A 113,123-nucleotide genomic window follows, 5' to 3' on the forward strand; every position below is an offset into this window, starting at 1 on the left:
CCCCTTGGGGGGGGGGCGGCGGGTTGCGGGGCCCTAAACCCCCCGGCGGGCCGCCCCCCCCCGGGGGGTCCCCCCCCCCCGACGTGACGGTGTCACGGAGGGTCAGCGGTCGACGATGCGGTCGAACTGCGTCGTCGTGTGGCGCAGATGGGCCACCAGCTCCTCGCCGACCTTCGGCTCCTGCGCGTCCGAGGGGACGAACAGGATCGAGACCTGCATGTGCGGCGGCTCGGCGAACCAGCGCTGCTTGCCGGCCCACACGAACGGCGCGAGGTTGCGGTTCACCGTGGCCAGGCCGGCCCGCGCCACGCCCTTGGCGCGCGGCATCACACCGTGCAGGGCCTTGGGCGCCTCCAGGCCGACACCGTGCGACGTACCGCCCGCCACGACCACGAGCCAGCCGTCCGAGGCCGCCTTCTGCTGGCGGTAGCCGAACCGGTCGCCCTTGGACACCGGGGTCACGTCCAGGACCGAGCCGCGGTACTCCGTCGCCTCGTGGTCGCCCAGCCACAGCCGGGTGCCGATCCGCGCGCGGAACCGCGTCTGCGGGAACTGCTGCTGCAACCGGGCCAGTTCGTCGGCCTTCAGGTGGCTGACGAACATCGTGTGCAGCGGAAGACGGGCGGCGCGCAGCCGGTCCATCCACCCGATGACCTCCTCGACCGCGTCCGAGCCGTCGGTGCGGTCCAGCGGCAGGTGCAGGGCGAAGCCCTCCAGGCGCACGTCCTCGATCGCCGCGTGCAGCAGTCCGAGTTCCTCCTCCTTCACGCCGTGCCGCTTCATCGAGCTCATGCACTCGATGACGACGCGGGCGCCGACCAGCGCGTGCACACCGTCGACGGACGACACCGAACGCACCACCCGGTCCGGCAGCGGCACCGGCTCCTCACCGCGCCGGAACGGCGTCAGGACGAGCAGGTCACCACCGAACCAGTCCTTGATGCGGGCGGCTTCGTAGGTGGTGCCGACGGCGAGGATGTCCGAGCCGAAGCGGGTCGCCTCGTCGGCGAGCCGCTCGTGACCGAAGCCGTAGCCGTTGCCCTTGCAGACCGGCACGATTCCGGGGAACTGGTCGAGCACGGACTTCTGGTGCGCCCGCCAGCGCGCGGTGTCGACGTAGAGGGTGAGCGCCATGGCCGGTCCGGAACCTTTCTGGTGGCAGCGGTGTGTCAGAGGTGTTGAGGGGCGAACGGTGCTGGTGCGGGGACCAGCGAGTATCAGCGGCGCGACATGTACATGTCGAGAGCCTTGTGGAGCATCTTGTTCAGCGGGAAGTCCCACTCGCCGACGTACTCCACGGCCTCCCCGCCCGTGCCCACCTTGAACTGGATCAGGCCGAACAGGTGGTCCGTCTCGTCCAGGGAGTCCGAGATGCCCCGGAGGTCGTACACGGTCGCGCCCATCGCGTACGCGTCGCGCAGCATCCGCCACTGCATCGCGTTCGACGGCCGGACCTCACGGCCGATGTTGTCCGAGGCGCCGTACGAGTACCAGACGTGTCCACCCACGACCAGCATCGTCGCCGCGGACAGGTTCACCCCGTTGTGACGGGCGAAGTACAGCCGCATGCGGTTCGGGTCCTCGGCGTTCAGGACCGACCACATACGCTGGAAGTACGAGAGCGGCCGCGGACGGAACCGGTCACGCACAGCGGTGATCTCGTACAGCCGCTGCCACTCGGCAAGATCCTCGTAACCGCCCTGCACGACCTCGACACCGGCCTTCTCGGCCTTCTTGATGTTCCGCCGCCACAACTGGTTGAAGCCCTTGAGGACATCGTCGAGCGAACGGTTCGCCAGCGGCACCTGGTACACGTAACGCGGCTGCACGTCGCCGAAGCCGGCCCCGCCGTCCTCGCCCTGCTGCCAGCCCATCTTCCGCAGACGGTCCGCCACTTCGAAGGCGCGCGGCTCGATGTGCGTCGCCTCGATGTCCCGCAGGCGCTTCACGTCCGGGTCCTGAATGCCGGCCTTGATGGCGGGCGCGTCCCAGCGGCGGATGACCACCGGCGGGCCCATCTTCACGGAGAAGGCGCCCTGCTGCTTGAGGTGCGCCAGCATCGGCTGCAGCCAGTCGTCCAGATTCGGCGCGTACCAGTTGATCACCGGACCCTCGGGCAGGTACGCGAGATAGCGCTTGATCTTCGGCAGCTGCCGGTAGAGCACCAGGCCGGCGCCGACCAGCTGACCGCCCTGGTCGAACCAGCCAAGGCTCTCCGACCGCCACTCCGTCTTCACATCGGCCCATGCCGGGACCTGGCAGTGGCTCGCCGCGGGCAGGCTCTGGATGTACGCCAGATGCTGCTCTCGGCTGATGGTCCTCAGGGTCAGGCTCATGACGGGGCGCTCCTCGGCAGGTCTGTCCCCATGGGATCAGGGGCTCCGGCTCTCGCGCCGAAGCCTACTGCGCCCAAGGAGCGCCCCGACTGGCCGCTGACCCAGCCGGACCTATCCGAGGACCCCGCCGAACAGACCGCCGTGCGCCATGCCGAGGAAGAAGCCCACCGCGGACGCCCCCAGGCCGACGATCATCGGGAACCGCTCACGCGTCGTGGCCGAGATGAACTGGCCGTACGCACCCGTGAGGATGCCGACCAGCCCTGTCCACGAGCTGAGCAGGTGCAGGTTGTGGAACATCGCCGAGACGAAGGCGATCGCGCCCAGCACGAGCGTCACCGCGAGCAGCGTGTCCTGGAGCGGATGTGGCTTGCCGTCGGTCTCGAAGAGGGAGCTCGTGGAGTGTCGTCGCATTGCCTGCGCCATGGGGCACCTCCTGCTGGAAGGCGGCGAACGTGATGCCGCACACACCCGATGTGTACAGATTGTGGCCCCTCACAGCCGGATTTCAACCGGAAGGCGTTGAGCAGGTAGTCTGTACGGTCTGCACCGGTGTCTGCCCTGCCAGAAAACGAGCCCCCTCCCTCACGGAAGGCGGCGTGTCAGTGGCGGCCGATACCGTTGCGTACGCATCACGACCCTCCTGCCACGGAACGACCGTGGCCGCTGAGTCCAAAGGAGGTGGGTTCCACATGCGTCACTACGAAGTGATGGTCATCCTCGACCCCGATCTCGAGGAGCGCGCTGTCTCCCCGTTGATCGAGAACTTCCTCTCCGTCGTCCGCGAGGGCAACGGAAAGGTCGAGAAGGTCGACACCTGGGGCCGTCGTCGTCTGTCCTACGAGATCAAGAAGAAGCCCGAGGGCATCTACTCGGTCATCGACCTCCAGGCCGAGCCTGCGGTCGTCAAGGAGCTCGACCGACAGATGAACCTGAACGAGTCGGTCCTCCGGACCAAGGTCCTCCGCCCCGAAACCCACTGAGCTCAGTAGCTCAGCGGTAATCGGGTCCGAGTAGCAACAAGCAGCCAGCAGCAATCCCCGCCGAGAGGTTCACCCATGGCAGGCGAGACCGTCATCACGGTCGTCGGCAATCTCGTCGACGACCCCGAGCTGCGCTTCACCCCGTCCGGTGCGGCGGTCGCGAAGTTCCGTGTCGCGTCCACTCCCCGCATCTTCGACAAGCAGACCAATGAGTGGAAGGACGGCGAAGGCCTGTTCCTCACCTGCTCGGTCTGGCGTCAGGCGGCGGAGAACGTCGCAGAGTCGCTTACGCGAGGCATGCGCGTCGTCGTTCAGGGCCGGCTCAAGCAGCGGTCCTACGAAGACCGCGAGGGCGTCAAGCGCACGGTCTACGAGCTGGACGTCGAAGAAGTCGGCCCCAGCCTCAAGACGGCCACGGCCAAGGTCACCAAGACCACCGGCCGAGGCGGTCAGGGCGGGTACGGCGGCGGCCAGCAGGGCGGTCAGGGCGGCGGCAACTGGGGCGGAGCCCCCGGCGGCGGCGGCCAGCAGGGTGGCGGCGCTCCCGCCGACGACCCCTGGGCCAGCAGTGCACCGGCCGGCGGCGGACAGCAGCAGGGCGGCGGCGGCTGGGGCGGAAGCTCCGGCGGCGCCGGCGGCGGCTACTCGGACGAGCCCCCCTTCTAGGGCGGGCCCGTACACCACTTCTTGATCACACAGGAGAAACACCATGGCGAAGCCGCCTGTGCGCAAGCCTAAGAAGAAGGTCTGCGCATTCTGCAAGGACAAGGTCACGTACGTGGACTACAAGGACACGAACATGCTGCGGAAGTTCATTTCCGACCGCGGCAAGATTCGTGCCCGCCGCGTGACCGGCAACTGCACGCAGCACCAGCGTGACGTCGCCACGGCAGTCAAGAACAGCCGTGAGATGGCGCTGCTGCCCTACACGTCCACCGCGCGATAAGGGAAGGGTGACCGAAAAATGAAGATCATCCTCACCCACGAGGTCTCTGGCCTCGGCACTGCCGGCGACGTCGTTGACGTCAAGGACGGCTACGCCCGCAACTACCTGGTCCCGCGCGGTTTCGCGATCCGCTGGACCAAGGGCGGCGAGAAGGACGTGGCGCAGATCCGCCGCGCCCGCAAGATCCACGAGATCGCGACCATCGAGCAGGCCAACGAGATCAAGGCCAAGCTCGAAGGCGTGAACGTGCGTCTGGCCGTTCGCTCCGGCGACGCCGGCCGTCTCTTCGGCTCCGTCACCCCGGCCGACGTCGCTTCGGCGATCAAGGCCGCCGGTGGCCCCGAGGTCGACAAGCGCCGCGTTGAGCTGGGCGCCCCGATCAAGACCCTCGGCTCGCACCAGGTCTCCGTGCGTCTGCACGCCGAGGTCGCCGCGAACCTGGGCGTCGAGGTCGTCGCCGCCTAAGCACTGCGCATCGCAGAGCAGTCAGAAGGGCCGCACCCCACGGGGTGCGGCCCTTCGTCGTTTCACGTGAAACACGGTTCCACGTGAAACACGCAGACTCTCCGCGCGCCCCACGCCTCACGCCTTGTTCAGCGCGTGGCGCCCGTGACGATCCAACGCCCCGAACGCGCGCGCAGCCACAGCGTCAGCATCCGTACCACCATCATGAGCGTCATCGCCCACCACAGGGCGGTCAGACCCCCGCCGAGCACCGGCACCAGCAACGCCACCGGGGTGAAGACAGCGAGCGTCGCCAGCATGGCCCACGCCAGATATGGACCGTCCCCGGCTCCCATCAGCACACCGTCCAGCACGAAGACGATGCCCGCGATCGGCTGCGACAGCGCCACCACCAGCAAGGCCGGCAACAACGCGTCCCGGACGACCTCGTCACTCGTGAACAACGGAATGAACAACGGCCGTGACACCGCCACCAGGACCCCTAGCACCACCCCGGAGACGATGCCCCACTGCACCATCCGCCGGCACGCCTCCCGAGCCCCCTTGGGGTCGTCGGCTCCCAGGTACCGGCCGATGATCGCCTGTCCCGCGATCGCGATCGCGTCGAGGGCGAACGCCAGCAGACTCCACAGCGCCAGCAGGATCTGATGCGCCGCGACATCCGCGTCCCCGAGGCGCGCGGCCACCGCGGTGGCGATCATCAGCACAGCACGCAGCGACAGCGTGCGGACCAGCAGCGGTGCGCCGGCTTGGGCGCAGGCCCGGATGCCGGCGGCGTCGGGCCGCAGGGACGCTCCGTGCTTCCTTGCACCGCGGACCACCACCACGAGGTACACGGCGGCCATCCCGCACTGGGCGATCACCGTGCCCCACGCGGAACCGGCGATCCCCAGCCCGGCCCCATACACGAGGCCCACGTTGAGGACCGCGTTCGCGGTGAAGCCGCCGACGGCGACGTACAGCGGTGTCCTCGTGTCCTGGAGCCCGCGCAGAACGCCGGTGGCCGCGAGGACCACGAGCATCGCGGGAATGCCGAGACTGGAGATCCGCAGATACGTGACGGCGTACGGAGCCGCGGTACCGGAGGCGCCGAAGAGGTCGATCAGCCAGGGCGCGGCGGGCAGAACCACCGCGATCACCGCGACGCCGAGGAGGAGCGCCAGCCAGATCCCGTCCATGCCCTGCCGGATGGCGGCCTGGAGGTCGCCCGCGCCGACGCGGCGGGCGACCGCGGCGGTGGTGGCGTACGCGAGGAAGACGAACACGCTCACGGCGGTCATGAGAAGCGCGGCGGCGATGCCGAGACCGGCGAGCTGGGGGGTGCCGAGGTGACCGATGACGGCACTGTCGACCATCACGAAGAGGGGCTCGGCGACCAGGGCGCCGAAGGCCGGAAGAGCCAGCGAGATGATCTCGCGGTCGTGCCGGCGTCGGCGGGCCTTCGCTGCCGTGGGGGCCTGAGTCATGAGGTCAATCTAATCTTCCACAGGTAATGGACGCAATGGCCCTGAGGCCCTTACGGATGGGTGCTTTCCGGGTTCGGTCGTGCGCAGTTTTTTCTGATCTTGCACCAGGGGCCGAAGTTTTTCTTCCCCACAGCCGGTGGATGGAGAAACGCCAGGTCAGGGGGGTTCGGGCGGAGGCGGTATGAGTTTGTCCACAGTGCTGTCCCCCGGTCCGTGCACAGGTTCTGGGGACTTCTCCACAGCAACTGGGTTCTCGTCCACATGGCCTGTGGATAACCAGATTGGCTGACGGTGCCGACGGGCCTACCGTTGTGCGGCGCCCGCCTTCCGTTCCGGCCCCGGAAGCTCGTCGAACTTGATGCGCCGGAACCGGAGTCGGGCGTCTTATTTGTCAGAGCCGTGCCGTAAGAAAGAGTGGCACAGCGAGGTCCGCGCTGCGGACGGGAGGAGGTGGCCCGGTGAGCATTTCCGAGCCATTGGACGACCCCTGGGCCGACAGCGGTCCCGGTGACCGTCTGCCCTCCCGTCGTCGTCGCGGCGAAGGCAGGGGCCGCGACGAACAGCACGACCGCGGTGGTGAGGGCGGTGGCTGGGAAGGCGGCTCCCCCGCGTTCGAGCGGGTGCCCCCGCAGGACCTGGACGCGGAGCAGTCCGTTCTCGGCGGCATGCTGCTCTCCAAGGACGCCATTGCGGACGTGGTGGAGATCCTCAAGGGCCACGACTTCTACCGCCCGGCGCACGAGACGGTCTATACGGCGATCCTCGACCTGTACGCCAAGGGGGAGCCGGCCGACCCCATCACGGTGGGCGCCGAGCTGACCAAGCGCGGCGAGATCACGAAGGTGGGCGGCGCCTCGTACCTGCACACCTTGGTGCAGACGGTGCCGACCGCGGCCAACGCGGAGTACTACGCGGAGATCGTCCACGAGCGGGCCGTGCTGCGCCGGCTGGTCGAGGCGGGTACGAAGATCACGCAGATGGGATACGCGGCCGACGGCGACGTCGACGACATCGTGAACGCCGCCCAGGCGGAGATCTACGCCGTCACCGAGCAGCGCACCAGCGAGGACTACCTTCCGCTCGGCGACATCATGGAGGGGGCGCTCGACGAGATCGAGGCGATCGGTTCGCGTACGGGCGAGATGACCGGTGTGCCGACAGGTTTCACCGACTTCGACTCGCTCACCAACGGTCTGCATCCCGGCCAGATGATCGTCATCGCGGCCCGTCCCGCCATGGGCAAGTCGACGCTCGCGCTGGACTTCGCGCGGGCCTGCTCGATCAAGAACAATCTGCCGAGCGTGATCTTCTCGCTCGAAATGGGGCGCAACGAGATCGCGATGCGTCTGTTGTCGGCGGAGGCCCGGGTGGCGCTGCACCACATGCGGTCGGGCACGCTGACGGACGAGGACTGGACGAGGCTGGCGCGCCGGATGCCGGACGTCTCGCAGGCGCCGCTGTACATCGACGATTCTCCGAACCTGTCGATGATGGAGATCCGGGCGAAGTGCCGCCGGTTGAAGCAGCGCAACGACCTGAAGCTGGTCATCATCGACTACTTGCAGCTGATGCAGTCCGGTGGTTCGAAGCGGGCGGAGAGCCGCCAGCAGGAGGTTTCGGACATGTCGCGAAACCTCAAGCTGCTGGCGAAGGAGCTGGAGCTCCCGGTGATCGCGCTCTCGCAGCTGAACCGTGGTCCGGAGCAGCGTACGGACAAGAAGCCGATGGTGTCCGACCTGCGTGAGTCGGGCTCGATCGAGCAGGACGCCGACATGGTGATCCTGCTGCACCGTGAGGACGCGTACGAGAAGGAGTCGCCGCGTGCGGGCGAGGCGGACCTGATGGTGGCCAAGCACCGTAATGGTCCGACGGCGACGATCACGGTGGCGTTCCAGGGCCACTATTCGCGGTTCGTGGACATGGCGCAGATCTGATCCGTACCTCGCCGGCGCGCGGTCGGGCGGTCGGTTCTTGACCGGCCACTCGGTCGGTGTCCGCCGTAGATCTTGCCCGAGCGGGGTGGTCCGTCTCGGGCGGGCCGGGTGCGGGGCGGCGGTCTAGCGCTCGCCGGTCTCTGTTTCGTAGGGGAGGCGGGCGAGTGGGGCGTTCTGCTGGAAGAAGGTCTTGGCGCGGATCATCGCGCGTTCGTCGTCGCGGACTTGGCCGGGGCGGGAGCCGTTGCCGAGCAGCAGGCCGCCGAAGCGCATCCGCATGTAGGCCGCCGTGTTGGTGAGGGTGGTCGCCAGGCCTTCGGCGACGCTTTCGTGCCGGTCGGCCATGACCGTCACTCCCCACAGGGTGCGTCCGGCCATCCGATGCTGGAAGTCGAGGCCGGGCACTGCCAGCCAGCCCGACCAGTAGTCGAGGTAGCGCTTGGTCTGGGCGGAGAGGGTGTACCAGTAGAGCGGGGAGGCGATGACGATGTCGGTGGCCGCCAGAGTGGCTTCGCGCAGGGTCTCTTCGGTCTCCCCGACGGTCCAGGAGTCGCTCTCGTGGCGTCCGTCCTGGAAGTCGGGCAGTGGGAGGCGGGTCAGGTCCACCCAGTGTTGCGGAGTGCCGGCGGGCAGTTGGTCGGCGGCGGCCCGGGCGAGTATCTCGGTGTTGCCGTCGGGGCGGGCGCTGCCGAGGACGAAGAGGAACGAGCGGTCGGGGCCGCTGGTCGTGTCGGTGGTCATGTCTGCTCCAGGGCGAGGGGGCGGTCCTTCGCTACCAACTGGCTTGCGTCCCGGGCCTATTCCGTAATGGGCTCGACTGGGCGGGATGGTGCCGGTAGGTGTTGACCATGAACTCACCGCTCGAAGAGCTCCTTCCCGGCACTCGCCGTGCCCTTCTGCACCGCATCGCCACCGCGCAGACGGAGGGCAGGGCGCCCTCCTTCGTCGCCGCAGTGCAGCGTGATGGGCGGGTGGTGTGGACGGGTGCCCGTACGTGTGTCGAGGGACACGGTCCGGACGCGCACACGCAGTACCGGATCGGTTCGATCACCAAGACGTTCACCGCGGTGCTGGTGCTGCGGCTGCGTGACGAGGGGTTGCTCGACCTGGGTGATTCGCTGGAGAAGCACCTGCCGGGTACGGGGGTGGGCGAGGTGACGGTGGCGCAACTGCTGTGCCACACCGCTGGTTTGGCGGCGGAGACGCCCGCGCCTTGGTGGGAGCGGACGCCGGGGTCCCTGCGTCCTGGGCTCGCCGATGTGCTGGGTGAGCAGGGGCGACTGCATCCGGTCGGGCGTACTCACCATTACTCCAACCCGGGCTACACCCTGCTGGGCCGGCTCGTCGAAGCGGTACGGGGGCGGCCGTGGGCGGAGGTGTTGCGGCGGGAGATTCTTGAGCCGCTGGGCATGCGGCGTACGAGTGCGGACCCCGAAGGGCCGCACGCGGGCGGCTGGGCGGTGCATCCGTGGGCCGATGTGATCTTGCCGGAGCCGGCCGTGGATCTCGGGGTGATGGCTGCCGCCGGTCAGCTCTGGTCGACGACGGCCGATCTGTGCCGGTTCGCCGGCTTCCTTGCCGTCGGTGACGAGAGGGTGCTGAGCGCCGCGTCCGTGCGGGAGATGCGTACGCCCGCCGCGCCTCCGGCGCCTGGGGAGACCGGGGGGTACGGGCTCGGGTTGCAGATCGTGCAGAGTGGTGGGCGGACGCTGGTGGGCCACTCGGGTTCGCTGCCGGGCTTCGTCGCCGGTCTGTGGATCAGTGTGGAGGACGGGCTGGCCGCGGTGGCGTTGACCAATGCGACGTCGGGGTTGTCGGCTCCGGCGGTGGCTGCGGATCTGATCCGTATCGTTGCCGAGGCGGAGCCGCGCATCCCTGAGCCCTGGCGTCCGTTGCCCGAGGTGGACCACGAGTTGCTGGCGCTGACGGGCCCGTGGTTCTGGGGTACGGCGCCGTACGTGCTGACGCTCGTCGCCGACCGGGGCCTGGAGCTTCAGCCGCTGCGGGGCAACGGCCGGGGCTCGTGCTTCGAGGCCCGGCCGGACGGCACCTGGGTCGGCCTCGACGGCTATCACTTGGGGGAGACGCTGCGGGTGGTGCGGCGGGAGGACGGCTCGGTGAGCCATCTGGACCTGGGGTCGTTCGTCTTCACCCGTGAGCCGTACGAGCCCGGGGACGCGGTCCCCGGAGGCGTGGATGAAGGCGGGTGGCGCGGGCTGTGATGTTTCACGTGGAACCAGGTGCTGGGGCGGGTTGCCGGTAGAGAGCGGGCGGGCCCGAAGCTGCATGCCGTGGCTGCGACTTCGGGCCCACTGCGGGACACTGCTCCGGGCGGAAGCCGTTACGGAACGCTGTTGAGGACCTGGAGGCCGGCTCCGTTGTTCCATGCCTCCAGCAGGCCGCGGTGGACAGCCGTCACTTCGTGCCGCGCGGCGAGCAGCAGCGCGTCGCGCGTGAAGGGGCAGGTGGCGACGAGGAGCGCGATGTCCGCGTTGTACTCGAGTCTGGCCATGCCGATGAACTGCTGGACGTCGCCGCTGGTGATGGTGGATCCGGGGTTGCGGGACTTGCACTGGACGACTATGCGCCGGCCGTCGGGGGTGTAGGCGACGATGTCCGCGCCCGTGTCGCCGTGGCCACCGGTGACCGTGACGCGGTCGCAGCCGTCGCGTCGGCAGAGCCAGGCGATGTGCTGTTCGAACTGACGGGGGTTCATGGCGTCGAGTGCGCCCATGGATCCGGCTGCCTCGCGCTCGCGCAGGACGCGCCGGAGGTGGGTGACTTCGTCTTCCAGGGCCCGGATGCGGCTGTGGTGTTCGCCGTCGTTGTGTACGGCGGCGTTGAGCAGCGGGACGACTGCGCGGCCGATGGTGGTGCGGCAGACGTCCTCCGCGATCTCGGTGACGCGACCGTCGGGGTGTGCGGCCATGCGCTGGTCGACGACCTCGGTGATGTGTTCGCCGAGCAGTGACGAGAGCCTGTGGACAAAGTTGTCCACAGGTGCCGGGGGCTGGTTTTCCGCGACGTCGAGCAGGTGGGTACGTACCTGACGTGCGACGATGCTGTCGCGCAGCAGCATGGCGACGTTGAGTACGGTCCTTCTCGTGAAGAGCCCGACCTGGCTCGTGTACCGGTCCACGGAGGCTCGTGCCTTGAAGGCACTGACCTCCTCACGGGTGGCGAGGCGGTAGCCGTTCGCTTCCAGTTCCTCGCGATGGTCCTGCACCAAGCTGCGGACAGCGGTTTCGAGCACCTCGAAGTAGGTGGCGACCATGTGGGTCGTCACGTGGGTGCCGTCCGGGAGCAGGGTGAGCGCTTTGACCTTGTCGAGTGCTTCCGTGCGTTGCGCGACGCTGTCGCGCAGGGTCCTGGATTCCAGCAGGGCCACTTCGTCGACCATCCCGCTCGTCTCCTCCTGGGCTCGTGAGGCCCGTCCGAGTGGGGGGCGGCATTCGGACATACGGCGGCCCCCTCTTGCGGGAGGCAACGAGCCAAACCGGATAAAGAAACGGTTTTCAGATACTCAGCTTGAATCCGACATGGGAGGCTTCGAAGCCGAGTCGCGCGTAGAAGCGGTGGGCTTCGGTGCGGGTGGCGTCGGTGGTGAGCTGGACCAGTCGGCAGTTCTGGCGTCGGGATGCGTCGATCGCCCACTCGATCAGTCGAGTGCCGAGGCCGCTGCCGCGTTCGTCGGCGTGGACGCGTACGCCTTCGATGATCGAGCGGGTGGAGCCGCGGCGGGACAGGCCGGGGACGACGGTGAGCTGGAGGGTGCCGACGACTCGGTTCTCGCGTACGGCGACGACGACATGCTGGTTGGGGTCGTCTTGGAGCCGGGCGAGGGCGGCTGTGTACGGGGTGAGGTCGTCCGGGGATTCGCGCTGTGCGCCCAAGGGGTCGTCGGCGAGCATGGCGACGATCGCCGGGAGGTCGTCGGCGGTGGCGGGGCGTATCTCAAGATCGTTCATGGGCGCAGGGTACGCAGGCCGTGGGTGCGCGTGGTTACGCGGGGACGCGCAGTTCCTCGACCGCTCTGACCAGTGGGGCGAGTTCGGCGTTCTTCGCGGCCTCGTCCAGTGCTTCGCGCAGTGCCGCGTCGTTGGTGGGGCGGGCCTCTGCCAGCAGGGCCTGGCCGGCTTCGGTGACGTCGGTGTAGATGCCGCGGCGGTCGGTTTCGCAGAGGTAGCGGGTCAGCAGTCCGCGGTCTTCGAGGCGGGTGACCAGCCGGGTGGTGGCGCTCTGGCTGAGTACGACGGCGTCGGCGACCTGCTGCATGCGGAGGTGCCCGCCGGGGCCGCTGTGCTGGCGGCTCAGGACGTCGAGGAGTGAGTACTCGCGCACGCTCAGGCCGTGCCGGCTCTGGAGGGCCTTCTCGATGTGGGAGTCGATCCTGCTGTGGAGCAGCGAGAGGGCGCACCAGCTCTGGGAGAGCGCGGTCAGGGCCGGGTCTGTCGCTGTCATGGAGCTCTCCTTGTCCGGGGCGGCGGTGAGCCCGGGATCCCAGGATAGAGGACCACCGCAATAGCCCGCGTTTGCAAATAACCCGCGTATGCAATTAATGTCGACGCTTGTTAGGCGCATGCGCACGCTATTGGGAAGGTACGGCCATGCCACTCGCACTCCTCGCCCTCGCCATCGGGGCGTTCGGGATCGGCACCACAGAGTTCGTGATCATGGGCTTGCTGCCCGAGGTCGCCGCCGACTTCGGTGTATCGATCCCCACCGCCGGCTACCTGGTCAGCGGCTACGCCCTCGGTGTCGTCTTGGGCGCTCCGCTCATGTCGGTCCTCGGCACCCGGATCTCCCGCAAGCGCATGCTCATGCTGCTGATGGGGCTGTTCATCGCCGGCAATCTGCTCTCCGCGCTCGCTCCGTCGTTCGGCGTGATGCTCGGCGGCCGCGTGGTCGCGTCGCTCGCGCACGGTGCGTTCTTCGGCATCGGCTCGATCGTCGCCGCCGACCTGGTCGCCCCCGACAAGCGCGCCGGGGCCATCGCGATGATGTTCACCGGCCTCACGGTCGCCAATGTCGTCGGTGTCCCGCTCGGCACGTTCGTCGGCCAGAGCCACGGCTGGCGGATCACGTTCGCCGCGGTGGCGGCGCTCGGTGTACTCGGTCTGGTGGGCGTGGCCCGGCTCGTGCCCGAGACGCCCAAGCCCGAGGGGGTACGGCTGCGCCACGAGCTGGCCGCCTTCCGCAATGCGCAGGTGTTGCTCGCCATGGCGATGACCGTCCTCGGCTTCGGCGGTGTCTTCGCCGCCATCACCTACCTCGCGCCGATGATGACCGGCGTGGCCGGCTACTCCGCCGGGTCCGTCACCTGGCTGCTGGTCCTCTTCGGCATCGGCATGGTCGGCGGCAACCTCGTCGGCGGCCGGTTCGCGGACCGTGCGCTGATGCCGCTGCTGTACGTGTCCCTGGGCGCCCTCGCCGTCGTGCTGGCGCTGTTCACCGTCACCGCGCACCACCGGATCGCCGCCGCTGTCACGATCGTGCTGATCGGCGGGCTGGGTTTCGCGACCGTGCCGCCGCTTCAGAAGCGCGTCCTGGACCAGGCCGCGGGTGCCCCCACGCTCGCCTCCGCCGTCAACATCGGCGCGTTCAACCTCGGCAACGCGCTCGCCGCCTGGCTCGGCGGCCTGGTCATCGCGGCCGGCCTCGGCTACACCGCTCCCAACTGGGTCGGCGCCGCGCTCGCCGCCTCCGCCCTCGGCCTGGCATTTCTGTCCAGCGCCCTGGAGCGCCGTACGGACGCCCGCAGCCGGATCGTCGCCGGGTCGGTTCCCGAACCGGTCTCCGTCACGGCTGACGCCGTACGTCGCTGAATCATCCCTCCCCCTCCGAAGATCAAGGAGTCACCCGCATGCACACGACCGCGACCGCCGTAGCACCGCTGACCATCCAGGACGCCGAAGCCCTCGTGGACGCCGCGCGCCGCGCGGCCGAGGAGGCCGGGGTCGCCGCCGCCGTCACCGTTCTCGACGCGGGTGGGCACCTGCTCGCCTTCCGGCGCGACGACCGGGCGGTGCTGATCGCAGGGGAGACCAGCACCCGCAAGGCGTACACCGCGCTGCAGTTGGACGCCGCCACGGCCGACCTGGTCGACGCGGTACAGCCCGGCGGGCTCTTCCACACGTTGCCCACCGCGCTCGACCGCCCGCTGCTGTTCGTCGCGGGCGGCGTACCGGTCCACCGTGACGGCCGTCCGATCGGAGCGATCGGTGTCGGCGGCGGAGCGCCCGACCAGGACCACGGATTCGCGACAGCGGCGATTGAGTCCCTCGGCCGGTGAGCGGCACCGGGTCAGGCCCCCGACCATCGAGCGGCACCTGGGCGAGGCCCTCGGTCGGCGGGACGGCCGGGCTCGCGGCGTCGCTTTCGGGGGGCGGCCGGCCGGATCCCCTTCGTCAACCGGCTGCGACCGTCAGCGGTGCGAAGCGGCGGGTCCAGTCCCCCGGGAGGCCGGGGATGCCGTACGTCATCACGGTGTTGAAGGCCACCGGCTCCAGCCCGCGCGCCTTCACCCACTCCAGCAGTTCCTCGTGGCGTACGTCGATGTCGGTGCGCAGCGGCCGGTCCGTGCCGGCGGCCAGGGAGGCGATCAGCGCCTTCGCGGTCGCGGTGTCCCTGGCGATCAGGGGGCCCACGACATGGGTCTGCATGTTGGGCCAGGCGGCGGCGTAACCGGTGATGCCGCCGCGGTCCTCGGCCACCCGGATCTGGTCGGCGAAGGCGGGCAGCCGGGTGAGGACGTGGGTGCGGTCCTGGCCGAAGACCTCGGCGTCCAGCCGCAGGATCGCAGGCAGGTCTTCGGCGGTGGCGGGGCGCGTCGGGACCTCGGTGGGGGAGCCGGACGACCGGAAGTGGCCGCGGACCATTTCGGCGCTGCCGGTCACGGTGAAGCCGAGTTCCTCGTAGAGCGGCCGGCCGTTGGGTGTGGCGTGCAGGGTGAGCGGGGTGTCCCCGGCCCGGGTGATGAGGTGGCGCATCAGGCGGCGGCCGATGCCCTGCCGTGCGTGGCGTTCGGCGACGAGGACCATGCCGATCGCGGCGAGTGCGGGGCCGCCCGCGTTCCCGGAGCCGTACGCGTTCTCGGGTCCGTACGAGGTGACGACGCTCGCGGCGGCGAGTCCCTTTCCGTCCGGCGCGTCGATCCCGTAGCCGGTGCCGGCCGTGAGGAGCAGGCCCCATTTGTGCTCTTCCCGTGGCCAGCCCCGGTCTTCCGAGAGGTCGGCGCAGGCGGTGAGGTCGGCCGGTGTGAGGCGGCGGACGGGCAGATCGGCGTACGGAATCGGCATTGGATCAGGCTGGCTGACGTACTGATCGCCCGTCCACCGGTTTAGGTGAAGAGGAGGCGACAGCTCGCATACGCCTGCCACGACGAGTGAGTCCCCAGGGCTTGAGGACCGAGATCGCCGGCATGGAGGTGTACGCCGCCCGGGTCATGGCGGGGGGAGTCGGTGGTGTAGGCGGGGTGACACCCAGGGCGAGCAGGCCGCCGACCGGACCCAGCCGGCTCACGGACGCGGCGACGTGGGAGACGCGGAAGTGCCCGGCGTGCGGATCGGCGCAGTGGTTTCACGTGAAACACGCTGCCCGGGCCCCAGGCAGTTCGGCATCCGGCAGGGGGAGTAACCGCGCGTACTAGCCTCGGCGTACATGACGCGACTGCATCTCTTCGATCTCGACGGAACGCTGATGCGCGGCTCGGCGGCGGCGGTGGAGATTTCCCGGCAGCTGGGCGTGAGCGCGGAGATCGACGAGTTGGAGCGGGAGTTCCTGCTGCGCGGCATGGCGCCCGACGAGTTCGCCGTACGGGCGCGGGAGCTGTGGGCGGACCTTACCGAGGACCAGGTGGCGGCTGCTTTCGCGGGGGCTCCGTGGTTGTCGGGGATCGAGGAGGTGTGGGCCGACATCCGGGCGCGTGGTGAGTACTGCGCGGTCATCTCCCTGTCTCCGGACTTCTTCGTGAACCGACTGCTGGCGTGGGGCGCGCATGCCGCGCACGGTTCGCGCTGGCCCGCCGTGCCCTTTCTGGAGCCGGTCGAGCGGGCCGGAATTCTGAACGCGCGCGCGAAAGTGAAGATCGCGGACCGGCTCTGTGAAGAATTCGGGCTGGTCAGGAGTGACTGCGTGGCTTACGGGGATTCGATGTCGGACGCGGAGATCTTCGCGGCGGTGCCGCTTTCCGTGGCGGTCAACGCAGATCACCACGTGTCGGACCTTGCCGTGCTTGCTTATAGGGGTGGTGATCTGCGCGAGCCGTACGAACTGGTGCAGTCCCGCCGCTGATGCGTATTCGGTCGCGAAGCGGGCGATTCGCCGAGTGGGGGAGATCACAAGAGGGGGGTTGTGTGCCGCGCTACCGCCGGTAGGGTCGACTCCGGTTTGATGCCGCCGCCTTTGGCGCGTAAGGCACGGAGCGCAACAACCTAACCAGAAAGCGGGTACGGATGCCCTGACTTCCAGGTCTTTGTCCGATGCGGAGGCGGTGCCTGGCATGCTGCGACGACGGCAGTTGCGGGCAATGTCACACTTCTGTCCGGCTCACCCCGATTGGGGGTAGTGGCGTGCTTAACGTGGGCTGCCGACGGACCTGCACGACACAGGGCACAGACAGCACAGACCCAAGCAGAGCGGGGAAAACGCGAGCACGTTCCGGTCCCGGAAGTGCAGAGACCGACCGAAAGCTGTTCGAGGCGAGGCACATCAATGGACGCTCCGACCACCACGTCGGCCGACAACGGCACTTCCGAAGACAGCGGCGGCGGCTGGTTCAAGCCGCGCAGAATGCCGGCTGCGGGAACGCAGCAGCCGCCGGGCCAGGGCGCGGACCCCGGCCGGGAGCGGATACCGGGGCCGGGCGCGGACCGTCCCAGCCGTCAGGTATCCGCGATACGCCCGGTGGGCACCGGCGCCTCGCGCCCCCAGCCCGCCGAGCCCCAGCCCGCCCGGCCCGAGTCGGCCGAGCCACACCCCGAGCGCACCCGGGCGGAAGCGGCCCCGCAGCCCCGGCAGCAGCCGGCCGCCGAGCCCCTGCACCACCAGCAGCCGGCCGCCGAGCCGTGGCAGCCTCCGCACCTCCGGGAGCCGGCCGCCGAGCCCCCGCAGCCTCCCGCCGCGACCGCCGCGACCGCCGCCCCCGAGTCGCCCGACGCGGTACTCGTCCGCCGCACGCTCGCCGACATCGGTGACGACGCCGGCAAGGTCACGTCGTACTTCTACGCGCTGTTGTTCACCCGCCACCCCGAGCTGCGCGCGCTTTTCCCCGCGGCCATGGACACCCAGCGCGACCGCCTCCTCAAGGCGCTGCTGACCGCCGCCGAGCACATCGACAACAAGCCGGTGCTCACCGAGTACCTCCGCAATCTGGGCCGCGGCCACCGCAAGTACGGCACCCAGGCGTCCCACTACCCGGCGGTCGGCGAGGCGCTCCTCGGGGCGCTGGCCCGGTACGCCACGTCCACCTGGGACGACGAGGCCGAGGCCGCGTGGATCCGGACGTACACCGCGATCTCGCAGATCATGATCGACGCGGCGGCGGAGAACGAGTTGCGGGCGCCCGCATGGTGGCAGGCCGAGGTGGTCTCGCACGACCTGCGGACCCCCGACATAGCGGTCATCACAGTGCGCCCCGACCAGCCGTACCCGTTCCTGGCGGGCCAGTACACGAGTCTGGAAACGCCCTGGTGGCCGCGGGTCTGGCGGCACTACTCCTTCGCCGGGGCCCCCCGCCCCGACGGCCTGCTGTCGTTCCACGTCAAGGCGGTGCCCGCCGGCTGGGTCTCCAACGCCCTGGTGCACCGCGCCCGCCCCGGCGACACCGTGCGCCTGGGCCCGCCGGCCGGCTCGATGACCGTCGACCACACCACCGACAGCGGCCTGCTCTGCCTCGGCGGCGGCACCGGCATCGCGCCGATCAAGGCACTGGTCGAGGACGTGGCCGAGCACGGCGAGCGGCGCCCCGTCGACGTCTTCTACGGCGCGCGCACCGACTACGACCTGTACGACATCGACACCATGCTGCGTCTCCAGCAGTCCCACTCGTGGCTCTCGGTGCATCCGATGGTCGACGGCAGGACGCAGTTCCCCGACGCCGTGCTGGAGCACGGCCCGTGGAACTACCACGACGCCTATCTCTCCGGCCCGCCCGGCATGATCCGCAGCGGTGTCGACGCGCTCAGGAGCCTGGGCATCCCCGGTGAGCGCATCCGTCACGACTCCCTCGACGAGCTGGTGGCCGCCGGCGACTGACCGCCGGCGTCGTCAGCCCAGGTCGTGGGCGTGCATCGCCCTCACGCCCTCGATGTTGCCGTCCAGGTAGTGGCGCAGGGACAGCGGTACGAGGTGGACGGCCGCGATGCCGACCCGGCTGAAGGGCACCCGTACGATCTCGTACTCCCCGCAGGGTTCCTCGATCTCCGGGCCGTGCCGCAGGGAGGGGTCCATGGACTCCAGCCGGCAGACGAAGAAGTGCTGCACCTTGACGCCCGTCACCCCGCCGCCCGCGATGTGCTCGACGGTGTCGACGAAGCAGGGCACGACGTCGGTGATCTTCGCGCCGAGTTCTTCGTCGACCTCGCGGTGCAGGGCGTCGACGACGGTGGCGTCCGTCGGTTCGACGCCGCCGCCCGGGGTGAGCCAGTACGGATCGACGCCCGGCTTGGTGCGCTTGATGAGGATGAGGTCGTCGCCGTCGAGCAGGATGGCGCGTGCGGTGCGCTTGACCACGGGCCTCGGAGGTGCGGGGGTCGTCCCCTCGGGGAAAGACGTGCCGGTCATGGCAATACAGTGGCCCAGCCCACCGCATCTGAAACTCCCCGCGGCCGCGTTGTGCGCCGCTCAGGACCAGTCGGTCGCGGCCCGCAGCAGCCACTCGTGCGCCCGCGCGATGTGCGGAAGGGTGAGCGTTCCGGTCCGCACCGCCAGGAAGTAGGTGCGCAGCGGCGGGACCGGCGGGTCGAGGAGCGCCACGACCTCGCCCCGCTCCAGGGCCTCCTCGCACAGGTACCGGGGCAGTACGGCGATGCCCGCGCCCGCGGCGGTGGCGTGCAGGACGGCCCGCAGGTCCGGTGCGACGACGGTGCCCGCGGCGGCCGGGCGGGTGTCGAAGACGGCCGTCCAGTACCGGCTGACCAGCGGCAGCGACTCGTGGACCTCCACCACCGGCAGGTGTTCCAGCACCCGTGGCCCCTCGCGGCGCAGCAGCCCGGGTCCGATCCGGCCGGCCCAGCGCGGCGCCGCGACCAGCACGTGCTCCTCGTCGCAGAGGGCGGTCCCGGTGAGCACGGCCCCGCGCGGGCGGTCCGTGGAGATCGCCAGGTCGTGGTGTCCGGCGGCGAGGCCGTCCAGGGTCTCCTGGGCGTTGCCGAAGGAGGTGCGCAGCGCCAGGCCCTGGGCGATGAGCGGCGAGAGGGCGGGCAGGACGCGTACGGAGGTGAACTCCGGGGGCCCCGCGAGGTGCAGGGTCCGTACGCCGGAGTCCTCGTCGAGTCCTGTTCCGGTGATCTCGACGAGCGCGTCGAGGTGCGGGGCGGCCCGGTGCGCCAGCTCGTCGCCGACGGTCGTGGGGGTCACGCCGCGTGCCTGGCGCAGGAAGAGCGGGCGGCCGAGCTGGCGCTCCAGGGTGCGGATCTGGCTGGTCACGGCGGGCTGGGACAGGCCCAGGAGGGCGGCGGCGCGGGTGAAGGAACCGGCCCGGTGCACCGTGACGAACGTGCGGAGCAGAGCCAGGTCCATGGCGCGGTCTCCCGTCCCGGCGCGGTCGCCGACGGTGACAACTATAAATATGTCGATAGGTCTCTGTCGCTACCGTGATTGGACACTGACGCAGAGTCAACTAGCCTTGACTGCGCGGTTCTTCGCGCGTGGAACCGGGACGGTCCGAGCCATGAGGGGGGAGGCTCGGACCGTCCGTCGCGCGGAGCCGGACCGGCGCCGCTACGCCGCGGGCGCCGCCTCGTCGAGTGCGCGCAGCACGTCGGCCACCAGATCCTCCGGGTCCTCGGCTCCGACCGAGAAGCGGACGAAGCCCTCCGGTACGGCGTCGCCGCCCCAGCGTCCCCGCCGTTCGGCGGTGGACCGCACACCGCCGAAGCTGGTCGCGTCGTCGGCCAGCCGCAGTCCCTCCAGGAACCGCTCGGCGTAGGCGCGGTCGGGCAGCGTGAAGGAGACGACGCAGCCGAAGCGGCGCATCTGGCGCGACGCGACGGCGTGCGAGGGGTCGCCGGGCAGCCCGGGGTGGCGCAGGCCGCTCACGGCGGGATGCGCGCGCAGCGCCTCGGCGAGGATCAGCGCGTTCGCGCCCTGCTTGTCGGCCCGGAGCTGGAGCGTGGCCAGCGAGCGGTGCGCGAGCCATGCCTCCATCGGGCCGGGGATGGCGCCGACGACCTTGCGCCAGCGCCGGATTCGCGCGGCCAGCCGGGCGTCGCGGCAGGTCACGTAGCCGAGCAGGACGTCGCCGTGACCGGTGAGGCCCTTGGTGCCGCTGGCGACGGAGAAGTCCGCGCCCAGTTCGAGCGGGCGCTGCCCGAGCGGGGTGGCGAGGGTGTTGTCGACCGCGACCAGCGCTCCGGCGGCGTGCGCGGCGCTCGCGAGGCGGCGGACGTCGCACACGTCGAGCCCCGGGTTGGACGGCGTCTCGATCCACAGCAGCCGCGCGCCGTCGAGTTGCCCGAGCTGGGCGTCGCCGCCGGTCGGCGCGGTGCGCACCTTCACGTCGTACGCGGCGAGCTGCTCGCGTACGAGTGCGAGGGCCTGGTAGCCGTCGTCGGGCAGGACGACGGTGTCGCCGGCCTGCGTCTGCGACAGGAGGACGGCGGACACGGCGGCCATGCCGGAGGCGAAGACGACCGTCTCGACGCCTTCCTCCCCCGGCGCCTCCAGCTCGCCGATGGCCCGCTCCAGGTGGGTCCAGGTGGGGTTCTCGTCGCGCCCGTAGGTGTACGGTCCGGTCGGTTCGCCGGGCAGGTGGTAGTGCGCGGCGAAGACGGGCCCCGGGAGGGTGGGTTCGTACGCGACGGGTTCGGGAAGTCCCGCCCGTACTGCCCGGGTGCCGTCTCCCACCGCCTGGTTGCCGGATCCCATGGTCAGTCCTTTTCCGGCAGGACGACGTTGAGGGCCCACGAGACGACGCTGATGATCAGGCCGCCGAGCACGGCCGTCCAGAAGCCCTCGACGTGGAAGTTCTGGTTGAACTGCTCGGCCAGCCAGGAGGTCAGCAGCAGCATCAGCGCGTTGATCACCAGGGTGATCAGGCCGAGCGTGAGGATGAACAGCGGCAGTGCCAGCAGCTTCACGACGGGCTTGACGAAGAAGTTCACGAGCCCGAAGAGCAGCGCGACGATGATCAGCGTCAGCGCCTTCTTGCCGGTGCTGTCGCCGGTGAGCGTGATGTCGTGGAGGAGCCAGATGGCTACCGCCAGGGCCCCCGCGTTGGCGATCGTCTTGACTAGGAAATTCATCATGTGTCTGATCGTGGCAGACATGATCCGCGTCGAACACCGGCGCGCGACTGGCCGAGGGGCGGACGGACGATGAAGGCATTCCGACTGGACGAGCTGGAGGCGGAGCGTGCCGCCGCCGACGGCGCCTATCTGCAGTTCCTGCGGGAGAGGAACATGTCGGTCGGCCTGTACGCGCTGGACGCGGGCGAGACCGACCCGCAGCAGCCGCACCGCGAGGACGAGGTGTACTTCGTCGTCAGCGGGCGCGCGTCGATCACGGTCGGCATGGAGACCACGCAGGTCGGCCGGGGCAGCGTGGTGTACGTACCGGCCGGGGTGCCGCACAAGTTCCACCACATCAGCGAGGACCTGCGCGTGATGGTGGTCTTCTCGCCGCCCGAGAGCTGACGGCCCCGGGCTCCGGGTTCCCTAAGGGTCCGATCAGGGGTCTTCAAGGGCTCCGGGCCCCCGCCGGCGCGCCTGTGGCCCCTAGCATCGAGGGCAGGAACAAGCGCTACGACGAGAAGAGGCAAGCGATGGCCGTGCGGGAGATATTCGCCGGGATGCCGTGGTGGGTGAAGTGGGTCGCGGTGCCCGTCATCGCGCTGGTCGTGTTCGGCGGCGCGATCCTGAGCGCCGTCGGCGTGCTGATCGGCCTCCTTTTCAAGCTGCTGGTCTTCGTGGCCCTGGTCGGCGGACTGATCTACGTCGTACGGAAGTTCATGGCGTCGTCCTCGTCGTCGCGCGGCGACTGGTAGTCCGTACGGCCGTTAGCCCACCCGGGGGACGGGCACGGGAAGCACCCAGCGCGACCGTACTGGGCGGTTAGAGTGACGATTCTCTGATGCCTCGGGCGGGCGGCCAACGCGGCCCGCCGCAACGCCTGGGGGGTGCATCCCGTGGCCACGGCACACACGACGGCCGACGCTCCGAGTCCGGCGACGCCGACCCTGATCGGGTCGGTGCAGCGCGCCCTGCGCCTCCTGGAGGCGGTCGGCGCGCACGCCGACGGGGCCCCGGCCAAGCAGCTCGCACGGGAGGCCGGCCTCCCTCTCCCCACCGCGTACCACCTGCTGCGCACGCTGGCGCACGAGGGCTATCTGCGGCGCGAGCACGGCGTGTTCGTACTCGGCGAGGCGGCCGGGCGGCTCGCCGGCACGGGCGCCCGCCAGAACCGCAGGAGCCTGATCACCGACGCCCTGGAGTGCTGGCGGGACGCGATCGGCGTCCCCGTGTACTTCGCCGTCTACCGCGAGGGCGAGATCGAACTCGTCGCGGTCGCCGAGCGGCCCTCCGCCCCCGCCGTCACGGAGTGGGCCGACTTCCGCGAGACCGGCCACGCGCACGCCCTGGGCCAGTGCCTGTTGAGCCAGCTCGACGACAAGTCCCGCCGTGACCACCTGAGCCGGCACCCCGTCGAGCCGCTCACGCCGTACTCGGTACGCGACCAGGGGGCGCTGCTGGACCGCCTGGCGGCGACGGAGCGGATGCGTCCGGTCGTGGAGCGCCAGGAGTACGCGGTCGGCTCCGTCTGCGCGGCCATCCCCATCACCGTCGGATCGACCGCCGCGACGATGGCCATCTCGCTTCCCGTCGAACAGGAGCACCGGCTGCTTCCGGCGGTCGAACAGCTGCGGCGGGCGGTGGGCGGCCTGGTCAGCTCGTTCGCGTTCTCTATCAGTATCTGAAAAATCACTCCTTGTGATCCTGGAGTGCGTGGAGCACGATGGCGCAAGAGGCCAGGAGCGACCATTCCTGGCCATTTCGGCATTTCACTGTTACGGCCAGTCACGGGGCCGGTCACTAGGTGCGGGGTTCAAAGCGATGCGCGAGTCGGTGCAGGCAGAGGTCATGATGAGCTTCCTTGTCTCGGAGGAGCTCTCGTTCCGGATCCCGGTGGAACTCCGGTACGCGACCGGTGATCCGTACGCCGTCCGGATGACGTTCCACCTGCCCGGAGACACCCCGGTCACCTGGGCGTTCGGGCGCGAACTGCTGCTCGACGGACTCGTCGAGCCGTGCGGCGACGGCGACGTCCGCATCGAGCCGATGACCGGCCCCGACGACCACCTGGACGTACGCATCCGGCTCCAGGTCGCCGGGGACCGCGCCCTGTTCCGGGCGAGCGCCGCCCCGCTGGTGGCGTTCCTCGACCGTACGGACCGGCTCGTTCCGCTGGGGCGCGAGTGCGACCTCGGGGACTTCGAGGAGAACCTCGACGAAGCCCTCGGCCGGATCCTCGCCGAGGAACAGAACGCCGGCTGACCCCCGGCCCCGGGTCAGCGCTTGCGGCGCCGGCCCCCGCCGCCGCCCCCGAAGGCCCCGCGCGCCGGGGCGGCGGTGGCGGGCCCCTCGGCCGCCGGCCGGTCGGCCGAGACGACCAGCGCCGCGAGCGCGGTCGTCATCGGCACCGAGGCGACCAGACCGATCGAGCCGATCAGGGTCCGCACGATCTCCTCCGCGACCAGCTCGCTGTTGGCGACCGTGCCGACGCTGCTCTGCGCGATCGAGAAGAGCAGCAGCAGGGGCAGCGCTGCGCCCGCGTACGCCAGCACGAGCGTGTTCACGACGGACGCGATGTGGTCGCGGCCGATGCGGATACCCGCCCGGTACAGGTCGCGCGGGCCCATCGACGGGTCCGCCTGGTGGAGTTCCCAGACCGCCGACGTCTGGGTGACCGTCACGTCGTCGAGCACGCCGAGCGAGCCGATGATCACGCCGGCGAGCAGCAGGCCGCTCATGTCGATGTCCGGATACAGACCGTGGATGAGCCCGGTGTTGTCGTCCGTGTTGCCGCTCAGGTACGCCCAGCCGATGAAGAGCGAGCCCAGAAGCCCGATCAGCAGCAGCGAGATGAGCGTGCCGATGACCGCGACCGACGTCCGGGCGGTCAGACCGTGGCAGGCGTAGAGCGCGATGAGCATGATGGCGCTCGCCCCGACGATCGCGACGATCAGCGGATTCGATCCCTGGAGGATCGCGGGGAGGATGAACAGCGTCAGGATCGCGAACGACACGGCGAGCGCGATCAGCGCCATCAGGCCCTTCATCCGCCCGACGGCGATCACCGCGAGCGCGAAGATCCCGGCGAGCAGCGCCATGGGGAAGCCCCGGTCCACGTCCGTCACCGAGTACTGGAGATCGCGGGGCGCGTCGGGCGCGTACGCCACCACCACGCCCTGGTCCTTCTTCAGCTGCCTCGGGGCGTCGGGCTGGACGATCTCGGTGAAGGTGCGGCCCTTGTCCTTGCCGGACGTGACCTCGACCGTCGCCTTCGCGCAGGTGCCCTGCTGGGCGCGCTGCGCCTCGCGGCCGGACGGCGTGGTCGTGTCGCCGGTCGGCGGCACCTGGGCGGCGTTCACGTCCTTGCAGTCGACCTGCTGGACCTCCGTCACCTTCCCCGACACGGTCTGCCGGTCGAAGCCGACGCCCGTCCGCTCGTGCTCGGGCGCGCCGCCCGGCCAGAGCACGACGAGGCCGACGAAAACGGCTGTGGCGAAGGGGATCAGCACCGCAGCGATGACCTTGCGCAGGTGCTTGGAGACGGGCGCGGCGGGCCCGTGACTGTGGGTGTGGCCGTGGATTTCGGGCGTTGGCTGTGGGGACGTCACCGACCGATCATCGCAAGAACGGCGGGGGCCCTCTGTTCAGCGCGCCAGGGAGGACGCTAGCGTGGGGGCACCTTTGCACACGCGGGAGCTCGGAGCACCGGGCTGAGAGGGCGCTGACCTCCGTACGAGAAACCGTACGGAAGCCGCTGCGTCGACCGCCGAACCTGTTACCGGGTAATGCCGGCGTAGGGAGTAGGTCTCATGACCACAGCGGATGCACACACGCCTGCCACCAGCCAGGACGGCCGCAAGCCGGGCTGGCACAAGGGATACGTCACGGGCCCCGAGGGCTCGCGCACGGATCTCCGCGTGCCGGTCCGTCAGGTGCACCTCACCAACGGGAAGGACGTGACGCTGTACGACACGTCCGGCCCGTACACCGACCCGTCCGTCGAGACGGACGTACGCCGCGGACTCGCCCCGCTGCGCGAGAACTGGATCATCGGCCGCGGCGACACCGAGGAGTACGCGGGCCGCCCGGTCCGCCCCGAGGACGACGGGATCAAGCACACCTCGCCGCGCGGGGGCCTGCGCAACCTCGACGCGGTCTTCCCGGGCCGCCCGCGCCAGCCCCGCCGGGGCCGCGACGGCCAGGCGGTCACGCAGCTCGCGTACGCCCGCCGCGGCGACATCACGCCGGAGATGGAGTTCGTGGCGATCCGGGAGAACGTCGCCCCCGAGGTCGTACGGGAGGAGATCGCCGCGGGCCGCGCGGTCCTGCCCGCCAACGTCAACCACCCGGAGATCGAGCCGATGATCATCGGCAAGCGGTTCCTGGTGAAGGTCAACGCCAACATCGGCAACTCGGCGGTCACTTCCTCCATCGAGGAGGAGGTGGACAAGATGACCTGGGCGACCAAGTGGGGCGCCGACACGGTCATGGACCTGTCGACCGGCCGCAACATCCACACCACCCGCGAGTGGGTGCTGCGCAACTCCCCCGTCCCGATCGGCACCGTCCCGCTCTACCAGGCCCTCGAAAAGGTCGACGGCCGGGCGGAGGAGCTGACCTGGGAGATCTACAAGGACACGGTCATCGAGCAGGCCGAGCAGGGCGTCGACTACATGACGGTCCACGCCGGCGTGCGCCTGCCGTACGTCCCGCTGACCGCCCGCCGCAAGACCGGCATCGTCTCGCGCGGCGGCTCGATCATGGCGGCGTGGTGCCTGGCGCACCACAAGGAGAGCTTCCTGTACGAGAACTTCGAGGAGCTCTGCGAGATCCTGGCCGCGTACGACGTGACGTACTCGCTCGGCGACGGCCTGCGGCCCGGTTCGATCGCGGACGCCAACGACGAGGCGCAGTTCGCCGAGTTGAAGACCCTCGGGGAACTGAACACGATCGCCAAGCGGTACAACGTGCAGACCATGATCGAGGGCCCGGGGCACGTCCCGATGCACAAGATCAAGGAGAACATCGACCTCCAGCAGGAGATCTGCGAGGAGGCGCCGTTCTACACGCTCGGCCCGCTGACCACCGACGTGGCGCCGGCGTACGACCACATCACGTCCGGCATCGGGGCGGCGATGATCGCCTGGTGGGGCACGGCGATGCTCTGCTACGTCACGCCCAAGGAGCACCTGGGCCTGCCCAACCGCGACGACGTGAAGACCGGCGTCATCACGTACAAGATCGCGGCTCACGCGGCCGACCTGGCGAAGGGGCACCCGGGGGCGCAGGAGTGGGACGACGCGCTGTCGGACGCCCGCTTCGAGTTCCGCTGGGAGGACCAGTTCAACCTGGCCCTCGACCCGGACACGGCGCGCTCGTTCCACGACGAGACGCTGCCCGCCGAGCCGGCGAAGACGGCGCACTTCTGCTCGATGTGCGGCCCGAAGTTCTGCTCGATGAAGATCAGCCAGGACATCCGGCGCGAGCACGGCGGTACGCAGGACGAGATTGAGGCGGGCATGGCGGAGAAGTCCAAGGAGTTCGCCGCCGCCGGGAACCGGGTGTACCTGCCTATCGCCGACTGATCCGGGGCCGCCGGCCGTTCGGGCCGCCGCGCTGCCCGTCCCGTCCCGTTAATCCCGTCCCGCCGGTCCCGTGAGTCCCGCTGGTCCGGCGGGTGTCGCCGGTCCCACGGGTCCCGCCGGTCCCACGCGTCCCGCTGGTCCCGTCCGTCCCTCGCCCCGGCCGCTGTCAGTGGGGGCCGCTACGTTGGCGGCAGACCTGATGACAGGAGGCCCGGGGTGAGCGGGGCGGGGACGGTTGTGGAGATCGCGTACGGCGAGGGGTGGGACCTGGCGGCGCGTGCGCTGCTGGGGCCGCTGACCGTGGCGGCGGCGAGGGAGCGGGACTCGGCCGGACTGCCGTACGCCGCCGTCTGCCGGCCGGCGGACGGGACAGGTCCGGCGGAGGTCCGCCTGGTCGCCTGGCGGGAGCACTACGCGGGCGTGTGGGTGTACGACGAACAGGGCCGGCGCACGGACCGCGTCGACCTGCGGCTCCTCGACGGGGACCGGCTGTTCCTCCGGGGAACGGACAGCTGGCTCTACCCGGGCCCGGACGTGCCGGAGTTCGACCGGGCGTGCCCGCGCAGGACGGTGCGGTTGCTGCCCGACGGGCGGGGCAGCAGCGACTGGCAGCCCAACGGGGAGGGGGGCTCCCTGCGCACCACCACGGCCGACGTCCCGGAGGAACAGCGCTGGCTGGACCGGCCGGCGTTCGGTGACTGGCCCCTGTTCTCCGCGCGGCTGCGGGAGCCGAACGGCCCGGTGGTGTTCCGGGACGCGGCCGTGCCCGAGGGGGGTGCGAGCGGCCGGCCCGAGGACGTGTGGCGTCCTCCCCGGCCCGCCGGACCCGGCCACCTGGAGGCGCTGTTCCGGCCCGGCACGCGGCTGAGCACGCGTCACTTCTCCGACATGACCGTCCTGGAGCCGCACCGCGCCGGAACACTGCGCGTCCCCAGCGGGGTCCTGGCCCTCGACTGCCCGCACAACGACGAGGGACCGGGCATCACGGTGGCCGTCCCGCCGGGCACGTACGTCCTCGAAGAAGCGCGGGTCAGTGTCGGGTACGACTGCGAGTGGAGGGGTGGCTGGGTGACGCGTACGGACGCGACGGCGGTGCGGCTGCGGCTGAGCGAGACCCCCGCGGTGTCCTGGGAGATGGCTCTGGGCGCGGACCACGACATTCGGTTGCTCGGCGACGGCGAGGCGTACGGCTTCGGGACGGACTCGGCGACCGGCTGCTTCGCCGACGCGGCCGCCTGGAAGACCCTGCGGGATCTCTTCGAGCGTGCCCTGATCCACGAGGACCCGGACGCCGGCGAGCACCTCTCGGACTCCATGTACATCCTGCGGACCGCCGACCGGGCCACGTCGGCCGATCTCGTCGCCTTCGCGACGTGCGGGGACGGGACGTATCCCGTCTGGGTCGGCCGGTCCGAAGCCGGGTACGTCGTCTGTGTGGACGTGGTGCTCGACTACCTGCCCGACCTGGAGGTGCACCCTCCGCAGGACGCCCCACCGCCCCCGCCACCGGCCCGCGCCCGATGACGCGGCGGGACCGCTACTCGGGCTTGTGGTCAGGGCCGCCGAAGTCCGGGCTGGAGAAGTCGGGGCTGGAGTAGCTGGGGCGCGGACCCGGTGTGGTCCCGCCGTCCGGGCCCGGGCTGCTGAAATCCGGGCGCGAGTACCCCAGGTCGGGGATGCGGCCGGCGGGACGGCGGGGCGCCGGGGCGGCCGGGGCCGTGCCCGGTTCGGCCAGCGCGTCCCGCAGGAACGGGACGATGCCCCGCTCCAGCAGGGCGTGCCGCCACGCCGCCCGGGCTCGCTCGACCTCTTCGCTCAGTTCGCCGCCCCGTCCGTCGGTCGCCGTCGACCCGTTGCGCAGCGCCGTCAGCAGCAGGCCGACGGCGGCCACCAGGATGCCCGCCGCCGTGAGCGCGGCGAAGACCCAGCCCGCCGTCAGCAGCGTCCGGGCGAACTCGGGCTCCGGAGTGAGCATGGTGAGGAGGTAACCCACGATCAGGAAAATCGCCGCGGCGGTGCCGGCCAGTACGGGCGTCAGCACGGCGACGACGGCGGCGACGCCCGCGCCCGCCGTCTCGGCGGCGTCGCCCATCGCGAGGACCGAACCGGTGCGGGCGGCCGCCGTGGGCGGCGTGCGCGCGTCCTCCCGGACTTTCACGTACGCGTCGTACTCGGCGGCGGCGGCCGCCGCGATGAGCGCGGTGGCGTTCATCGCCATGGTGCGCAACTGCGTGGTGTTGAGCCGTTGTCCGACGGCGTTCAGTTCCGGGCGGTCATGAGCGGTGCGCAATGCCTCGTCGAGGACCCGTTCGAATTCCGGTCGGTCCTCGGCCAGCAGTTGCGGAGCGCTGCTGTTCATGTGCATCCCCCGATGCTCCGTAGGGCCGGAATACCCGCTGGAGGCGGGTGATTGGGCGGAAACGGAGGAGAGCCTGCTACGGATAAGCCGATGGTAGAGCGCCTACGGCAGGGGGTGACAGGGGGTTTCCGGAAATAGGCCCAGTGGTAAGTGCGGCGTGTATATGGCCGCGCCTTCCCGCGCCGCGTTCAGCCATGCAGGGGGAGGCGGACCACCAGCAGCTTTCCGGCCATGGTCACGCCGCCGTCCATGGCGATGGCGAGCCCGTCGGCGTACACGTGCGGGCCCTCCACGACCGGTCCGGCGTTCTCGTCGTCACCGTCCGCGCTCTCGTTGCCCACTTCGCCCAGCAGATACGGGATCGGGCTGTGACCGTGGACGATGCGTTCGCCGCCGTACGCGTCGAGGAGTTCGCGCGCCGCCCGCGCGCCGCCCTCGTCGCGGAAGGCGAAGCGCTTGGTGAGCTTGCGGAAGACGTCCCAGCACTCGTCGGCGTCGTTGCGCGTGAGAATGGCGTGGACTGTGTCGTTGACGTCCTCGATGGTGCTGCCGTAGTCGAGGTAGGCCGTGGTGTCGGAGTGCGTCAGCAGGTGCGCGTCCTCGAGCGCGACCGCGTCGAGGCGGGACATCCACTGCAGGTGCACGTCCTGGAGCCGGTCCATGTCGGCCTTCTGGCCGCCGTTGAGCAGCCACGCGGCCTGGAAAGTGGCCGTGCCCGCACCGGAGTTGACCGGGGTGTCGCCGAACCGCTTCGCGCCGATGAGCAGCAGCTCGTGGTTGCCCATGAGCGCCTTGCAGTAGCCGCCGGCCGCCGCGGCCTCGGCGGACAGCCGCATCACGAGGTCGATGACGCCGATCCCGTCGGGCCCCCGGTCGGTGAAGTCGCCGAGGAACCAGAGCCGGGCGTTGCCCGCGGCCCAGTGGCCCTCGGCGTCGATGAGCCCCTGCTCGGCGAGCGCGGCGTACAGCTCGTCGAGGTAGCCGTGCACGTCGCCGACGACGAACAGCGGGCCGAGGCCCTCGCCGGCGGCGGGGCGCGGCTCGGGCCCCGGCTGCGCCGTGACCTGGAGCGTGTCGCCGGGACCGCCGCGGCTGATCACCGGCAGGTCGCGCTGGGTGGGGGTGTACCCCTCCGGCTCCTCGTCGGCGGCGTAGGCGCTCGGGTACGTGCTTCCGTACGCGGGGCCGAACGCGCCGCCGTACGCGTGCCCGGCGGCATTCGTGTGCTCGGGATCAGGGGTCTGGGCGTACGGGGGTACGCGGAAGTCCCGCAATGTCGCCGTTCGCACTGCGGGTCCCTGACCGGCCCCCTGAGTCATCGACCCCTCCACCACCGTCGCGCGCCGCCGTACACCTTTGGGTCCCACCTGGTCGTGGTTGGCCCGCGGTGTCGTGCGCCCATCATAGGAATGAGGCTCGTGCTCTGTGACGCACCAGGGGTGGTGAATCCTGACGCGTACCTGGTTCGTCGGTTGTTTCGTCCCAATTGGGGAGGTCAGTCCCCGGAAGGCGAGCGCGGTGGGCTCACCGTGGTGCGCGGCGGCCGGCGCTGCGACGACGTCCGGACGATGAGTTCGGTAGGTATCACCTGTTCGACGGGACTGTCGGTATTGATGCCCTCGATGGCGTCGATGAGGAGTTGGACCACGGCCGTGCCGATGCGGCGCGGTTTCAGGGAGAGCGTCGTGATGGGCGGTTCGGTCGCGGCGTAGACGGTCGACTCGCTGCAGCAGACGAGCAGCAGGTCCTCGGGTACGCGCAACCCGTAGCGGCGGGCGGCGGCGAGCAGGTCGGTGCCGTTGGGGTCGAAGAGCCCGTACACGGCGTCGGGGCGGTCCGGGCGGGCGAGCAGCCGGTCGGCCGCGACGGCGCCCGCGCAGGGGTCGTGCGCCGGGTAGGACTCGTACACCGGGTCCTGGCCCACGCGCTCGCACCAGCGCAGGTACGCGTCGGTGGACAGCCGGGTGTACGTGTCGGTGGTGTTGCCGGTGAGCAGCCCGATGCGGCGTGCCCCGGCGTCGGCGAGGTGGTCGAGGAGGCCGAGGACCGCCGCCTCGTGGTCGTTGTCGACCCAGGCGGTGACGGGCAGGGTGCCCGCGGGCCGGCCGTCGGAGACGACGGGAAGGCCCTGGCGTACGAGCTCGGTGACGACCGCGTCCTGGTCGGACGGGTCGATGACGACGGTGCCGTCGAGGGCGACGTTCGACCAGACGTCGTGGCGTGAGGTGGCGGGCAGGATGACCAGCGCGTACCCGCGGGCGAGCGCCGCGGAGGTCGCGGCCCTCGCCATTTCGGCGAAGTACGCGAATTCCGTGAAGGTGAAAGGTTCATCCCCGTACGTGGTCACGGTCAGGCCGATGAGGCCCGACTTGCCGGTACGGAGGGTTCTGGCCGCCGCGGAGGGGCGGTAGCCCAGTCTCTCGGCGACCTCGCGGACATGGCTGCGGGTGGCGTCCGGGAGCCGGCCCTTTCCGTTGAGCGCGTCGGAGACCGTCGTGATGGAGACACCGGCTGCGGCGGCGACGTCCCGAATGCCCGCTCGTCCTGGCCGGGTGCTCCGCCGGGGGGTTTCCGTCCGGCTCACCTGATGCTTCCCTGCTGCTGTCATGGCGAGCCGATAGTAGGGCTCGGGCACACGGTTAGGGCGGATGCATATGCACTTGTTGACAGGCACGTTTCTGCAAGGCCAAATCCCCCCAATGCCCTTGGAATACAAGGCAGTTGGGGGACGCGGGCAGTCAGTCAGGCTTGTCGACCGGCACGGTCCTGCCAAGTGGCCTATGTTGCGAAGAGGTCTCAACTCACCTTCACGAGGGACGCGCGCCACGGCGTGAGCCACCGGCGCGCGGCAGGCCGGGGAGCGCTCCCCCCTTTCCGTGCGCCTGCCATTCGCAGCGGAGCGCAATCCTCATAAGGTGAGCAGCATTGGTGGTAGGTACGGTCGAGGAGGACCCGAAGTGAGCGAGACGAGCCCCAAGCTGCGCGCGGTGCTGGACGGCATTCCCACCTACAAGCCGGGGAAGCCCGCCGCCGCCGGGGGACCGGTGGCGTACAAGCTGTCCTCCAACGAGAACCCGTACCCGCCGCTCCCCGGCGTCCTGGAGGACGTGGTCGCGGCGGCCGGCAGTTTCAACCGGTACCCGGACATGGCGTGCACCGGTCTGATGAACGAGCTGGCCAACCGGTTCGGCGTCCCCGTTTCGCACATCGCCACCGGTACCGGGTCCGTCGGGGTGGCGCAGTCGCTGCTCCAGGCGACCTCGGGGCCCGGCGACGAGGTGATCTACGCGTGGCGGTCGTTCGAGGCGTACCCGATCATCACGCGGATCAGCGGCGCCACGGCGGTGGAGGTGCCGCTGACCCCGGGCGATGTGCACGACCTCGACGCGATGGCCGACGCGATCACCGAGCGCACCCGGCTGATCTTCGTGTGCAACCCGAACAACCCGACCGGCACGGCGGTGCGCCGGGCCGCCCTGGAGCGGTTCCTGGACCGGGTGCCCTCGGACGTGCTGGTGGTGCTGGACGAGGCGTACCGGGAGTTCGTGCGGTCCGCCGAGGGCGAGACGGACGACGTGCCGGACGGGATCGAGCTCTACCGCAGCCGCCCGAACGTGGCGGTGCTGCGCACCTTCTCCAAGGCGTACGGCCTGGCCGGGCTGCGCGTGGGCTTCGCGGTGGCGCACGAGCCGGTCGCGGCCGCGCTGCGCAAGACGGCGGTGCCGTTCGGCGTGAGCCAGCTCGCGCAGGACGCGGCGGTCGCCTCGCTGCGGGCCGAGGACGAGCTGCTCGGGCGGGTCGGCTCCCTGGTGTGCGAGCGCAAGCGCGTGTACGAGGCGCTGGTGGAGCAGGGCTGGACCGTTCCGGACACGCAGGCGAACTTCGTCTGGATGCGCCTGGGCGAGCGTACGGCCGACTTCGCGGCGGCCTGCGAGAAGGCCGGCGTCGTGGTCCGGCCGTTCCCCGGCGAGGGGCTGCGGGTCACCATCGGCGAGGACGAGGCGAACGACATCTTCCTGCACGTCGCCCAGACGTTCCGCAAGGAGCTGTAAGTCACACCCGGGACCCGCCCCGGAGGGTTCGGCCTTTGCTTCCGGGGGTCCCGGCCCTTATATACCTTCGTTCCTGTGCCCTCGTATGCCGTTTCGGTGGTGTTCGGGGGCACAGTTGTACCCCCCGGCCGTCGGACGGAAAACACGTGTGCGCCATACTGGGCTTGTGAATGTGAACGCGTTCACAAGGTCCCATGCGTTCCTGGCGAAACGAAGGAGATGACGACGTGGACCTGGCTCTGGCGCCGGAGACTCTCGCTCGATGGCAATTCGGCATCACCACCGTCTATCACTTCCTCTTCGTCCCCCTGACGATCTCGCTCGCCGCGCTCACCGCCGGGCTGCAGACGGCGTGGGTGCGCACCGAGAAGGAGAAGTACCTCAGGGCGACGAAGTTCTGGGGCAAGCTCTTCCTGATCAACATCGCCATGGGTGTCGTCACCGGCATCGTCCAGGAGTTCCAGTTCGGCATGAACTGGTCCGACTACTCGCGCTTCGTCGGGGACGTCTTCGGAGCGCCGCTCGCCTTCGAGGCGCTGATCGCCTTCTTCTTCGAGTCCACCTTCATCGGGCTGTGGATCTTCGGCTGGGACAAGCTGCCGAAGAGGATCCATCTGGCCTGCATATGGATGGTGTCGATCGGCACGGTCCTGTCCGCGTACTTCATCCTGGCGGCCAACTCCTGGATGCAGCACCCGGTCGGCTACCGCATCAACGAGGAGCGGGGGCGGGCCGAGCTCACCGACTTCTGGCTGGTCCTCACCCAGGACACGGCGCTCACCCAGTTCTTCCACACCATCACGGCCGCCTTCCTCGTCGGCGGCGCGTTCATGGTCGGCATCGCCGCCTTCCACCTGGCGCGCAAGAAGCACGTGCCGGTGATGCGGACGTCGCTGCGGCTCGGGCTCGTCACCGTCGTGATCGCCGGAATGCTCACTGCCGTCAGCGGTGACCTGCTCGGCAAGGTCATGTTCAAGCAGCAGCCGATGAAGATGGCCGCGGCCGAGGCGCTGTGGGACGGTGAGGCGCCGGCGCCGTTCTCGATCTTCGCGTACGGAGACGTGGACGCCGGTCACAACAAGGTCGCCGTCGAGATCCCCGGCCTGCTGTCCTTCCTCGCCAACGACGACTTCTCCTCGTACGTCCCCGGCATCAACGACGTCAACAAGTCCGAGCAGGAGAAGTTCGGGCCCGGCGACTACCGGCCGAACATCCCCGTCGCCTACTGGGGCTTCCGCTGGATGATCGGCTTCGGCATGGCGTCCTTCTCGCTCGGCATGCTCGGGCTGTGGCTGACGCGCAAGAAGTTCATGCTGCCCGCGGCGCTGCGGACCGGCGACGACGAGGTGCCGAACCTGGTGCTCTTCAAGAACAAGGTGCTCAGCCCCAAGTTCGCCCGGTGGTACTGGGTCGTCGCGCTGTGGACCATGGGCTTCCCGCTGATCGCCAGCTCATGGGGCTGGATCTTCACCGAGATGGGCCGCCAGCCCTGGGTCGTGTACGGGGTGCTGCGCACCAGCGACGCGGTCTCCCCCGGCGTCTCGCAGGGCGAGGTGATCGCCTCCATGACGGTCTTCACGCTGCTGTACGCGATCCTCGCCGTCATCGAGGTCAAGCTCCTCGTGAAGTACGTCAAGGCCGGACCGCCGGAGCTCACGGAGGCCGACCTCAACCCGCCCACCAAGATCGGCGGCGACCACGCGGACGCCGACCGGCCGATGGCCTTCTCGTACTGAGGAGCTGAGGTATGGAACTCCACGACGTCTGGTTCGTGCTCATCGCCGTCCTGTGGACCGGCTACTTCTTCCTGGAGGGCTTCGACTTCGGGATCGGCGTCCTGACGAAGGTGCTCGCCCGCGACCGCAAGGAGAAGCGGGTCCTCATCAACACCATCGGCCCCGTCTGGGACGGGAACGAGGTGTGGCTGCTGAGCGCCGGCGGCGCCACGTTCGCCGCGTTCCCCGACTGGTACGCGACGCTCTTCTCCGGGTTCTACCTGCCGCTGCTGCTGATCCTGCTCTGCCTGATCGTGCGCGGTGTCGCGTTCGAGTACCGGGTCAAGCGGACCGGTGAGCGCTGGCAGACCAACTGGGAGCACGCGATCTTCTGGACCTCGCTGCTGCCCGCGTTCCTGTGGGGTGTGGCCTTCGGCAACATCGTGCGCGGCGTGAAGATAGACGCCGAGATGGAGTACGTCGGCAGCCTTGCGGACCTGCTCAACCCGTACGCGCTGCTGGGCGGGCTCGTCACGCTGACGCTGTTCACCTTCCACGGAGCGGTCTTCGCGGGCCTCAAGACGCTGGGCGAGATCCGGGAGCGGGCCCGGAAGCTGGCGCTTCGGCTCGGGGTCGTCACCGGGGTGCTGGCGGTGGCCTTCCTGGGCTGGACGCAGGCGGACAACGGCGACACGGCGAGCCTCGCCGCGATGGCCGTGGCGGTGCTCGCGCTGGTCGCGGCGATCGCCTTCACGGCCGGCGGACGTGAGGGATGGGCGTTCGGGCTGTCCGGCCTGACGATCGTGGCCGCGGTCGCGATGCTCTTCCTGACCCTCTTCCCGAACGTCATGCCCTCGTCGCTGAACGACGCGTGGAGCCTGACGGTCACCAACGCCTCCTCCACGGCGTACACCTTGAAGATCATGACCTGGTGTGCGGGCATCGCCATGCCGGTGGTGCTGCTGTACCAGGGCTGGACGTACTGGGTGTTCCGCAAGCGGATCGGCACGCAGCACATCGCCGACGCGCACCAGTAGGGAATGTTTCACGTGAAACCGATCGATCCGCGTCTGCTCCGGTACGCCCGTGCCACCCGCCTCTTCCTGGGGGCGGTGGTGTTCCTCGGGCTGGCCGGGGCGGGCCTGGTCGTCGCTCAGGCCATGCTCATCGCCGACGTGGTGGTGGGCGGGTTCCAGCGCGGGTTGGACGGATCCGAGCTGCGTACGCCGCTGATGCTGCTGGCGGTGGTCGCCCTGGGGCGGGCCCTGGTGGCCTGGCTGACCGAACTGGCCGCGCACCGGGCGAGCGCGGCGGTCAAGTCGGAACTGCGGAAACGGCTGCTCGACCGGGCGGCCTCGCTCGGGCCCGGGTGGCTGAGCGGGCAGCGAGCCGGTTCGCTGGTGGCCCTGGCGACGCGGGGCGTCGACGCGCTGGACGACTACTTCTCCCGGTACCTCCCGCAGCTCGGCCTCGCGGTCGTCGTACCGGCGGCCGTGATCGCGCGCATCGTGACCGAGGACTGGATCTCGGCGGCGGTGATCGTGGGAACGCTGCCGCTCATCCCGCTCTTCATGATTCTCATCGGCTGGGCCACGCAGGCGCGGACGGACCGCCAGTGGCGGCTGCTCTCGCGGCTGTCCGGGCACTTCCTGGACGTCGTCGCCGGACTGCCCACGCTCAAGGTCTTCGGCCGGGCCAAGGCGCAGGCCGAGTCGATCCGGGCGATCACGGCGGAGTACCGGCAGGCCACCCTGCGGACGCTGCGCATCGCCTTCCTGTCGTCGTTCGCGCTGGAGCTGCTGGCGACGCTGTCGGTCGCGCTCGTCGCCGTGGGCATCGGCATGCGTCTCGTGCACGGGGACCTGGACCTCTACACGGGACTGGTCATCCTGGTGCTGGCCCCCGAGGCGTATCTGCCGCTGCGGCAGGTGGGGGCGCAGTACCACGCGGCGGCGGAGGGGCTGGCCGCCGCGCAGGAGATCTTCGACGTACTGGAGACGGAGCCGGCGAGGCCGGCGGGGGACGCCGGCGCGCCCGTGGGGACGCTGCGGGTCGAGGGGGTGACGGTCCGGCACACCGGGCGGACCGAGCCGTCGCTGGACTCGGCGTCGCTGGTGGTGCGTGAAGGCGAGACGGTCGCCGTCGTCGGGCCGAGCGGCGTCGGCAAGAGCACGCTGCTGAACGTCCTGCTCGGGTTCGCCCCGGCGGACGAGGGCCGGGTCGTGGTCGGTGACGGGCCGGGGGCGGTGGACCTGGCGGACGTGTCGATGGAGCGCTGGCGGGAGCGGATCGCCTGGGTCCCGCAGCGGCCCCATCTCTTCGCGGGGACGGTCGCCGACAACGTACGGCTGGCGCGGCCGGACGCGGCCGCGGCCGCGGTGGCGGCGGCGCTGCGGGACGCCGGGGCGCACGAATTCGTGGCGGCGCTTCCCCAGGGCGCCGAGACGCGCCTCGGAGAGGACGGCGCCGGTCTGTCGGCGGGGCAGCGGCAACGGCTCGCCCTCGCCCGGGCGTTCCTCGCGGACCGGCCGCTGCTGCTGCTGGACGAGCCCACGGCCAACCTGGACGGCGAGACGGAAGCCGGGATCGTCGAGGCGGTACGGAGGCTGGCCGCGGGGCGCACGGTGCTGCTGGTCGTGCACCGGCCGGCGCTGCTGGCCGTGGCGGACCGCGTGGTGGAACTCGCTCGGCCGGGCCGCCCGGACGAGGGCGCCGACGCGGCCGCCGTGTGCTCCCCGGGTGCGGGAGTTCCTGCCGCCCGGCAGCCCGTCGGGGAGGCCGGCGCCGCTCAGGACCTGCCGGCGCCGAGCGCGGGCACCGCGTCCGGCGGCGTGCGGAGCGGCAACGGCGATCGGGCCGCGTCCGGTGGGCGTGGGGTGCTGCGGCGGGTACGGCAGGAGGCCCGGGAATCGCGCGGTCGCCTGCTGCTCGCCCTGGCCCTCGGCAGCCTCGCGCTGGGGTCGGCCGTGGGGCTCATGGCGGTGTCCGGATGGCTGATCTCGCGTGCCTCCGAGCAGCCGCCGGTGCTGTACCTGATGGTCGCCGTCACCGCCACCCGGGCCTTCGGCATCGGACGAGCCGTCTTCCGGTACGCCGAGCGGCTCGTCGCGCACGACGCCGTACTGCGCATGCTCGCCGAGGTGCGGGTCGCCGTGTTCCGGCGGCTGGAGCGGATCGCGCCCGCCGGGCTGCGCGAGACCCGGCGCGGCGACCTGCTGTCCCGGCTCGTCGCTGACGTCGACGCGGTGCAGGACTACTGGCTGCGGTGGCTGCTGCCCGTCGGCGGCGCCGTCGTGGTGGGCGCGGGCTCCGTCGGGTTCACCGCGTGGCTGCTGCCCGAGGCCGGGGCGGCGCTGGCCGTGGGGCTGCTCGTCGCCGGGATCGGCGCGCCGTGGCTGAGCGGGGCGTGTGCCCGGCGGGCCGAACGGCAGCTGGCTCCCGCGCGCGGTGTGCTGGCGTCGCGGATCGCGGACCTGCTCGGCGGGACCGCCGAGCTGACGGTCGCGGGCGCGCTGCGGCGGCGTATGGAAGCGGTCGGGGAGGCCGACGGTGTGCTGACGCGGATCGCCTCGCGGGGCGCGACCGCCGCCGCCCTCGGCGGTGGACTGTCCGCGCTGGTCTGCGGACTGACCGTGGTGGCCGCCGGGTTCGCCGGGGTCCAGGCGGTGCACGACGGACGGCTGTCCGGGGTGACCCTGGCCGTGGTCGTACTGACGCCGCTCGCCGCCTTCGAAGCCGTTGCGGGACTCCCGCTCGCCGTCCGCTACCGGCAGCGGGTCAAGCGCAGTGCGGAGCGCGTGTACGAGGTGCTGGACGCTCCGCCGCCGGTGCGCGAACCGCGGACGCCGGCGGACCCGCCCGCGTCGCCGTTCCCCCTGGAGCTGCGCGGCATCGGCGCCCGGTACGCCGGACAGGAGCGCGACGCACTGGCCGGCTTCGACCTGACGCTGGAGGCAGGCCGGCGCGTCGCCGTGGTCGGAGCCTCCGGCGCGGGCAAGACGACGCTCGCGCAGGTGCTGCTGCGCTTCCTGGACGCCCGTACCGGGACGTACACCGTCGGCGCGGTGGACGCCGCCGGGCTGGACGGCGACGACGTGCGCCGCCTCGTCGGCCTGTGCGCCCAGGACGCGCACCTCTTCGACAGCTCCGTACGGGAGAACCTCCGGCTGGCCAGGACCGACGCCACCGACGCCCAGTTGCGCGACGCCCTCGCCGCCGCGCGGCTCCTGAGCTGGGTCGACGGCCTGCCCGAAGGACTCGACACGATGGTCGGCGAACACGGCGCCCGCCTCTCCGGCGGGCAGCGCCAGCGCCTGGCACTGGCCCGCGCCCTGCTGGCCGACTTCCCCGTGCTCGTACTCGACGAGCCCGCGGAACACCTCGACCTGGCGACGGCGGACGCCCTGACGGCCGACCTGCTCCGGGCCACCGAGGGCCGTACGACGCTGCTCATCACGCACCGGCTCCAGGGCCTGGACGCGGTGGACGAGGTGATCGTGCTGGAGGACGGCCGCGCGGTGCAGCGCGGCCCGTACGCGGAGCTGGTGGCGGCCGAGGGGCCGCTGCGGCGGATGCTGGAGCGGGAGCAGGCCGCCGAACCGCTCAGGGCGGGCCCCGCCGTCGGCGCCCGACTTTCGCCATGAAATAGGACTTATTAGGCTCGTGGCATGCCAGTGGAGGACGTGCCGGACCCGAGTGACCACCTGGAGGCCGCCACACGGGCCGCCCGCAGCCTCCAGGGCCTGTCCACCGAACTCACCGCGCGGGTGCCGCAGCTGCTGGAGGCCATGCGGTCCGTCGGCACGGGCCTCGAACTGCACACCACCCTCGACCGCATCTGCGAGACGGCCGCCGAACTGGCGGACGCCCGCTACGCGGCCATCGGCGTCGTCGACGAGGAGCGCGACGGCCTCGCCGACTTCGTCACGCACGGCATGAGCGAGGAGCAGATCGCGCGGATCGGACGGCTGCCCGACGGACACCACGGGCTGCTCGGCGCGCTCGTCACCGACCCCGGACCGGTACTCCTCGGTGACCTCACCGGCGATCCGCGCTTCGCCGGGTTTCCGGCGCAGCACCCCACGATGCGGTCCTTCCTCGGCGTACCCATCCGCGTGCAGGACGAGATCTTCGGCAACCTCTACCTCGCGGAGAAGCGCGGCGGGACCGGCTTCAGCGACTACGACCTGCACATGGTCCGGGTGCTCGCCACCGAGGCCGGGATCGCCATCGGCAACGCCCGGCTGTACGAGGCGGCGCGGCAGCGGGAGCGCTGGATCGACGGGTCCGTCGCCGTCACCACCGCGCTGCTGTCCGGCGGCGACGCCGACGAGGCGCTCACCGTCGTCGCGGAGCAGGCCCGCCGGCTCGCCGCTTCGGCCGCCGGGATGGTGCTGCTGCCCGCCGAGGGCGGCGGCCTGGAGATCGTCGCGGTGGCGGCCGACGAGCCGTCGGAGTCGCTCGGGGTGGTCGTCCCGCCGGGGAGCCCGATCGTCGAGCGGCTCCTCGCCGGCAAGGCGGTGTTCATCGGCGACTCGGCCAGCGACCCGCGCATGGTGACGCGGCTCGCACGCCGGTACGGGCCGAGCATGCTGCTGCCGCTGCACAGCGGCGGGCGGGTGCTGGGCGCGCTCGCCACTCCGCGCGCGCGGGGCGCGAAGCCGTTCACCGACGCGGAACGGACGCTGGCCGCGCAGTTCGCCTCGCAGGCCGCGCTGGCGCTGATGATGGCGGAGACCCAGCGGGACCGGGAACGGCTCGCGGTGTACGAGGACCGCGACCGCATCGCCCGCGACCTGCACGACCTCGTGATCCAGCGGCTGTTCGCCACCGGGCTGATGCTGGAGAGCGCGCAGCGCCGGACCCTCGTGCCCGAGGTGCGCACGGGCGTCGGCCGGGCGGTGGACGAACTGGACGTGACGATCCAGGAGATCCGTACGGCCATCTTCGCGCTCCAGCAGGGACCGGCCGAAGCGCCCTCCGGGCTGCGTACGCGCGTACTGCGGGAGATCAACATGGCGGCGGTGCCCCTCGGCTTCACCCCCGGGCACCGGTTCGTCGGGCCCGTCGACTCGCTGGTCGGCGAGCTCACCGGCAAGAACCTCGTCGCGGCGCTGCGCGAGGCGCTGTCCAACGCCTTCCGGCACGCGCACGCCTCCCGCATCGAGGTCGTCGTCGACGCCACGGCCGCACTGGAGGACGGGAGCCGCGGGGTGCGGCTCTCGGTCGCGGACGACGGAGTGGGCATCCCCGCGGGCGGTCGGCGCAGCGGGCTGCGCAACCTCAAGCGGCGGGCGGAGTCGCTCGGCGGCACGAGCCGGTGCGGGCCGGGGCTTGGCGAGGACGGGGGCGGCACGACGGTGGTGTGGGAGGCGCCGCTGCAGTGAGCCGCCGGCGCGGCCCGTCGGCGCCGGAGCGGGTGTCCGGTAGGCCGGATGGCGGGACGACACCCCGGTGGGGCGACCTCGGTGCACGGGATCGGGCGGTGAGCGGGCCACGATCCGTGGATGCGCCTCGGACCCCGCCTACGGATGCTCGTGCCGGTGCTGTGCGTGCTGCTGTTCCTGCCCGCACCCGCCGCGGCGGGCGCCGTCCCCGCCGGTGACGGCACCGCCGACGGTCCCGCCGTCGGCGCCGAGGTGGCGCGGCTGTACGAACAGGCCGCCGAGGCGTCCCGGTCGTACGAGGAGGGGGTGCGCGAGGCGAAGGAGCAGCGGGCGAGGGCACTGCGCCTGGAGCGGCTGCTCGTCCGGGCGCGCAACGACATCGCCGTCCTGCGCGGGAACGTGGGCCGCGTCGCGCGGGCCCAGTACCGGGCCGGCGGCGGCGGGATCGCGTACACCGCGAAACTGCTGCTCGCCGACGACCCCGAGGAGCTGATGGAGGGCCACCGCCTCGCCTGGCAGGCCGAGATCGCGGTGTCCCGGATGCTCGCCCGCGCCGAGCGCGCCGAGCGCCTGCTGGCCGGGGACGAGCGGCGGGCGAGCGCAGCCTGGCTGGACCTCGACGCGCGGATCCAGCGGCTCGCGTCGGTGAAGCGGGCCGTCGCGGCGAAGCTGGAGGACGCCCGGTGGAAGCTTCAGGGCCAGGCCGACCGCAGCGTCTCGGCGGGCCGCTGCGCCGGCGCCGTACGCCTGGACGAGGAGGGACCGCCGGCGACGCGGCCGTGGGTGGCGCCCGTCGAGGAGTACGAACTGTCCGCCGGCTTCGGCGGCGAGGGCGCGCGCTGGAAGAGCCGGCACACCGGGCAGGACTTCGCCGTGGACATCGGCACGCCGGTGCGGGCCGTCGGCGGGGGCCGCGTCGTGTCGGTGTCCTGCGGCGGCGGCTTCGGCATCGAGGTGGTGATCGCGCATCCGGACGGCTACTACTCGCAGTACGCGCACCTGGCCGGTGTCACGGTCGACCAGGGGGAACGAGTGCGTACCGGCCAGTACATCGGGCAGGCCGGCACGACGGGCAACTCCTCGGGGCCGCACCTGCACTTCGAAGTACGGCTCACTCCGCACCTGGGGTCGGGGATCGACCCGAGGCCGTGGATGCGCGAGCGCGGGGTGCGCTTCTGACGGCTTCCGGCGGGGCCGGCCGGGAGCGACGGGCTACAGGTCGGCCAGGATCCGCTCGATGACCACTGCGACGCCGTCGTCGTTGTTCGCGACCGTACGGCCGGAGGCCGCGGCCACCACGTCCGGGTGCGCGTTGCCCATCGCGTACGACGTGCCGGCCCAGGCCAGCATCTCCACGTCGTTCGGCATGTCCCCGAAGGCCACGACCTCGGCGGGCGAGATGCCGCGCTCGGCGCAGCACTGCGCCAGCGTGCTGGCCTTGGACACGCCGTAACCGCTGATCTCCAGCAGCGCTGACGGGCTGGAGCGGGTGACGGACGCGCGCCGGTCCGTGGTCGCGCGGGCCAGGGTGAGGAAGTCGTCCGGCGACAGCTCGGTGTGGTGGGCGAGCAGCTTGACGACCGGGGCCCCGGCGCCCGGGGCGGTCTCTTCGAGGAGCTTCTCGGCGGTGGCCACGGTCGCGCCCGGGTCGAGGAAGAAGGGCGGGTACTCGGGCTCGTAGTGGATGCCGGTGGAGAGCTCGACCGCGAACGAGGTGCCGGGGGCGGCGGCGCGCAGCGCGACCACGACGGCGAGGGCGTCCTCGCGGGCCAGGGGGCGGACCTGGATCAGCTTGCCGCCCGCGTGCAGGTCGACGACGGCGGCGCCGTTGGCGCAGATCGCCAGGCCGTGGCCGTGCACGTGGTCGCTGACGACGTCCATCCAGCGGGCCGGGCGGCCGGTGACGAAGAAGACCTCGATGCCGGCCCGTTCCGCGGCGGCGAGCGCGGCGACCGTACGCTCCGACACGGACTTGTCGTCGCGCAGCAGCGTCCCGTCCAGATCGGTCGCGATCAGCCGCGGGGTGGTGGCGCCGGCCGCTGCCGGCCGGGACTGCTGGGGGTCGGTCGCTGAGGTCACCCGTCCATCTTCGCGCATGGAATGCACGGGCGTGCGCCGGGCCGCACATCTGAGAGCCGACGTGGCCGCCCCCGCGCAATCTCGGTGGGCATTGTCAGTGCCCCCCTCTACGATTGCGATCAACTCCGAGCCCTGTGCTTGCGTGTACACCTCGTCGCCGTGCGTGTGCGTGCCATTCAGCGAGGGCCGGGCATCCATCGCGATTCGTGAGGGGGGGACCCCGCGATCGCCCGACCCCGCGCCCGCGCGCGAGGTGAGCCATGAACCTGCCTGCCGCCCATTCCGACGCCCACGACGCCACCGGCTCCGGTGCCGCCGTGAACACCTTCCAGGTGGACCTCCGGGGTCTCGTCGACCTGCTGTCGCACCACCTCTACTCCAGTCCGCGCGTCTACGTCCGCGAGCTCCTCCAGAACGCGGTGGACGCGGCCACCGCGCGCCTCGCCCACGACCCGGACGCCCCGGTCCGCATCCGGCTGACCGCCACCGGCTCCGCCGTGAGCATCGAGGACACCGGCATCGGTCTGACCGCCGACGAGGTGCACACGCTGCTCGCCACCATCGGCCGCAGCTCCAAGCGCGACGGACTCGAAAGCGCCCGCCAGGAGTTCCTCGGTCAGTTCGGCATCGGGCTGCTGGCCTGCTTCGTCGTCGCCCGGCAGATCCGTGTCGTCTCACGCTCCGCCCGTACGCCCGACGAGCCGCCCGTCGAGTGGCTGGCCGGCGACGACGGCACATACACCGTCCGTACGCTCCCCCACGAGGCGCGCCCCGAGCCCGGCACCACGGTCCACCTGGAGCCCAGGCCGGGCGCCGAGGAATGGGCCGCCCCGCGCCGCGTCGAGGAACTGGCCCGAGAGTTCGGCTCGTTGCTGCCGTACGAGGTGACCTACGCCGGACCCGACGGCGCCGTCCGCGAGATCACCGACCGGCCCGCCGTGTGGGACCGCCCGCACCCGACACCGACCGCCCGCCGGGTCGCCCTGGCAGGCCACTGCGCCCAGGTCTTCGGATTCACGCCGCTCGACTCCATCGACCTGGACATCCCCGTCGCCGGGGTGCGCGGCGTGGCCTACGTCCTGCCGGGCGCCACGAGCCCCGCCCACCGCGCCTCCCACCGCGTGTACCTGAAGGGCATGCTGCTCACCGACCGCGCGGACAACCTGCTGCCCGACTGGGCCTTCTTCGTACGCGTCGTCCTCGACACGGACACGCTGCGGCCCACCGCGTCCCGCGAGAACCTCTACGACGACGAGACCCTCGCCGCCGTGCGCGAGGCCCTGGGCGTGCGCGTCAGGCAGTGGCTGACCGAGCTCGCGGCGGGCGACCCGGACCGGCTCGCCGCCTTCCTCGCCGTGCACCACCTCGGCGTGAAGTCCCTCGCCCGGCACGACGCCGAACTACTGGAACTGATGCTGCCGTGGCTGCCGTTCGAGACCAGCGACGGGAGCGTGACGCTCGACGAGTTCGTACGGGCGCACCCCGAGGTCCACTTCACCCGCACGGTCGAGGAGTTCCGCCAGGTCGCCCCGATCGCCGCCGCCCACGGCCTGGGCGTCGTCAACTGCGGGTACACCTACGACGCCGACCTCGTCGCGCTGCTCCCGCGGATCAGGGACGGGGTGAAGGTCACCGAGCTCGACGCGGGAGCCGTCACCGCGCACCTCGACCCGGTCGGGCCGCAGCAGGAGCTCGCACTGGCCGGTTTCCTCGCCACCGCCCGCACCCGCCTCGACGCCCTCGGGTGCGACGTGGCGCTGCGCGCCTTCCAGCCCGTCACCGTGCCCGCGCTGCACCTCGACGACCGGGAGGCCCGCCACGAGCGGGACCGCGCCGCCGCCGAGTCCGACGCCGACGCGCTGTGGAGCGACATCCTCGGCGCGCTGCGCGGCTCGGCGCCCCGCGCGCGCCTCGTCCTCAACCACAACAACCCGCTCGTGCGCCGGATCGCCGCGATCCCCGACGCCGAACTGGCCGGCACGGCCGTCGAGTCGCTGTACGGACAGGCCCTGCTGATGGCGCAGCGTCCCCTGCGTCCCGCCGACACCTCCCTGCTCAACCGGGCCTTCATCGGACTCCTGGAATGGGCCACCCACCCGACAGCCGCCACTCCGCCCGCCACGCCCTCGGAGGACCAGCAGTGACCAGCCCCGTGCCCCCGAGCGCCGACGCCGTCCGCCTCGCCCTCCACGAGAACGAGAACGCCCCGAACGGTCTGCTCCGCAACGCCCGCGGCGAGGAACTCGTCACGGCCGCCGAGCAGACCGGTGACCGCGACGTGCTCCGCGAGGCGCTGTTCAGCCTCATACGGGCGTACGAGTTCAGCAGCGAGTCCGGCAAGATTCTGGTGCCGTTCGCCCGGTTGCTCCAGGAGTGGGACCGGGACCCCGCCGCGTTCGACCGGGGTGACACCCACACCCTGCACTGGCTCTTCAAGTGGGCCTGTTCCGGCATGCTGCGCCGGCCGGAGGTGCCCCTCGCCTCCATCGAGAAGTGGCTCGGCGACATGGAGCGCCGCTACCGGATCGCCGGATACTCGGCGGGGCCCGTGCGCAAGGCGGAACTGCACGTCGCGGAGAACACGGGCGACACGGAGCGGGCGGCACGCGCCTTCGAGGCGTGGACGGCCGCCGAACGCAACAGCATGAGCGACTGCCACGCGTGTGAACTGAACGACCAGGGACGCTACCTGGCGGAGCTGGGCGAGGACGAGAAGGCCCTGCGGACCTGGGAGCCGGTACTCGCCGGGCGGCTCAGCTGCGCCGAGGAGCCGCACCGGGTGCTCGCCAAGTCCCTGCTGCCGCTGGTGAGACTCGGCCGCCTCGACGAGGCGCGCGCCCACCATCTGCGCGGCTACCGGATGGCCAAGGGGAACGAGAGCCTGCTCTCGTCCATCGGCACGCACATCGAGTTCTGCGCCCTCACCGGCAACGAGGCACGGGGCCTCGAACTGCTGGCCGAGCACGGCTCGTATCTCGGGCGCCGTGACCAGCTCGAAGGGCGGATGGGGTTCATCACGGGAGTGCTGGTGCTCCTGGGCCGCCTGATCGAGCTGGGCCACGGGGAGCGGCCCACCGTCGCGTACGAGGGCGAGCAGCGCACCGCGAGGGAACTGCGCGAGCTGCTGGAGCCTCTGAGCGCCGCGCGGGCGGCGCTCTTCGACGCCCGCAACGGCAGCACGGTGGTGTCCGACGCGCGGACCCGGCGGCTGGAGCGCCGACCGCTGGTGGACGCGCTGCCGCTCGGCGTCCGCAGCCCGGTGCTGACGGGACCCGAAGGCGCGGGCGGGGCCCCTGCCACCGCTGCGGCTCCGCGCCGGCCGGTGGTGGGCGCGGACCTGCCGGAGCTGGTCGCGGAGGCGCGGCGGCTGCGCGAACTCGGGCACCCCGGCCGGACCGCGGCGTGGGACCGGGTCGCGGAGGCGGTCGAAGCGGTGGCCGCCGCCGGGGGTGACGGGCCGGACGCCCTGCTCGCCGCCGATCTGCTGTCGCACCGCGCGGTCGTGGCCGGGCGGGAGCACCGGCAGCCGCCCAGGGCGCTCTTCGCCGAGGCGGCCGAGGCGTACCGCGCGGTGGGCGAGCCGGCCCGGGCCGCGCTCAGCGAGCTGCACCTGGCCCTGGCCGCCCTCCAGGAGGGCGCCGAGGCCGAAGAGGTGCGGCGGCTGCTCGACGCGGCGGCCGCCGCCGCCGAGGCCCTGGACCCGGCGGATCCGGCGCGGCTGCGGCGCATGGCGGGCGCGGACCTGATGAGGATCAAGGTGGAAACCTTCCTGGCCCACCAGGCGTCCGCGCACGGGGAGTCCGCGCACGGGGAGTCCGCGCACGGGCATTCCGCGCACGGGGAAGGCGGGCAGGACGCTGACGGCGACCCCGCCCCGGCCGCGCTCGCGGACCTGGTCGAGCGGTACGCCGAGCACGGCGGTACGGGCGAGGTGACCGGCGTGGACGACATCCTGGCCGACGCCGAGATCATGCTGGCCCAGGACGCGTGGGAGGAGCAGGACTGGATACGCGTCGAGGCTCTCCTCTCCTCCGCCGCCGACCGCTGCGTCAGCACCGGCCGCGTCTGGCAGAGCGTGGAGCCGCTGAGCCGGCTGGCCCGGCTGCGCATGATGCACGGCCGCTTCGACAGGGCCGAGGAGCCGGCGCGCGCCGCCGTCACCCACAGCGCGGAGCTGACCGACTTCGCCGAGCTCGCGGCCGTACGGCTGACCCTGGCGGAAGCGCTCTACCAGCAGGACGGCAAGGAGGCCGAGGCGGCGACGCACGCCCTGGACGCCGCGCACTGGTTCGACGCCGCGGGCGACACGGCGGGCGGCGGCGCGTACGCACGGCTGGTTCTCGCCCAGGCGTACGGCGCGACCGGGCGGCCGTCGGAAGCCGCCGAGGTGCTGGAGTCCGCGCTGGCCGACCTGCTCGAACAGGGTGAGGGCCGGGCGGTACGGGCGCGCGAGGCGCTCGCGGAGAACCTGCGCGCGCTCCGCGACGCACGCGGAGCGGCCGAGCAGTACCTGCTGGCCGCCGAGGTGGCCAAGGGCTGGGACGAACGGGAGCCGGAGGCGAGGCTGGCGTCCCTGGCCGCGGAATGCCTGGCCGGCGCCGGTTTGCGGGAGGAGGCCAAGCGGGCGTACGTCCGGGCACTGGAGCTGTGGCGCCCGACCGGGCGGACCGTCGCGTACGTCCGAGCGCTGCGCTCGCTCGCCTGGCTGGAGGTGAGCGGCGAGCCGACGGACGCCGAAGCCGTCGCCCGGGCGCGGGCTCTCATGGACCAGGCGCTCGAAGCCCTGGACGGAGGCTCCGGAGAACTGCTCGCGGAGCGTGCCCGCACCTGCGCGCAACTGGCGGAACTCCTGGAGGACCAGCTCTACGAAGAGTACGAGGACCCCGACGACGACGAGGACGACGGCCTGGCCGGCGGGGACGGCGAGAAGCAGGACACCAGCGGCGAGGACGGCGGCGAGGACGGCGGTGAGGACGCCGTCCGCCGGGAGGCGGCCGTCCTCTGGGAGCGGGCGATCGACGCGTTCGCGGCCTGCGGCGCCGATGTCCTGGACGAGCGGGCCGACTGTGTGCTTCGTCTCGCCTGGACCGAGAAGGGCCTCGGCCGGGCGGACCACGCCGTCCGCCGTGTGCGCGCCCTGGTGGTGGAACTGGCCGCCGTGGACACGGACGAAGCACGCCGGCTGCTGCGGACCGCGGAGCACCACCTGAAGAACCTGAGGTAGGCGGACGCGTGCCCCGGCCCAGCGGACCCCCCGGTACCGGGCGGGTCCCGCGTAGGGTCGGGGCATGCGCCTGAGTACCGTGATACTTCCCGTCCGCCGCTGGTCGCAGGGCGGCCGTGACGCCTGGCAGCGGGCCGAACAGCTCGGCTTCCACACCGCCTACACGTACGACCACCTGTCCTGGCGCAGCTTCCGGGACGGCCCGTGGTTCGGCGCCGTGCCCACGCTCACCGCCGCCGCCGGCGCGACCTCGCGCATGCGGCTCGGCACCCTCGTCACCTCGCCGAACTTCCGGCACCCCGTGACCCTCGCCAAGGACCTCATCACCCTCGACGACGTGTCCGGCGGCCGCGTCACGCTGGGCATCGGCGCGGGCGGCAACGGGTTCGACGCGACCGTGCTCGGCCAGGAACCGTGGACCCCGCGCGAGCGCGCCGACCGGTTCGGCGAGTTCCTGCCGCTCCTGGACCGGCTGCTCACCGAGCCCGCCGTCACCCACACGGGCACCCACTACTCCGCCGACGAGGCCCGCAACATCCCCGGTTGCGTCCAGGGGCCCCGGCTGCCCTTCGCCGTCGCCGCGACCGGCCCGCGCGGGCTGAGGCTCGCCGCCCGGTACGGGCAGGCATGGGTGACCACGGGCGACCCCAAGCTCTTCGAGTCCGGTACGCCGGCCGAGTCGCTGGAGGCCATCCGCGGCCAGATCACCAAGCTGGGCGCGGCCTGCGCCGAGACGGGCCGGGACGTCGGGGAGCTGGACAAGATCCTGCTCACCGGCTTCACCCCGGAGCGGAGCGGCCCCCTGCGGTCCCTCGACGCCTTCGTCGACTTCGCGGGCCGCCACTTCGCCCTCGGGTTCACCGAGATCGCGCTGCACGCCCCGATACCCGACTCCGACTTCGCCGCCGACGAGAAGGTCTTCGAGCGGATCGCGACGGAAGGGCTCGCGCAGCTGCGGTCCTGAGCCGGGACGGGCCGTGCTGTCGGGCTCGCCGGTGTTTCCGGCCGCCGCGTGCGTGCGTTTCACGCCGTGATCATCGCGCGCTGCCTAGGCTGGCCCCCATGGACGGGGAAACGGTTTTGGCGGCCTTCGAGGCCGAGTCGCAACGCCTGTACGAGAGGGTCTGCGGAATCCCGGAAGCGGAGTGGGACCGGCCGAGCCAATGCCGCCCGTGGACGGTGCGTGAGGTGTTCGCCCACCTGACGATCGCGGTGGGCCGGGTCGGAGGCATGCTGGCGGAGCCCGAGCCGCAGCCGTCGGGCGTGCTGGTGACGGCCGCCGGGTACTACGCCCCGGACGAGCGCTTCTCGCCGCGCGCCAACGACGCACGGGTCGGCGCGGCCCAGGACGGGGCGGCCGGGTACGACGACGGCCGGGCCCTGGCCGAGGGCTTCGACGCCGTCTGGCGGGCCGTCGCCGCCTCCTGCGCCAAGGAGCCGCCGGAAAGGCTCGTCCGTACGCGGCACGGCGACCCGATGCTCTTGTCGGACTTCCTCGTGACCCGAGTCGTCGAGGTGTGCGTGCACGGTTTCGACGTGGCCATGGGGCTCGGCTGCCGGCCCTGGCCGACGGGTGAGGCGGCGGACGTGGTGGCGCGGCTGCTGCTGGACGGGGAGCCGTACGACCGCCCGGTCACGGTGGCGGGGGCGGGCTGGGACCGTACGACGTTCCTGCTCAGGGCGACGGGGCGGCAGCCGATGACCGAGGCCGAACGGGCGGCGGCCGAACGGCACGGGCTGCGCGCCCTGACACTGGGCTGAGGCTCGGCGGTACGGGCCGAAGCGGGCCGGGCCGCCTCACTCGGGGAAGCGCAGGAACCGCGGCGGTACGGACGAGGTGAGCCAGACGCCGTTGGCGCTGACCCGGAACACGTGGCCTGCGCGGTGCATGGCCCCGGCGTCCACGCTGATGACGACGGGGCGGCCGCGCCGGGCGCCGACGCGGGTGGCCGTCTCGCGGTCGGGCGAGAGATGGACGTCGTGCCGGGCCATGGGGCGCAGCCCTTCGGCGCGGATGGCGTCGAGGCTGCGGGCGACGGTGCCGTGGTAGAGGTACGCCGGAGGCTCGGCCTCCGGGAGCCCGAGGTCGACGTCCACGGTGTGCCCCTGGCTGGCGCGGATCAGGGGGCCGTCGACGGCGAAGCGCTGCTTGTCGTTGACGGCGACGACGTGGTCGAGTTCGGCGCGGGAGATCGGGAAGCCGTGCGCGGCCGCGGCCCGCAGGAGGGCGTCGATCTCGACCCAGCCGTTCTCGTCCAGAGTGATGCCGATGCGGCCGGGCTGGTGCCGCAGGTGCTTCGAGAGGTACTTCGACACCTTGGTGGTGCGTCTTTCGTCCATCGCGTCGTCCATCGCGTCAGACTGCCCGGCGAGACGGGCGTCACGCCACTCATTTGGCCCCGCAGGTTTGGTCCACAACCAACTCCACTTTTCCACAAGGGATTTGGGAATCCTGTGGACAACTACCGGGGCTTGCAGGGTATTTGTCCAACTCCATCCTCGCCGCCGCTCTTTGCCGCCATCGCGTCCAACATCCTTGCCTGCACCTCCCGTTCGGTGGCCGCCGCCACGAAGGCGTCCGCGTCGGCCGGCCCAACGAGTCGGCGTACCGCGCTCATCGTCGCCTCGGGCAGGGTCACCGTCGCGCGCTCCGGCTCGGCCGGGGCGGGCTCACCGGCCCCGAGGTGCTGCTGGAGGTGGCGGGTCGCGAACAGGCGCATGGCGCGCGCGAGTTCGGCGTCGACGGTCTGCTGGGCGAGGGGCCGCAGCCGCCGCACCAGCGTCGCCGCCTCCGCCGCGTCCGCGTCCGTGGGCGGGGTGTGGCCGAGGTAGCGGGCGAAGACGTGCTCGGTCGTGAACTCCAGGAAACGCGCGGCGATGTGCTCCACCTGCCCGCGAAGTTCCCTGAGGTGCCCGGAGATCGCGGGCAGCGGGACGCCCGCCGCGTGCAACTCGACCGCCACCGCCAGCTCTTGCGGCGAAGGGACGAGGAACTCGTCGTCCCGTCCCGGCACCCGCTCCAGGACTCCGAGCTCCACCGCCTCCTCCACCGCGTCGTCGTCGGGGCTGCCGCCGAACCGCGCGTCCAGCTCGGCGCGCGATATCCGGTCGGCCTCCTCGTCCGTCCACGGCCCGCTGACCTCGGTGACGAGCCCGAGCACCCCGCCGAGCCCCTTCCCCGAGTCCCACGCCTCCAGCAGTTCCTTGATGCTGGCCAGGGTGTAGCCGCGGTCGAGGAGACCGGCGATCTGGTCGAGCCGGGCCAGGTGAGTGTCCCCGTACACGTTGGACCGCCCGCGCCGCTCGGGCCGGGGCAGCAGGCCCCGGTCCTGGTACGCGCGGATCGTACGGACCGTCGCGCCGCTCAGGTGCGCGAGGTCCTCGATGCGGTACTCGGCCGCCGGCTGCCCGGAACCGCTCACGCCTTCACTCCCTCACCCGTCCCGCCCCCGACCGTGCCGCCCGTCCCGGGCTCCCGCCGGGGCCGCGGGCATGGTCGCGAGGTGCCCGACGGCTTCGCGCGGCGGGCCTTCCCGGTACGGATGGTACGACCGCCGCACGCGGGGCGGTGCCGGCGGAGCCTGCGCCCTGTCGCAGGCGCTCACAGCGGCGGTTCCATCCGGGCGAGCGCGCGCAGGGCCCTGGGCGCGAAGCGCGACAGGAAGTGCGCGCCGTGCGCCTCGGGCGTCACCGGTACGACCGCCTGGTTGCGTACGACGGCCTTCAGGACCGCGTCGGCGACCTTCTCCGGCGGGTAGTTGCGCAGCCCGTACAGGCGGGACGACTTGCGCTGCCGGCGCTTCTCCTCGTCCGGCGACACCCCGGCGAACCGTGCGGTCGACGTGATGCCGGTGTTGACGAGCCCGGGGCAGATCGCGCTGACGCCGATGCCCCGCCCGGCGAACTCCGCCCGCAGGCACTCGCTCAGCATCAGCACCGCCGCCTTCGACGTGCTGTAGGCGGGCAGGGCCCTGGACGGCTGGTACGCCGCCGCCGAAGCGGTGTTGACGATGTGGCCGCCCTGCCCCCGGTCGGCCATCTGCCTGCCGAAGAGACGGCAGCCGTGGATGACTCCCCACAGGTTCACGTCCAGGACCTTCTTCCAGTCCTCGGACGTGGTGTCCAGGAAGGATCCCGACAGGCCGATCCCGGCGTTGTTGACCAGCACGTCGACGATTCCGTACTCGGCGGCGACCTTCTCGGCCAGCTTCTCCATCGCCTGCTCGTCGCTGACGTCGACCGTCTCGGCCCAGGCCTTCGGGGCCCCGATCAGCCGCGCCATCTCCGCCGTGCGGGCCGCGCCCTCCGCGTCCCGGTCCACGGCCACGATCCGCGCGCCCGCCTCGGCGAACGCGTAGGCGGTGGCCCGCCCGATGCCGCCGGCGGCGCCCGTCACCAGGACGAGCTGCCCGCCGAACCGGTCGGCGTACGGTCCGCTGGCCACCGGCTCCCGCGGCGCGACCCCGGCGGCGGTGTCCTCGTTCGCCGTGACGAACTCGCCGATCCACGCCGCGAGCTGGTCGGGCCTGGTGCGCGGCACCCAGTGCTTGGCGGGCAGCGAGCGTCGCACCAGCTGCGGCGCCCACGACTCGAGGCCGTCGTACAGCCGCTCCGAGAGGAAGGCGTCACCGGTCGGTGTGATCAGCTGCACGGGCGCGTGGGCGTACGCGTCGGCGCGCGGCCTGCGCAGCCGGGCGCGCACGTTGTCGCGGTAGAGCCAGGCGCCGTGCGCCGCGTCGCGGGGCAGCGATGCCGTCGGGTAGTCGCCGGCCGGCACCTTCTCCACCCGCTGGAGGATCCTGGGCCACTGCCTGCCGAGCGGTCCGCGCCAGGCCAGCTCCGGGAGCACCGGTGTGTGCAGCAGGTACACGTACCAGGACTTGGCGCCCTGCCCGAGGAGTTGGGCCGCCCGGCGGGGTGTCGGCCGGGACATCCGCTTCTTGATCCAGTGGCCGAAGTGGTCGAGGGACGGGCCGGACATCGAGGTGAACGAGGCGATCCGGCCCTCCGTGCGCCTGACCGTCACGAACTCCCACGCCTGTACGGATCCCCAGTCGTGCCCCACCAGGTGCACCGGCTTGCCGGGGCTGACCGCGTCCGCGACCGCGAGGAAGTCGTCCGTCAGCTTCTCCAGGGTGAAGCCGCCGCGCAGCGGCTCCGGCGCGGTGGACCTGCCGTGCCCGCGTACGTCGTACAGCACGACATGGAAGCCGCCGTCCGACGCGAGCCGGGACGCGACCTCGGTCCACACCTCCTTGCTGTCCGGGTAGCCGTGCACCAGCACCACGGTCGGCCGCGTCGGATCGCCCAGTTCGGCGACGCACAGCTCGATCCCGCCCGTACGCACCCACCGCTCGGTGGCCTGCTCGATACTCACGCCGCCTTCTCCTCTGCCCAGCGCCGCACATGCGGCAGATCGTCGTCGAGCCAGAACGCGCTCTGCTCCGGGTCCCTGGAGTCCGTCACCACCAGGATCTCCTCGAACTTCGCCCCCGTGCCCCGGAACCCGAGGTGCGGTTCCACCGCCCACAGGCCCGGCTGCGGCGGGTGGTCGGAGAAGGTGTACGGGCTCCACAGCGGCGACCAGCCCTCGCGGTGCCCGTGCAGCGCGTCGCTCGCCAGCCCTTTCAGCGCCTGCGTCCCGAAACCGAAGACCCGGGGCGACCAGCGCCGCTCCTTCACCCGATCGACCTTGTGGGCGATGACGCCGAAGGGATACGCGCGGTGCCGGTTGGCGTACCCCTGGCGGGTCATGAGCCGCTCGACGTCCTCGTAGATCTCCCGCAGCGGCCGGCGCTCGCGCACCTCGCGCAGGATCAGCTCGCGGTGCGGTTCGAGGTCGGCGAGGAGCCGGTCGTGCACCGGGTTGAGGCCGAGGCATCCCGAGTAGCCCACGTCGGCGGTGAAGCCGCGGTACACCGGGGCCATGTCGAGGATGAACGGCATCCCCGCCTCCAGCCGCCGGTTCGTAGGGAAGAACTGGAGCGGTATGCGGAAGCCGGCGAAGGCCGTACGGTCCCCGAACCAGGCGAAAGGCAGGTGGAACCAGTCGTTCACCCCGCGCTCGCCCAGCCACTGGCGCTGCATCCGCGCCGCCTCGCGCTCCGTCACCCCCGGCTTGAGCTGCGCCGCGACGGCTTCCGCGCAGGCGTAGGCGAGGCGCTGCACCTCCCGGAACCCCCGCAGCCGCGCGGTGAGTTCGCCCTGTGCCGCGGAGCCTGCTGAGACTGCTGCTGAGGCCATGCCACCTGTCCGTCCCGTGTTGCGGTACGCGGTCGTAACTTGACACTGATGAATGTGACAATGCTCGGCGGCTGCGTCAAGAGCCCGGGTGTTACCTGTGGAAACAGGTGCTCGGGCGGGCTGCCCCTACGGGCCCGTACGCCTTGAGGCGGACACGGATCCAGCCGCCTGGTCTGACGCCCGCTGTGGTCCGCGCCACTACCGTCGAACACGTGACTGTGATCGCGACCGAAAGCCTGAGCAAGCGGTTCCCGAGGGTGACCGCTCTTGACCGGCTCTCGTTGGACATCGGACCCGGTGTTACCGGCCTGGTGGGCGCCAACGGAGCCGGCAAGTCCACCTTGATCAAGATCCTGCTGGGTCTGTCCCCCGCCACGGAGGGCACGGCCGCCGTGCTCGGTCTGGACGTCGCCACCAGCGGCGGCGCCATCCGCGAGCAGGTCGGCTACATGCCCGAGCACGACGCGCTGCCGCCCGACGTCTCGGCCACCGAGTTCGTCGTCCACATGGCACGCATGTCGGGGCTCCCGCCGACGGCCGCCCGCGAGCGCACCGCCGACACCCTGCGGCACGTCGGCCTGTACGAGGAGCGCTACCGGCCGATCGGCGGCTACTCGACCGGCATGAAGCAGCGCGTGAAGCTGGCCCAGGCGCTGGTCCACGACCCCAAACTGGTCCTCCTCGACGAGCCGACCAACGGTCTCGACCCGGTCGGACGCGACGAGATGCTCGGCCTCATCCGCCGCGTCTACACCGACTTCGGCATCTCGGTGCTGGTCACCTCCCACCTCCTCGGCGAACTGGAGCGCACCTGCGACCACGTCGTCGTCATCGACGGCGGCTCGCTGCTCCGCTCCAGCTCCACCAGCGACTTCACGCAGACCACCGCCACCCTGGCCGTCGAGGTGACCAACAGCGAGGCGCATCCCGACGGCACCCGCGCCGTACGGGAGGCGCTGACCGCCGCCGGAGCGAAGCTCCACGCGCGGGTGGAGGACGGTCTGCCGGGCGCCGGCCACGTCCTGCTCGTCGAGGCGACGGGCGAGGAGACGTACGACCTCGTGCGCGACACCGTCGCCGCCCTCGGGATCGGGCTCGTACGGATGGAACAGCGCCGGCACCACATCGCGGAGGTCTTCCGCACGGACGAGCAGGCGGCGGCCGCCGCCGAGGCCGCCCGCGAGCCCGCCGCCGCACAGCAGAAGGGAGCCGGCCGCGATGCCGTCTGAGCTCACGACACCGCAGGGCACCGACCCGACCCGTATCCACAACATCGGCTACCGGTCGTACGACGGACCGCGCCTGGGCCGGTCCTACGCCCGCCGCTCGCTCTTCTCGCAGTCCCTGCGCGGCGCGTACGGACTGGGCCGCAGCGCCAAGTCCAAGGTCCTGCCGATGATCCTGTTCGCGGTGATGTGCCTGGTCGCGGCCATCATCGTCGCGGTCGCCGTGGCCACTCCCGGCATGACCGACCTGCCGCTGAAGTACACGCGGTACGCGATCGTCATGCAGGCCGTCATCGGCCTCTACCTGGCCTCCCAGGCCCCGCAGTCCGTCTCGCGCGACCTGCGCTTCAAGACCGTCCCGCTGTACTTCTCCCGCCCCATCGAGCGCGTCGACTACGTCCTCGCCAAGTACGCGGCGATGGCGTCGGCCCTCTTCGTCCTCACGGCGACCCCGCTGGTGATCCTGTACGCCGGTGCGCTGCTCGCCGAATTCGACTTCGCGGACCAGACGAAGGCGTTCGCACAGGGGCTGGTCTCCGTGGCACTGCTGTCCGTCCTCTTCGCCGGCCTCGGCCTCGTGATGGCCGCCCTCACCCCCCGCCGCGGCTTCGGTGTGGCCGCCGTCATCGCCGTACTGACCATCTCCTACGGCGCGGTGTCCACGGTCCAGGTCATCGCCTGGGAGCAGGGTTCCGCCGGTGCGGTCCAGTGGCTCGGACTGTTCTCCCCCCTGACGCTCATCGACGGCGTACAGACCGCCTACCTCGGCGCCACGTCCGCCTTCCCCGGAGGGGAAGGCCCCTCGGCCGGCAGTGGCGTGGTCTACCTGCTCGCCGTCCTCGCGCTCATCGCCGGCTCCTACGCCGTCCTGATGCGCCGCTACCGAAAGGTCGGGCTGTGACCACCATCGACATCGACCACACCTCGCGCTGGTTCGGCAACGTGGTGGCGGTCAACGACATCACGATGCGCGTCGGCCCCGGCGTGACCGGGCTGCTCGGCCCCAACGGCGCGGGCAAGTCCACGCTGATCAACATGATGGGCGGCTTCCTGGCCCCCTCGACCGGCACCGTCACCCTCGACGGGAAGCCGATCTGGCGCAACGAGTCGGTCTACAAGGAGATCGGGATCGTGCCCGAGCGGGAGGCGATGTACGACTTCCTCACGGGACGCGAGTTCGTCGTCGCCAACGCCGAACTGCACGGCCTGACCGCCGCGGCGGCGCAGCAGGCCCTCGCGACCGTCGAGATGGAGTACGCGCAGGACCGCAAGATCGCGACGTACAGCAAGGGCATGCGCCAGCGCGTGAAGATGGCGTCCGCCCTCGTCCACAACCCGTCCGTGCTGCTCCTGGACGAGCCGTTCAACGGCATGGACCCGCGCCAGCGCATGCAGCTGATGGACCTGCTGCGGCGGATGGGCGCGGAGGGCCGTACGGTCCTCTTCTCCTCCCACATCCTGGAGGAGGTCGAACAGCTCGCCTCGCACATCGAGGTGATCGTGGCCGGACGGCACGCCGCCTCCGGCGACTTCCGCAAGATCCGCCGCCTGATGACGGACCGCCCGCACCGCTATCTCGTACGGTCCAGCGACGACCGCGCACTCGCCGCGGCGCTGATCGCGGACCCGTCGACGGCCGGCATCGAGGTGGACGCGGCCGAGGGCGCGCTGCGTGTACAGGCCGTCGACTTCGGCCGGTTCACGACCCTGCTCCCGCAGGTCGCCCGCGCGCACGGCATCCGGCTGCTGACGGTCTCGCCCTCCGACGAGTCGCTCGAATCGGTCTTCTCCTACCTCGTAGCGGCCTGAAAGGAGCTTGCAGCGATGATCTACGAACCCACAGTCGCCCGGCTCACCTACCGGGCCCTCCTCGGCCGCCGCAGGGCCGCCATCCTCTTCGTCCTGCCGGCCCTGCTGATCGCCATCGCGGTCGCGGTACGGCTGCTGTCGGGCGCGGACGACCAGATCGCCTCCGACGTGCTGGGCGGTTTCGCGATCGCCACGATGGTCCCGCTGATCGGCGTCATCGCGGGGACCGGCGCGATCGGGCCCGAGATCGACGACGGCTCGATCGTCTACCTGCTCGCCAAGCCGGTGAAGCGCTCGACGATCATCTTCACCAAGCTGATCGTCGCGATCGCGGTGACGATGGCCTTCTCGGCCGTCCCCACCTTCGTCGCGGGCCTGGTCCTCAACGGCAACAGCGGGCAGATCGCCATCGCCTACACGGTCGCGGCGCTGGTGGCCTCGGTCGCGTACAGCGCGATCTTCCTCCTGCTCGGTACGGTCAGCCGCCACGCGGTGGTCTTCGGCCTGGTGTACGCGCTGGTCTGGGAGACGCTCTTCGGCAGCCTCGTCCCCGGCGCGCGCACGCTCAGCGTCCAGCAGTGGGCGCTGTCCCTGGCCGAACGCATCGGCGAGAACGGCATCATCACCTCCGACGTCGCCCTGCCGACGGCGACGGTCCTGCTCGCCCTGGTGACGGTCGTGGCGACCTGGTACGCGGGCCAGAAGCTCCGGGTGCTCAAGCTCGCGGGCGAGGAGTAGCCGCACCAAGCGGAACCATGCCATCCGTCAACCCCCGCCCCGTGGGCGGGGGTTGACGCGTTTCCGCGTAACTGTACGTTTATCGGCTCGTTGTTCCCTCTGCGTGGAGGCAACTGGAATCTGATACGTCGAGCGTTCGTGAAGTGCGGGATTGCCGGTGCCGGAACGGATCCGGACCGGTCACCAGAGTGAGTAGCCACCTTGAGCGTCCTCCGCCCCCGAAAAAGCCCGGGGTGAGGGCTGTCCGACGCCGGCTCCACAACGAAAGGCATTCCCGTGCCGTCAGAAGTCGCCCTGCTCGAATCGCGCGCCATGCGCGACGAGCACCTGGTGCGCGTCGACGTCCTCGACAAGGTCAAGGCGCTTGTCATGCTCCCGGACGGAATTTACGTTCGCACAGAGGACGTGGCCAGGTATTTCGAGGTATCCACAGAGGTCCTCAAAAAGGTGGTCCAGCGGCATCGCGCCGAGCTGGACGAGAACGGGTTGCAAGTACTGCGAGGCGCTGAGCTGCGAGTCTTCCAGAGGGACATGATGTCCCTCTGGAACGGCGACCTGGGGACAAGTTATCCACAGGCGGCGACCAACCTGACTCTGTACACCCGCAGGACCGTCCTCAACATCGCGATGCTCCTTCGCGACAGCGACATCGCCCGATGCGTCCGTACGTACCTCCTCGACGCCGAGGAGGACGGCCGGCGCGCCGGTTACGCCTCGCTCGACCAGCGCGTCACCACGGTGGAGAACCACCTCGACACGGTGGGCCGCGCACTCCAGGAACTGGGCCCCGTCATCAACGGGATCTCGGTACGGCTGGACCGGCTCGACCGGCGGCTCGACGCCACCAACCAGGTGATCGGAGCCATGAGCAACCGGCTCTGCGACCTCTCCGACCACATGCGGCACATGGGGGACCGCATCGACCGCAGGCTCGACGACGTCTCCCACCGGCTGAGCGCCCTGGAGCGCGACCAGCGCGGAAAGAGGCGTAAGCGCCGCTGACGGACGGCCGCCGCCGGGGACCTCAGGCCGGCAGCAGCCGCCGCAGTACGGCGGTGTGGCTGTGGTCCGGGTCCTTGGCGGCGGTCAGCAGGGTCACCCGGGACGCCCCGGCGACCGTACGGCGCAGCTCGTCCAGGGCCGCAGCCGCCCCGGGGGCGGAGAGCTCGGACTCGTAACGCCTCACGAACTCCTCGAAGCCGCCGGACGAGGCGTGGTACCAGCGGCGCAGCTCCGTCGACGGGGTCAGGGCCTTCGGCCACTCGTCCACCCGCGCCGCCTCCTTGCTCAGGCCGCGCGGCCACAGCCGGTCGACCAGGACACGCACACCGTCTTCGGCGGACGGCTCCTCGTACACCCTGCGCACACGTACCTCGGGTTCGGTCACGAGGACCAGCCTGCTACACCCGGCGGTCGCGCGCCGCGAACAGACCCACCACCAGGGCCGCCGCGCACACCCCCAGCATCAGGGCGATCGGCACCGTCCAGCTTCCCGTCGCCTCGTACACCGCGCCCGCGGCCAGCGGGCCGGCCGCCGCCAGCAGGTACCCGACCGTCTGCGCCATCCCGGACAGCCGGGCCGCCGTCACCGCGTCGCCCGAGCGCAGCACGATCAGCGTCAGCGCCAGGCCGACCGCCCCGCCCTGGCCGACGCCGAGCACCGCCGACCAGAGCCACGCGCCGGCCACCGGGGCGATCATCAGACCGGCGTAACCCGCCGCGACCATCGTCGTGACCAGCACGATCAACGGGCGCTGACCGCGCATGCGGCCGGCCAGCAGGGGGACGACGAACGCGCCCGCGACCTGGATGAGGTTGTTGAAGGCGAAGACCACACCGGCCGTGGAGCGGCTCATTCCGTGGTCGGTGAAGATCGTCGGCATCCAGGCGATCAGGACGTACGACCACAGCGACTGCAAGCCCATGAAGAGCGTCACCTGCCACGCCAGCCTCGACCGCCACACACTCCGGCCCCCCGGGGCGGCGGCGCCGAGCGGCGGCGACGCGACGCGCACCTCGTGCCCCGTACGGCCCCGGGCGATCAGCACCTGCGGCAGCCACGCCACCGCCGCGACCACGGCCAGCAGCGACCAGAACGCCAGCGACGCCTCCCAACTGCCGCCGAACGCCTTCTCCAGCGGCACCGACGCGGCAGCCGCGACCGTCGCGCCCGCGATCATCGCCCCGGTGTAGACGGACGTCATCGACGCGGCCCTGCCCGGGAAGTCCCGCTTGATCAGACCCGGCATGAGGACGTTGAGCAGGGCGATCGCCAGCCCGATCAGCAGGCTGCCGCCGTACAGCGCCGACACCGCCGGCACCACCCGCACCACGATGCCCGCGCCCAGCAGCAGGAGCGCGCCCAGCAGCACCACTTCGGTCCCGAACCGCCGCCCCAGCCACGGCGCCACCATCGCGCCCACACCGAGGAACAGCACCGGCACCGACGTGACCAGGCTGGTCGCCGTCGACGACAGCCCGAACGTCTCGCTGATCTCGCCCACCAGCGGCGACGCACTCGCCAGGGCCGCCCGCATGTTGACCGACGCCAGCACGATCCCGACCAGCAGCACCACCGGACGGGCGAGCAACGCCCGTCTCGCGGCGGCTCCCCGGGGCGACGGCCGTACGCCGGCCTCGGCGTCCAGGAGCAGGTGACCGGAATCCGGGCGTGACAAGACGAGCGCCTTTCAGGAGAACAGAGCAGGTGCGGGAGAAGTCAGCGGGTGATCAGGGACGTCACCACGTCGATCGGCGCCTGGAGCAGGGCGCGCGCGGCCCGTTCGGCTGCCGCCGGGTCGCCGGCCTCGATCGCGTCGACCAGCGCCCCGTGCGCGGCCAGGTCGATCGGCGGCATCTCGCGGTCGCCGAGCGCGGTGACCAGCGTTTCGTGCACCTGGGTGGAGAAGAAGCGGTACACCTCGGTGAACGCGGCGTTGTGCGTGGCCTCGACGACGCCGAGGTGGAACGCCAGGTCCGCGTCCGCCGCCCGGTCACCCTTTTCGTGCAGTTCGCCGAGGACGCGCCGCAGCGTGCGCAGGTCCGCCTCGTCCCGCCGTACGGCCGCCAGCCTCGCCGCCTCCGCCTCCAGCGCGACCCGCAGCTCCAGTACGTCGAGTACGTTCGCGTGCCGCATCCCGCGCAGCACCGCCGCCGGATCGGCGGCCGAGCGTACGAACGTGCCGTTGCCCTGGCGCGATTCCAGGAGCCCGGCGTGCACCAGCACGCGTACCGCCTCCCGCACCGTGTTGCGGCCGACGCCGAGCTGCTCGGCGAGGTCGTGCTCGGTGGGAATGCGGTCACCGACGGCCCACTCGCCCTCGGCCAGCTGCGCCCGCAACTGGTCCACGACGGTGTCCACCAGGGACTGCCGCCCCGCTGCCCGCAGCGCCATCAGGTCCGCCTCCGCGTCGATTTCCGGGTCCTCGCACCCCGGGCGAATCACCCGGTTGCCCAGTCATCCTACAACTACTCACAAAAATAAGATGACGCCGCCCCGGCCACCCGGGACACTGGGTGACGCACCACTCACGGGGGAGGAGTGTTGGCCGGTGACGAGCCGACCCGGCCAACACTCGCCACCGAGGGCGCGTACAGGAAGCACGACGCCGCCGGGACTCAGCCGCTCAGCAGCTGTTCCAGGACGACCGCGATCCCGTCGTGGTCGTTGGACGCCGTGATCTCGTGGGCCACGGCCTTGAGTTCGTCGTGCGCGTTGGCCATCGCGACGCCGTGCGCCGCCCAGCCGAACATGGGGATGTCGTTCGGCATGTCGCCGAAGGCGATGGTGTCGGCTGCCTTCAGCTTCAGCCGCCGCGCCGCAAGCGACAGGCCCGTCGCCTTGCTCAGGCCCAGCGGCAGCAGCTCCACCACGCCCTCGCCCGCCATGACCACGTCGACCAGATTGCCGACCGTCTGGCGCGCGACCCGCGCCAGCTCGTCGTCGCCCAGGTCCGGGTGCTGGATGTAGACCTTGTTCAGCGGCGCCGACCACAACTCGGACGGGTCCTTGAGATCGACGTACGGCAGCGGGCCTTCCTGCACCCGGTAGCCCGCCCCGACCAGCACCTCGCCGTCCAGGCCGTCGCGGCTCGCCGCCAGCGCCAGCGGACCCGTCTCCGCCTCGATCTTCGACAGCGCGAGGCCGGCCAGCTGCCGGTCCAGCGTCACCGAGGTCAGCAACCGGTGCTCACCGGCGTGGTAGACCTGCGCGCCCTGACCGCAGACCGCGAGACCGTCGTAGCCGAGGTCGTCCAGGATGTGCCGCGTCCACGGGACCGAGCGCCCGGTGACGACGATGTGGGCCGCGCCCGCCGCCGTGGCGGCGGCGAGCGCGTCGCGCGTACGCGCCGAGACCGTGTCGTCGGAGCGCAGCAGCGTCCCGTCGAGATCGGTCGCGACGAGCTTGTACGGGAAGGGGCGCGGCCCCGTGGTGCCGGTGGCGGTACTCACTTGGAGAGGGGCTCCAGCGTCTCGCGCCCACCGAGGTACGGACGCAGCATCTCGGGCACCCGCACGGAGCCGTCCGCCAGCTGGTGGTTCTCCAGGATCGCCACGATCGTGCGCGGCACGGCGCACAGCGTGCCGTTCAGCGTCGCCAGCGGCTGGAGCACCTTCTTGCCGTCACGCGTGTCGCGCATCCGGACGGACAGGCGGCGCGCCTGGAACCCGTCGCAGTTCGAGGCGGAGGTCAGCTCGCGGTACTTGCCCTGCGTCGGGATCCACGCCTCGCAGTCGAACTTCCGCGAGGCGGACGACCCCAGGTCGCCCGTCGCCACGTCGATGACCTGGAAGGGCAGCTCCAGGCCGGTCAGCCACTGCTTCTCCCACTCCAGCAGCCGCTTGTGCTCGTTCTCCGCGTCCGACGGGTCGACGTACGAGAACATCTCGACCTTGTCGAACTGGTGCACCCGGAAGATGCCCCGGGTGTCCTTGCCGTACGTGCCGGCCTCGCGGCGGAAGCAGGGGGAGAATCCCGCGTACCGCAGCGGCAGCTTGTCCGCGTCGATGATCTCGTCCATGTGGTACGCCGCGAGCGGCACCTCGGACGTACCGACGAGGTAGTAGTCGTCCTTCTCCAGGTGGTACACGTTCTCGGCGGCCTGGCCGAGGAATCCCGTGCCCTCCATGGCGCGCGGGCGGACCAGCGCAGGCGTGAGCATCGGGATGAACCCGGCCTCGGTGGCCTGCGCGATCGCCGCGTTGACCAGCGCGAGTTCGAGGAGGGCGCCGACCCCGGTCAGGTAGTAGAAGCGCGAGCCCGACACCTTGGCGCCGCGCTCGACGTCGATGGCGCCGAGCGCCTCGCCGAGCTCCAGGTGGTCCTTGGGATCGAAGCCCTCGGCGGCGAAGTCGCGGATCGTGCCGTGCGTCTCCAGGACGACGAAGTCCTCCTCGCCGCCCACCGGCACGTCCTCGTGGACGATGTTGCCGAGCCGGAGGAGGAGGGCCTTCGCGGCCTCGTCCGCCTCGTTCTGCTCGGCCTCGGCGGCCTTGACGTCCGCCTTGAGCTGCTCGGCCCTCTTGAGCAGCTCGGCGCGCTCCTCGGGAGTGGCCTTGGGGATCAGCTTGCCGAGGGACTTCTGCTCGGAGCGCAGCTCGTCGAACCGGACGCCGGACGACCTGCGCCGCTCGTCGGCGGAGAGCAGGGCGTCGACGAGGGCGACGTCCTCTCCACGGGCGCGCTGGGAGGCGCGAACACGGTCGGGGTCCTCACGGAGCAGGCGAAGGTCAATCACCCCACCAGGCTACCCGCGACCGGTTCCGTCCCTCGACCTGATATCGCAGTGCGTGGCGCTTTGCCCGTATTGCGCAAATTGGGAATGGTGGCGGGTGTGCACCGGCCGTCGCCCGCGCGCGTCAATAAAACGGGGCACTATTCCCCGAATCAGGGCACTTCCCGGTTGTCCGCTTGACGCTTCTTCCTTGCATGGGGCGGGAGTTGGCGACCTCGTTGTCCACAGGAATGTGTGGGGCCGGAAACTTATCCACAGGCTGTGCGAAAGATCTGTGGATGCCGGAACTGATCGTTCCGAAAGGCGTGTGAAGGGCGAAGGATTCCCGGCTCAAACCCCCTTCACACACTCATTCGGGTGGGAATTACTCGCTCTAAAGAGTTGATCAATGGAATTGGGGTGACAGGACCCGACCTGCCGCCCTGTGGACGGAAGTCGGCCCTCTGAGCAGATTTGTCGACGATGTCGGGTTGTGTTGTCGACTTGTCCCCAGGTCGAGAAGCGAGCCTGTGGACAACTTGGACCACTTCTGTGGACAACAGAAATGTGCAGGTAGGACTAGCGGCCCCGGGAGGCCCGGCACAAGCGGCCCCGGATGACCACCCGCACGGTCCGGGTGCCGCAAGGCCCGAAAGCCGTCAGGACCGGCCGTCCTGGCTGCGCGCCAGCCAGTCCGCCGCCGCGACGAACTCCGCGTCGGAGGTGCCCGGCCGCAGCGCGCGCACGTCCTCGACGGCCACCCCGGCACGGGGATACGAGCCGAGGAACCGCACGTTCGGGCACATCCGCTTGAGGCCCATCAGCGCCTCGCCGACCCGCCGGTCCGCGATGTGTCCCTCGGCGTCCACGGCGAAGCAGTAGTTGCCGATGCCCGCGCCCGTCGGCCGCGACTGGATCAGCATCAGGTTGACGCCTCGCACGGCGAACTCCTGGAGCAGTTCGAGCAGCGCGCCCGGGTGGTCGTCGCCCAGCCAGAGGACCACCGACGTCTTGTCCGCCCCGGTCGGCGCCGCCGGCCGGGCCGGCCGTCCCACCAGCACGAAGCGCGTCTGCGCGTTCACCGCGTCGTGGATCTCCGTGACGAGCGGGACGAGGCCGTACCTCGCGGCCGCGAACTCCCCCGCGAACGCGGCGTCGTACCGGCCCTCCTGCACCAGTCGCGCGCCGTCGGCGTTCGAGGCCGCCGACTCCCACAGCGCGTCCGGCAGGTGCGTGCCCATCCAGTTGCGGACCTGCGGCTGGGCGGCCGGGTGCGCGGTGACCGTCTTGATGTCCGAGAGCTTCGTGCCGGGGCGCACCAGGAGCGCGAAGCTGATCGACAGCAGTACCTCGCGGTAGATCATCAGCGGCTCGCCGGACGCCAGCTCGTCGAGCGTGGCGGTGATCCCGCCCTCGACGGAGTTCTCGATCGGTACGAGAGCGGCGGCGGCCTCGCCGTTGCGGACGGCGTCGAGGGCGGCCGGTACGGACACCATCGGGACGAGTTCCCGGGTGGCGGCTTCGGGGAGCGTGCGGAGGGCGACCTCGGTGAAGGTGCCTTCGGGGCCGAGATAGGCATAGCGCGTTGCCGACATACGGTCACCTTAATGCGCCGTACGGGAGGGCCGTGCGGAGCAGCGGGCCGTCCCCGGTGACGCTCGTACGTACGGGGACGGAAGCGGGCCGCCGCCGCCGCGACTCAGCCCTCCAGGAGCCGCTGCCCCACGTACTCCCCCTCGCGCGCCCCGCCGGGGACGGCGAACAGCCCGCTCGCCTCGTGCCGTACGAACGGCGAGAGGGCGTCCCCCCGGTCGAGCTTGCGCTGCACCGGTACGAAGCCCCGCAGCGGGTCGGCCTGCCAGCAGACGAAGAGCAGGCCCGCGTCGGGGGCGCCGTCCGCGCGGATCCCGTCGTGGTACGAGAACGGCCGCCGCAGCATCGCCGCGCCGCCGTTCTGCTCGGGTGCGGAGATCCGGGCGTGGGCGTTGGCGGGGACGACCGGCTTGCCGTCGCGGCCGGTCCTGTCGAGGTCCAGTGGGGTGGTCTCGGTGCCGCCGGTCAGCGGCGCCCCGTCGCTCTTCTTCCGGCCGATGACCTTCTCCTGGTCGTCGCGCGCCAGCTTCTCCCAGTCGTCGAGGAGCATCCGGATGCGGCGTACGACGGCGTACGAGCCGCCCGCCATCCACGCGGGTCCCTCGTCGCCGCCGTCCGCCGGTACGAAGATCCGCCGGTCGAAGTCGGGGTCGGACGGCTTCGGGTTGCCGGTCCCGTCGACCTGTCCCATCAGGTTGCGTGCCGTCATCGGCCGCGCGGTCGCGCCGGGGGAGCGGTTGAATCCGTTCATCTGCCACCGCACCCGGGCGGCGCCCGCGGCCTCCCGCTGGATCGCGCGCAGGGCGTGGAAGGCGACGAGTGCGTCGTCGGAGCCGATCTGCACCCACAGGTCGCCGTCGCTGCGCCGGGGGTCGAGCTGGTCGGAGGAGAAGTCGGGCAGCGGGTCGAGCGCGGCGGGGCGCCGGTCAGCCAGTCCCGTACGGCCGAAGAAGGTGCGGCCGAAGCCGAAGGTGACGGTCAGGGAGGAAGGCCCGGCGTCGAGGGCGACGCCGGTGTCCGGGTCGGCGGCCCCGGAAAGGGGCAGTCCGGCCGTCATCCTGCGTGCCGCGTCCGACCAGCGCCGCAGCAGCGCCGCCGCCTCCTTGCGCCCGGCGCCCGGGGCGAGGTCGAAGGCGACGAGGTGGCCGCGGGCCTGGAGGGGCGTGGTGATGCCGGCCTGGTGGGCGCCGTGGAAGGGGACGGCGGTGGAGCCGACGGAGGTGAGGGCCGCGCCGTCCCGGGCCGCTTCGGAGCCGGTGGCGGCGTAGACCGTGGCTCCGCCGGTGGCGCCGAGTACGAGGCCGGCGGCGCCGGCCGCGCCGGCGGTGCCGAGCAGCCGCCTTCGGGAGATGTCGCTTTCGCGCACGTCGTCGCGTGCGCCGCGCCCGTGGTTGTCGCTCACGCCGGTCAGCCGATCTTCACGTTCTTCTTGACGGTCACTTGGTCGATGTCGGAGGTGCGCACGGTGAGCTGGATCTCCCACGTGCCGGGCATGGGGATCTGCACGCCGCTCGCGCTCCAGTGTCCGGTGGCGATCCGGTCGGGGGCGGCGGGCAGCGGCCCGATCTCCTTGTCCGTCTCGGTGAACGCGACCTTCACCTCCGGCGCGTCCATGGCGCGTCCGTTGGGCCGCTCCAGCCATACGTGCAGGGCGTTGGCGCCGGAGCGGGCGGGGTCGAGCTCGACGCGCGCGGTGCCCTTGCCGTCCTCGCCGCCGGTGTCGAAGGGGATGCGCACCTCTATGGGACCGGCGGGGGCGGCAGCCGCCGTTCCGTCGCGGCCGGCCTCCTTCTCCACGGTCCGTCCGGGCTCGGTGCTCGTCAGGACGGTCGTGACGGCGAGCAGCACCACGGCGACCGCGGCCTCGGCGAGCACGGAGCGCCGCAGGCCCAGCCGCTGCGGGTCGGCGTCGCGTACCCGCTTCACGCGCGCGGTGGCCACGGCGGCCTTCTGGCGGGCGAGCTGGGCGGCCCGTTCGGGGTCCGCGGGCACGGTGACGGGCTCTGTCTCCTCGGCGGTCTCCTCGCCGTCCGCGTCCGCCGCGACGGCCTCGGGGGCCGCCTGCTCGGCCAGCCGGCCCGTCCAGCGCCGCGAGATCCACGCGACGCCGACGAGGACAGCGACCAGTCCGATCTTGACCAGCAGGAGCCGTCCGTACGCCGTCCCGGTCAGGGCCGACCAGGAACCGACCTGCCGCCAGGACTGGTAGGCGCCGGTCGCGGCGACCACGGCGACGCTGGTGAACGCCACCCGGGAGAACTTGCGTACGGCTTCGCGCTCGATGCCCGGCACGCGGTAGAGGGCGACGAGCAGTGCCGTGAGGCCGCCGAGCCAGGTCGCGGCGGCCATGAGGTGCAGCACGTCGACGGGCATGGCGACGCCGGGCTGGAGTCCGGTCGACGCGTGCTCGGACAGCGCCCAGGTGGCGGCGATGCCGGCGGCGAGGACTCCGCCGCCGAGGGCGAGCCCGAAGGTGAGGTCCTTCTTCTCCTCGGGGTCCTCCCGCTTGGCGTACGCGCCGAACAGCACGGCGACGAAGAGGGCCGCCGCGCCGAGCAGCAGCAGCCGGGAGACGAGCGACGCGCCGGTCTTGGTCTCCAGGACGGCCTTGAGACCGCTGAGGTCGAAGGCGTCGGCGAGTGCGCCCGACCCGGTGTAGGGGGCGCGCAGCAGCAGCATCGCCAGGGTGGACGCGGTGAGCGTGATCCAGCCCTGGACGACCAGGCGTTGCAGCGGTCGCTCGGCCGCGCCGCGGTGCCAGCAGGCCAGTACGAACGCGCCGCCGCCGACGAGCACGAGGAAGCCGGCGTACGCGGTGTAGCGGGCGATGCCGTACAGCGCGCCGACGAGGCCGCCGCCGGCGGTCTGCTCGGGCAGGGCGACGGTGGTCTTGGAGGGGGCGCCGACGGAGAACGTGAAGGCGCCCGAGATGGGGTGGCTGTCGGCGGAGACGGCCCGCCAGGCGACGGTGTACGTGCCGTCGGGCAGTCCGGTGTGCAGGGCGACGCCGTACTGGACGACGCCGCCGCTGCTCATGTCCTTCACCACGCCCTTGTCGGAGCGCTTGCCGCTCGGTTCCAGGACGCGGATCGAGTCGTTCCCGAGAGCGATCTTCTCGGAGAACGTGAGGGTGACGTGCCGGGGCGCGGTGGCGACGACCGCCCCGTCCTTCGGGTTGCTTCCCGTGAGCGCGGCGTGCGCGGACGCGGGTGCGGCTCCTGCGAGCAGGCTGCCGAGGAGGGCCGTGGTGACGAGCAGCAGTCTCAGTACCGCGGCTGCTCCGAAGCGCGGGGCGGTTGCCGGCATGGGTCAGTCCCTCACTGCTTCTCGGGGTTGTGGGTGGGCTCCTTCACGGGAAGCTCGGCCCTGACGGAGCCGGCCTTCTCGAAGTGCAGTTCCACGGACACCGTGTCGCCCTGCCGGGGCTTCTTCTTCAGTTCGAGGAACATCATGTGGTTCCCGCCGCGCTCCAGGTCCAGTTCGCCGTTGGCCGGGACGTCGAAGGACGCGACTTGGCGCATCTTCTGGTCCTTGGTCTCGTGGATCTGGACCTCGCCCGCGATGTCGCTGGTGACGGAGGTGAGCCGGTCGGCCGTGTCGCCGTCGTTGCGGACGGTGAGGAAGCCGGCGGCCATGTCGTCCATGACGGGCTCGGGCATGAAGGCTCCGCTGACGCTCAGCGCGGGTGCGTCGCTCGTGGACGAGCAGCCCGCGAGCGCGGCTGCCGCGGCGAGGGCGGCGGCCGTCGCGAGGGCGGTGCCGCGGCGGCTCACGGGTTCTTCCCCTCGATCAGCGCGGGAAGGTCCTTGATGTAGTCGTCGGCACTGGTGTCCTCGCTGTAGAGGACGTAACCGGCGTCGGTCTTCGGGGAGAAGGCGACGACCTGGGCGCCGTGCATGGACACGACCGTGCCGTCCTTCTCCTTCTTCGGCGGGTCGATGCCGATGCCCATCTGGCGTGCCCCGGCCTGGATGGTCGGGAAGTCGCCGGTGAGTCCGGTGAAGGCGGGGTCGCCCGCGCCCTTCAGCCACTTGCCGAGCGCCTCGGGGGTGTCCCGTTCGGGGTCGGTGGTGACGAAGACGACCTGGAGCCTGTCGCGGTCGGCCGGGGGGAGCTTCTTGTAGGCGATGGCGATGTTGCTCATGGTCAGCGGGCAGACGTCGGGGCAGTTGGTGTAGCCGAAGTAGATGAGCGTCGGCCTGCCCTTGGTCCGCTCCCGCAGGTCGTACTTCTCGCCCCGGGTGTCGGTGAGGACGAGGTCCGGCTTCTCGAAGGGCCGGTCGAGTACGGTCGCGGCCTTGTCGGCCGCGGGGGTGGAGACGTCGGTGACGGGCCTGGAGCCGCCGTCGGCCTTGTCTCCGCCGCAGGCGGTCAGGGTGAGCGCGGCTGTGGCGGCGAGCGCCGCCACAGCCAGCGCGTGCTTGTTGCGCATGGAGAGGTGTCCCGGTGTTTCGGTGGGGGGATGGGGCGTCAGGAGGTGCGGCGGCGGCCGGCGAGCACACCGAAGGCCACACCGGCGGCGCCGACGGCGATGCCGACGACGGCCAGGACGCGGGCGGTCGTGTCGCTGCCGGAGACGCCGGAGGCGTCGGAGCTCTCGCCGCGGGCCGCCGCGGTCTTGCTCCCGTGTCCGGCGCCGTCGGTCCCGGCGGCCTTCTCGCCGTCGTCCTCGGCGTCGGTCTCGCTCTTGTCGCCGGATGCGCCGTGGTGGTCGTCACCGGCGGGCTCGGACAGTTCGAGTACGGGCGCGGGGGCCTGCGGCTCCTCCTGGCCCTTCTTGGGCTCCTCGATCCAGCGGACGACCTCGTCGTTGTCGTACGTCTGGACGGCCTTGAGGACGAGGCGGTCGGTGTCCTCGGGCAGCGGGCCGAGGGCGAGCGGGAACTGCTGGAACTCGCCGGGGCCGACCTTGCCGCCGGTCCAGGTGATCTTGGAGACGGCCTCGTCGATCTCCTCGCCGTGGACCTTGAGCGGCTTGTCGAGCTTGGTCTTCACGACGTCGGCCTTCCAGCCGGGCACGGGCTGCGGCATGACGGACGACAGCGGGTGGTCGGTCGGGAACGACACTTCGAGCTTGACGGTCGAGGCGTTGTCCCGCTCGTTGGGGACCCTCACGTTGACGGTGGCGTAGCCGCCCTTCTCGGCGGGTCCCACCGGCTGCACGCTGACGTGCGCGAAGGCCGTTCCCGCGCAGAGCAGGACGGCGGAAGCGGCGGCGGCGACCACGGAGACGGCAGACGTACGGATGATGTTCATGCTGGGAGCACTCCACGGAGCAGAGGTGAATGAGCCCCGGTGCACGGGTGCGCACCGGAGTCGCGACGCCGCTCCCGTGGTCCGTGCGTGGGTACGCCGGGGAGTGCGCCGCGTCAGGCTGCGAGTACGAGCTCCGTGGCGGGCGGGCCGCGCCTGATCACCGTGTGCTGAAGGGCCTGTCCGGAGGGCCGCAGGGACGTCACGAACGGGGTGTGCGCGGTGCGCGGCCCGCGTGCGGGCGTTCCCGGGAGCGGCCCGGCGTTGAGCGACCGTACGAGCGCCATGGCGGCGCGCAGCGACCGTAGGAGCGCGCCTTCGGCGACGCCGTGGGCCGACAGCACGACGAGCCGGGACAGTGCCGTCTCGCCGCGCCGCAGGAGCCATCCGGTGGCGACGGCGGCCAGCAGGTGCCCGAGCAGCATGGGGAGGGTGGGCAGCAGGCCGGCGGCCGGTTCGGCGGCGCCCGCGTGGTGCGCGGTGTGCGAGAGGTGCTGCTGCGCCGCTTGTACGGAGGCGGGGTCGATGCCCGCCTCGGTGATGACGCGGCGCGCTTCGGCGGTGCTGAGGGGCAGTGCCCCGGCGCCGCACACGAGTTTCGCCGCGAAGGCGCGCAGCGAGGTGTCGGTGGCCGCGCGCTCCAGGGCCGGGCTGTGCTGGCCGAGGCCGAAGAGGGTGTGCAGTGCGAGCTGTCCGCAGGCGAGCGCGGCGGCGATGGCGGGCATCGGGCGGGCGCGTCCGGCGAACGGTGCGACCAGCGCGAACACGGCGGCGCCGCCGAGTGCCAGCGTCCACCAGGGGACGGTGTCGCAGGACGCCACGGCGTGTCCGATCGCGGACAGCACGACACAGACCGCGGTGAACACCGCGGTCCTCAGCAGCCGCGAACCGGCTCCGGCGCGTGCGACGGACGTAGACATGGCCCGGACATCATCGCATCGCGTCCCCGGCATTCCTACGGCAGGTCCCGACACGTATACACCGGCACAAGGATTGCGCGCGTCGGCCGAATGAGGGTTGTCACGTTGACTCCACGCTTATGAAGGGTTGCGCGCGGCAATACGTATCCGTATGTCGAGCCGCAGCCAGGAGGCTGGAGCATGAGCATCTGGTGGTCTCTCCACTTGCGGCGCGAAGCCGCGAGCGTCCCGCTCGCCCGCCGCCTTCTGCTCGGCACCATGGAGACGGCGGGGGTGGATCCGGACATCTCCTACGACCTGTCGGTCGCGCTCAGCGAAGCCTGCGCGAACGCGGTCGAGCACGGCGGAGACGATCATTCCGGAACGCCTTCCGCGGAATATCGCGTGACCGCTTATCTGGACGGCGAGAAATGCCGTATCGAGGTCTCCGACTCCGGGCCGGGCTTTCCTCCTTCGCGCCGGGGGCAGCGCACCGCACTCCGTCCCGCGCAGACCTCGGAAAGCGGCAGAGGGCTGTGCCTGATCGAGCAGCTCGCCGATCACGTCCATTTCCACAACGGACCGGGGCGCGGGGCCGTGGTCAGTTTCGACAAGATCCTGAAATGGCGCGAGGGCGCACTGCTCAAGGTGTCCTGAAAGGACCCCGAGCGGTACGCCCCCGTCGCGGCGGCCGGGTGCGGCGGGTCAGCCCTGCTTGACCCGCGCCATCCAGCTCTCGACCTCGTCGGAGCGGCGCGGCAGCGCGGCCGACAGGTTCCGGTTGCCGTCCTCGGTGACGAGGATGTCGTCCTCGATGCGCACGCCGATGCCTCGGTACTCCTCGGGCACGGTCAGGTCGTCGGCCTGGAAGTACAGGCCGGGCTCGACGGTCAGGCACATGCCCGGTTCCAGCGTCCCGTCGGCGTACGCCTCGCGCCGGGCGGCGGCGCAGTCGTGGACGTCCATGCCGAGCATGTGGCCGGTGCCGTGCAGGGTCCAGCGGCGCTGGAGGCCGAGCTCCAGCACCTTCTCGACCGGTCCTTCGACCAGGCCCCACTCGACGAGCTTCTCGGCGAGCACGCGCTGCGAGGCGTCGTGGAAGTCGCGGTACTTCGCGCCGGGCCTCACGGCGGCGATACCGGCCTCCTGGGCCTCATACACGGCGTCGTAGATCTTGCGCTGGAGGTCGGTGAAGGCGCCGTTGATCGGCAGGGTCCGCGTGACGTCGGCGGTGTAGAGGGTGTGGGTCTCCACGCCGGCGTCGAGCAGCAGCAGGTCGCCGGAGCGCACGTCGCCGTCGTTGCGCACCCAGTGCAGGGTGGTGGCGTGCGGTCCCGCGGCGCAGATCGAGCCGTAGCCGATGTCGTTGCCCTCGACGCGGGCGCGCAGGAAGAAGGTGCCCTCGATGTAGCGCTCGCTGGTCGCCTCGGCCTTGTCGAGGATCCTGACGACGTCCTCGAAGCCGCGGACGGTGGAGTCGACGGCCTTCTGGAGCTCGCCGATCTCGAACTCGTCCTTCACCGCGCGGGCCTCGGAGAGGTAGACGCGCAGTTCCTCGTCGCGTTCGGCGGTGACCTTGTCGGTCAGCGCCGCCTCGATCCCGGCGTCGTGGCCCCGTACGCAGCGGACCGGGCCGGTGGCCTCGGTCAGCGCGGCGGCCAGCTCGCGGACGTCCTTGGCGGGGATGCCGAGGAGCTGCTCGGCCTCGGTGAGGGAGTGGCGGCGGCCGACCCACAGCTCGCCCTGGCCGTCGAGCCAGAACTCGCCGTTCTCACGGTCGGAGCGGGGCAGCAGGTACACCGTGGCGTCGTGGCCGCCCCCGGTTCCCGGGCGGGGCTCCAGTACGAGGACGCCGTCCTGCGTCTGGTCGCCGGTGAGGTAGGCGTACTCGGTGGAGGCGCGGAAGGCGTACTCGGTGTCGTTGGAGCGGGTCTTGAGGTTGCCGGCGGGGACCACGAGGCGCTCGCCGGGGAAGCGGGCGGACAGCGCGGCGCGGCGGTCGGCGGTGTGGGCCGCCTGCGCGACGGGCTCAAGACCGTGGAGTTCGGTGTCGGCCCAGCCGGTCTTCATGTTCTCGGCGAGCTCGTCGGACACGCCCGGGTACAGGCCGTTCTTCCGCTGCTTGATCGGCTCTTCGGTCTCTTCCGGGGTCTCCGGCATGAGCTCTTCGGACACGACTGTCTCCTCGATACGACACTGGACCGCCCTCCATCGTATGTGCGACGGGAAGGCGGCCCAGGGCCCTGTGGACAACTGTGAGGTATCAGTCGAACCGTGCGGCGAGCAGTACGACGTCGTCGGCCGACTCCGCGGTGTCGGCGCCGTCCGGCAGGACCGTGCGCAGGACGTGGTCGGCGATCGCGTCCGGGTCGTTCCGGTCGGCCCTGGGGACGCCGGCGGCGGCGGCGTGCAGCCGCGCGAAGGCGCGGTCCATGGGGTCGCCGGTGCGCTGGAGCAGCCCGTCGGTGTAGAGCAGCACCGTTTCTCCGGGGGCGGGCGTCAGCTCCACGCTGGGCGCCTCCCAGCAGGACAGCATGCCGAGCGGCGCGGAGAGCGAGGTCTCCACGTACTCGGTGCGCCGGTCGCCGACGATGAGCGGGGGGCTGTGCCCGGCGCCGGCCAGCACGATCTTGCGCCGGGCCGGTTCGCAGTAGGCGAAGAGCGCGGTGGCGGACCTGGCCGGTTCGGTGAGCCGCAGCAGCAGCTCCAGGTCGGACAGTACGGCGACGGGGTCCTCGCCCTCCATCACGGCGTACGCCCGCAGGCTGGCCCGCAGCCGGCCCATGGCGGCGACGGCGCTCGGCCCCGATCCGGAGACGGAGCCGACGGCCAGTCCCAGGGCGCCCTCGGGCAGGGGCAGGGCGTCGTACCAGTCGCCGCCGCCGCGCGGGCCGGTGCGGTGGCGGGCGGCGAGCCGCACCCCGGCGACGCGGGGGAGCCTGCTGGGCAGCAGTTCCTCGGCGACGGTGGCCACTTGGGCGCGGGCCTGCTCCAGTTCGAGCAGCCGGGCCAGGTGTTCGGCGGCGTAACCGGCGTAGAGGCCGGCGAGGTGGCGACGGCGTTCGTCGGGTTCGGCCGGTTCGTCGTACAGCCAGACGGCGGCGCCCAGCCGTCCCGCCGCCTCGGTGGCCAGGGGCAGGGCGTAGCTGGCGGCGTAGCCCAGGCGGGCGGCGACCTCGCGGTGGCGGGGGTCGAGTCCGGGCTCGCCGAGCAGGTCGGGGTGGGCGATCTCGCTGGGGCCGGGGCTGCCCGGGATGCCGTCGAGGAGCCGTCCGTACGACGTGGAGCCGCGCGGGACGGTCTCGATGTGGCCGAGATCCGCGCGGGCGAGGCCGAGGCCGACGGTGGTGGCCGGGCCGAGGCCGCCGGCCGGTTCGAGCACGACGAGGCCGCGGCGGGCGCCCACGAGGGCGGCGCCGGCGCGCAGCAGTTCGTCCAGGGCGGTGTCGAGCGCGCGGGTGCGGACCAGGCGCTCGGTCAGCTCGTGGAGGGTGGTGAGGTCGGAGACCCAGCCCGCCAGCCGGTCCTGAAGGACCGCTCCGGCGGCGGCGGGTGGGGCGGGGTTCGTCGGGTGGGGCGCGACAGTGTGGGCGGGGGGCGGAACCAGTGGATCGATTCCGGCCACTTTCGGCACGTGCGGGGCGCTCATGATCGCGAGCTTTCCGGCCGGTGCGTTTTGCTCAATAGCATCGCAAACCCCCATGTCATTCTGCGCCGCTATCAATGCATCCACATGTACACGCACAAGTAAGGGGATGTCCAGCATTGTCAACGTGGGACTAGTGGTGTCTGTGGGATAGCCAACTTGGCCTAAAAATGCCACACACGGCAATAATTTGCGGTCGACTGAGGGCGTTCGACAGCGCGTCATATCGACCGTGACGGGTACGTAAACGGTGATGGCCAGGGGCAGTTGGGACCGCCCCGGAACCTGGCGGCGGACCTGGGCGTCTTAACCGCCGTGGGCCGCGCCCCATCCCCGAGTAGCGGGACAGCACAGCTACGGATCTCCGACGGATCAGTACAGCGCCATGCGTGCGCCACCCTCCGCTACGTTTCACGCCCGGCCCCGACGGGCTGCCCGTGCCGCACGCTGATGTCGCGGCGACGCACGACCGGTACGCACCACCAGTACGCAGTTCCAGTACGTGACGTGCACGCTCAGTGAAGATATGCGCACAAGGTGTGATATGGACCTCGGCGTTCAACGGAAAGGAACGAGCGCTCATGCGCGAGATCCTCGGAAGGCGACGCAGGCTCCCGTTCGGGCGAAATGAGGGGCCTGCCCCACTCGGCGCGGCGCTGACCTGCGCCACCGTCTGGCAGTGGCCCGTGCTGCCCGGTGTGGGCCTGGCGGCGGCGGGCGGCCGCGGCGGCCCCGGACGGGCCTGCGCCTGTCCCGACCCCGAATGCGCGGTACCCGGCGCGCACCCCTTCGACCCCGGCATCCTGGCGGCCACCACCGACGCCCGCATGATCCGCTGGTGGTGGGCCAACCGCCCGGCGGCCCCTGTCCTGCTGGCCACCGGCGGTTCGGCGCCGTGCGCGCTCAGCCTCCCCGCGGGCGCCGGGGCGGTGGCGCTGAAGGCGCTCGACGGCATGGGCATGCGGCTGGGGCCCGTCGTCGCGTCGCCGACGCGCTGGGCGCTCCTGGTCGCCCCGTACTCCCTGGAGCGGCTCGGTGAGCTGCTGTACGCCAAGGACCGGGTGCCCAGTTCGCTGCGGTTCCACGGCGAGGGCGGCTACCTGGTGCTGCCGCCGTCCGGCACGGGCGCCGGACAGGTGCGGTGGGAGCGGGCGCCCGCCCCGAGCCCTCGGGTCCGCCCCGGCCGCCGGGAGCCCGCCGCGGGCCCGGCCGCGCCGTGGCTGCCGGACGTCGAGGCGGTCGTCGACGCGCTGGTCGCGGCGAGCAACGGCGCGCCCGACGGGGGCAGCCGGCTCGCGTACTGAGCGGGCGGGGCCGACCGCGTCCCGCGTACTGAAGGGTGCGGGCGCGTGCGCACCGGGGAGTGGCCCGGTGCGCACCGCCCCGGCCCGCCCCCGCCCGCCCCCGGACGCCCGGCGCGGCCGTCCGGACGACGCCCGCCGAATCTCACTCGTTCGGGTGTGTGCGGGGCAGTGTTACGGGGCAACCGGGCGCGCGGCTCCCGTCCCGCACGCCATCCGTCGATATCTTCGGCCCACCGGAACTTCCCGGCACCCGACAGGTGGGACCCGCCTTGAATCTCCGCATGACCGGGCTCGCGGCCGCCGTGGCGTGCACCGTCCTGCTGCCCCTGGCCGGCGCGTCGGCGCGACCGGAGCCGGAACCGGAGCCCGAGTCCGCGCCGGGACCCGCGCCCGTACCGGCCGACGCGAAGGCGGCGCCCGAAGCCACCGGCGCGGCCCGCTCCCCGCAGGGCACGACCGCCCGCTGCGGCCCCGAGCTCAGCTCCCCGGAGGGCGTCGAGGCCCAGACCTGTGTGCTGACCGAGGGCGGCGGCACCTGGGCGCGTACGTACTACCGCAATGCCACGGGCGCGGAGCTGCGGTCCGTCGTACTCGCCCTCATGGGACCCGCCGGCCGGACCGTTCAGATGTTTTGCGCGGTGGGCGCGGAGGACGAACCGGGGGTGTGCGAAACACCGCGTGAGCGTACGCGGGGAAAAGCCGGTGAATACACGGCGGTCTCGGAGTTCGCGGCGGCCGGAGACGGCCCGCTGCTCCTGCGCTCCGGCAGCAACTCGGCGGCGCCTGCGCCCCGTTGAGCGTCCGATACGGCTCGCGGCGGGGCGGGGATACAGAAAGACCCGGTCGCTGGCGACGGGGGATGCACCAGCGACCGGGCACTTAGAACGGTAACAAGAGATCTGCGGTTGGCAAATTCGATCTCCCTTATTCAGACAGGGATTTACCTGCCGATAGGGAGGTTGTGACGGGAGTCACCGATCGACCGACAGAAACCGCGCCCGTTCAGCTGAGCGTGACCTGCCGGTTGGTGAGACCGCCCCGCGCGCGGCGCTCCTCCGGGGTCAGCGGGGCGTCGGACGCGAGGGCCGCGGCGAGCCGCTCGGCGAACTCCGCGGCGGGCTTCTCGATGTCCTGCGCCTTCGTTCCGCTCGGCAGGTCCCAGACCGGGACCATCAGTCCGTGCGCCCGGAAGGAACCGACCAAGGGGGTCCCGCCTTCCCGCAGCGGAAGGGCGCCCTCGCCGAGCGACGACGTACCGGCGGCGTGCAGGCGGGCGAGCGCGTCGAGGAGCTGGTCCTCCCCGTACGGCATGACCCAGCGCAGGTGGTTCTTCTCGGGCGTCTCGCACCAGTACGCGGCGTCGACGCCGGAGAGCCGGACGGTGGGGATCGCCGCGGCGTTGGCCCGTTCGAGGGAGGCGCTCACGTCGGGCGTGGCGTTCTCCGCGTCGGGGACCCAGAACTCGAATCCGGAGTGCACCTGCGGCTCGAACGGCGCTTCGGGGTCGAGCAGGTCCTGGAGGCGCGGGCCGTCGGCCGGGGCGCGCTCGGCGGCGACCGGGGTGCCGGGCTCGGCGGTCAGCGCGCGCAGCAGGGTGTCCGCGAGGTCGCGGCTGAGGTCGCCGGAGGGCGTGTCGTTCTGGAGGCCGAGCAGTACGGAACCGTCGTCGCGGCGCAGGGCCGGCCAGGCCATGGGAAGTACGGTCGCCAGCGTGACGGAGGGGACGCCGTCGGGCAGCCCGTCCTTCAGCGTCAGCGCCACCGTCGCGGCGGGCACCAGCTCGCGCAGCGCGACCCAGTCGCACTCGCCGGCCAGACCCTCGAAGGGGCGCTGGACCAGTTCGGTCACGGCGTGCGCGGCCGCGCGGCCGTGGCACGCCTTGTAGCGACGGCCGGAACCGCACGGGCAGGGCTCGCGGGCCCCGACGACGGGTACCTCCCCGTCGGTCACCTGAGCCTGCGGCTTGGTTCCCCTTGCGGGCTGGGGGCGCTTCTTGGCCATGGCGTGGCTTCTCCCGTTCACGGCAGTGCTGTGTCGGGCGCGAGCCTAGCCGCTGGACCGGTTCCGACGGCCATCGGCGACCGGCCGGCGGCTGCTGACGACTGCGGAGGTCACGGGGAACGACCGTCACCACCGGCTCCGTTCGGCCTCGGGCCGGGCGGAGCCGCCCTCCCCGGACGGGCGGCCGCGAGGACCGGCCGCGTTCGAGGGCCGAGCCCGCTGCGTGCGCCCGCAGTACAGGCCGGATCGCGAGCCCGCAGTCGGAGGGAGGGAACAGCCCAAGGCGTGGGCCAAAGCCCTGAGCCCCATGTCGCTCACCCATGCCCTCGGCCCAGGTCACGCGCCGAGCGCCGACCCGAGCCACCGGCCCGAACCGCAGGCGCTCGCCCCGTCCGGGCCTTCGGCTCAAGCCGCAGGCCCGCGCCGCCGACCAGGTCGCCATGCCCGCGCCCGGCCCGAGCCCAGGTCGCAGGCCCGCGCCGCGGTCCGAGCCGCCCGCAGGCAGACGCGAACCCCGCGTACGCCCTCGGCCGAGGCTCAGCCCAGCTCGTCGAAGGGGTCCGCGAAGTCCAGGCCGGGGACCGCGACGCGCGTAGCGAAGTCCTCGCGCCGGTGGCCGTCGGTGACGTCGACCCACACCGTGACCTCGCCGGCCGCGCTGTCCCGTACGCCCCAGTCCTGAGCCAGTGCCGTGATGATGTTGAGCCCGCGGCCGCCGCGTGCGGTGACCGAGGGCGTGGCTGGAACCGGTCGGGTCGGACCGCCTCCGTCCGTCACCTCGACGGTCAGCCTGCCTGTCGGATCGACGCGCCATGCGGCACGCACGTCACCGTCACCGACCTCCGCCTGACCCAGCGGCCTGCCGTGACGGCAGGAGTTGCTGAGCAGTTCGGACAGGATCAGTACGGCATCGTCGATGACCGAATCGGACACCCCGTTTCCGCGCAATTCGTCGCGCATACGGCGTCTTGCCTCGCCCACGCCCGCAGGGCCATGGGGTACGGCCATGCTCGACGACGTGGGCACTTCCCGTGCCACCACCAACGCCACCCCCGAGACCTCCTTCGCCCCACGCCAGGGAGTGAATGCCCCAATGGCCTGGACCGGAAACCGGCCAGGCGCCGGTCAGTGAGGCACTCGAGACGGTCGAACACGGAGCGAACGCGCCGGTGCACTCCCCGTGATGGGAGTCATAGGCGGCCGAGCTGGGACAAAACCTGCTTCGGACGGTTCGTGATGATGGCGTCCACGCCGAGGCGCACGCACAGATCGACGTCCTCCGGCTCGTTCACCGTCCACACGTGCACCCGGTGGCCGGCGCGGTGCAGCCGCGCGATGTACCCGGGGTGGTTGCGGACGATACGGATGCCGGGGCCCGCGATGTGCGACCCGGCCGGGAGCCGTCCGTCGCGCAGGCGCGGCGAGACGAACTGCATCAGGTAGACGGTCGGGAGCGTGGGCGCGGCGGCCGCCACCCGGTGCAGCGAGCGCGCCGAGAAGCTCATGACCCGTACGGGCGAGGGCTCGCCGGCCACTGGGGAGTCCAGTCCGAAGCGCTTGAGCAGGTGGAGCAGCCGTTCCTCGACCTGCCCGGCCCAGCGGGTGGGGTGCTTGGTCTCGATGGCGAGCTCGACGCGGCGGCCGGCGTCCGACACCAGCTCCAGGAGGCGTTCCAGCGTCAGCACGGAGGTGAACTCGCCGGGGGCCTGTCCGCGGGCCGGGTCCCAGTCCGGGGCCTCGGCGCTGTCGCGCCACGATCCGAAGTCGAGGGCGGCGAGGTCGGCCAGTTCGAGGGCGGAGACGGCGCCGCGGCCGTTGGACGTGCGGTTCACCCGGCGGTCGTGCACGCAGACGAGGTGGCCGTCCGCGGTGAGCCGTACGTCGCATTCGAGGGCGTCGGCCCCGTCCTCGATCGCCTTCATGTACGCCGCCAGGGTGTGCTCGGGGGCGTCCTCGGAGGCGCCGCGGTGAGCGACGACCTGAATGGTGTCCTGCCGTGCGTGGGTCACGGCGTCATGGTGTCACCGCCGACGGGCAGGCGGAAAAACGAGTGCGGGCGGCCATTGCCCGGCCGCTCCGGGGATGCGACCGTTTTGCCCTAAGTAAAGGATGTCCCGTGGATGCACAGGAACCGCTTACGGTCGTCTGACGTGCGGTGGGAAAAGCTGACAGCGGACACTTGCACAGTGGCGACCTGACCGACAACGACGTGGGACCGAGGAGAAGAGACCTGTGAGCACCGAGAACGAGGGCACTGCGGTTCCGGCCGCCCCTTCAGCACCTCCCGTGCCGGTGGCCGCTCCCGGGCCCGCCTCCGACTCCACGGGCACGAGCGCCCCGGGCGCGCAGCCGGCGGCGCGGGGACCGGAGCCGGCGCGCCCCGCCGCGGACCCGGCCCCCGCCCAGCCCGCGCACACCCCCACCACGCAGGGCGGCGCGCAGGGTCCCGGGACCGAGGCGCAGCCGGGGTACATGCCGGTACCGCAGTCGACGCAGCCGCACGCACCGGGGGCGGCCGGCGGATGGCCGCCGCCTCCCCCCTCGCACCCGTACGGCGGCGGTGGCAGCGGTGGCAGCGGCGGCGGCTGGGGCGCGCCCGTGCCTCCCGGCCCCCGCAAGAAGCGCGCCGGCGGCCTGGCGGCCACGGTGCTCGCGGCGGCCCTGGTGGCGGGCGGCGTCGGCGGCGGCATCGGCTACTGGGCCGCCGAGCAGAACGACAGCTCCGTCGACTCCACCACCGTCTCGGCGTCCGGCAGCACGAAGAACTTCAAGCGCGACGAGGGCACCGTCGCGGCCGTCGCGGCCAAGGCGCTGCCGAGCGTCGTCACCATCGAGGCGCAGGGCGGCGACGGCGAGGGCGGCACGGGCACGGGCTTCGTCTACGACACACAGGGCCACATCGTCACCAACAACCACGTGGTGGCGTCCGCGGCCGACGGCGGAGCGCTGTCCGTCACCTTCTCCAACGGCAAGGAGTACGACGCCGAGGTGGTCGGCCGCGCGCAGGGGTACGACGTCGCCGTGCTGAAGCTGGAGAGCGCGCCCGCCGGCCTCGCCCCGCTGCCCCTGGGCGACTCCGACAAGGTCGCCGTCGGCGACTCGACGATCGCCATCGGCGCCCCCTTCGGCCTGTCGAACACGGTCACCACCGGCATCATCAGCGCCAAGAACCGCCCGGTGGCCTCGGGCGACGGCCAGAACAGCAAGGCCTCGTACATGAGCGCCCTGCAGACCGACGCGTCGATCAACCCGGGCAACTCGGGCGGCCCGCTGCTCGACGCGGGCGGGGCCGTCATCGGCATCAACTCCGCGATCCAGTCCGCCGGTACGGGCGGCTTCGGCCAGTCCCAGGCAGGCTCCATCGGCCTCGGGTTCGCGATCCCGGTGAACCAGGCGAAGACGGTCGCCAAGCAGCTCATCAAGACCGGCGAGCCGGTCTACCCGGTGATCGGCGCGACGGTCTCCATGGACCCGAAGAGCGACGGCGGCGCCGTCATCGCGGAGAGCGGCACGGGCGGCACGGCGGCGGTCCCGTCGGACAGCCCGGCGGGCAAGGCCGGCCTGAAGCCGGGCGACGTCATCACCAAGCTCGACGACCGCGTGATCGACAGCGGCCCGACCCTGATCAGCGAGATCTGGACGCACCAGCCGGGCGACAAGGTGACGCTCACCTACGAGCGCGACGGCAAGACGTCGACCGCCGAAGTCACCCTGGGCCAGCGCGAGGGCGACGACGGCTGACGTAGGCTGTGCTTCGCACCACCGCGCGCCGGTGGCGCGAGGTGGGTTGCCCGAGCGGCCTAAGGGAACGGTCTTGAAAACCGTCGTGGCGCGAGTCACCGTGGGTTCAAATCCCACACCCACCGCATGTGAACGGCCCCTGACCACCTGTGTGGTCGGGGGCCGCTTGCGTCACGGCCCTGCGCGCCGAACTGCGGGCCGGGCAAGGGCCGGTGGCGGGACGTGGTGTCGCGGGGCGGCGGTCACCTGCTGCCGGTGCCGAGGCCGGAGAGGCGGGCCGCGGAGGCGATGGTGGTGCGGGCTTCGTGTGCGGAGAGCCCGGCCTGGACCGCCGCCGCGGTGAGCGCCTCCGCGAGGGAGTCGCCGATTCCGTTCTCGTACGCCCGGCAGGCGGCCCAGAAGAGGCGGGTGTTGCGCTGGCCCTCGTGCGCCGCCCGTACGAACTGGACCAGCCCGTGGCCGCTTCCGGGCCCGTCCGGGGCATGGCCGTGCACGGGGTGCCCGTCCGGGGAACGGCCCGCCGGGGCGTGGCCGCGTCCGGGAGGGGCGATGAGGCGGAGCAGTGCGCCGGGGCAGGGGGCCGGCGCGAGGTGGGCGGTGCCGGGCGCGGTGCGGTAGACGCCGTGGGCGGTGAGCGAGCCCGGGCCGACGAGGTACCCGCCGGCGCCCCGGATGTCGATGCCCGGCGCGAGGCGGCTCGCGGAGTTGGGGACGGTGACGCCGGGCGGGCCGGTCAGCCAGAGGTGGCGGCCGCCGCTGGGGGTCAGTACGACGACGGTCTCCGGGATCGTGAAGAGGTGCCGCAGGGCCAGGTGCGTGAGGGCCGCCGTGGAGTCCGTGTCCGCCTTCGTGTCCAGGTCGACGCCGATGAGGTGGTGCGGGGGCCGGCCGCACGCGATGCCGTAGCCGGTGGCCCAGGGCGCGGCGGCGAAGAGGGCGCGGACGGCGGCCGGATCGGTCGTGGCGTCGTGCACGCCGTGCCCCGGACGCCCGCACTCGCCCCGGCACAGGAACGGCTCGGAGGTGTTCCTGTGCGGCGAGGGCAGGGCGGGGAGCTTGGTGCGGGACAGGGGGATCACGGGGAGCCCGCGCTCGGCAGCCGACAGCGCGTGCGCGAGAGCCAGGGTGGCGGTGCGCCGGTCGATGGTGGCCATGGATCCATTTTCGTACGTACGTTCGACAAAGGGAAGGGGGCGGGTGGAGCGGGGCGTGCGTTCCGGCCGCCCTTTCCCTTGGGGCGGCTGGGATGTGGTGGTACGGGTGGGGGCCTGGGGTTTTGGGGGCGTGAAGGGTGTTTATCGACATGTCCTCACGCTTGAGGGGGAATGGGGCCGTCATGGGTGGTTCGCCGGGGATTCGGTGGGCAATTCTGATCTCGCGACGTCGTGAACAACGCTGAGGCAGTCGGCCAACTGCCCGGGGATCAGCTGTACTTACCGCTACTGGAGGAATCCGAATGGCAAGCATCCGTACCGCCCGTGTCATCGCAGCCGTCGCCGCCCTGCCCTTCGCGGCCGCCCTTCTGTCGGGCGTCGCCGTCGCGGACAACGGTTCCTTCGCGAACAACGGGTCGAACGCGGCCGTTGCCACCATCAGCGGCAGCGGTGTGGCCGGCCACAACGGAGGCAACTCGACCACCACGCAGCAGGTGGCGACGGGTTCCGGGGCGTCGAACCAGAACAACACGGCGAGCGTCAACGGCTCGGGCTTCACGGCCATCGACCAGGACAACGAGACGATCGCGGTCAACTTCGCGCAGCTCTGGTGAGCCGTGGCGGGACCGGGGTCTGTGTTGCGGGGTGAATGACTGCCTGCGCGACGGCGACGCTTGTCGCCCGTCGCGCAGGCCGTTCCCGTTTCCGGGGTACTGCCGGGCTCGGGACGCGGTCGGGGGCGAGGGCTGTGGGCCGGGGCTGCCGTGAGGTCGGGAGTCTTGACAGTGCGGGCGGAGCTGACGGACAGTCAGAAACTGTCGTCGCGTGACCCGCCTGCCCCGGAGGACGCCGCCGTGCACCTTGCTCCCACCGCGCGCCAGCGGCGACTGCGCGCCGAACTGCGCGCGTACTTCCGCGAGGTGGTGCGGGGCACCGACCCGCACGACGCCGGTGCGCGGCGGGCGCTGCTGCGGAGGATCGGCGGCGACGGCATGCTCGGGATCGGCTGGCCCGTCGAGTACGGCGGGCAGGGGCGCGGCGCCGACGAGCAGTTCGTCTTCTTCGACGAGGCGTACCGGGCCGGCGCACCCGTCTCCATGGTCACGCTCAACACCGTCGGGCCGACCCTGATGAAGTACGGGACGCCCGCGCAGAAGGAGTTCTTCCTCCCCCGCATCCTGCGCGGCGAGACCGTCTTCGCGATCGGCTACACGGAGCCGTCGGCCGGTACGGACCTCGCCTCCCTCCGCACGCGTGCGGTGCGCGAGGGCGACGAGTGGGTCGTGGACGGCCAGAAGATCTTCACCAGCAACGCCCAGAACGCGGACTGGATCTGGCTCGCCTGCCGCACGGACCCGGACGCCCCGAAGCACAGGGGCATCTCGATCGTCCTGGTGCCGACGGACGCGCCGGGCTTCTCCTGGACGCCGATCGAGACGGTCGGCGGACTGACCACCACCGCGACGTACTACGACGGCGTACGGGTGCCCGCAGCGCACCTCGTGGGGGAGCGGAACGCGGGCTGGGGGCTGATCACCAACCAGCTCAACCACGAACGGGTGGCGCTCGCCGCGATCGGCATGCAGGCCGAGGACTGCTACGACCAGGTGCGGACGTACGCCGCGACTCGCGACCCGGCGACGGGCGAGCGGCCCGCCGACCGGCCGTGGGTACGGGCCCGGCTGGCCGAGGCGCACGCGAGGCTGGCGGCGGTCCGGCTGCTGAACTGGCGGCTGGTGGGGGACGTGGGGGCGGGGGCGCTGGCGCCGGGGGACGCGAGCGGCGTGAAGTTCATGGGCACCGAATCGGCTGTCGCGGTGTACCGCATCTGCCAGGAGATCGCCGGCGCGGCGGGAATGGTGCGCTCCGGTTCCGTGGGGGTCTGGGGTGACGGCGAGCTGGAACGCATGAACAGGGCGGCGCAGATCAACACGTTCGGGGGCGGGGTGAGCGAGGTGCAGCGCGAGATCGTGGCGACGATGCGGCTCGGGATGCCGAGGGGGCGGCGATGAGGGCGGTCTCGGGGGCCGGTGCGGCGGGTGCGGAGGTGGAGGCCGGTGCCGGTCCGGGGGCCGGGCGCGCGGGTGCGGCCGGTCTGGACGAGGTGCTGAAGGGGTTCGAGGGGCGGGCCGCCGTGGTGGCGGGCGTGGGCAAGGACCCCGTCAACGAGCCGATGATCAGGCACTGGTGCGAGGCGACGGGTGACACCGGAGCGGCGTACTCGGGTCCCGGGGCGATCGCCCCGCCGACGATGCTCCAGGTCTGGACGATGGGTGGCCTGTCGGGGCATACGGGCAGGTCGCAGGCGTACGACGAACTGCTCGCGCTGCTCGACTCCGCCGGCTGCACGTCGGTGGTGGCGACCGACTGCGAGCAGGAGTACGTGCGGGACCTGCGGCCGGGGGACCGGATCACGTTCGACGCGGTGATCGAGTCGGTCTCGGAGCGCAAAACCACGAAGCTCGGCACGGGTTACTTCGTCACGACGCGCATGGATGTCCGCGCGAACGGGGAGCCGGCCGGAACGCATCGCTTCCGCATCCTCAAGTACGCGCCGGCCGCGCGGCGCGGACGCGAACCGGCAGGCGGGGGCGAGCGGCCCCGGCCCGTCGTCAACCGGGACAACGCCGGGTTCTGGGACGGGGTGGCCCGGCACCGGCTGCTGATCCAGCGGTGCGGGGGGTGCGGCGCGTTGAGGTTCCCGTGGCTGCCGGGGTGCGGCGGCTGCGGCGGGCAGGAGTGGGACACCGTAGAGGCGAGCGGGGAGGGCACGGTGTTCTCGTACGTCGTCATGCACCACCCGGCGTTCCCCGCCTTCGACCCGCCGTACGCCGTGGGGCTCATCGAACTCGCGGAGGGGGTGCGGATGGTGAGCAACGTGGTGGGGGTCCCGCACGGGGAGGTGCGCATCGGGATGCCGGTGCGGGTGGAGTTCGCGCGGGTGGACGGGGACCTGGTCCTTCCGGTCTTCCGTCCCGTGGGTGACGCCGACCGTGCCGGCGAGGGTGGCGAAGGCGGGCCGGTCTGATGGACTTCACGCCGACCGAGGAGCAGATGGCGGCCCGGGACCTGGCCGGGCGGATCTTCACGGACCTGTCGACGCACGACCGGCTGGCCGCCGCGGGCACGGGCACGGACGGCGAGCTGTGGAAGGCGCTGTGCGCGGCCGGGCTGGTCGCCGCGGTGGAGGACACCGGCCTGCTCGGCCTTGTGCTGCTGCTGGAGGAGCAGGGGCGTACGACGGCGCAGGTGCCGTTCGCCGTGACCTGCGTGTACGGGACGCTGGCGGTCGCCGCCCTGGGCACGCGGGAGCAGCGGGCCCGGCTGCTCCCGGCGACCGGCGACGGCACGGTGGTGGTGACGGGGGCGTTCCCGTCCGCCGGGACGGTACGGGCGGACGCGTCCGGGGCGTTGAGCGGCGTGGCGGGGGCCGTGCCGTGGCTGCGTGACGCCACGCACGTCCTGGTCGCGGACGCGTCACCGGAGCGGGCGCTGTGGCTCGTGGCCACGGGGAGCGCCGGGGTGTCGGTCGAGGCGGTCGACACCACCGCGCCGTGGGCGGCGGGACGGCTGACGCTGGACGGCGTGCGGGGTGAGCGGCTGGGCGGGGACGGCACGGGCCGGCCCCCCACCCGGCCCCTCCCGCACCGCGCCCCGGAATCCGGCCCCCGCCCGCAGGACGGCCCGCCCGCAGGGGCCTACGCGTACGTGCTCGCCATGGGGCGGGTCGCCTTCGCCGGGCTCCAGGCCGGAGTGTGCGCCGGGTCGCTCGCCCGGGCCGTGGCCCACACCTCGCAGCGCGAGCAGTTCGGGCGGCCGTTGTCGGCCAACCAGGGGGTGCTGCTGCGGGCCGCCGACGCGTACATGGACACCGAGGCGATACGGGTCACCGCGTACGAGGCCGCCTGGCGTCACGACGAGGGCCTGCCGTTCGCCACCCACGCCCTCACCGCCGCCTGGTGGGCGTCCGAGGCGGGGCAGCGCGTCGTGCACGCCGGTCAGCACCTGCACGGGGGGACGGGCGCGGACCTGGAGCACCCCGTCCACCGGCACTTCCTGTGGGGACGGCAGCTCGACTCCTACCTCGGGTCCGGCAGCGAAGTACTGGAAGAACTGGGGCTGTCGCTGAGCCGCGACGAGCGGTGGGAGGAGGACGAGGGATGAAGGTCGGGGACGAGTTGCCGGCGCTGGAGATACCGGTCACCCGCACGCTGATCGTCGCGGGCGCCGTGGCGTCCCGCGACTACCAGGACGTCCACCACGACGCCGAGGCCGCGCGGGCGAAGGGCTCGCCCGACATCTTCATGAACATCCTGACGACCAACGGGATCGTCGGCCGGTACGTCACCGGCCACTTCGGCCCCGCCGCCCGGCTGCGGGCCGTAAAAATCCGCCTCGGAGCGCCCAACCACCCCGGCGACACCCTGGTGCTGACCGGCACGGTCACCGCCCTCGGACCGGACGGCACGGCCGAGGTGGAGGTCGTCGGCGCCAACGGACTCGGCCGTCACGTCACCGGCCGGGTGACGGTCGCCGTCGCCGGCGCGCCTGCCGCGTCCGGCGGGGAGAGGGACGCATGAGCGTACGCGGCGCCGACACACTCGGCGGAAGGGCGGCGATCGTCGGCATCGGGGCGACCGAGTTCTCCAAGGACTCCGGTCGCAGCGAGCTCAGGCTGGCCGTCGAGGCGGTACGGGCCGCCGTCGCGGACGCCGGCCTCACCCCCTCCGACGTCGACGGCATGGTCACCTTCACCATGGACACCAGCCCCGAGATCACCGTCGCCCAGGCGGCCGGCATCGGGGAGCTGTCCTTCTTCTCCCGGGTCCACTACGGCGGTGGCGCGGCCTGCGCCACCGTCCAGCAGGCCGCCCTCGCCGTCGCGAGCGGCGTCGCCGAAGTCGTCGTCTGCTACCGGGCGTTCAACGAACGGTCCGGTCGCCGCTTCGGGTCGGGCGTGCAGCGCCGGCAGCCCTCCGCCGAGGGCGCGGCACTCGGCTGGAACCTGCCGTTCGGACTGCTCACCCCCGCCTCCTGGGTCGCCATGGCCGCCCGGCGCTACCTCCACACGTACGGCCTGACGCCCGACGTGTTCGGCCACGTCGCCGTCACCGGCCGCCGGCACGCCGCCCGGAACCCCGCCGCGTACTTCTACGGCCGGCCCGTCACCCTCGCCGACCACGCCGCCTCCCGCTGGATCGCCGAACCGCTGCGGCTGCTCGACTGCTGCCAGGAGACGGACGGCGGCCAGGCGGTCGTCGTCACCACCGCCGAGCGGGCCAGGGACCTGCCGCAGCCGCCCGCGGTGGTCGTCGCCGCCGCGCAGGGCGCCGGGCGCGGCCAGGAGCAGATGACCAGCTTCTACCGCGACGGCCTGACGGGACTGCCCGAGATGAACGTCGTCGCCCGGCAGTTGTGGCGTACCTCGGGCCTCGGCCCGTCCGACATCGACGTGGCAATCCTGTACGACCACTTCACGCCGTTCGTGCTGATGCAGCTGGAGGAGTTCGGGTTCTGCGCTCCCGGCGAGGGCGCCGCGTTCGTCGCCGGGGACACGCTGGCGCTGAACACCCACGGCGGGCAGCTCGGCGAGGCGTACCTGCACGGCATGAACGGCATCGCGGAGGCGGTCAGACAGGTGCGCGGCACCTCGGTCAACCAGGTACCCGGCGCGGCCCGGTCGCTGGTGACGGCGGGCACCGGCGTTCCCACGTCCGGGTTGATCCTCGGCGCGGATGGCTGACTGCGGAGTGTGAAGCGCCTCGGCACGCCGGGCGACCCGTTCACTCTCCTTCATGTACTCGTACCTAAAGAGGCTCATCGGACATGGACTCGCGCTGGCCGCCGTGATCGGCGTGCTGGCCCTCCCGCAGCGGACCGAGGCGAGCGAGGCGGCCGGGGCGCGCCCGGGGCCGCCCGCCCCGCGGGCCGAGGCGCCGGCGGCCCGCACCGTGACGTTCCGCGGCCGGGCCTTCGACACCTGCCAGGCCCCGCCGCTCGCGACGATGCGGGCCTGGCGCTCGTCGCCGTACCGCGCCGTCGGGGTCTACATCGGCGGCCGGGGCCGTGCCTGCCCGCACCAGCACCACCTCAGCAGACGGTGGGTGGCGGACGTGGACCGGATGGGCTGGCGCGTCCTGCCCGCCTTCGTCGGATCCCAGTCCCCGTGCGTACTCGCCAGGAACAAGCGGCACGTGCGGATCGGCCGGGCGCCCTGGCGCCAGGGCAGGAAGGAGGGGCGGCAGGCGGTCCGCGCCGCCCGCGGCCTCGGCATGCTCACGGGCAGCCCGCTCTACCTCGACATGGAGGCGTACGACGAGACGAGGCGGCGCTGCGCACGCACCACGCTCGACTTCGTGCGTGGCTGGAACCGCGAGGTGCGCAAGCACGGCTACGTCCCCGGCTTCTACAGCAGCGCCGAGTCCGGTGTGCGGCACATGGAGCAGTCCCGCCGGGCCGGCGTCACCGACCTGCCGTCGGTGATGTGGTTCGCCCGCTGGGACGGCAGGCCGTCGCTGTACGGCGAGCGCGTCCTGCCGAAGCGGGCGTGGGCCCCGCACCGCCGCATCCACCAGTACGCGGGCAACGTCACGGAGAAGCACGGCGGCCGGCGCCTGACCATCGACCGGAACGCGGCCGACGCCCCGGTCGCCCGCATCGGCCGCTGACCCGCCGCCCAGACCGCCGCGCCGGCCGCCCGGCGCGGCCGCCCCGGCCCCGCCCCCGAGACGCACCCCCTACGCGGGGCCGGGCGTCCTCCACCCTCAGGAGGTGGGGCCGGCGCCACCCCTACAACCTGAGGCGGACCCCCTTTCGGGACCTGGGGCCGATCCGCGAGGCACGGCACGCTCCTAGCGTGGGAGCCATGACCACGCCTGTCTGCACCAGCGCGTCCAAGGCGGCGACCACGGGGGCGACCACGGCGGCGACGCCGGCGCCCTGCCCGTCGTTCTCCACCTACGTACGCGCCCGGGGACCCGTACTGCTGCGCACCGCCCGCTCGCTCACCGCCAATCCGTGCGACGCGGAGGACCTGCTGCAGACGGCGCTCACCAAGACGTACGTCGCCTGGGACCGCATCCAGGACCACCGCGCCGTCGACGGGTACGTGCGCCGCGCCCTGCTCAACACCCGCACCTCCCAGTGGCGCAAGCGCAAGGTCGACGAGTACGCCACCGACGAGCTGCCCGAGCCCGCCGCCGCCCTCGCGTCCGGACCGGCGGCCGACCCGGCCGAGCAGCAGGTGCTGCGCGACGCGATGTGGCGCGCGATCACGAGGCTGCCGGAACGCCAGCGCGCGATGGTCGTCCTGCGCTACTACGAGGACCTCAGCGAGGTCCAGACGGCAGAGGTGCTCGGCGTCTCGGTCGGCACGGTCAAGAGCGCCGTCTCGCGCGCCCTGCGCAAGCTCCGGGAGGACCCGGAACTGGCCCCCGTGCGCTGACCCCCCGGGGGGCCGCGCCGGATTCGTATCCTCGGAAGTAGTGACATACCGCTTGGTACGTGCGCAGAATCAGGCCACTCTATTACTGCCGCGTAGCGCCCACCGGGAGGACGCCGTGCTGAGCACCATGCAGGACGTACCACTGACCGTGACCCGCATCCTGAAGCACGGGATGACGATCCACGGTCGCTCACAGGTCACCACATGGACCGGTGAGGAGGAGCCGCACCGCCGCACCTTCGCCGAGACCGGCGAGCGCGCGACACGGCTCGCGAACGCTCTGCGCGACGAGCTCGGTGTCGACGGCGACCAGCGTATTGCGACGCTCATGTGGAACAACTGCGAGCACATGGAGGCGTATCTCGCGATCCCCTCCATGGGCGCCGTACTCCACACGCTCAACCTGCGCCTGCCCCCCGAGCAGCTGGCCTGGATCGTCAACCACGCCGCGGACCGCGTCGTCATCGCCAACGGCTCGCTGCTGCCGCTGCTCGCGCCGCTCCTCCCGCACCTGAAGACCGTCGAGCACGTGGTCGTCTCGGGCCCCGGCGACCGCTCGCTCCTCGACGGCTGCGTGCCGCAGGTCCACGAGTACGAGGACCTGATCGCGGACCGCCCCACCACGTACGACTGGCCCGAGCTGGACGAGCGCTCCGCCGCGGCCATGTGTTACACCTCCGGCACCACCGGCGACCCCAAGGGCGTCGTCTACTCCCACCGCTCCATCTACCTGCATGCCATGCAGGTCAACATGGGCGAGTCGATGGGGCTGAGCGACAAGGACACCACTCTCGTGGTGGTCCCGCAGTTCCACGTGATGGCCTGGGGCCTGCCGCACGCCACCTTCATGACCGGCATCAACATGCTCATGCCGGACCGCTTCCTCCAGCCGGCCCCCCTCGCCGACATGATCGAGCGGGAGAAGCCCACGCACGCCGCCGCCGTCCCCACCATCTGGCAGGGCCTGCTCGCCGAGGTCACCGCCAACCCGCGCGACCTCTCCTCCATGGCGAGCGTCACCATCGGCGGCGCCGCCTGCCCGCCGGCCCTCATGGAGGCGTACGACAAGCTCGGCGTGCGCCTGTGCCACGCCTGGGGCATGACGGAGACCTCCCCGCTCGGCACCATGGCCCACCCGCCCGCGGGACTCACCCCCGAGGAGGAGTGGCCGTACCGCGTCACGCAGGGCCGCTTCCCGGCCGGCGTCGAGGCGCGGCTGATCGGGCCCGCCGGCGAGATCCTGCCCTGGGACGGCGAGTCGGCCGGCGAGCTGGAGGTGCGCGGCCCCTGGATCGCCGGGTCGTACTACGGCGGCGCGGGCGGTGAGGACTTCAGGCCCGCCGACAAGTTCAGCGAGGACGGCTGGCTCAAGACCGGCGACATCGGCGTCATCAGCACCGACGGCTTCCTCACCCTCACCGACCGGGCGAAGGACGTCATCAAGTCCGGTGGCGAGTGGATCTCCAGTGTGGAGCTGGAGAACGCCCTGATGGCCCACCCGGACGTGGCGGAGGCGGCCGTCGTCGCCGTGCCCGACGACCGCTGGAGCGAGCGCCCGCTGGCCACGGTGGTCCTCAAGGAGGGCGCGACCGCGGACTACGAGGAGCTGCGGGCGTTCCTCGCCGCGAGGATCGCGAAGTGGCAGCTGCCGGAGCGGTGGGCGCTGATCCCGGCCGTTCCGAAGACGAGCGTCGGGAAGTTCGACAAGAAGGTGATCCGCAGGCAGTACGCGGACGGCGAGCTGGACGTCACGAAGTTCTGACGCCGTTCCTCCCGCTCTCCCGGAACCGCTGAAGGGGCCCCGCAACGGCGCGGGGCCCCTTCAGTGCGCTGTGCCGACGGCTCAGTTGGTGCCGATCTTCGCGAGCAGGTCCACGATCCGGCCCTGGACCTCGCCGCTCGTCGAGCGCTCCGCGAGGAAGAGGACCGTCTCCCCCGAGGCCAGCCGGTGCAGTTCGCCCGCGTCCAGCCCGGCCGACGTGTAGACGACCAGCGGCGTACGGTTCAACTGCCCGTTCGCGCGCAGCCAGTCGACGATCCCGGCGCGGCGGCGGCGTACCTGCATCAGGTCCATCACCACCAGGTTCGGCCGCGTCTGCGTCGCCAGCGTCACCGCTTCGGAGTCCGTGCCGGCCCGCGCGACCTGCATGCCGCGCCGCTCCAGCGTCGCGGTGAGCGCGAGCGCGATCTCCTCGTGCTCCTCGATCAGCAGGACGCGCGACGGGTGCTGCTCGCTGTCGCGCGGCGCGAGCGCCTTCAGCAGTACGGCGGGATCCGCCCCGTACGCCGCCTCACGCGTCGCCTGCCCCAGCCCGGCCGTCACCAGCACCGGAACCTCGGCGGCCACCGCGGCCTGGCGCAGCGACTGGAGGGCCGTACGGGTGATGGGCCCGGTCAGCGGGTCGACGAACAGCGCGGCGGGGAACGCCGCGATCTGCGCGTCGACCTCCTCGCGGGAGTGCACGATCACGGGCCGGTAGCCGCGGTCGCTCAGCGCCTGCTGCGTCGAGACGTCCGGGGCCGGCCACACCAGGAGGCGGCGCGGGTTGTCGAGCGGCTCCGGGGGCAACTCGTCGTCCACGGGCAGCGGCTGGGGGCGGTTGGCCACCTCCACCGCCCCGTTGGGGCCGTCCAGCGGCTCGGGACCCTCGGTTCCCTCGTCGGGTGCGCCTATGGCGTACGCCCGCCCCTCGGCCTGGGCCGACAGCCGCTGCTGGAGCGGGCCCTGGCCCTGGGGGTGCGGCCGGGCGCCGGGCTCGGCCGCGTCCTGGGTCGCGGTGCCCTCGGCGGGCGTGGACGTTTCCGCGTCCGGGCGGCCGGCGGCGAGCTTGCGCCGCCGGCCGGAGCCCAGGGTCTGGTTCTGCTGCTGAGCGACCTGCTGGGCGAACGGCATGCCCTGACCCAGCGTGCGCACGCTGAACGCGCGGCCCTGGGTGGAGTCGGCGGCCGGCGGGGGCGCGTGGGCGCCCGCGGGAGCCTCGGCGGGCAGCGGCTGCGCGGGCGGCAACGGCTGTGCGGCGCGGGGCTGCTGGGGCGCGGGGGCGGGTGCTGCGCCGTTCGGTCCGACCGCGCCGGTGGCACCGCCCCGGGCGACCGCGGCACCGGACCCGACGGGCCCGTTCGGGTCTGCGGAGGCACCGACGGCACCGCCCTGGCCGGCCGGGTCGTGCGGTCCGGGTACGCCGGTGAGACCGGCCGCGCCGGCCGGCCCGGTGGCCTCGTGGGGCGCTGCGGCGTGCGCGGCGCCGTTGGGCCCGATGGCGCCGTGGGCACCGCCGGCGCTGTTCGGCCCGCCGGGGCCGGCCGGGACCGCGCCGTTCGGCCCGGCCGCGCCGGGCGCACTGGTGGGGCCTGCGGGGGTGTGGTGGCCGGCCAGGCCGCCGGGGGCGTCGAAGCCGAGGGAAGCGTTGGAGCCCATGGAGCCGTTGGCGGTGTTGTGGCCGAGGGATCCGTCGGGGCCGGCCGCGCCCGCCCTTCCGTCGGGGCTCATCGGGCCGCCGTGACCGGCCGCCGGGCCGGGTACGGCGCCGGCGAGTCCGGCCGCGCCCGTCGGACCGACCGCGCCGGCGGTCCCGCCCGCGCTGTGCGGCCCGGCCGTACCCGTCGGCCCAGCCGTAGCCGTCACACCCACCGCGCCACCGTGGCTCACCGCGCCGCCAGGACCCGTCACCGCGCCACCGGGGCGCACCGCACCGCCGGCACTCGCAGCCCCGTGCTGCCCGATCCCGTGCTGCCCCGCCTCGGCCTCCGCCTCGTTCTCGCTGCTGCTCGTGGGGCCGTCGGCGAAGCCGGGGGCGGGCCAGGTCTGGGTCGTGCCGGTCGTGGTCGCGGTCGCTCCGCCGGGCGCGGCCGACCAGTTCGGGGGTACGGAGACGGCGCCGCTGTCGTGCGGGGCGGCGTCCGGGAGCCCCGTCGGCACAGGACCCGACGTGCCGTGGGCCGCGGCCCACTCCTGCGGAACGTCGCCGCGCCCCCTCCGCCGCCCCGTCGGGGCCGGCGCGGGGTGCGGCTGCGGAGGCGTGTGGTCCGCGTCCGGAGCGCTCCGTACGGCGTCGTGGCGACCCGGCAGTGACGCGTCCGCGACGCCCGCCGTCGGGGGCACACGGTCGGCGTCGGCCGGCGGCAGCGCGAACGGGCTGCGGGGTGCCTCCGACCGCTCCTGCGCGGGCGCGAGCGCCCGGCGCGCACGCCGCCCGGAAGGCTGTTGCGGTGCCTCGTTCCCGGCAGACGGCGCGGACGGCGCGGAGGGCAGCGCGGGAAGCGCGGGCACGTTCTCGTGCGCCCCGCCCTCACCGCGCCGCGCACGCCGCCCGGAACCGGGTCCTTCGGCGGGCACGCCCTGCGGCGGCACCGTCTCCCCGAGCGCCGCGCGCCCGGTTCCGTGCGCGCCCTCCGAGGCCGTGACGACAGAACCCTCGGACACGGCTCCGGAAGGCCCGGACGCGGCGGCCGGCAGCGCGGCAAGCGCCTGCCCGCCGCCGCCCGCACCGCCGGTCTGGCCTTCGCCGCCCTCGCCGGGGCTCGGCCGCCCGCGCCTGCGCCCCGTACCGGAGCCCGCACCGGCCCCGCCGCTCTCCCCCGACGCCTGCGCCGGAATGCGTTCCTGCGGTCCCGCGTCGCGCCGTGCCCGGCGCCGCCCGGTGGGCGCGGCGCTCGCGACGGCGTCCGCGCCGGTCTGCTCGCCCGTGGCGGTGCGCTCCACGTCCGCGTCCAGGAAGGCGTCGGTGGACGACCGCCGTGCCCGCCGCCCGCCGCCCTCCGCGGGCGCCGGCTGCGTCGGCACGGGCGCCGGGTCGGGTTCGGCGGCCTTGCCCTGCGGCGCGGCGACCGCGCCGGAGCCCGCGCCGAGCGGCACCTCCAGCACGTACGCGTTCCCGCCCATGCCCGGTACCTCGTGCGTCTGGAGCACGCCGCCGTGGGCCGACACGATGCCGCGCACGATCGGCTCGTGCACGGGGTCCCCGCCGGCGTACGGCCCGCGCACCTCGATCCGTACGACCTCACCGCGCTGCGCCGCCGCCACCACGATCGTCGAGTCGGTGTAGCCGCCGCCCGGCGCGGCCGTCGGAGCCTTGCCCGTCGAGTCGATCCCCGCCACGTCGGCGACGAGGTGCGCGAGGGCCGTCGCCAGCCGCCCCGCGTCCACCTCGGCCTCGATCGGCGGCGCGTGCACCGCGAACTGCGCCCGCCCCGGGCCGATGAGTTCGATCGCGCCCTCGACGCCCGCCGCCACGACGCCGTCGAGCAGGACCTTCTGCTTGTCCAGCTGCTCCGTGCCCGCCGCCAGCCGCTGGAAGCCCAGGACATTGTCGACAAGGGTGGTCATACGGGCGTATCCGGCCGCCAGGTGGTGCAGGATCTGGTTCGCCTCGGGCCACAGCTGGCCGGCGGGGTCGGAGGCCAGCGTCCCCAGTTCGCCGCGCAGTTCCTCCAGCGGCCCGCGCAGAGAGTCGCCCAGCACGGCGGTCAGCTGGGCGTGCCGTCCCGCCATCTCCTCGTACCGCTTGGTCTCGCGGTCGAGCACCTCCGCCTGCTTCTCGACCAGTTCGTCGTAGGGGCGGCGGTCGGTGAAGGTCATCACGGCGCCGACCAGCTGGTCACCGTCCCGTACCGGGGCGGTCGTGAGGTCGACGGCGACCGGCTTGCCGTTCTTCGCCCACAGGACCTGTCCGCGCACCCGGTGCTTGCGCCCGGACTTGAGCGTGTCGGCGAGCGGCGAGTCCTCGTACGGGAAGGGGGTGCCGTCGGGACGCGTGTGAATGGCGAGGGGGTGCAGCTCCTTGCCGCCGAGATCGCTCGCGCGGTAGCCCAGGATCTGCGCCGCCGCCGGGTTGACCAGGACCACGCGTCCGTCGGTGTCGGTCCCGACGACGCCCTCGGACGCGGCCCGCAGGATCATCTCGGTCTGTCGCTGCGAACGGGCCAGTTCGGCCTCGGTGTCGACGGTGCCCGAAAGATCGCGGACGACGAGCATCAGCAGCTCGTCGCCGGTGTAACCGGACCGTTCGGTGTGGGAGGCGTAGGCGTCCCGGCCGTCCTCCAGGTTCGCGCTGGTCACCTCGACCGGGAACTCCGTCCCGTCCGTGCGACGCGCGATCATCCGGGTGGGCTTCGTGCGTCCTTGATCGTCCGCGCCGTCCGCACGCCGCATCGATCCGGGGATCAGCTTGGAGTCGAACGTCGGGAGCAGGTCGAGCAGTCCGCGCCCGACGAGTCCGGTGCCGGGCGACTCGAACGTCTCCAGGGCGATGGTGTTGGCGTTGACGACGGTGCCGTTGCAGTTGACGAGCAACAGCCCGTCAGGGAGTGCGTCGAGTATCGCTGCGAGGCGAGCAGCGCCTCGGGATGGCCTGCTGCTCACGACGACGGTTCCTCCCTGAACTACTGCACCTTGCCGACAGCCGGCCTCATTTTGCCCCTCGGGCCGCAAGCTGTCACTGGAGGGAGTCTAAAGGCAGGGGACATGCCCGCGACGGCGGATGAGGGGGAGCTCTCACCAAGGTTCTGTGCGCTCGGGCGCACATCGGAGGCCGCGACGTACGCCCTGACCAGGTAAGAGTCCCCCGGCCGCGCCCCCGGCGCGGACCGGCGCGCGGCACTCAACGCACGCTGGGAAGCACCGGCTCCATCTGGCGCCAGCGGGAGATTTCGCAGCCATTGCCCTGATTGAACTTCGCGTCCACGCTTCGCCCGTTCCAGGTACCCGTGATCCGCGCGGTGGCCGGCCCGCCGTGCTGGTGGGTGCACATCCGGTCCTGCGCCACGGGTGCGAACGGGTCGCCGTCCTCCCCGGCCAGCTCCTCCAGCCGGTCGCAGGCGGCCTGGGCCTCGGGGTGCGTCCCGCCGGTGGGCCCGCACTTCAGTTCGTACGTCCCGTTGGCGGCGCGGTTGCCCGTCTCGGCCGTCGTCACGGTCAGCCGGTCCTGCGTGTCGTCCGTCCTGTCGTATGCCCTGTCGTCCGTCCTGTCCCCCACGCCCTGGAGTACGTCCTGGAGCACCGGGAGCGGAACGGGCGCGGTCACGGCGGACGCGCCGGGGGCGGCGGCGGACAGTGCGGCGACGGACGCGGCGGCGGTGAGGGTGAGACGGCGCAGCATGGAGGCTCCTGAGGTTCAAGCTGAGGTTCAAGAGGGGGCAGGGTGCCCCGCACTCTCTAACGCTCCGCGGCCCCGCGCGTTGCGCAACCGGTAAGGCTTTGCTCTGCGCCCCGCCCGCCTAGTACCGTGGTCAGCGATTGGTGGCATGCCGCAAGGCTGTGTCATCATCTGCACGCACCCACTCGCGCAGGCGAGAGAGTGTGCTGGAGGCGTCGCCTAGTCCGGTCTATGGCGCCGCACTGCTAATGCGGTTTGGGTCTTAAAGCCCATCGAGGGTTCAAATCCCTCCGCCTCCGCGCAAGATCACCGAAGCCCCGGTCCACGGACCGGGGCTTCGGTCGTTCCGTGCCCGAGCGGGTCCGGTCCGGTGCCCGTCTGGAGGTCGTTTTCGCAGCTCAGCGCGGGTCTGGCCAATGGATTTCGCGTCACGGCGCAGGTCATGTAATGTTGTTCTCGCAACGCCGACGGGGCAGAAAAAACCCCGCCGGTGGCACCGGTGGCCAAGGCCGCAGGCAAGCACTCGTAGCTTAACGGATAGAGCATCTGACTACGGATCAGAAGGTTGCAGGTTCGAATCCTGCCGAGTGCACAGACAAGAAGCCCCTCGGGATCATCCCGAGGGGCTTCTGACGTATCCGGTGGAAGTGGTGGATGGTGCACCCGGGGCGTGTCATCCGTTCGGGCGGCGTGACCCTTCTTCGCCGGGCGGACCGCCGGTGGTTGCCGGGGCCGGTTGTCAGTGGGGGTCGTTAGCCTGCGGGTATGGGCTGGCTGTGCGGTGGGCTGCGGTGGACGGCGGGGCGGCCGGCGCTCTCCTGGTACGGAGGCGCGGGAGGCCGGGAGGACGTCCGGCGTGTCAGCGAGCTGGGGTACGGGGGCGATGTCGGGTTCCGGGTCGCGGGGGCGGAGCGGCGGTGCGTGGGGGCGCGCCGGGGCGGGTGCCCGCTGCGGGCCGCGGTGCCGGGGCGCAGCAGTGGCGGGCAGTGTCCCGAGTGCGCGCGGCTCGACCGGTCGCGCTCGGTGGCGGCGGACACGGTGGCCGACGACCCGCAGCCGTACGCCGTGTACCTGGCCTGGTTCGGCCCCGGGATGGTCAAGGTCGGCATCACCGCCGACGCCCGGGGGTCCGCGCGGCTGCTGGAGCAGGGGGCCGTGACGTTCACCTGGCTGGGGCGCGGTCCGCTGATGGCGGCCCGGCGGACCGAGGAGCTGCTGCGGGCGGCGCTCGGGGTGCCCGACCGGATCCCGTACAAGGAGAAGAGGGCCGTGCGGGCCTCGTTGCCCCCGCCTGGGGAACGGGCGCGGGAGATCGAGGGATGGCACCGGAGGGCCGGGGCGCTGGCGGGGTGGCCCGAGTCCCTGGAGCGGGCGCCGTTCGCGGCGGTGGATCACGCCGGGGCGTACGGGCTCGAAGGGCTGCCGCCGATGACCGGCGTGGTGACGGAGCTGGCGCCGGACGGGGTGGTGGCGGGGCGGTTGCTGGCCGCCGCCGGGCCCGACCTGCATCTGGGCACGGGGGACGGCGGAGTGGTCGTGCTCGACACCCGCCTGATGAGCGGCTGGGAGCTGGCCGGCGCGGGGGGCGCGGCGGCGGTCGCCGGGGTGCCGGTGAAGGCGGTGGAGCGGGGGGTGCAGGGCGGGCTCTTCTGACGGGACCGGGACCGCGAGGCAAAGAACTGGATCCCTTTCGGCTCCCGTTGGGCAAGGGGTATGGACGGGAGGGAAGGGGGCGGCGGAAGGTGATCGCCATGGACATCAAGCCCTTCGAGGCCCGTCAACCTCCCTACTACGCCGTCGTCTTCACCTCCGCCGTACGGCAGGAGGCCGCCGCCGGCGGATACGGCGCGGCCGCCGCCCGCATGGACCGGCTCGTGCGGGAGGTGCCCGGCTTCCTCGGCTACGAGTCGGCCCGTACACCGGACGGGCTCGGGATCACCGTGGGTTACTTCCGGGACGAGGAGGCCATCGCCGCATGGCAGCGGAACGCCGAGCACCGGGAGGCCCAGCGGCAGGGCAGGGAGCGGTGGTACGACAGCTACACCGTGCACGTGGCCAAGGTGGAACGGAGCTACGGCTTTGAACGCGGCTGACCGGCGGGGGGCGGAAGACGCGACGGGTGGGGCCGTGGGTGCCGCGGCCTCGGATGGGGCCGCGGGTGGGCCGGTGGGCGCTGGGGCCGGTGCCGGCGAGGCGGCGGGTGTGCGGCGCTTCTGGGGGCGGCTCGGCCTGCCCGGCGGCATCGACGTGCACACGCACTTCATGCCGGAGCAGGTGCTCAGGAAGGTGTGGGCGTACTTCGACGCCGTCGGGCCGATGACCGGCCTGGAATGGCCCATCACCTACCGGCACGAGGAGGAGCAACGCGTCGCGATATTGAGGCATTTCGGGGTGCGGCACTTCACCTCGATGATCTACCCCCACAAGCCGGGCATGGCGGCCTGGCTCAACGACTGGGCGGCCGGGTTCGCGGCCCGCACCCCCGAGTGCCTGCACACGGCGACGTTCTTCCCCGAGGAGGGAGTGACGGCGTACGTGCGGCAGGCCGTGGAAAGCGGCGCGCGGGTGTTCAAGGCGCACCTCCAGGTAGGGGCGTACGACCCCAACGACGCGCTGCTCGACCCCGTGTGGGGGCTCCTCGCGGACGCCGGGACACCGGTGGTCACGCACTGCGGGTCGGGGCCCGCCCCCGGCAAGCACACGGGACCCGAGCCGGTCGGCCGGCTGCTCGCGCGGCATCCGCGGCTGAGGCTCGTCGTGGCACACATGGGCATGCCCGAGTACGGCGACTTCCTCGCCCTGGCCGAGCGGTACGGCGAGGTGCGGCTGGACACCACCATGGCGTTCACCGACTTCGCCGAGCGCCTCGCGCCGTTCCCCACGGCCGAACGGGGCCGCCTGGCCGATCTGGGCGACCGGATCCTGCTGGGCTCCGACTTCCCCAGCATTCCGTACGGCTACGGGCACCAGCTGGAGTCCCTGGAGCGGCTGGATCTGGGCGACGACTGGCTGCGGGCCGTCTGCCACGAGAACGCGCGGCGGCTGTTCGGGTTGTGAGGCGCGGCCATGCGTGGCCGCGACGCATGGCTTTCTCAGGCGATTCACAGGAACGGGAAAGAGTGCTCTCAGCCGGGCCGCCCAGCCTTGGCGCATGCGTACCCAGATGCTCAGACCCGGCGGCGGGCCCGTCCGGGTGCTCGTGGTGGACGACGAGGCGCCGCTCGCCGAGCTGCTGTCGATGGCGCTGCGCTACGAGGGGTGGGACGTCCGCAGCGCCGGCGACGGGGCGGGCGCGGTCCGCTGCGCGCGCGAGTTCCGGCCCGACGCCGTCGTACTGGACGTGACGCTGCCGGACATGGACGGTCTCGCCGTGCTCGGGCGGCTGCGCGGCGAACTTCCGGACGTCCCCGTGCTGTTCCTGACGGCCGGGGACTCGGTCGAGGACCGGATCGCGGGCCTGACGGCGGGTGGCGACGACTACGTCAGCAAGCCGTTCAGCCTGGAGGAGGTCGTGGCGCGGCTGCGCGGGCTGATCCGGCGCTCCGGGGCGGCCGTCGCCGCCGTGCGCGACGAGTCGCTGCTGGTCGTCGGGGACCTGACGCTGGACGAGGACAGTCACGAGGTCGCGCGGGGCGGCGACGGGATCCACCTCACGGCGACCGAGTTCGAGCTGCTGCGCTTCCTGATGCGCAACCCGCGCCGCGTGCTCAGCAAGGCGCAGATCCTGGACCGGGTGTGGAGCTACGACTTCGGCGGCCAGGCCAACGTCGTCGAGCTCTACATCTCGTACCTGCGCCGGAAGATCGACACCGGCCGGCCGCCCATGATCCACACCCGGCGGGGCGCGGGATACCTGATCAAGCCCGGTGGGTGACTTCCGCGCCGCACGGGGTCCGGCCGCGCGGCGAGCGCCGAAGCGACTGGCCCGGGGAGAGGGGGGCGCGGGTACGGAAAGCCGGCCGTTCCGTGCCCGACCATAAACAACTATACGGCGTACAGGACTCCCTTGTACGGTGTACGGGAACAGCCGCGCCCTCCCCCGTACCCCCGCCCGAGGAGCCCCCGTATGACGGCGACGACCGCCGAGAACCGCCCCACCGCGCAGGGCCATCCGCAGCGCTGGCTCATCCTCGGTGTCATCTGCCTCGCCCAGCTCACCGTGCTGCTCGACAACACGGTCCTCAACGTGGCGATCCCCTCCCTCACCGAGGAACTGGACGCGTCCACCGCCGACATCCAGTGGATGATCAACGCGTACTCCCTGGTGCAGTCCGGTCTCCTGCTCACCGCCGGCAGCGCAGCCGACCGCTACGGCCGCAAGAGGATGCTGCTGGCGGGGCTCGCGCTGTTCGGGATCGGTTCGCTCGTCGCCGGACTCGCACAGTCCAGCACCCAGTTGATCGCCGCCCGCGCCGGCATGGGCGTCGGCGGCGCGCTGCTGATCACGACCACCCTCGCCGTCGTCGTGCAGATCTTCGACGACACCGAGCGGGTGAAGGCCATCGGCCTGTGGTCGACGGTCAACTCGCTCGGCTTCGCGGTCGGCCCGCTGATCGGCGGCGTCGTCCTCGACCACTTCTGGTGGGGCGCGATCTTCCTCATCAACATCCCCGTGGCGCTGGTCGGCCTGGCCGCCGTCGTCACCCTCGTACCGGAGTCCAGGAGCAAGCAGGGCGACCGCCCGGACCTGCTCGGCGCGCTGCTGTCCACGGTCGGCATGACCGCCGTCGTGTACGCGATCATCTCCGGGCCCGAGCACGGCTGGACCTCCACGCGGGTCCTCGCCTCCGCCGCGGCCGGCGTCGTCGTGCTCGGCGCGTTCGCCGTCTGGGAGCTGCGCATCCCGTACCCGATGCTTGACCTGCACTTCTTCCGCGACCAGCGCTTCGTCGGCGCGGTCGCGGGCGCGATCCTCGTCGCGTTCGGGATGGGCGGCTCGCTGTTCCTCCTCACGCAGCACCTCCAGTTCGTGCTCGGGTACGGGCCCCTGGAGGCCGGCCTGCGGACCGCGCCCCTCGCCCTGACCGTCGTGGCGCTCAACCTCACCGGCGTCGGCGCGCGGCTGCTGCCCCGGCTCGGTACGCCCGGAACCATCGCCTCCGGCATGACGCTGCTCTCGGCGGGGCTCGCCGCGATCGCCCTGTTCGGCGGATCCGGCTACGGGGGCATGCTGTGCGGCCTCATCGTGATGGGCGCGGGCATCTCGCTGGCGATGCCCGCCATGGCCAACGCCATCATGGGCGCCATACCGCCGGAGAAGGCCGGTGTCGGCGCGGGGATCAACGGCACCCTCGCCGAGTTCGGCAACGGGCTGGGCGTCGCCGTCCTGGGCGCGGTGCTGAACTCCCGCTTCGCCGCTCTCGTACCCGGGGCGGTCGCCGCGGCCTCGCTGCCCGCGGCGCTGGCGGCGGCGGACGGCCCCGGGGAGCGGGCCCGTATCGCGGACGCCTTCGCCTCCGGGGTCGGGACCAGTCAACTGGTCGGCGCCGTCGCGGTGCTCGCGGGCGGACTTCTCGCCGCGGCGCTGTTGCGGCGGGCCGAGCGGGCAGACTCGTCCGCACAAGCAGCGGCATAGCATCGGGAGCGGGGGACCGGACCGGAGATCACGGTCCGCCGCCCGCCCGCCCCGCCGGGAGAAGAGGAGTGTGCGTCATGGTGTCCGCGGCCGACCGCGTCAAGAATCCGGCCCGTAACAGCGTCTGGCTGGAGGAGAGGACATCGCGCACCCGCAAGGCCGACCAGCCGGCCGGTCTCGACCGCGACCGCATCACCGCGGTGTCGGTGCGGCTGCTCGACGCGGAGGGGCTGGCGAAGTTCTCGATGCGGCGCCTCGCGGCCGAGCTCAACGTCACCCCGATGTCCGTCTACTGGTACGTCGACACCAAGGACGACCTGCTCGAACTGGCCCTCGACTCGGTCTTCAGCGAGATCGCGCCGCCCGCGGACACCGAGGACTGGCGCGACCGGCTGCGCGGACTGGCCACCAGCTACCGCGAGTTGCTGGTCCGCCACGTCTGGGTGTCCCCGCTGATCGGCACCTACCTGAACATCGGGCCGCACTCGCTCGCGTTCTCCCTGGCCGTGCAGCACGTCATGCGGGCGACGGGGCTGCCGCCGCACGGGCAGATGGGCGCCCTCGCCGCGGTGTTCCAGTTCGTGTACGGGTTCGGGACGGTCGAGGGCCACTTCGTCCAGCGGTGCGCGTCGGCGGGCATGAGCCAGGACGAGTACCTCTCCGAGGCGATGGGCGGGATCAGCGCCGCGCCGGACCTGCGGGACTCGTTCGAGAACGCGCAGAAGCTCCTCGACGCCCGGGACGGGGAGACGGTCGAGGAGATGCGCGAGCGTGACTTCGATTTCGCTCTGGAGACGCTGATCGCGGGTATCGAAGCGATGGCGTCCCGCTGAGTGACCGGGGCATGCCCGCGCATGCTTCGTAGCAGGACAGAAGCGGATAGAGTCTGTCCGTCCTTTGCTCGCAGTCGGGAATGTGCTGCGGAGCTCTCCTGCGCATGGCCGCACCCTCAGCCATGCTCGCCGAAGAGGTTCGTGGTGACTGCGTCCGACATTCCAGAGATTTCATACGATTCTGCCCATTTGGGGCCTTCTGGCGCCCTGGCGGAATCCCTGGCAGCCGCCGCCGTCGCCCTGCACGAGACCGAGGGCCGGGCGGAGAAGGCGCAGCTCGCGGTGCGGCTGGCCACGGACATTGTGCCGGACGCCGATCACGCGGGCATCTCCCTCGTGGAACGCGCCGGCCGCGTGCGCACCCTCGCCTGGACCGACGAGGTGGTACGCACCGTCGACGCCGCCACGGCCTGCGGATCGGGCTGCGTGGTGCGCCGGCCGGAGCTGTGGACCAGCCCCGTCGCCCGCATGGAGGACATCACCGCGTGCGAAGGCCACGGGGCGGTGCTCGCCGACAGCGGGCTGCGCTCGGCGCTGTTCCTGCGGCTCCGCGGCCATCAGCGGAAATTCAGTGTGCTGACCCTCTACTCGCGCACGCCCCGGGCCTTCGACGACGGCTCCGTACGCGCCGGACGGCTCTTCTCGGCGCATCTGGGCATCGCCCTGGAGTCCGTCGACGTACAGGAGCAGCTCGCCGAGGCCATGCACACCCGCGACGTGATCGGACAGGCCACCGGCATTCTGATGGGCCGCATGAACATCGACGCGGCGCAGGCCTTCGACCGCCTCGTGCGGGCCTCGCAGAAAGGCAATGTGAAACTCCGCGACATCGCGTCACGGATCGTCGAGGTCAGGGCCACCGAATAGCACCCCGCGTCACCGTGGCATTTGCGGGAACATGGAATGCATGACGGACACGGCGCAGGGTGCGGACGGCACCAGCAGAAGGCCGGTCGACGGCTTCGACCTCGCGTCGATCCAGGACGCGGTCAGCGAGTGGCGCGGCCTGCACGCCTTCCTCCAGGACGTCACGGAGCGCGCGGTGAAGGCCATGGGCGGCGACGCGGACACGTGCAGCATCACGATGCGCCGCGCCGGACGCCTGGTCACGGCCGCCGCCGACAGCGGCGGCGCGCTCGAACTCGACCTGCTCCAGTACGAGGCCGAGGCCGGCCCCTGCGTGTGCAGCATGGAGAACAACGAGGAGAACTACGTTCCCGACATGCTCGTGGAGCGCCGCTGGGCCCCGTACCCGACCGCCGCCGCCGCGCACGGCGCGCGCTCGGTCCTCGCCACGCCGCTGGCGCTGAACAGCCACTCCGTCGGCGCCCTCAACCTCTACTCCTGCAAGCCGGACGCGTTCGCGGGGCACCTGGAGACCGCACGGCAGCTCTCCGCCCAGGCCGCCGGGGCCGTCGCCGTCGCCGAGCGCATCGAGCAGGAGGCCGAGACGGTGGACGACCTGCGGACCGCGATGCTCTCGCGCTCGGTCATCGACCAGGCGATCGGCATCGTCATCGCCCGCAGGCGCTGCACCCCGGACGAGGCGATGGCCGTACTGCGCCGCGCCTCCCAGGCCCGCAACGTCAAACTGCGGGACCTCTGCCACGACCTGGTGACCGACATGGCCGGCGGCCCGCCGACGCCCGGGTCCTTCACCAAGCGCGGCCGTCAGCAGCCGCCGCCCGACGGAACCGCCCCCGTCTAGCCCGCGGGCGGCCCCGGCGGCGTCCGCGCGCCCTCAGCCGGCCTGCGGCAGCGTCTCCCCCTGCACCGCCTGGACGTCGAGCTCCACCCGCAGCGTCGCCCCGATGGCCGAGACGCCCGCCTGCACCACCTGGTTGTAGTTCATGGCGAAGTCCTCCCGGCGCAACTGGGCCGTGGCCCGGAAGGCCGCCCGTACGCCGCCCCAGGGGTCCGGGCCCGTCCCCAGGTAGCTCAGGTCCAGATCCACCGGGCGGGCGACGCCGTGCAGCGACAGCTCGCCGTGGACCGTCCACCGGTCGGTTCCGGCCGGGGTCAGGCCCGTACCGCTGTACGTGATCTCCGGGTACCGCTCGACGTCGAGGAAGTCGGGCGACTTGAGGTGCCCGTCCCGCATGCCGTTGCCGGTGTCGATGCTCGCGGCGCCGATCACCGCTTCGACGCGCGACTTCTCCAGGTCCTCGTGGATCTCGACGCGCCCGCCGAATTCGAGGAACCGGCCGCGCACGCTGGACAGGCCCAGGTGCTGGGCGACCGCCGCCACCGAGGAGTGCGCGGGGTCCAGCGTCCAGACGCCGGGCGGAGGCAGCTCCACACCGCCCTGGCGGGCCAGGACGACCGTGCCGGCGTCCGCCCGGCCGCTCGCCGTCACGAAGGCCGTGGCAGCGGCGGGCGCGTAACCGGCCGCCGTCACGACGACCGTGCAGGCGCCGGCCGGCAGGGGAGCGCCGGTCCGCACCACCCCTTCCTCGTCGGCCGCCGCCCGGACCACCTGCGTGCCCGTCATGTCGGTCACGGTCACCACCGCGTGCTGCACGGCCCAGCCGTCCCGGGTCCGTACCTGTGCGCGAAGTCCCATCCCGTTCTCTCTTCCTTGGAATTACGAGGGCCCCGGCCGGGACCGACAGGCCGTCCCCTGCCTGTCGGCCCCCGCCGGGGCCCGTTTCCGCACCGGCCGCCGTCCTGGGCGCGCCTCCGCTGGGGACGCGCCCCGGGCGGCCGGGGGCTTTCGGTTACTCGCCCGGGTGGGCGAGCTCGATGTCGTGGCCGTCGACGCCGCGGCCCGTGACGGTGAGGGCCCCGGCCACCGGCGGGTAGCCGGTCGCGACGACCGTGTACTCGCCCGAGTCGAGGTCAGCGAAGGCGTACGCCCCGTCGTCCCCGGTGGTGGAGGTGGCGACCACGTTCCCGGCCGCGTCCATCAGCGTCACGCGGGCGTCCGCCAGCGGACGCCGGGCGGCGCCGCCGCGTACCGTGCCCTGCACCAGGGCCCCCGACCGGAGGGCGATCTCGACGCGGGTGACGCCCTGGCCGCCGATCTCCACCGGCAGCGCCGCCGGCCGGAATCCGGCCGCGTTCACCGCGACGGTCACCGTGCCCGGGATCAGCTCGCCGAAGACGAACTCGCCCTGCGCGGACGACCTGCCCGTCGCCAGCACGTCGCCGCGCACGTCGGTCACGATCACCATGGCGTCCTCGACCGGCAGACCGCCGTCGGCGGCGCGCACGGCTCCGGTCAGCCCGCTCGTACCGGACAGGAGGATGTCGTACGCGACGGGCTCGTCGGCCACGACCACGGTGGACGCCTGCGGCTGGAAGCCGTCGGCGGAGGCGATCAGGACGTACGAACCGGCTGCCGGGGCGTCCAGCGCGTACCGGCCGTCCTGGGCCACCGCGCGGCCGAGCTGGCGGCCGGCGAGCGAGATGAGGGTGACCGCGGCGTGCGGGACGGCCGTCCCCTCGGCGGTGCGGACCGTGCCGTGCAGGGTCCTGCCGGTCGCCACGGGGGCGGCGGCGGGCGCGGCGGCCGGCGCGGCCTCGTGGTCCGCCGGCGCGGTCTGCGCCGCGTCGTCGTGGGACGACTTCAAGGGGACCTCCTTCACGAACAGGACCAGGAGCAGGCCGACCAGCGCGATGGGCGCGGCGTACAGGAAGAGGTCGGTGACCCCGTCCCCGTACGCGCTCTCCATGACCGTCCTGATCGGCTTGGGCAGGGCGTCCATGTCCGGGATGGTGTTCCCGCCGGCCGCGCCGCCGGGCTTGATGTGCAGGGCGGCCAGGCCGTCCTCGACGTAGTGCGTGATGCGGCTGGAGAGCACCGCGCCGAGCGCGGAGACGCCGACCGCGCCGCCGAGCGAGCGGGTGAAGGTGACCAGCGAGCTGGCCGCGCCGAGCTCGGCGGGCTTCACCTGGTTCTGCGAGGCCAGGACGAGGTTCTGCATCATCATGCCGAGGCCGAGACCCAGGACCGCCATGTAGACGGCGACCTGCCAGTACTCGGTGTCGTACGTGATGGTGCTGAGCAGGCCGAGGCCCGCGACGAGGCCGACGCCACCGCCGACCAGGAAGCCCTTCCAGCGGCCCGTCTTGGTGATGATCTGACCGGAGACCGTGGACGAGACGAACAGGCCCGCGATCATCGGGATGGTCATGACGCCGGACATCGTCGGCGACTTGTCCCGGGCGAGCTGGAAGTACTGGCTCAGGAAGACGGTCGAGCCGAACATCGCGACACCGACGAAGAGGCTCGCGAAGGACGTGAGCGCGATCGTGCGGTTGCGGAAGAAGCGCAGCGGGATCAGGGGCTCTTCGGCCTTCGTCTCGACCACGACGAAGAGCACGCCGAGCAGGAGCGAGCCGCCGACCATGGCGTACGTCTGCCAGGAGATCCAGTCGTAGTTGTCGCCCGCGAGCGTCACCCAGATCATCAGCAGCGACACCGAGGCGGCCAGGAAGAACGCGCCGAGCCAGTCGATCTTCACCTTGCGGCGGACGACCGGGAGCTTGAGTGTCTTCTGGAGGAGGACCAGGGCGATGGCCGCGAAGGGCACGCCGACGTAGAAGCACCAGCGCCAGCCGAGCCAGTCGGTGTCGGTGATGACACCGCCGAGCAGCGGACCGCCGACGGTGGCGACCGCGAAGGTGGCGCCGATGTAACCGGCGTAACGGCCGCGCTCACGCGGCGGGATCATCGCGGCGATCACGATCTGCGACAGCGCGACCAGACCGCCGGTGCCGACGCCCTGGAGCACGCGGAACGCGATGAGCGTGCCGGTGTTCTGCGAGATGCCGGCGAGCGCCGAACCGATGACGAAGATGACCAGGGCGATCTGGACCAGCAGCTTCTTGCTGAAGAGGTCCGCGAGCTTGCCCCACAGGGGGGTGGTCACGGTCATGGACAGCAGGGCCGCGGTGACGACCCAGGTGTACGCGCTCTGGGTGCCGTCGAGGTCCCTGATGATCTCGGGGAGGGCGTTGGACACGATCGTCGACGAGAGCATCGCGACGAACATGCCGAGCAGAAGGCCGGTGAGGGCCTCCATGATCTGCCGGTGAGTCATCGGCGCGCCGTCGGAGGAGTGGTGGGGGGACCCCTGCTTGGCGTGGCCGCCCCGCACACCGGCCGGTGTGGTCGTAGCCATTGAATTCCTTTGCATTACGCGGGTGTCGCGGGTGGAACGGGCACGTGTGCGTCGTGCTCGAAGTGGTGGGGGGCCCGGGCCCGGCAGTCGCCGAAGCTGCTGCGCAGGCGGGCCAGCATGGAGTTGAGCTGCCCGACCTCGTCGTCGGACCAGTCGGCGAGGGCGCCGGCGAGCGTCTGGGTGTAACGCTCGGAGAGCTCCTCCAGCAGCGCCCGGCCCGCCGGGTTGAGCCGCAGGATCCGTGAGCGCTTGTCGCACGGGTCGGGGGCCCGGTCGATCCAGCCGCGCTCGGCCACATGGGCGACGTGCCGGCTGGTGACCGACATGTCGACCGCGAGCAGCTCCGCGAGCCGGCTCATCCGCATCTCTCCGTGCCGGTCCAGGACGGTGAGCACCGCGGCCGATCCGGCCGGGCAGTGCGCCGGAAGGACGCGGGCCAGATCGCGCTTGACGGCGCCGATGGCGCTGAGCTGCCGGGCCAGTTCCTCGAACCGGCTCTGTGCGGCCATGGGCACCTCCCACATCTTGTTGCTTAGGGCAACCATAGAAGTAGTTGGTTGCTCCAGGCAAACGAATTCGGGCCCGCCGGGGTAAAGGAACCCAAAAGGCTCCGTGCGCGGCGGGTCAAGGGCGTCAGGGTGGCCGGTAAAGCCGCAGATCACCGCTGTCGAGGGTCCTGGGGTGTGCTCCGGGGGCCCACTTCGCTAGGGTCGTGGCCCATGGCACACAACCCCCATGCTCCCCAGGGCCCCGAGGGTCAGTACGACCCGGCCGGCAGCACCCAGATGTTCCGCGCCTTCGTCGACGAGGGCGAACCGCAGCGGCAGCAGCCGGCCGCGGCCGCCGCTTCGGGCGGCCCGAAAACCGGACTGATCGTCGGCGTCGTCGCCGTGCTCGTCGTCCTCGCGGCGGTCGCCTGGCTCGCGCTGGGCTGATCACCGCGATCGGCCGGTCACCGCGATCGGCCGGTCACCTCCACGCGGCGGTGACGTCCTGCGTCTCGACGCGCATCCCCAGCGGGACCCGCCAGGCGTCCACGCACACGGTGTACGTCTTCGTCACGGCCGCGCCCGCGGCGATCGGCCCGGGCAGCGGCTGGGACGACGTCCTGGTGCCCCAGTCCACGCCGAGCGCGCCGATGATGTGGGTCGCGAAGGTCACGGTGCCCGAACGGACCGCGGATCCGCCGGTGTTGCGCAGCGGTACGGTCACCCGCTCGCACCACCGCTCGCCGCCCGGCGCGAGCAGCGGGTCGCCGACCACGAGCACGGCGGGCCCGGGGGGCGGCGCCGGGGGCGTTCCCCCCGAGCCGCTGCCCGGCGGTACGGGCGTCCCGGTCGCCGGCGGCTTCGTCGACGTACCGCCACCGCCACCACTGTGACCGCCACCGCTGTCACCGTCACCGCCGTCACCGCCGTCTTCGCCCCCGCCGGGCGCACCGGGTGTCCTCGGGGCGTCCGGCCCGTCGGTGCCGGGTACGTCGTCCCTGCCGGGCGGCTGCCGTGTCGCGGAGCCACCGCCGCCGGCCGCCCCCGTACCTTCCGTGTCGCCGGCGCCCCGGTCGCCCCCGGGCGGACCCTCGCCGCCGGGCCCGGCGCGCCCGCCGCCGGGCGCGCGCTTCCCGTCGAGCGGCACCAGTTCCACCTCGCCCTGCGGCGGTACGGCCCGGCCGGGCGCCCGCTCCGGCCCCGAACCCGCCGCGCCGACCGCCACGTAACCGTCGTCGCCGCTCCCGCCGCCGCACGTGGTCAGGATTCCGCCCAGGCACAGCACGACCGCCGTGGCGCCCATGGCGGCGCCCCGGCGGCCGTGTGTCAGACCATGACGTCGCATCGCGCCAGTGTGTCTGACGCACCGTCAATTAGTAACCCCGCCGGCCGGGCGCACGGAGTCAGTCGGCGATGAGCCCTTCGCGCAGCTGCGCGAGCGTCCGCGTCAGCAGCCGGGAGACGTGCATCTGGGAGATGCCGACCTCCTCGCCGATCTGGGACTGCGTCATGTTCGCGAAGAACCGCAGCATGATGATCTGGCGCTCGCGCGGCGGCAGTTTGGCCAGCAAGGGCTTCAGCGACTCGCGGTACTCGACGCCTTCCAGCGCCATGTCCTCGTACCCGAGCCGGTCCGCCAGCGACCCCTCGCCGCCGTCGTCCTCCGGGGAGGGCGAGTCGAGCGAACTGGCGGTGTAGGCGTTGCCCACGGCGAGGCCGTCGACGACGTCCTCCTCCGACACCCCGAGAACCGCGGCGAGTTCGGGCACGGTCGGCGACCGGTCGAGCTTCTGCGCCAGGTCGTCGCTCGCCTTGGTCAGCGCGAGCCGCAGCTCCTGGAGGCGGCGGGGGACCCGTACCGACCAACTCGTGTCGCGGAAGAAGCGCTTGATCTCACCGACCACCGTCGGCATCGCGAACGTCGGGAACTCCACGCCCCGTTCGCAGTCGAACCGGTCGATCGCCTTGATCAGGCCGATCGTGCCGACCTGGACGATGTCCTCCATCGGCTCGTTGCGGCTGCGGAAGCGGGCCGCCGCGTACCGGACCAGCGGCAGGTTCAGCTCGATGAGGGTGTCCCGCACGTACACACGGTCGGGACTGTCCTTGTCGAGGGCGGCAAGCCGCAGGAAGAGGGAGCGGGACAGAGTGCGGGTGTCGATGGCTTCCGGCTGCGACACCAGCGGCGGCGGCTGAGGAGCCGTCACCTGGTCGAGCACGGCGGGCACTTCCTTGGTGAGCACCTTCGAGCTGCCCTGTTCTGC

At 72.0% G+C, this 113,123-nt stretch carries 100 protein-coding genes and 3 tRNA genes (1 of these 103 only partly in view); 56 read left to right on the forward strand and 47 right to left on the reverse strand.

Annotated elements, in window-relative coordinates; genetic code table 11:
- Positions 1–102 precede the first annotated feature (102 nt).
- The 3 genes from ACWGH0_RS00565 to ACWGH0_RS00575 form a co-directional block, all read right to left on the reverse strand.
- Complete coding sequence (locus ACWGH0_RS00565) at positions 103–1,134, reverse strand: alanine racemase (protein WP_453401900.1); 1,032 nt, start codon at positions 1,132–1,134, stop codon at positions 103–105.
- Between the two features lie 83 nt (positions 1,135–1,217).
- A complete protein-coding gene (locus ACWGH0_RS00570; protein ID WP_453401901.1) occupies positions 1,218–2,336 on the reverse strand; it encodes a lipid II:glycine glycyltransferase FemX in 1,119 nt (372 codons plus the stop codon).
- Between the two features lie 111 nt (positions 2,337–2,447).
- The gene (locus ACWGH0_RS00575; protein ID WP_453401902.1) at positions 2,448–2,762 is read right to left on the reverse strand and encodes a hypothetical protein; all 315 of its coding nucleotides are present in this window, start codon (positions 2,760–2,762) and stop codon (positions 2,448–2,450) included.
- A 266-nt stretch (positions 2,763–3,028) separates the two neighbouring features.
- Here ACWGH0_RS00575 and rpsF point away from each other — a divergent pair, with 266 nt between their 5' ends.
- The 4 genes from rpsF (at position 3,029) to rplI (ending at position 4,730) form a co-directional block, all read left to right on the forward strand.
- Entirely contained in the window at positions 3,029–3,319 is a 291-nt protein-coding gene (gene rpsF, locus ACWGH0_RS00580; protein ID WP_006604399.1) for a 30S ribosomal protein S6, read from the forward strand.
- Positions 3,320–3,394: 75 nt separating this feature from the next.
- The gene (locus ACWGH0_RS00585; RefSeq protein ID WP_453401903.1) at positions 3,395–3,985 is read left to right on the forward strand and encodes a single-stranded DNA-binding protein; all 591 of its coding nucleotides are present in this window, start codon (positions 3,395–3,397) and stop codon (positions 3,983–3,985) included.
- Positions 3,986–4,028: 43 nt separating this feature from the next.
- Positions 4,029–4,265, forward strand: coding sequence for a 30S ribosomal protein S18 (gene rpsR, locus ACWGH0_RS00590; RefSeq protein WP_003949403.1), 237 nt, complete (start codon positions 4,029–4,031; stop codon positions 4,263–4,265).
- Between the two features lie 18 nt (positions 4,266–4,283).
- Positions 4,284–4,730 carry a 50S ribosomal protein L9 gene (gene rplI / locus ACWGH0_RS00595; protein WP_138895788.1) on the forward strand — a complete coding sequence of 149 codons (447 nt, stop codon included), beginning with the start codon at positions 4,284–4,286 and terminating at the stop codon, positions 4,728–4,730.
- 128 nt (positions 4,731–4,858) lie between these two features.
- Here the strand turns inward: rplI and ACWGH0_RS00600 are convergent, their stop codons facing one another.
- Positions 4,859–6,196: an MATE family efflux transporter gene (locus ACWGH0_RS00600; protein ID WP_453401904.1), complete on the reverse strand. Its 1,338-nt coding sequence runs from the start codon at positions 6,194–6,196 to the stop codon at positions 4,859–4,861.
- A gap of 476 nt (positions 6,197–6,672) precedes the next feature.
- On the opposite strand from ACWGH0_RS00600, the gene dnaB reads away from it, so the two are divergent.
- Complete coding sequence (gene dnaB / locus ACWGH0_RS00605) at positions 6,673–8,130, forward strand: replicative DNA helicase (RefSeq protein ID WP_167518257.1); 1,458 nt, start codon at positions 6,673–6,675, stop codon at positions 8,128–8,130.
- Between the two features lie 123 nt (positions 8,131–8,253).
- On the opposite strand, the gene ACWGH0_RS00610 is transcribed toward dnaB, so the two are convergent.
- Positions 8,254–8,871 carry a flavodoxin family protein gene (locus tag ACWGH0_RS00610; RefSeq protein WP_453401905.1) on the reverse strand — a complete coding sequence of 206 codons (618 nt, stop codon included), beginning with the start codon at positions 8,869–8,871 and terminating at the stop codon, positions 8,254–8,256.
- Positions 8,872–8,978: 107 nt separating this feature from the next.
- On the opposite strand from ACWGH0_RS00610, the gene ACWGH0_RS00615 reads away from it, so the two are divergent.
- A complete protein-coding gene (locus ACWGH0_RS00615) occupies positions 8,979–10,352 on the forward strand; it encodes a serine hydrolase domain-containing protein (protein ID WP_453401906.1) in 1,374 nt (457 codons plus the stop codon).
- Between the two features lie 119 nt (positions 10,353–10,471).
- Here ACWGH0_RS00615 and ACWGH0_RS00620 read toward each other — a convergent pair whose 3' ends face one another.
- The 3 genes from ACWGH0_RS00620 to ACWGH0_RS00630 form a co-directional block, all read right to left on the reverse strand.
- On the reverse strand, positions 10,472–11,530 hold the full coding sequence (locus ACWGH0_RS00620) for a restriction endonuclease (protein WP_453401907.1): 1,059 nt from the start codon (positions 11,528–11,530) through the stop codon (positions 10,472–10,474).
- 115 nt (positions 11,531–11,645) lie between these two features.
- On the reverse strand, positions 11,646–12,098 hold the full coding sequence (locus ACWGH0_RS00625) for an N-acetyltransferase family protein (protein ID WP_453401908.1): 453 nt from the start codon (positions 12,096–12,098) through the stop codon (positions 11,646–11,648).
- A gap of 34 nt (positions 12,099–12,132) precedes the next feature.
- Positions 12,133–12,591 carry a MarR family winged helix-turn-helix transcriptional regulator gene (locus tag ACWGH0_RS00630; protein WP_453401909.1) on the reverse strand — a complete coding sequence of 153 codons (459 nt, stop codon included), beginning with the start codon at positions 12,589–12,591 and terminating at the stop codon, positions 12,133–12,135.
- 146 nt (positions 12,592–12,737) lie between these two features.
- Between ACWGH0_RS00630 and ACWGH0_RS00635 the strand changes: the two genes are divergently transcribed.
- Positions 12,738–13,955 (forward strand): MFS transporter, encoded by a 1,218-nt coding sequence (locus ACWGH0_RS00635; protein ID WP_453401910.1) that lies wholly within the window; start codon positions 12,738–12,740, stop codon positions 13,953–13,955.
- A 38-nt stretch (positions 13,956–13,993) separates the two neighbouring features.
- On the forward strand, positions 13,994–14,422 hold the full coding sequence (locus tag ACWGH0_RS00640) for a GlcG/HbpS family heme-binding protein (RefSeq protein WP_453401911.1): 429 nt from the start codon (positions 13,994–13,996) through the stop codon (positions 14,420–14,422).
- Positions 14,423–14,537: 115 nt separating this feature from the next.
- On the opposite strand, the gene ACWGH0_RS00645 is transcribed toward ACWGH0_RS00640, so the two are convergent.
- Complete coding sequence (locus tag ACWGH0_RS00645) at positions 14,538–15,428, reverse strand: GNAT family N-acetyltransferase (RefSeq protein ID WP_453401912.1); 891 nt, start codon at positions 15,426–15,428, stop codon at positions 14,538–14,540.
- A 361-nt stretch (positions 15,429–15,789) separates the two neighbouring features.
- Between ACWGH0_RS00645 and ACWGH0_RS00650 the strand changes: the two genes are divergently transcribed.
- Entirely contained in the window at positions 15,790–16,422 is a 633-nt protein-coding gene (locus tag ACWGH0_RS00650) for an HAD family hydrolase (protein WP_453401913.1), read from the forward strand.
- Between the two features lie 420 nt (positions 16,423–16,842).
- The gene (locus ACWGH0_RS00655) at positions 16,843–18,384 is read left to right on the forward strand and encodes a globin domain-containing protein (RefSeq protein ID WP_453401914.1); all 1,542 of its coding nucleotides are present in this window, start codon (positions 16,843–16,845) and stop codon (positions 18,382–18,384) included.
- Between the two features lie 12 nt (positions 18,385–18,396).
- Here the strand turns inward: ACWGH0_RS00655 and ACWGH0_RS00660 are convergent, their stop codons facing one another.
- From ACWGH0_RS00660 to ACWGH0_RS00675, 4 genes are all read right to left on the reverse strand, one after another.
- Positions 18,397–18,912, reverse strand: coding sequence for an NUDIX domain-containing protein (locus ACWGH0_RS00660; RefSeq protein WP_453401915.1), 516 nt, complete (start codon positions 18,910–18,912; stop codon positions 18,397–18,399).
- Positions 18,913–18,972: 60 nt separating this feature from the next.
- Positions 18,973–19,869, reverse strand: coding sequence for a LysR family transcriptional regulator (locus ACWGH0_RS00665; RefSeq protein ID WP_453401916.1), 897 nt, complete (start codon positions 19,867–19,869; stop codon positions 18,973–18,975).
- Between the two features lie 201 nt (positions 19,870–20,070).
- Complete coding sequence (locus tag ACWGH0_RS00670; RefSeq protein ID WP_453401917.1) at positions 20,071–21,216, reverse strand: cystathionine gamma-lyase; 1,146 nt, start codon at positions 21,214–21,216, stop codon at positions 20,071–20,073.
- A 2-nt stretch (positions 21,217–21,218) separates the two neighbouring features.
- Positions 21,219–21,596, reverse strand: a complete 378-nt coding sequence (locus ACWGH0_RS00675) for a phage holin family protein (protein WP_453401918.1) — start codon at positions 21,594–21,596, stop codon at positions 21,219–21,221.
- 69 nt (positions 21,597–21,665) lie between these two features.
- Here ACWGH0_RS00675 and ACWGH0_RS00680 point away from each other — a divergent pair, with 69 nt between their 5' ends.
- The 4 genes from ACWGH0_RS00680 (at position 21,666) to ACWGH0_RS00695 (ending at position 23,840) form a co-directional block, all read left to right on the forward strand.
- Positions 21,666–21,983 carry a cupin domain-containing protein gene (locus ACWGH0_RS00680; RefSeq protein WP_453401919.1) on the forward strand — a complete coding sequence of 106 codons (318 nt, stop codon included), beginning with the start codon at positions 21,666–21,668 and terminating at the stop codon, positions 21,981–21,983.
- Positions 21,984–22,117: 134 nt separating this feature from the next.
- Complete coding sequence (locus ACWGH0_RS00685) at positions 22,118–22,333, forward strand: DUF5326 family protein (protein ID WP_453402054.1); 216 nt, start codon at positions 22,118–22,120, stop codon at positions 22,331–22,333.
- A gap of 192 nt (positions 22,334–22,525) precedes the next feature.
- Positions 22,526–23,263 (forward strand): IclR family transcriptional regulator, encoded by a 738-nt coding sequence (locus tag ACWGH0_RS00690; RefSeq protein ID WP_453402055.1) that lies wholly within the window; start codon positions 22,526–22,528, stop codon positions 23,261–23,263.
- 136 nt (positions 23,264–23,399) lie between these two features.
- Positions 23,400–23,840 carry an SsgA family sporulation/cell division regulator gene (locus ACWGH0_RS00695; protein WP_453401920.1) on the forward strand — a complete coding sequence of 147 codons (441 nt, stop codon included), beginning with the start codon at positions 23,400–23,402 and terminating at the stop codon, positions 23,838–23,840.
- A 14-nt stretch (positions 23,841–23,854) separates the two neighbouring features.
- Here the strand turns inward: ACWGH0_RS00695 and ACWGH0_RS00700 are convergent, their stop codons facing one another.
- Positions 23,855–25,186, reverse strand: coding sequence for a YibE/F family protein (locus tag ACWGH0_RS00700; RefSeq protein WP_453401921.1), 1,332 nt, complete (start codon positions 25,184–25,186; stop codon positions 23,855–23,857).
- Between the two features lie 201 nt (positions 25,187–25,387).
- On the opposite strand from ACWGH0_RS00700, the gene thiC reads away from it, so the two are divergent.
- Together thiC and ACWGH0_RS00710 are read left to right on the forward strand one after the other, a co-directional pair.
- Positions 25,388–27,163, forward strand: coding sequence for a phosphomethylpyrimidine synthase ThiC (thiC, locus tag ACWGH0_RS00705; protein WP_453401922.1), 1,776 nt, complete (start codon positions 25,388–25,390; stop codon positions 27,161–27,163).
- A 216-nt stretch (positions 27,164–27,379) separates the two neighbouring features.
- Positions 27,380–28,687, forward strand: a complete 1,308-nt coding sequence (locus tag ACWGH0_RS00710) for a DUF4241 domain-containing protein (protein WP_453401923.1) — start codon at positions 27,380–27,382, stop codon at positions 28,685–28,687.
- A gap of 13 nt (positions 28,688–28,700) precedes the next feature.
- On the opposite strand, the gene ACWGH0_RS00715 is transcribed toward ACWGH0_RS00710, so the two are convergent.
- The 3 genes from ACWGH0_RS00715 to ACWGH0_RS00725 all read right to left on the reverse strand — a co-directional run bounded on the left by ACWGH0_RS00715 (position 28,701) and on the right by ACWGH0_RS00725 (position 32,130).
- Complete coding sequence (locus tag ACWGH0_RS00715) at positions 28,701–29,528, reverse strand: hypothetical protein (protein ID WP_453401924.1); 828 nt, start codon at positions 29,526–29,528, stop codon at positions 28,701–28,703.
- A 182-nt stretch (positions 29,529–29,710) separates the two neighbouring features.
- The gene (locus ACWGH0_RS00720; RefSeq protein ID WP_453402056.1) at positions 29,711–30,856 is read right to left on the reverse strand and encodes a metallophosphoesterase; all 1,146 of its coding nucleotides are present in this window, start codon (positions 30,854–30,856) and stop codon (positions 29,711–29,713) included.
- 161 nt (positions 30,857–31,017) lie between these two features.
- Complete coding sequence (locus ACWGH0_RS00725; protein WP_453401925.1) at positions 31,018–32,130, reverse strand: LacI family DNA-binding transcriptional regulator; 1,113 nt, start codon at positions 32,128–32,130, stop codon at positions 31,018–31,020.
- A 349-nt stretch (positions 32,131–32,479) separates the two neighbouring features.
- On the opposite strand from ACWGH0_RS00725, the gene hisC reads away from it, so the two are divergent.
- From hisC to ACWGH0_RS00755, 6 genes are all read left to right on the forward strand, one after another.
- Positions 32,480–33,574 carry a histidinol-phosphate transaminase gene (hisC, locus tag ACWGH0_RS00730; RefSeq protein ID WP_453401926.1) on the forward strand — a complete coding sequence of 365 codons (1,095 nt, stop codon included), beginning with the start codon at positions 32,480–32,482 and terminating at the stop codon, positions 33,572–33,574.
- A gap of 227 nt (positions 33,575–33,801) precedes the next feature.
- Positions 33,802–35,310: a cytochrome ubiquinol oxidase subunit I gene (locus ACWGH0_RS00735; RefSeq protein WP_453401927.1), complete on the forward strand. Its 1,509-nt coding sequence runs from the start codon at positions 33,802–33,804 to the stop codon at positions 35,308–35,310.
- Between the two features lie 11 nt (positions 35,311–35,321).
- On the forward strand, positions 35,322–36,326 hold the full coding sequence (gene cydB / locus ACWGH0_RS00740; RefSeq protein ID WP_453401928.1) for a cytochrome d ubiquinol oxidase subunit II: 1,005 nt from the start codon (positions 35,322–35,324) through the stop codon (positions 36,324–36,326).
- Between the two features lie 12 nt (positions 36,327–36,338).
- Positions 36,339–39,932, forward strand: a complete 3,594-nt coding sequence (gene cydD, locus ACWGH0_RS00745) for a thiol reductant ABC exporter subunit CydD (RefSeq protein WP_453401929.1) — start codon at positions 36,339–36,341, stop codon at positions 39,930–39,932.
- Positions 39,933–39,956: 24 nt separating this feature from the next.
- Entirely contained in the window at positions 39,957–41,675 is a 1,719-nt protein-coding gene (locus ACWGH0_RS00750) for a GAF domain-containing sensor histidine kinase (RefSeq protein WP_453401930.1), read from the forward strand.
- A gap of 120 nt (positions 41,676–41,795) precedes the next feature.
- Positions 41,796–42,854, forward strand: coding sequence for a M23 family metallopeptidase (locus tag ACWGH0_RS00755; protein WP_453401931.1), 1,059 nt, complete (start codon positions 41,796–41,798; stop codon positions 42,852–42,854).
- A gap of 33 nt (positions 42,855–42,887) precedes the next feature.
- Here the strand turns inward: ACWGH0_RS00755 and ACWGH0_RS00760 are convergent, their stop codons facing one another.
- On the reverse strand, positions 42,888–43,772 hold the full coding sequence (locus ACWGH0_RS00760; RefSeq protein WP_453401932.1) for an HAD family hydrolase: 885 nt from the start codon (positions 43,770–43,772) through the stop codon (positions 42,888–42,890).
- 242 nt (positions 43,773–44,014) lie between these two features.
- On the opposite strand from ACWGH0_RS00760, the gene ACWGH0_RS00765 reads away from it, so the two are divergent.
- The 4 genes from ACWGH0_RS00765 (at position 44,015) to ACWGH0_RS00780 (ending at position 50,739) form a co-directional block, all read left to right on the forward strand.
- Positions 44,015–45,898, forward strand: a complete 1,884-nt coding sequence (locus ACWGH0_RS00765) for an HSP90 family protein (protein ID WP_453401933.1) — start codon at positions 44,015–44,017, stop codon at positions 45,896–45,898.
- Positions 45,895–48,978, forward strand: a complete 3,084-nt coding sequence (locus ACWGH0_RS00770) for a tetratricopeptide repeat protein (protein ID WP_453401934.1) — start codon at positions 45,895–45,897, stop codon at positions 48,976–48,978. The genes ACWGH0_RS00765 and ACWGH0_RS00770 overlap by 4 nt, the downstream gene beginning before the upstream one ends.
- Positions 48,979–49,042: 64 nt before the next feature.
- Positions 49,043–49,942: an LLM class flavin-dependent oxidoreductase gene (locus tag ACWGH0_RS00775; protein ID WP_453401935.1), complete on the forward strand. Its 900-nt coding sequence runs from the start codon at positions 49,043–49,045 to the stop codon at positions 49,940–49,942.
- A gap of 98 nt (positions 49,943–50,040) precedes the next feature.
- Entirely contained in the window at positions 50,041–50,739 is a 699-nt protein-coding gene (locus tag ACWGH0_RS00780) for a maleylpyruvate isomerase N-terminal domain-containing protein (RefSeq protein ID WP_453401936.1), read from the forward strand.
- Positions 50,740–50,775: 36 nt separating this feature from the next.
- Here the strand turns inward: ACWGH0_RS00780 and ACWGH0_RS00785 are convergent, their stop codons facing one another.
- The 4 genes from ACWGH0_RS00785 to ACWGH0_RS00800 form a co-directional block, all read right to left on the reverse strand.
- Positions 50,776–51,318 carry an RNA 2'-phosphotransferase gene (locus tag ACWGH0_RS00785; RefSeq protein WP_453402057.1) on the reverse strand — a complete coding sequence of 181 codons (543 nt, stop codon included), beginning with the start codon at positions 51,316–51,318 and terminating at the stop codon, positions 50,776–50,778.
- A gap of 122 nt (positions 51,319–51,440) precedes the next feature.
- Positions 51,441–52,400: a MerR family transcriptional regulator gene (locus ACWGH0_RS00790; protein ID WP_453401937.1), complete on the reverse strand. Its 960-nt coding sequence runs from the start codon at positions 52,398–52,400 to the stop codon at positions 51,441–51,443.
- A gap of 179 nt (positions 52,401–52,579) precedes the next feature.
- Complete coding sequence (locus ACWGH0_RS00795) at positions 52,580–54,355, reverse strand: SDR family oxidoreductase (RefSeq protein ID WP_453401938.1); 1,776 nt, start codon at positions 54,353–54,355, stop codon at positions 52,580–52,582.
- Positions 54,352–55,221, reverse strand: a complete 870-nt coding sequence (locus ACWGH0_RS00800) for a M24 family metallopeptidase (protein WP_453401939.1) — start codon at positions 55,219–55,221, stop codon at positions 54,352–54,354. Before ACWGH0_RS00800 ends, ACWGH0_RS00795 begins: the two co-directional genes overlap by 4 nt.
- A 185-nt stretch (positions 55,222–55,406) precedes the next feature.
- On the opposite strand from ACWGH0_RS00800, the gene ACWGH0_RS00805 reads away from it, so the two are divergent.
- From ACWGH0_RS00805 to ACWGH0_RS00825, 5 genes are all read left to right on the forward strand, one after another.
- A complete protein-coding gene (locus ACWGH0_RS00805) occupies positions 55,407–56,450 on the forward strand; it encodes an ABC transporter ATP-binding protein (protein WP_453401940.1) in 1,044 nt (347 codons plus the stop codon).
- Positions 56,440–57,348: an ABC transporter permease gene (locus ACWGH0_RS00810; RefSeq protein ID WP_453401941.1), complete on the forward strand. Its 909-nt coding sequence runs from the start codon at positions 56,440–56,442 to the stop codon at positions 57,346–57,348. The genes ACWGH0_RS00805 and ACWGH0_RS00810 overlap by 11 nt, the downstream gene beginning before the upstream one ends.
- A complete protein-coding gene (locus tag ACWGH0_RS00815; protein WP_453401942.1) occupies positions 57,345–58,256 on the forward strand; it encodes an ABC transporter ATP-binding protein in 912 nt (303 codons plus the stop codon). Before ACWGH0_RS00810 ends, ACWGH0_RS00815 begins: the two co-directional genes overlap by 4 nt.
- An 18-nt stretch (positions 58,257–58,274) precedes the next feature.
- Positions 58,275–58,994: an ABC transporter permease gene (locus tag ACWGH0_RS00820; RefSeq protein ID WP_453402058.1), complete on the forward strand. Its 720-nt coding sequence runs from the start codon at positions 58,275–58,277 to the stop codon at positions 58,992–58,994.
- A 276-nt stretch (positions 58,995–59,270) separates the two neighbouring features.
- Positions 59,271–59,996, forward strand: a complete 726-nt coding sequence (locus ACWGH0_RS00825; RefSeq protein WP_453401943.1) for a hypothetical protein — start codon at positions 59,271–59,273, stop codon at positions 59,994–59,996.
- A 22-nt stretch (positions 59,997–60,018) separates the two neighbouring features.
- Here ACWGH0_RS00825 and ACWGH0_RS00830 read toward each other — a convergent pair whose 3' ends face one another.
- From ACWGH0_RS00830 to ACWGH0_RS00885, 12 genes are all read right to left on the reverse strand, one after another.
- Positions 60,019–60,381, reverse strand: a complete 363-nt coding sequence (locus ACWGH0_RS00830; RefSeq protein ID WP_453401944.1) for a DUF488 domain-containing protein — start codon at positions 60,379–60,381, stop codon at positions 60,019–60,021.
- Between the two features lie 13 nt (positions 60,382–60,394).
- The gene (locus ACWGH0_RS00835) at positions 60,395–61,672 is read right to left on the reverse strand and encodes a CynX/NimT family MFS transporter (protein ID WP_453401945.1); all 1,278 of its coding nucleotides are present in this window, start codon (positions 61,670–61,672) and stop codon (positions 60,395–60,397) included.
- A 41-nt stretch (positions 61,673–61,713) separates the two neighbouring features.
- A complete protein-coding gene (locus ACWGH0_RS00840; RefSeq protein WP_453402059.1) occupies positions 61,714–62,388 on the reverse strand; it encodes a FadR/GntR family transcriptional regulator in 675 nt (224 codons plus the stop codon).
- Between the two features lie 224 nt (positions 62,389–62,612).
- On the reverse strand, positions 62,613–63,446 hold the full coding sequence (locus ACWGH0_RS00845; RefSeq protein WP_453401946.1) for an HAD family hydrolase: 834 nt from the start codon (positions 63,444–63,446) through the stop codon (positions 62,613–62,615).
- Positions 63,443–64,732 carry a serine--tRNA ligase gene (serS, locus tag ACWGH0_RS00850; protein ID WP_453401947.1) on the reverse strand — a complete coding sequence of 430 codons (1,290 nt, stop codon included), beginning with the start codon at positions 64,730–64,732 and terminating at the stop codon, positions 63,443–63,445. Before serS ends, ACWGH0_RS00845 begins: the two co-directional genes overlap by 4 nt.
- A gap of 635 nt (positions 64,733–65,367) precedes the next feature.
- Positions 65,368–66,303: a prephenate dehydratase gene (gene pheA, locus ACWGH0_RS00855; protein WP_453401948.1), complete on the reverse strand. Its 936-nt coding sequence runs from the start codon at positions 66,301–66,303 to the stop codon at positions 65,368–65,370.
- A 104-nt stretch (positions 66,304–66,407) separates the two neighbouring features.
- Positions 66,408–67,703 carry an iron uptake transporter deferrochelatase/peroxidase subunit gene (gene efeB, locus ACWGH0_RS00860; RefSeq protein WP_453401949.1) on the reverse strand — a complete coding sequence of 432 codons (1,296 nt, stop codon included), beginning with the start codon at positions 67,701–67,703 and terminating at the stop codon, positions 66,408–66,410.
- A gap of 5 nt (positions 67,704–67,708) precedes the next feature.
- Positions 67,709–69,607 carry a copper resistance CopC/CopD family protein gene (locus tag ACWGH0_RS00865; RefSeq protein ID WP_453401950.1) on the reverse strand — a complete coding sequence of 633 codons (1,899 nt, stop codon included), beginning with the start codon at positions 69,605–69,607 and terminating at the stop codon, positions 67,709–67,711.
- A gap of 11 nt (positions 69,608–69,618) precedes the next feature.
- Complete coding sequence (locus ACWGH0_RS00870; RefSeq protein ID WP_453401951.1) at positions 69,619–70,074, reverse strand: copper chaperone PCu(A)C; 456 nt, start codon at positions 70,072–70,074, stop codon at positions 69,619–69,621.
- Positions 70,071–70,733 (reverse strand): SCO family protein, encoded by a 663-nt coding sequence (locus ACWGH0_RS00875; RefSeq protein WP_453401952.1) that lies wholly within the window; start codon positions 70,731–70,733, stop codon positions 70,071–70,073. Before ACWGH0_RS00875 ends, ACWGH0_RS00870 begins: the two co-directional genes overlap by 4 nt.
- 38 nt (positions 70,734–70,771) lie before the next feature.
- Complete coding sequence (locus ACWGH0_RS00880) at positions 70,772–71,557, reverse strand: YcnI family copper-binding membrane protein (RefSeq protein WP_453401953.1); 786 nt, start codon at positions 71,555–71,557, stop codon at positions 70,772–70,774.
- A 113-nt stretch (positions 71,558–71,670) separates the two neighbouring features.
- The gene (locus ACWGH0_RS00885; RefSeq protein ID WP_453401954.1) at positions 71,671–72,474 is read right to left on the reverse strand and encodes a hypothetical protein; all 804 of its coding nucleotides are present in this window, start codon (positions 72,472–72,474) and stop codon (positions 71,671–71,673) included.
- A gap of 180 nt (positions 72,475–72,654) precedes the next feature.
- Between ACWGH0_RS00885 and ACWGH0_RS00890 the strand changes: the two genes are divergently transcribed.
- The gene (locus ACWGH0_RS00890; RefSeq protein ID WP_453401955.1) at positions 72,655–73,110 is read left to right on the forward strand and encodes an ATP-binding protein; all 456 of its coding nucleotides are present in this window, start codon (positions 72,655–72,657) and stop codon (positions 73,108–73,110) included.
- 48 nt (positions 73,111–73,158) lie between these two features.
- Here the strand turns inward: ACWGH0_RS00890 and ACWGH0_RS00895 are convergent, their stop codons facing one another.
- Both ACWGH0_RS00895 and ACWGH0_RS00900 read right to left on the reverse strand, forming a co-directional pair.
- Positions 73,159–74,613, reverse strand: a complete 1,455-nt coding sequence (locus ACWGH0_RS00895) for an aminopeptidase P family protein (RefSeq protein WP_453402060.1) — start codon at positions 74,611–74,613, stop codon at positions 73,159–73,161.
- A gap of 103 nt (positions 74,614–74,716) precedes the next feature.
- Entirely contained in the window at positions 74,717–76,219 is a 1,503-nt protein-coding gene (locus ACWGH0_RS00900) for a PP2C family protein-serine/threonine phosphatase (RefSeq protein ID WP_453401956.1), read from the reverse strand.
- Positions 76,220–76,680: 461 nt separating this feature from the next.
- Between ACWGH0_RS00900 and ACWGH0_RS00905 the strand changes: the two genes are divergently transcribed.
- Together ACWGH0_RS00905 and ACWGH0_RS00910 are read left to right on the forward strand one after the other, a co-directional pair.
- On the forward strand, positions 76,681–77,403 hold the full coding sequence (locus ACWGH0_RS00905) for a bifunctional DNA primase/polymerase (RefSeq protein WP_453401957.1): 723 nt from the start codon (positions 76,681–76,683) through the stop codon (positions 77,401–77,403).
- Between the two features lie 281 nt (positions 77,404–77,684).
- Positions 77,685–78,200 carry a hypothetical protein gene (locus ACWGH0_RS00910; RefSeq protein ID WP_453401958.1) on the forward strand — a complete coding sequence of 172 codons (516 nt, stop codon included), beginning with the start codon at positions 77,685–77,687 and terminating at the stop codon, positions 78,198–78,200.
- 205 nt (positions 78,201–78,405) lie between these two features.
- Here the strand turns inward: ACWGH0_RS00910 and ACWGH0_RS00915 are convergent, their stop codons facing one another.
- The 3 genes from ACWGH0_RS00915 to ACWGH0_RS00925 form a co-directional block, all read right to left on the reverse strand.
- Positions 78,406–79,404, reverse strand: a complete 999-nt coding sequence (locus tag ACWGH0_RS00915; RefSeq protein WP_453401959.1) for a DUF5926 family protein — start codon at positions 79,402–79,404, stop codon at positions 78,406–78,408.
- A 537-nt stretch (positions 79,405–79,941) separates the two neighbouring features.
- Positions 79,942–80,499: an ATP-binding protein gene (locus tag ACWGH0_RS00920; RefSeq protein WP_453402061.1), complete on the reverse strand. Its 558-nt coding sequence runs from the start codon at positions 80,497–80,499 to the stop codon at positions 79,942–79,944.
- A gap of 95 nt (positions 80,500–80,594) precedes the next feature.
- Positions 80,595–81,413, reverse strand: coding sequence for a glycerophosphodiester phosphodiesterase (locus ACWGH0_RS00925; protein ID WP_453401960.1), 819 nt, complete (start codon positions 81,411–81,413; stop codon positions 80,595–80,597).
- A gap of 223 nt (positions 81,414–81,636) precedes the next feature.
- Here ACWGH0_RS00925 and ACWGH0_RS00930 point away from each other — a divergent pair, with 223 nt between their 5' ends.
- Entirely contained in the window at positions 81,637–83,145 is a 1,509-nt protein-coding gene (locus ACWGH0_RS00930) for a S1C family serine protease (RefSeq protein WP_453401961.1), read from the forward strand.
- A 40-nt stretch (positions 83,146–83,185) separates the two neighbouring features.
- Positions 83,186–83,270, forward strand: a tRNA-Ser gene (locus tag ACWGH0_RS00935).
- A gap of 117 nt (positions 83,271–83,387) precedes the next feature.
- On the opposite strand, the gene ACWGH0_RS00940 is transcribed toward ACWGH0_RS00935, so the two are convergent.
- Entirely contained in the window at positions 83,388–84,299 is a 912-nt protein-coding gene (locus ACWGH0_RS00940) for a bifunctional DNA primase/polymerase (protein ID WP_453401962.1), read from the reverse strand.
- Positions 84,300–84,601: 302 nt separating this feature from the next.
- Between ACWGH0_RS00940 and ACWGH0_RS00945 the strand changes: the two genes are divergently transcribed.
- From ACWGH0_RS00945 to ACWGH0_RS00985, 9 genes are all read left to right on the forward strand, one after another.
- Entirely contained in the window at positions 84,602–84,913 is a 312-nt protein-coding gene (locus ACWGH0_RS00945; protein WP_453401963.1) for a hypothetical protein, read from the forward strand.
- Between the two features lie 240 nt (positions 84,914–85,153).
- On the forward strand, positions 85,154–86,311 hold the full coding sequence (locus tag ACWGH0_RS00950; RefSeq protein ID WP_453401964.1) for an acyl-CoA dehydrogenase family protein: 1,158 nt from the start codon (positions 85,154–85,156) through the stop codon (positions 86,309–86,311).
- Positions 86,308–87,327: a bifunctional MaoC family dehydratase N-terminal/OB-fold nucleic acid binding domain-containing protein gene (locus ACWGH0_RS00955; protein WP_453401965.1), complete on the forward strand. Its 1,020-nt coding sequence runs from the start codon at positions 86,308–86,310 to the stop codon at positions 87,325–87,327. The genes ACWGH0_RS00950 and ACWGH0_RS00955 overlap by 4 nt, the downstream gene beginning before the upstream one ends.
- On the forward strand, positions 87,327–88,463 hold the full coding sequence (locus ACWGH0_RS00960) for an acyl-CoA dehydrogenase family protein (RefSeq protein ID WP_453401966.1): 1,137 nt from the start codon (positions 87,327–87,329) through the stop codon (positions 88,461–88,463). The genes ACWGH0_RS00955 and ACWGH0_RS00960 overlap by 1 nt, the downstream gene beginning before the upstream one ends.
- Positions 88,460–88,879, forward strand: coding sequence for a MaoC family dehydratase (locus ACWGH0_RS00965; protein WP_453401967.1), 420 nt, complete (start codon positions 88,460–88,462; stop codon positions 88,877–88,879). Before ACWGH0_RS00960 ends, ACWGH0_RS00965 begins: the two co-directional genes overlap by 4 nt.
- Entirely contained in the window at positions 88,876–90,042 is a 1,167-nt protein-coding gene (locus ACWGH0_RS00970) for a lipid-transfer protein (RefSeq protein ID WP_453401968.1), read from the forward strand. The genes ACWGH0_RS00965 and ACWGH0_RS00970 overlap by 4 nt, the downstream gene beginning before the upstream one ends.
- Positions 90,043–90,094: 52 nt before the next feature.
- The gene (locus tag ACWGH0_RS00975; RefSeq protein WP_453401969.1) at positions 90,095–90,967 is read left to right on the forward strand and encodes a DUF1906 domain-containing protein; all 873 of its coding nucleotides are present in this window, start codon (positions 90,095–90,097) and stop codon (positions 90,965–90,967) included.
- A 197-nt stretch (positions 90,968–91,164) separates the two neighbouring features.
- Positions 91,165–91,743, forward strand: a complete 579-nt coding sequence (locus ACWGH0_RS00980) for a SigE family RNA polymerase sigma factor (RefSeq protein ID WP_453401970.1) — start codon at positions 91,165–91,167, stop codon at positions 91,741–91,743.
- A 115-nt stretch (positions 91,744–91,858) separates the two neighbouring features.
- On the forward strand, positions 91,859–93,505 hold the full coding sequence (locus ACWGH0_RS00985; RefSeq protein ID WP_453401971.1) for a long-chain fatty acid--CoA ligase: 1,647 nt from the start codon (positions 91,859–91,861) through the stop codon (positions 93,503–93,505).
- An 81-nt stretch (positions 93,506–93,586) separates the two neighbouring features.
- Here ACWGH0_RS00985 and ACWGH0_RS00990 read toward each other — a convergent pair whose 3' ends face one another.
- The gene (locus ACWGH0_RS00990; RefSeq protein ID WP_453401972.1) at positions 93,587–98,104 is read right to left on the reverse strand and encodes a PAS domain-containing protein; all 4,518 of its coding nucleotides are present in this window, start codon (positions 98,102–98,104) and stop codon (positions 93,587–93,589) included.
- A 238-nt stretch (positions 98,105–98,342) separates the two neighbouring features.
- A complete protein-coding gene (locus ACWGH0_RS00995) occupies positions 98,343–98,840 on the reverse strand; it encodes an SSI family serine proteinase inhibitor (RefSeq protein ID WP_453401973.1) in 498 nt (165 codons plus the stop codon).
- A 205-nt stretch (positions 98,841–99,045) separates the two neighbouring features.
- Between ACWGH0_RS00995 and ACWGH0_RS01000 the strand changes: the two genes are divergently transcribed.
- The 10 genes from ACWGH0_RS01000 (at position 99,046) to ACWGH0_RS01045 (ending at position 106,953) form a co-directional block, all read left to right on the forward strand.
- Positions 99,046–99,136: transfer RNA gene (locus tag ACWGH0_RS01000), tRNA-Ser, on the forward strand.
- A gap of 220 nt (positions 99,137–99,356) precedes the next feature.
- Positions 99,357–99,429, forward strand: a tRNA-Arg gene (locus ACWGH0_RS01005).
- A gap of 173 nt (positions 99,430–99,602) precedes the next feature.
- Positions 99,603–100,490 (forward strand): DUF2797 domain-containing protein, encoded by an 888-nt coding sequence (locus tag ACWGH0_RS01010; protein WP_453401974.1) that lies wholly within the window; start codon positions 99,603–99,605, stop codon positions 100,488–100,490.
- Positions 100,491–100,588: 98 nt separating this feature from the next.
- Complete coding sequence (locus ACWGH0_RS01015; protein WP_453401975.1) at positions 100,589–100,930, forward strand: antibiotic biosynthesis monooxygenase family protein; 342 nt, start codon at positions 100,589–100,591, stop codon at positions 100,928–100,930.
- Positions 100,931–101,003: 73 nt separating this feature from the next.
- On the forward strand, positions 101,004–101,894 hold the full coding sequence (locus ACWGH0_RS01020; protein ID WP_453401976.1) for an amidohydrolase family protein: 891 nt from the start codon (positions 101,004–101,006) through the stop codon (positions 101,892–101,894).
- Between the two features lie 94 nt (positions 101,895–101,988).
- Positions 101,989–102,711: a response regulator transcription factor gene (locus ACWGH0_RS01025; protein ID WP_453401977.1), complete on the forward strand. Its 723-nt coding sequence runs from the start codon at positions 101,989–101,991 to the stop codon at positions 102,709–102,711.
- A 192-nt stretch (positions 102,712–102,903) separates the two neighbouring features.
- Positions 102,904–104,412, forward strand: a complete 1,509-nt coding sequence (locus tag ACWGH0_RS01030; protein ID WP_453401978.1) for an MFS transporter — start codon at positions 102,904–102,906, stop codon at positions 104,410–104,412.
- A 77-nt stretch (positions 104,413–104,489) separates the two neighbouring features.
- Positions 104,490–105,245 (forward strand): TetR/AcrR family transcriptional regulator, encoded by a 756-nt coding sequence (locus ACWGH0_RS01035; protein ID WP_453401979.1) that lies wholly within the window; start codon positions 104,490–104,492, stop codon positions 105,243–105,245.
- A gap of 189 nt (positions 105,246–105,434) precedes the next feature.
- Positions 105,435–106,112 carry an ANTAR domain-containing protein gene (locus ACWGH0_RS01040; RefSeq protein ID WP_453401980.1) on the forward strand — a complete coding sequence of 226 codons (678 nt, stop codon included), beginning with the start codon at positions 105,435–105,437 and terminating at the stop codon, positions 106,110–106,112.
- A gap of 40 nt (positions 106,113–106,152) precedes the next feature.
- A complete protein-coding gene (locus tag ACWGH0_RS01045) occupies positions 106,153–106,953 on the forward strand; it encodes an ANTAR domain-containing protein (RefSeq protein WP_453401981.1) in 801 nt (266 codons plus the stop codon).
- Positions 106,954–106,986: 33 nt separating this feature from the next.
- On the opposite strand, the gene ACWGH0_RS01050 is transcribed toward ACWGH0_RS01045, so the two are convergent.
- From ACWGH0_RS01050 to ACWGH0_RS01060, 3 genes are all read right to left on the reverse strand, one after another.
- Positions 106,987–107,808 carry a YceI family protein gene (locus tag ACWGH0_RS01050; RefSeq protein ID WP_453401982.1) on the reverse strand — a complete coding sequence of 274 codons (822 nt, stop codon included), beginning with the start codon at positions 107,806–107,808 and terminating at the stop codon, positions 106,987–106,989.
- Between the two features lie 154 nt (positions 107,809–107,962).
- Entirely contained in the window at positions 107,963–110,371 is a 2,409-nt protein-coding gene (locus ACWGH0_RS01055) for an MFS transporter (protein WP_453401983.1), read from the reverse strand.
- Between the two features lie 14 nt (positions 110,372–110,385).
- A complete protein-coding gene (locus tag ACWGH0_RS01060) occupies positions 110,386–110,880 on the reverse strand; it encodes a MarR family winged helix-turn-helix transcriptional regulator (RefSeq protein WP_453401984.1) in 495 nt (164 codons plus the stop codon).
- Positions 110,881–111,090: 210 nt separating this feature from the next.
- Between ACWGH0_RS01060 and ACWGH0_RS01065 the strand changes: the two genes are divergently transcribed.
- Positions 111,091–111,306, forward strand: coding sequence for a hypothetical protein (locus tag ACWGH0_RS01065; RefSeq protein WP_453401985.1), 216 nt, complete (start codon positions 111,091–111,093; stop codon positions 111,304–111,306).
- A gap of 34 nt (positions 111,307–111,340) precedes the next feature.
- Here ACWGH0_RS01065 and ACWGH0_RS01070 read toward each other — a convergent pair whose 3' ends face one another.
- Positions 111,341–112,204 carry a hypothetical protein gene (locus tag ACWGH0_RS01070; RefSeq protein ID WP_453401986.1) on the reverse strand — a complete coding sequence of 288 codons (864 nt, stop codon included), beginning with the start codon at positions 112,202–112,204 and terminating at the stop codon, positions 111,341–111,343.
- A 58-nt stretch (positions 112,205–112,262) separates the two neighbouring features.
- A protein-coding gene (locus ACWGH0_RS01075; RefSeq protein WP_453401987.1) for an RNA polymerase sigma factor SigF crosses the window boundary here: on the reverse strand, positions 112,263–113,123 show its 3' portion. It continues 6 nt past the right edge of the window; 861 of the gene's 867 nt are visible here — the last part of the coding sequence; its start codon lies off the right edge, out of view; its stop codon occupies positions 112,263–112,265.

The sequence above is a fragment of the Streptomyces sp. NPDC054887 genome, from assembly GCF_053610585.1.

Coding starts and splice junctions, on each gene's coding strand:
- ACWGH0_RS00905 (WP_453401957.1), top strand. CDS start 76,681: ATGCGCGAGATCCTCGGAAGGCGACGCAGGCTCCCGTTCGGGCGAAAT.
- cydB (WP_453401928.1), top strand. CDS start 35,322: ATGGAACTCCACGACGTCTGGTTCGTGCTCATCGCCGTCCTGTGGACC.
- ACWGH0_RS00885 (WP_453401954.1), bottom strand. CDS start 72,474: ATGTCTACGTCCGTCGCACGCGCCGGAGCCGGTTCGCGGCTGCTGAGG.
- ACWGH0_RS00625 (WP_453401908.1), bottom strand. CDS start 12,098: ATGAACGATCTTGAGATACGCCCCGCCACCGCCGACGACCTCCCGGCG.
- ACWGH0_RS00915 (WP_453401959.1), bottom strand. CDS start 79,404: ATGGCCAAGAAGCGCCCCCAGCCCGCAAGGGGAACCAAGCCGCAGGCT.
- ACWGH0_RS00635 (WP_453401910.1), top strand. CDS start 12,738: ATGCCACTCGCACTCCTCGCCCTCGCCATCGGGGCGTTCGGGATCGGC.
- ACWGH0_RS00760 (WP_453401932.1), bottom strand. CDS start 43,772: ATGCGCGAAGATGGACGGGTGACCTCAGCGACCGACCCCCAGCAGTCC.
- ACWGH0_RS00695 (WP_453401920.1), top strand. CDS start 23,400: ATGCGCGAGTCGGTGCAGGCAGAGGTCATGATGAGCTTCCTTGTCTCG.
- ACWGH0_RS01060 (WP_453401984.1), bottom strand. CDS start 110,880: ATGGCCGCACAGAGCCGGTTCGAGGAACTGGCCCGGCAGCTCAGCGCC.
- ACWGH0_RS01030 (WP_453401978.1), top strand. CDS start 102,904: ATGACGGCGACGACCGCCGAGAACCGCCCCACCGCGCAGGGCCATCCG.
- ACWGH0_RS00895 (WP_453402060.1), bottom strand. CDS start 74,613: ATGCCGGAGACCCCGGAAGAGACCGAAGAGCCGATCAAGCAGCGGAAG.
- thiC (WP_453401922.1), top strand. CDS start 25,388: ATGACCACAGCGGATGCACACACGCCTGCCACCAGCCAGGACGGCCGC.
- ACWGH0_RS00975 (WP_453401969.1), top strand. CDS start 90,095: ATGTACTCGTACCTAAAGAGGCTCATCGGACATGGACTCGCGCTGGCC.
- ACWGH0_RS00785 (WP_453402057.1), bottom strand. CDS start 51,318: ATGGACGAAAGACGCACCACCAAGGTGTCGAAGTACCTCTCGAAGCAC.
- ACWGH0_RS01050 (WP_453401982.1), bottom strand. CDS start 107,808: ATGGGACTTCGCGCACAGGTACGGACCCGGGACGGCTGGGCCGTGCAG.
- rpsF (WP_006604399.1), top strand. CDS start 3,029: ATGCGTCACTACGAAGTGATGGTCATCCTCGACCCCGATCTCGAGGAG.
- ACWGH0_RS00955 (WP_453401965.1), top strand. CDS start 86,308: ATGAGGGCGGTCTCGGGGGCCGGTGCGGCGGGTGCGGAGGTGGAGGCC.
- ACWGH0_RS01065 (WP_453401985.1), top strand. CDS start 111,091: ATGGCACACAACCCCCATGCTCCCCAGGGCCCCGAGGGTCAGTACGAC.
- ACWGH0_RS00725 (WP_453401925.1), bottom strand. CDS start 32,130: ATGACAGCAGCAGGGAAGCATCAGGTGAGCCGGACGGAAACCCCCCGG.
- ACWGH0_RS00750 (WP_453401930.1), top strand. CDS start 39,957: ATGCCAGTGGAGGACGTGCCGGACCCGAGTGACCACCTGGAGGCCGCC.
- ACWGH0_RS00680 (WP_453401919.1), top strand. CDS start 21,666: ATGAAGGCATTCCGACTGGACGAGCTGGAGGCGGAGCGTGCCGCCGCC.
- ACWGH0_RS00765 (WP_453401933.1), top strand. CDS start 44,015: ATGAACCTGCCTGCCGCCCATTCCGACGCCCACGACGCCACCGGCTCC.
- ACWGH0_RS00715 (WP_453401924.1), bottom strand. CDS start 29,528: ATGCACATGAACAGCAGCGCTCCGCAACTGCTGGCCGAGGACCGACCG.
- ACWGH0_RS00640 (WP_453401911.1), top strand. CDS start 13,994: ATGCACACGACCGCGACCGCCGTAGCACCGCTGACCATCCAGGACGCC.
- ACWGH0_RS00660 (WP_453401915.1), bottom strand. CDS start 18,912: ATGACCGGCACGTCTTTCCCCGAGGGGACGACCCCCGCACCTCCGAGG.
- ACWGH0_RS00880 (WP_453401953.1), bottom strand. CDS start 71,557: ATGAACATCATCCGTACGTCTGCCGTCTCCGTGGTCGCCGCCGCCGCT.
- ACWGH0_RS00615 (WP_453401906.1), top strand. CDS start 8,979: ATGAACTCACCGCTCGAAGAGCTCCTTCCCGGCACTCGCCGTGCCCTT.
- ACWGH0_RS00645 (WP_453401912.1), bottom strand. CDS start 15,428: ATGCCGATTCCGTACGCCGATCTGCCCGTCCGCCGCCTCACACCGGCC.
- ACWGH0_RS01070 (WP_453401986.1), bottom strand. CDS start 112,204: ATGCGACGTCATGGTCTGACACACGGCCGCCGGGGCGCCGCCATGGGC.
- ACWGH0_RS00875 (WP_453401952.1), bottom strand. CDS start 70,733: ATGCGCAACAAGCACGCGCTGGCTGTGGCGGCGCTCGCCGCCACAGCC.
- ACWGH0_RS00630 (WP_453401909.1), bottom strand. CDS start 12,591: ATGACAGCGACAGACCCGGCCCTGACCGCGCTCTCCCAGAGCTGGTGC.
- ACWGH0_RS01015 (WP_453401975.1), top strand. CDS start 100,589: ATGGACATCAAGCCCTTCGAGGCCCGTCAACCTCCCTACTACGCCGTC.
- ACWGH0_RS00675 (WP_453401918.1), bottom strand. CDS start 21,596: ATGATGAATTTCCTAGTCAAGACGATCGCCAACGCGGGGGCCCTGGCG.
- ACWGH0_RS01010 (WP_453401974.1), top strand. CDS start 99,603: ATGGGCTGGCTGTGCGGTGGGCTGCGGTGGACGGCGGGGCGGCCGGCG.
- ACWGH0_RS00665 (WP_453401916.1), bottom strand. CDS start 19,869: ATGGACCTGGCTCTGCTCCGCACGTTCGTCACGGTGCACCGGGCCGGT.
- ACWGH0_RS00775 (WP_453401935.1), top strand. CDS start 49,043: ATGCGCCTGAGTACCGTGATACTTCCCGTCCGCCGCTGGTCGCAGGGC.
- ACWGH0_RS00965 (WP_453401967.1), top strand. CDS start 88,460: ATGAAGGTCGGGGACGAGTTGCCGGCGCTGGAGATACCGGTCACCCGC.
- rpsR (WP_003949403.1), top strand. CDS start 4,029: ATGGCGAAGCCGCCTGTGCGCAAGCCTAAGAAGAAGGTCTGCGCATTC.
- ACWGH0_RS00945 (WP_453401963.1), top strand. CDS start 84,602: ATGGCAAGCATCCGTACCGCCCGTGTCATCGCAGCCGTCGCCGCCCTG.
- ACWGH0_RS01055 (WP_453401983.1), bottom strand. CDS start 110,371: ATGGCTACGACCACACCGGCCGGTGTGCGGGGCGGCCACGCCAAGCAG.
- ACWGH0_RS00980 (WP_453401970.1), top strand. CDS start 91,165: ATGACCACGCCTGTCTGCACCAGCGCGTCCAAGGCGGCGACCACGGGG.
- ACWGH0_RS00670 (WP_453401917.1), bottom strand. CDS start 21,216: ATGGGATCCGGCAACCAGGCGGTGGGAGACGGCACCCGGGCAGTACGG.
- ACWGH0_RS00970 (WP_453401968.1), top strand. CDS start 88,876: ATGAGCGTACGCGGCGCCGACACACTCGGCGGAAGGGCGGCGATCGTC.
- ACWGH0_RS00655 (WP_453401914.1), top strand. CDS start 16,843: ATGGACGCTCCGACCACCACGTCGGCCGACAACGGCACTTCCGAAGAC.
- ACWGH0_RS00600 (WP_453401904.1), bottom strand. CDS start 6,196: ATGACTCAGGCCCCCACGGCAGCGAAGGCCCGCCGACGCCGGCACGAC.
- ACWGH0_RS00840 (WP_453402059.1), bottom strand. CDS start 62,388: ATGGCGCTGCGGGCAGCGGGGCGGCAGTCCCTGGTGGACACCGTCGTG.
- pheA (WP_453401948.1), bottom strand. CDS start 66,303: ATGTCGGCAACGCGCTATGCCTATCTCGGCCCCGAAGGCACCTTCACC.
- ACWGH0_RS00575 (WP_453401902.1), bottom strand. CDS start 2,762: ATGGCGCAGGCAATGCGACGACACTCCACGAGCTCCCTCTTCGAGACC.
- ACWGH0_RS00995 (WP_453401973.1), bottom strand. CDS start 98,840: ATGCTGCGCCGTCTCACCCTCACCGCCGCCGCGTCCGTCGCCGCACTG.
- ACWGH0_RS00940 (WP_453401962.1), bottom strand. CDS start 84,299: ATGGCCACCATCGACCGGCGCACCGCCACCCTGGCTCTCGCGCACGCG.
- ACWGH0_RS00650 (WP_453401913.1), top strand. CDS start 15,790: ATGACGCGACTGCATCTCTTCGATCTCGACGGAACGCTGATGCGCGGC.
- ACWGH0_RS01045 (WP_453401981.1), top strand. CDS start 106,153: ATGACGGACACGGCGCAGGGTGCGGACGGCACCAGCAGAAGGCCGGTC.
- ACWGH0_RS01025 (WP_453401977.1), top strand. CDS start 101,989: ATGCGTACCCAGATGCTCAGACCCGGCGGCGGGCCCGTCCGGGTGCTC.
- ACWGH0_RS00585 (WP_453401903.1), top strand. CDS start 3,395: ATGGCAGGCGAGACCGTCATCACGGTCGTCGGCAATCTCGTCGACGAC.
- ACWGH0_RS00620 (WP_453401907.1), bottom strand. CDS start 11,530: ATGGTCGACGAAGTGGCCCTGCTGGAATCCAGGACCCTGCGCGACAGC.
- ACWGH0_RS00565 (WP_453401900.1), bottom strand. CDS start 1,134: ATGGCGCTCACCCTCTACGTCGACACCGCGCGCTGGCGGGCGCACCAG.
- ACWGH0_RS00910 (WP_453401958.1), top strand. CDS start 77,685: ATGACCGGGCTCGCGGCCGCCGTGGCGTGCACCGTCCTGCTGCCCCTG.
- ACWGH0_RS00900 (WP_453401956.1), bottom strand. CDS start 76,219: ATGCTGGACATCCCCTTACTTGTGCGTGTACATGTGGATGCATTGATA.
- ACWGH0_RS01035 (WP_453401979.1), top strand. CDS start 104,490: ATGGTGTCCGCGGCCGACCGCGTCAAGAATCCGGCCCGTAACAGCGTC.
- ACWGH0_RS00960 (WP_453401966.1), top strand. CDS start 87,327: ATGGACTTCACGCCGACCGAGGAGCAGATGGCGGCCCGGGACCTGGCC.
- ACWGH0_RS00755 (WP_453401931.1), top strand. CDS start 41,796: ATGCGCCTCGGACCCCGCCTACGGATGCTCGTGCCGGTGCTGTGCGTG.
- ACWGH0_RS00800 (WP_453401939.1), bottom strand. CDS start 55,221: ATGGCCTCAGCAGCAGTCTCAGCAGGCTCCGCGGCACAGGGCGAACTC.
- ACWGH0_RS00610 (WP_453401905.1), bottom strand. CDS start 8,871: ATGACCACCGACACGACCAGCGGCCCCGACCGCTCGTTCCTCTTCGTC.
- ACWGH0_RS00570 (WP_453401901.1), bottom strand. CDS start 2,336: ATGAGCCTGACCCTGAGGACCATCAGCCGAGAGCAGCATCTGGCGTAC.
- ACWGH0_RS00780 (WP_453401936.1), top strand. CDS start 50,041: ATGGACGGGGAAACGGTTTTGGCGGCCTTCGAGGCCGAGTCGCAACGC.
- ACWGH0_RS00890 (WP_453401955.1), top strand. CDS start 72,655: ATGAGCATCTGGTGGTCTCTCCACTTGCGGCGCGAAGCCGCGAGCGTC.
- ACWGH0_RS00865 (WP_453401950.1), bottom strand. CDS start 69,607: ATGCCGGCAACCGCCCCGCGCTTCGGAGCAGCCGCGGTACTGAGACTG.
- rplI (WP_138895788.1), top strand. CDS start 4,284: ATGAAGATCATCCTCACCCACGAGGTCTCTGGCCTCGGCACTGCCGGC.
- ACWGH0_RS00810 (WP_453401941.1), top strand. CDS start 56,440: ATGCCGTCTGAGCTCACGACACCGCAGGGCACCGACCCGACCCGTATC.